The sequence below is a fragment of the Corallococcus interemptor genome (genome assembly GCF_003668875.1).
Classification (GTDB): domain Bacteria; phylum Myxococcota; class Myxococcia; order Myxococcales; family Myxococcaceae; genus Corallococcus; species Corallococcus interemptor.
The window spans coordinates 56505-171847 of record NZ_RAWM01000001.1; the positions used below are offsets into that span (position 1 = coordinate 56505).

Annotated in this window: 94 protein-coding genes and 2 tRNA genes (2 of these 96 cut by a window edge); 51 read left to right on the forward strand and 45 right to left on the reverse strand. The window is 68.4% G+C overall.

All coding sequences use genetic code 11. From position 1 onward, the window contains the following. Both D7X96_RS00240 and D7X96_RS00245 read right to left on the reverse strand, forming a co-directional pair. A protein-coding gene (locus D7X96_RS00240; RefSeq protein WP_244219396.1) for a 50S ribosomal protein L11 methyltransferase crosses the window boundary here: on the reverse strand, window positions 1-473 show its 5' portion. 658 nt of this gene lie to the left of the window's left edge; only the first 473 of its 1131 coding nucleotides appear in the window; the start codon lies at window positions 471-473; the stop codon falls past the left edge of the window. A 163-nt stretch (window positions 474-636) separates the two neighbouring features. Beyond that, window positions 637-4929 carry an nSTAND1 domain-containing NTPase gene (locus D7X96_RS00245; RefSeq protein WP_121768700.1) on the reverse strand — a complete coding sequence of 1431 codons (4293 nt, stop codon included), beginning with the start codon at window positions 4927-4929 and terminating at the stop codon, window positions 637-639. Window positions 4930-4943: 14 nt separating this feature from the next. Here D7X96_RS00245 and D7X96_RS00250 point away from each other — a divergent pair, with 14 nt between their 5' ends. From D7X96_RS00250 to D7X96_RS00260, 3 genes are all read left to right on the forward strand, one after another. Next, window positions 4944-6968 carry a toll/interleukin-1 receptor domain-containing protein gene (locus tag D7X96_RS00250; RefSeq protein WP_208647246.1) on the forward strand — a complete coding sequence of 675 codons (2025 nt, stop codon included), beginning with the start codon at window positions 4944-4946 and terminating at the stop codon, window positions 6966-6968. Window positions 6969-7013: 45 nt separating this feature from the next. Then, entirely contained in the window at window positions 7014-9626 is a 2613-nt protein-coding gene (locus tag D7X96_RS00255; RefSeq protein WP_121768701.1) for a tetratricopeptide repeat protein, read from the forward strand. 149 nt (window positions 9627-9775) lie between these two features. Then, window positions 9776-10435: a hypothetical protein gene (locus tag D7X96_RS00260; RefSeq protein WP_147468192.1), complete on the forward strand. Its 660-nt coding sequence runs from the start codon at window positions 9776-9778 to the stop codon at window positions 10433-10435. Window positions 10436-10865: 430 nt separating this feature from the next. Here the strand turns inward: D7X96_RS00260 and D7X96_RS00270 are convergent, their stop codons facing one another. Beyond that, the gene (locus tag D7X96_RS00270) at window positions 10866-11675 is read right to left on the reverse strand and encodes a bile acid:sodium symporter family protein (RefSeq protein WP_199747011.1); all 810 of its coding nucleotides are present in this window, start codon (window positions 11673-11675) and stop codon (window positions 10866-10868) included. A 336-nt stretch (window positions 11676-12011) separates the two neighbouring features. Here D7X96_RS00270 and D7X96_RS00275 point away from each other — a divergent pair, with 336 nt between their 5' ends. From D7X96_RS00275 to D7X96_RS00295, 5 genes are all read left to right on the forward strand, one after another. After that, window positions 12012-14291, forward strand: coding sequence for an arylsulfatase (locus D7X96_RS00275; RefSeq protein WP_244219397.1), 2280 nt, complete (start codon window positions 12012-12014; stop codon window positions 14289-14291). A 36-nt stretch (window positions 14292-14327) separates the two neighbouring features. Then, on the forward strand, window positions 14328-14720 hold the full coding sequence (locus tag D7X96_RS00280) for an MgtC/SapB family protein (RefSeq protein ID WP_120547187.1): 393 nt from the start codon (window positions 14328-14330) through the stop codon (window positions 14718-14720). A 211-nt stretch (window positions 14721-14931) separates the two neighbouring features. Next, window positions 14932-16614 carry a hypothetical protein gene (locus D7X96_RS00285; RefSeq protein WP_167510779.1) on the forward strand — a complete coding sequence of 561 codons (1683 nt, stop codon included), beginning with the start codon at window positions 14932-14934 and terminating at the stop codon, window positions 16612-16614. Beyond that, window positions 16614-17660 (forward strand): hypothetical protein, encoded by a 1047-nt coding sequence (locus D7X96_RS00290; RefSeq protein ID WP_120547169.1) that lies wholly within the window; start codon window positions 16614-16616, stop codon window positions 17658-17660. The genes D7X96_RS00285 and D7X96_RS00290 overlap by 1 nt, the downstream gene beginning before the upstream one ends. Before the next feature lie 11 nt (window positions 17661-17671). After that, window positions 17672-19252 (forward strand): DUF1501 domain-containing protein, encoded by a 1581-nt coding sequence (locus tag D7X96_RS00295; RefSeq protein WP_199747010.1) that lies wholly within the window; start codon window positions 17672-17674, stop codon window positions 19250-19252. A gap of 1260 nt (window positions 19253-20512) precedes the next feature. Here D7X96_RS00295 and D7X96_RS00310 read toward each other — a convergent pair. From D7X96_RS00310 to D7X96_RS00320, 4 genes are all read right to left on the reverse strand, one after another. After that, window positions 20513-21754, reverse strand: coding sequence for a hypothetical protein (locus tag D7X96_RS00310; protein WP_121723837.1), 1242 nt, complete (start codon window positions 21752-21754; stop codon window positions 20513-20515). Continuing rightward, a complete protein-coding gene (locus D7X96_RS00315) occupies window positions 21751-23952 on the reverse strand; it encodes an AAA family ATPase (RefSeq protein ID WP_121723836.1) in 2202 nt (733 codons plus the stop codon). Before D7X96_RS00315 ends, D7X96_RS00310 begins: the two co-directional genes overlap by 4 nt. 780 nt (window positions 23953-24732) lie before the next feature. Further along, window positions 24733-24936 carry a hypothetical protein gene (locus D7X96_RS39445; RefSeq protein WP_147468193.1) on the reverse strand — a complete coding sequence of 68 codons (204 nt, stop codon included), beginning with the start codon at window positions 24934-24936 and terminating at the stop codon, window positions 24733-24735. A gap of 89 nt (window positions 24937-25025) precedes the next feature. After that, a complete protein-coding gene (locus D7X96_RS00320) occupies window positions 25026-26453 on the reverse strand; it encodes a Kelch repeat-containing protein (protein ID WP_121768703.1) in 1428 nt (475 codons plus the stop codon). Between the two features lie 134 nt (window positions 26454-26587). Between D7X96_RS00320 and D7X96_RS00325 the strand changes: the two genes are divergently transcribed. The 4 genes from D7X96_RS00325 to D7X96_RS00335 all read left to right on the forward strand — a co-directional run bounded on the left by D7X96_RS00325 (window position 26588) and on the right by D7X96_RS00335 (window position 30963). Next, the gene (locus tag D7X96_RS00325; protein WP_244219398.1) at window positions 26588-28036 is read left to right on the forward strand and encodes an FAD-dependent oxidoreductase; all 1449 of its coding nucleotides are present in this window, start codon (window positions 26588-26590) and stop codon (window positions 28034-28036) included. 328 nt (window positions 28037-28364) lie between these two features. Then, the gene (locus D7X96_RS00330) at window positions 28365-29168 is read left to right on the forward strand and encodes an alpha/beta hydrolase (protein WP_147468194.1); all 804 of its coding nucleotides are present in this window, start codon (window positions 28365-28367) and stop codon (window positions 29166-29168) included. 249 nt (window positions 29169-29417) lie between these two features. Then, complete coding sequence (locus D7X96_RS39820; protein WP_158626359.1) at window positions 29418-29597, forward strand: hypothetical protein; 180 nt, start codon at window positions 29418-29420, stop codon at window positions 29595-29597. A 106-nt stretch (window positions 29598-29703) separates the two neighbouring features. Further along, entirely contained in the window at window positions 29704-30963 is a 1260-nt protein-coding gene (locus tag D7X96_RS00335) for a lanthionine synthetase C family protein (protein ID WP_158626528.1), read from the forward strand. 301 nt (window positions 30964-31264) lie between these two features. Here the strand turns inward: D7X96_RS00335 and D7X96_RS00345 are convergent, their stop codons facing one another. The 7 genes from D7X96_RS00345 to D7X96_RS00375 all read right to left on the reverse strand — a co-directional run bounded on the left by D7X96_RS00345 (window position 31265) and on the right by D7X96_RS00375 (window position 39925). Beyond that, window positions 31265-32023: a DUF5953 family protein gene (locus D7X96_RS00345; RefSeq protein WP_121768708.1), complete on the reverse strand. Its 759-nt coding sequence runs from the start codon at window positions 32021-32023 to the stop codon at window positions 31265-31267. Beyond that, on the reverse strand, window positions 32023-32610 hold the full coding sequence (locus D7X96_RS41645; RefSeq protein ID WP_306449461.1) for a DUF6310 domain-containing protein: 588 nt from the start codon (window positions 32608-32610) through the stop codon (window positions 32023-32025). Before D7X96_RS41645 ends, D7X96_RS00345 begins: the two co-directional genes overlap by 1 nt. Window positions 32611-33054: 444 nt before the next feature. Next, complete coding sequence (locus D7X96_RS00355) at window positions 33055-36273, reverse strand: type I restriction endonuclease subunit R (RefSeq protein ID WP_121768710.1); 3219 nt, start codon at window positions 36271-36273, stop codon at window positions 33055-33057. Between the two features lie 2 nt (window positions 36274-36275). Then, window positions 36276-37340: a restriction endonuclease subunit S domain-containing protein gene (locus D7X96_RS00360; RefSeq protein ID WP_208647247.1), complete on the reverse strand. Its 1065-nt coding sequence runs from the start codon at window positions 37338-37340 to the stop codon at window positions 36276-36278. Window positions 37341-37590: 250 nt separating this feature from the next. Next, window positions 37591-39495: an N-6 DNA methylase gene (locus tag D7X96_RS00365; protein ID WP_121768711.1), complete on the reverse strand. Its 1905-nt coding sequence runs from the start codon at window positions 39493-39495 to the stop codon at window positions 37591-37593. Window positions 39496-39767: 272 nt separating this feature from the next. Then, window positions 39768-39840: transfer RNA gene (locus D7X96_RS00370), tRNA-Glu, on the reverse strand. Between the two features lie 12 nt (window positions 39841-39852). Next, window positions 39853-39925 (reverse strand) — tRNA-Lys (locus D7X96_RS00375). Between the two features lie 188 nt (window positions 39926-40113). Between D7X96_RS00375 and greB the strand changes: the two genes are divergently transcribed. From greB to D7X96_RS00400, 5 genes are all read left to right on the forward strand, one after another. Further along, on the forward strand, window positions 40114-40650 hold the full coding sequence (gene greB / locus D7X96_RS00380; RefSeq protein ID WP_120551495.1) for a transcription elongation factor GreB: 537 nt from the start codon (window positions 40114-40116) through the stop codon (window positions 40648-40650). A gap of 16 nt (window positions 40651-40666) precedes the next feature. Then, entirely contained in the window at window positions 40667-41662 is a 996-nt protein-coding gene (locus D7X96_RS00385) for a deacetylase (protein WP_120551494.1), read from the forward strand. Between the two features lie 188 nt (window positions 41663-41850). After that, window positions 41851-43170, forward strand: coding sequence for a PhoH family protein (locus D7X96_RS00390; protein ID WP_121723128.1), 1320 nt, complete (start codon window positions 41851-41853; stop codon window positions 43168-43170). Between the two features lie 34 nt (window positions 43171-43204). Further along, window positions 43205-43522, forward strand: coding sequence for an HP0495 family protein (locus D7X96_RS00395; RefSeq protein WP_120551492.1), 318 nt, complete (start codon window positions 43205-43207; stop codon window positions 43520-43522). An 87-nt stretch (window positions 43523-43609) separates the two neighbouring features. Continuing rightward, entirely contained in the window at window positions 43610-44371 is a 762-nt protein-coding gene (locus D7X96_RS00400) for an SAM-dependent methyltransferase (RefSeq protein WP_120551491.1), read from the forward strand. A gap of 69 nt (window positions 44372-44440) precedes the next feature. Here the strand turns inward: D7X96_RS00400 and D7X96_RS00405 are convergent, their stop codons facing one another. Continuing rightward, complete coding sequence (locus D7X96_RS00405) at window positions 44441-45529, reverse strand: diacylglycerol/lipid kinase family protein (protein WP_121768712.1); 1089 nt, start codon at window positions 45527-45529, stop codon at window positions 44441-44443. Between the two features lie 427 nt (window positions 45530-45956). On the opposite strand from D7X96_RS00405, the gene dnaK reads away from it, so the two are divergent. The 6 genes from dnaK (at window position 45957) to D7X96_RS00435 (ending at window position 54844) form a co-directional block, all read left to right on the forward strand. Next, a complete protein-coding gene (gene dnaK / locus D7X96_RS00410; RefSeq protein ID WP_120551499.1) occupies window positions 45957-47870 on the forward strand; it encodes a molecular chaperone DnaK in 1914 nt (637 codons plus the stop codon). Between the two features lie 222 nt (window positions 47871-48092). Further along, window positions 48093-48956 carry a hypothetical protein gene (locus D7X96_RS00415; RefSeq protein WP_121723130.1) on the forward strand — a complete coding sequence of 288 codons (864 nt, stop codon included), beginning with the start codon at window positions 48093-48095 and terminating at the stop codon, window positions 48954-48956. Between the two features lie 28 nt (window positions 48957-48984). Next, complete coding sequence (locus D7X96_RS00420) at window positions 48985-49392, forward strand: thiol-disulfide oxidoreductase DCC family protein (RefSeq protein WP_120551488.1); 408 nt, start codon at window positions 48985-48987, stop codon at window positions 49390-49392. 30 nt (window positions 49393-49422) lie between these two features. Continuing rightward, on the forward strand, window positions 49423-51954 hold the full coding sequence (locus D7X96_RS00425) for an AAA family ATPase (protein ID WP_121768713.1): 2532 nt from the start codon (window positions 49423-49425) through the stop codon (window positions 51952-51954). Between the two features lie 20 nt (window positions 51955-51974). Further along, entirely contained in the window at window positions 51975-54257 is a 2283-nt protein-coding gene (locus D7X96_RS00430; protein WP_121768714.1) for a vWA domain-containing protein, read from the forward strand. A gap of 17 nt (window positions 54258-54274) precedes the next feature. Continuing rightward, window positions 54275-54844 carry a PspA/IM30 family protein gene (locus D7X96_RS00435; protein WP_120551485.1) on the forward strand — a complete coding sequence of 190 codons (570 nt, stop codon included), beginning with the start codon at window positions 54275-54277 and terminating at the stop codon, window positions 54842-54844. Between the two features lie 14 nt (window positions 54845-54858). On the opposite strand, the gene D7X96_RS00440 is transcribed toward D7X96_RS00435, so the two are convergent. Continuing rightward, window positions 54859-55740, reverse strand: a complete 882-nt coding sequence (locus D7X96_RS00440; RefSeq protein WP_120551484.1) for a DNA integrity scanning protein DisA nucleotide-binding domain protein — start codon at window positions 55738-55740, stop codon at window positions 54859-54861. Window positions 55741-55863: 123 nt separating this feature from the next. Between D7X96_RS00440 and D7X96_RS00445 the strand changes: the two genes are divergently transcribed. Continuing rightward, a complete protein-coding gene (locus tag D7X96_RS00445; protein WP_014395767.1) occupies window positions 55864-56226 on the forward strand; it encodes a TraR/DksA family transcriptional regulator in 363 nt (120 codons plus the stop codon). 50 nt (window positions 56227-56276) lie between these two features. On the opposite strand, the gene D7X96_RS00450 is transcribed toward D7X96_RS00445, so the two are convergent. Continuing rightward, window positions 56277-57044 carry a double zinc ribbon and FHA domain-containing protein gene (locus D7X96_RS00450; RefSeq protein ID WP_120551483.1) on the reverse strand — a complete coding sequence of 256 codons (768 nt, stop codon included), beginning with the start codon at window positions 57042-57044 and terminating at the stop codon, window positions 56277-56279. A 112-nt stretch (window positions 57045-57156) separates the two neighbouring features. Here D7X96_RS00450 and D7X96_RS00455 point away from each other — a divergent pair, with 112 nt between their 5' ends. Beyond that, a complete protein-coding gene (locus D7X96_RS00455) occupies window positions 57157-58839 on the forward strand; it encodes a serine/threonine-protein kinase (protein ID WP_120551498.1) in 1683 nt (560 codons plus the stop codon). Window positions 58840-58957: 118 nt separating this feature from the next. Here the strand turns inward: D7X96_RS00455 and D7X96_RS00460 are convergent, their stop codons facing one another. After that, on the reverse strand, window positions 58958-60157 hold the full coding sequence (locus D7X96_RS00460; protein ID WP_121768715.1) for an FHA domain-containing protein: 1200 nt from the start codon (window positions 60155-60157) through the stop codon (window positions 58958-58960). Between the two features lie 159 nt (window positions 60158-60316). Here D7X96_RS00460 and D7X96_RS00465 point away from each other — a divergent pair, with 159 nt between their 5' ends. Both D7X96_RS00465 and D7X96_RS00470 read left to right on the forward strand, forming a co-directional pair. Next, window positions 60317-62536, forward strand: a complete 2220-nt coding sequence (locus D7X96_RS00465) for a RelA/SpoT family protein (protein ID WP_120548198.1) — start codon at window positions 60317-60319, stop codon at window positions 62534-62536. A gap of 80 nt (window positions 62537-62616) precedes the next feature. Then, window positions 62617-63003, forward strand: coding sequence for a RidA family protein (locus D7X96_RS00470; RefSeq protein ID WP_120548199.1), 387 nt, complete (start codon window positions 62617-62619; stop codon window positions 63001-63003). A 90-nt stretch (window positions 63004-63093) separates the two neighbouring features. Here D7X96_RS00470 and D7X96_RS00475 read toward each other — a convergent pair whose 3' ends face one another. After that, window positions 63094-65049 (reverse strand): DsbA family protein, encoded by a 1956-nt coding sequence (locus D7X96_RS00475; protein WP_121768741.1) that lies wholly within the window; start codon window positions 65047-65049, stop codon window positions 63094-63096. A gap of 245 nt (window positions 65050-65294) precedes the next feature. Between D7X96_RS00475 and D7X96_RS00480 the strand changes: the two genes are divergently transcribed. Beyond that, the gene (locus D7X96_RS00480) at window positions 65295-65525 is read left to right on the forward strand and encodes a sulfurtransferase TusA family protein (RefSeq protein WP_120548201.1); all 231 of its coding nucleotides are present in this window, start codon (window positions 65295-65297) and stop codon (window positions 65523-65525) included. Window positions 65526-65544: 19 nt separating this feature from the next. Here the strand turns inward: D7X96_RS00480 and D7X96_RS00485 are convergent, their stop codons facing one another. Both D7X96_RS00485 and D7X96_RS00490 read right to left on the reverse strand, forming a co-directional pair. Then, window positions 65545-66456, reverse strand: a complete 912-nt coding sequence (locus D7X96_RS00485; RefSeq protein ID WP_121768716.1) for an ABC transporter ATP-binding protein — start codon at window positions 66454-66456, stop codon at window positions 65545-65547. After that, window positions 66453-67316, reverse strand: coding sequence for an ABC transporter permease (locus D7X96_RS00490; protein WP_370450039.1), 864 nt, complete (start codon window positions 67314-67316; stop codon window positions 66453-66455). The genes D7X96_RS00485 and D7X96_RS00490 overlap by 4 nt, the downstream gene beginning before the upstream one ends. Window positions 67317-67489: 173 nt before the next feature. Here D7X96_RS00490 and D7X96_RS00495 point away from each other — a divergent pair, with 173 nt between their 5' ends. Further along, a complete protein-coding gene (locus D7X96_RS00495) occupies window positions 67490-68971 on the forward strand; it encodes a penicillin-binding transpeptidase domain-containing protein (RefSeq protein ID WP_121723935.1) in 1482 nt (493 codons plus the stop codon). 12 nt (window positions 68972-68983) lie between these two features. On the opposite strand, the gene D7X96_RS00500 is transcribed toward D7X96_RS00495, so the two are convergent. After that, complete coding sequence (locus tag D7X96_RS00500) at window positions 68984-70177, reverse strand: DUF4388 domain-containing protein (RefSeq protein ID WP_120548205.1); 1194 nt, start codon at window positions 70175-70177, stop codon at window positions 68984-68986. Between the two features lie 21 nt (window positions 70178-70198). Between D7X96_RS00500 and D7X96_RS00505 the strand changes: the two genes are divergently transcribed. The 4 genes from D7X96_RS00505 (at window position 70199) to D7X96_RS00520 (ending at window position 74177) form a co-directional block, all read left to right on the forward strand. Next, window positions 70199-70477 carry a glutaredoxin family protein gene (locus tag D7X96_RS00505; protein ID WP_121723934.1) on the forward strand — a complete coding sequence of 93 codons (279 nt, stop codon included), beginning with the start codon at window positions 70199-70201 and terminating at the stop codon, window positions 70475-70477. 120 nt (window positions 70478-70597) lie between these two features. Then, the gene (locus D7X96_RS00510; RefSeq protein WP_199747022.1) at window positions 70598-71551 is read left to right on the forward strand and encodes a GGDEF domain-containing response regulator; all 954 of its coding nucleotides are present in this window, start codon (window positions 70598-70600) and stop codon (window positions 71549-71551) included. A 46-nt stretch (window positions 71552-71597) separates the two neighbouring features. After that, on the forward strand, window positions 71598-73259 hold the full coding sequence (locus tag D7X96_RS00515; protein WP_121723933.1) for a sigma-54-dependent transcriptional regulator: 1662 nt from the start codon (window positions 71598-71600) through the stop codon (window positions 73257-73259). A 114-nt stretch (window positions 73260-73373) separates the two neighbouring features. Then, on the forward strand, window positions 73374-74177 hold the full coding sequence (locus tag D7X96_RS00520) for an NAD-dependent epimerase/dehydratase family protein (RefSeq protein WP_120548209.1): 804 nt from the start codon (window positions 73374-73376) through the stop codon (window positions 74175-74177). 6 nt (window positions 74178-74183) lie between these two features. Here the strand turns inward: D7X96_RS00520 and D7X96_RS00525 are convergent, their stop codons facing one another. Beyond that, window positions 74184-75791 (reverse strand): Na+/H+ antiporter, encoded by a 1608-nt coding sequence (locus tag D7X96_RS00525; RefSeq protein ID WP_121768718.1) that lies wholly within the window; start codon window positions 75789-75791, stop codon window positions 74184-74186. Window positions 75792-76046: 255 nt separating this feature from the next. On the opposite strand from D7X96_RS00525, the gene D7X96_RS00530 reads away from it, so the two are divergent. Together D7X96_RS00530 and D7X96_RS00535 are read left to right on the forward strand one after the other, a co-directional pair. Further along, entirely contained in the window at window positions 76047-76613 is a 567-nt protein-coding gene (locus D7X96_RS00530) for a tetratricopeptide repeat protein (protein WP_120548250.1), read from the forward strand. Window positions 76614-76707: 94 nt separating this feature from the next. After that, window positions 76708-77847 carry a 3-deoxy-7-phosphoheptulonate synthase gene (locus D7X96_RS00535; RefSeq protein ID WP_120548211.1) on the forward strand — a complete coding sequence of 380 codons (1140 nt, stop codon included), beginning with the start codon at window positions 76708-76710 and terminating at the stop codon, window positions 77845-77847. On the opposite strand, the gene D7X96_RS00540 is transcribed toward D7X96_RS00535, so the two are convergent. From D7X96_RS00540 to D7X96_RS00575, 8 genes are all read right to left on the reverse strand, one after another. Further along, window positions 77837-78670: a prephenate dehydratase gene (locus D7X96_RS00540; RefSeq protein WP_121768719.1), complete on the reverse strand. Its 834-nt coding sequence runs from the start codon at window positions 78668-78670 to the stop codon at window positions 77837-77839. The genes D7X96_RS00535 and D7X96_RS00540 overlap by 11 nt on opposite strands. After that, complete coding sequence (gene pheA, locus D7X96_RS00545; protein WP_120548213.1) at window positions 78663-79805, reverse strand: prephenate dehydratase; 1143 nt, start codon at window positions 79803-79805, stop codon at window positions 78663-78665. The genes D7X96_RS00540 and pheA overlap by 8 nt, the downstream gene beginning before the upstream one ends. 36 nt (window positions 79806-79841) lie before the next feature. After that, window positions 79842-80432, reverse strand: coding sequence for a DUF4291 domain-containing protein (locus D7X96_RS00550; protein ID WP_120548214.1), 591 nt, complete (start codon window positions 80430-80432; stop codon window positions 79842-79844). Continuing rightward, on the reverse strand, window positions 80429-80905 hold the full coding sequence (locus D7X96_RS00555; protein ID WP_120548215.1) for an EVE domain-containing protein: 477 nt from the start codon (window positions 80903-80905) through the stop codon (window positions 80429-80431). Before D7X96_RS00555 ends, D7X96_RS00550 begins: the two co-directional genes overlap by 4 nt. A 16-nt stretch (window positions 80906-80921) precedes the next feature. Continuing rightward, window positions 80922-81869 carry a hypothetical protein gene (locus D7X96_RS00560; protein WP_121768720.1) on the reverse strand — a complete coding sequence of 316 codons (948 nt, stop codon included), beginning with the start codon at window positions 81867-81869 and terminating at the stop codon, window positions 80922-80924. Between the two features lie 381 nt (window positions 81870-82250). After that, window positions 82251-82883, reverse strand: a complete 633-nt coding sequence (locus D7X96_RS00565) for a hypothetical protein (RefSeq protein ID WP_121768721.1) — start codon at window positions 82881-82883, stop codon at window positions 82251-82253. Between the two features lie 62 nt (window positions 82884-82945). Then, window positions 82946-83644, reverse strand: coding sequence for a hypothetical protein (locus tag D7X96_RS00570; protein ID WP_121768722.1), 699 nt, complete (start codon window positions 83642-83644; stop codon window positions 82946-82948). 67 nt (window positions 83645-83711) lie between these two features. Beyond that, a complete protein-coding gene (locus D7X96_RS00575; protein WP_147468195.1) occupies window positions 83712-84716 on the reverse strand; it encodes a WD40 repeat domain-containing protein in 1005 nt (334 codons plus the stop codon). A gap of 48 nt (window positions 84717-84764) precedes the next feature. Here D7X96_RS00575 and D7X96_RS00580 point away from each other — a divergent pair, with 48 nt between their 5' ends. Then, window positions 84765-85565: a tetratricopeptide repeat protein gene (locus D7X96_RS00580; protein ID WP_121768724.1), complete on the forward strand. Its 801-nt coding sequence runs from the start codon at window positions 84765-84767 to the stop codon at window positions 85563-85565. A 233-nt stretch (window positions 85566-85798) separates the two neighbouring features. Here D7X96_RS00580 and D7X96_RS00585 read toward each other — a convergent pair whose 3' ends face one another. Continuing rightward, the gene (locus D7X96_RS00585; protein ID WP_121768725.1) at window positions 85799-87832 is read right to left on the reverse strand and encodes an amylo-alpha-1,6-glucosidase; all 2034 of its coding nucleotides are present in this window, start codon (window positions 87830-87832) and stop codon (window positions 85799-85801) included. A 275-nt stretch (window positions 87833-88107) separates the two neighbouring features. On the opposite strand from D7X96_RS00585, the gene D7X96_RS00590 reads away from it, so the two are divergent. After that, window positions 88108-89664 carry a phospholipase D-like domain-containing protein gene (locus D7X96_RS00590; RefSeq protein ID WP_121768726.1) on the forward strand — a complete coding sequence of 519 codons (1557 nt, stop codon included), beginning with the start codon at window positions 88108-88110 and terminating at the stop codon, window positions 89662-89664. A 117-nt stretch (window positions 89665-89781) separates the two neighbouring features. On the opposite strand, the gene D7X96_RS00595 is transcribed toward D7X96_RS00590, so the two are convergent. Then, entirely contained in the window at window positions 89782-89937 is a 156-nt protein-coding gene (locus D7X96_RS00595) for a hypothetical protein (protein WP_244219399.1), read from the reverse strand. A 442-nt stretch (window positions 89938-90379) separates the two neighbouring features. Between D7X96_RS00595 and D7X96_RS00600 the strand changes: the two genes are divergently transcribed. The 10 genes from D7X96_RS00600 to D7X96_RS00645 all read left to right on the forward strand — a co-directional run bounded on the left by D7X96_RS00600 (window position 90380) and on the right by D7X96_RS00645 (window position 101660). Beyond that, the gene (locus D7X96_RS00600; protein WP_120548225.1) at window positions 90380-90949 is read left to right on the forward strand and encodes a polysaccharide biosynthesis/export family protein; all 570 of its coding nucleotides are present in this window, start codon (window positions 90380-90382) and stop codon (window positions 90947-90949) included. 80 nt (window positions 90950-91029) lie between these two features. Then, window positions 91030-92178: a hypothetical protein gene (locus tag D7X96_RS00605; RefSeq protein WP_233609796.1), complete on the forward strand. Its 1149-nt coding sequence runs from the start codon at window positions 91030-91032 to the stop codon at window positions 92176-92178. A 35-nt stretch (window positions 92179-92213) separates the two neighbouring features. After that, window positions 92214-93623, forward strand: coding sequence for a GumC family protein (locus D7X96_RS00610; RefSeq protein WP_120548252.1), 1410 nt, complete (start codon window positions 92214-92216; stop codon window positions 93621-93623). 36 nt (window positions 93624-93659) lie between these two features. Next, entirely contained in the window at window positions 93660-94397 is a 738-nt protein-coding gene (locus tag D7X96_RS00615; protein WP_120548227.1) for a CpsD/CapB family tyrosine-protein kinase, read from the forward strand. 108 nt (window positions 94398-94505) lie between these two features. After that, window positions 94506-95873 (forward strand): polyisoprenyl-phosphate hexose-1-phosphate transferase ExoE, encoded by a 1368-nt coding sequence (exoE, locus tag D7X96_RS00620; RefSeq protein ID WP_120548228.1) that lies wholly within the window; start codon window positions 94506-94508, stop codon window positions 95871-95873. 107 nt (window positions 95874-95980) lie between these two features. Next, the gene (locus D7X96_RS00625; RefSeq protein WP_120548229.1) at window positions 95981-97063 is read left to right on the forward strand and encodes a gluconeogenesis factor YvcK family protein; all 1083 of its coding nucleotides are present in this window, start codon (window positions 95981-95983) and stop codon (window positions 97061-97063) included. 36 nt (window positions 97064-97099) lie between these two features. Beyond that, the gene (locus tag D7X96_RS00630) at window positions 97100-98218 is read left to right on the forward strand and encodes a GNAT family N-acetyltransferase (protein WP_121768727.1); all 1119 of its coding nucleotides are present in this window, start codon (window positions 97100-97102) and stop codon (window positions 98216-98218) included. Further along, a complete protein-coding gene (locus D7X96_RS00635; protein ID WP_208647249.1) occupies window positions 98206-99384 on the forward strand; it encodes a DegT/DnrJ/EryC1/StrS family aminotransferase in 1179 nt (392 codons plus the stop codon). The genes D7X96_RS00630 and D7X96_RS00635 overlap by 13 nt, the downstream gene beginning before the upstream one ends. An 80-nt stretch (window positions 99385-99464) precedes the next feature. Then, complete coding sequence (locus D7X96_RS00640) at window positions 99465-100661, forward strand: GNAT family N-acetyltransferase (protein WP_120548232.1); 1197 nt, start codon at window positions 99465-99467, stop codon at window positions 100659-100661. Window positions 100662-100697: 36 nt separating this feature from the next. After that, window positions 100698-101660 carry a D-2-hydroxyacid dehydrogenase family protein gene (locus D7X96_RS00645; RefSeq protein ID WP_121768728.1) on the forward strand — a complete coding sequence of 321 codons (963 nt, stop codon included), beginning with the start codon at window positions 100698-100700 and terminating at the stop codon, window positions 101658-101660. Between the two features lie 3 nt (window positions 101661-101663). Here the strand turns inward: D7X96_RS00645 and D7X96_RS00650 are convergent, their stop codons facing one another. From D7X96_RS00650 to ccmA, 12 genes are all read right to left on the reverse strand, one after another. Then, window positions 101664-102218: a hypothetical protein gene (locus D7X96_RS00650; protein ID WP_120548234.1), complete on the reverse strand. Its 555-nt coding sequence runs from the start codon at window positions 102216-102218 to the stop codon at window positions 101664-101666. 3 nt (window positions 102219-102221) lie between these two features. Further along, a complete protein-coding gene (locus D7X96_RS39450; RefSeq protein ID WP_147468196.1) occupies window positions 102222-102731 on the reverse strand; it encodes a hypothetical protein in 510 nt (169 codons plus the stop codon). 44 nt (window positions 102732-102775) lie between these two features. Further along, window positions 102776-103735: a tetratricopeptide repeat protein gene (locus D7X96_RS00655; RefSeq protein WP_121723096.1), complete on the reverse strand. Its 960-nt coding sequence runs from the start codon at window positions 103733-103735 to the stop codon at window positions 102776-102778. A gap of 3 nt (window positions 103736-103738) precedes the next feature. Then, window positions 103739-104242 carry a cytochrome c-type biogenesis protein gene (locus tag D7X96_RS00660; protein ID WP_120548236.1) on the reverse strand — a complete coding sequence of 168 codons (504 nt, stop codon included), beginning with the start codon at window positions 104240-104242 and terminating at the stop codon, window positions 103739-103741. A gap of 114 nt (window positions 104243-104356) precedes the next feature. Further along, window positions 104357-105574 (reverse strand): zinc ribbon domain-containing protein, encoded by a 1218-nt coding sequence (locus D7X96_RS00665; protein ID WP_121768729.1) that lies wholly within the window; start codon window positions 105572-105574, stop codon window positions 104357-104359. Between the two features lie 154 nt (window positions 105575-105728). Continuing rightward, complete coding sequence (locus tag D7X96_RS00670) at window positions 105729-106289, reverse strand: TlpA family protein disulfide reductase (protein ID WP_121768730.1); 561 nt, start codon at window positions 106287-106289, stop codon at window positions 105729-105731. Further along, entirely contained in the window at window positions 106286-108310 is a 2025-nt protein-coding gene (locus D7X96_RS00675) for a heme lyase CcmF/NrfE family subunit (protein ID WP_121768731.1), read from the reverse strand. The genes D7X96_RS00670 and D7X96_RS00675 overlap by 4 nt, the downstream gene beginning before the upstream one ends. Next, complete coding sequence (locus D7X96_RS00680; protein ID WP_120548240.1) at window positions 108307-108801, reverse strand: cytochrome c maturation protein CcmE; 495 nt, start codon at window positions 108799-108801, stop codon at window positions 108307-108309. Before D7X96_RS00680 ends, D7X96_RS00675 begins: the two co-directional genes overlap by 4 nt. 4 nt (window positions 108802-108805) lie before the next feature. Further along, on the reverse strand, window positions 108806-108973 hold the full coding sequence (locus D7X96_RS40245) for a hypothetical protein (RefSeq protein WP_167510780.1): 168 nt from the start codon (window positions 108971-108973) through the stop codon (window positions 108806-108808). A gap of 2 nt (window positions 108974-108975) precedes the next feature. Continuing rightward, window positions 108976-109689 carry a cytochrome c biogenesis protein CcsA gene (ccsA, locus tag D7X96_RS00685; RefSeq protein WP_120548241.1) on the reverse strand — a complete coding sequence of 238 codons (714 nt, stop codon included), beginning with the start codon at window positions 109687-109689 and terminating at the stop codon, window positions 108976-108978. A gap of 3 nt (window positions 109690-109692) precedes the next feature. Beyond that, the gene (locus tag D7X96_RS00690) at window positions 109693-110397 is read right to left on the reverse strand and encodes a heme exporter protein CcmB (RefSeq protein ID WP_120548242.1); all 705 of its coding nucleotides are present in this window, start codon (window positions 110395-110397) and stop codon (window positions 109693-109695) included. Then, the gene (gene ccmA / locus D7X96_RS00695) at window positions 110394-111059 is read right to left on the reverse strand and encodes a heme ABC exporter ATP-binding protein CcmA (RefSeq protein ID WP_120548243.1); all 666 of its coding nucleotides are present in this window, start codon (window positions 111057-111059) and stop codon (window positions 110394-110396) included. The genes D7X96_RS00690 and ccmA overlap by 4 nt, the downstream gene beginning before the upstream one ends. 410 nt (window positions 111060-111469) lie before the next feature. Here ccmA and exoL point away from each other — a divergent pair, with 410 nt between their 5' ends. From exoL to D7X96_RS00715, 4 genes are all read left to right on the forward strand, one after another. Continuing rightward, on the forward strand, window positions 111470-112723 hold the full coding sequence (exoL, locus tag D7X96_RS00700; protein WP_244219403.1) for a spore coat polysaccharide deacetylase ExoL: 1254 nt from the start codon (window positions 111470-111472) through the stop codon (window positions 112721-112723). Then, a complete protein-coding gene (locus D7X96_RS00705; protein ID WP_121724226.1) occupies window positions 112720-114231 on the forward strand; it encodes an oligosaccharide flippase family protein in 1512 nt (503 codons plus the stop codon). The genes exoL and D7X96_RS00705 overlap by 4 nt, the downstream gene beginning before the upstream one ends. Window positions 114232-114334: 103 nt before the next feature. After that, the gene (locus D7X96_RS00710; RefSeq protein ID WP_120548246.1) at window positions 114335-114865 is read left to right on the forward strand and encodes a serine O-acetyltransferase; all 531 of its coding nucleotides are present in this window, start codon (window positions 114335-114337) and stop codon (window positions 114863-114865) included. Between the two features lie 34 nt (window positions 114866-114899). Then, window positions 114900-115343 carry the beginning of a glycosyltransferase family 4 protein gene (locus D7X96_RS00715; protein ID WP_120548247.1) on the forward strand. Its footprint extends 618 nt past the window's final position, so only the first 444 of its 1062 coding nucleotides appear in the window; it begins with the start codon at window positions 114900-114902; its stop codon lies off the right edge, out of view.

Here is a 115343-nt window from a genome sequence, read left to right on the forward strand (position 1 = left end):
TTGCGCCGCCACTCCGCGGCCCCGAGCATTCCAAGCAGCTGCTTGAGCGGCACCACGGTGAAGTCCGCCGTCGGCTCGCCCCACACCTGCCGGCACGCCTCCGCGACCTCCGGCGCACGCGCGAGTTCCATGCGGTAGCCGCGGTCCAGCGCCACGACGATGCGAGACAGCGTCGCATGCTCCTCTTGCCGCGCGCGGCGTTCGGCCCGGAAGGCCTCCAGCGGTGAGCGGGCCTGCCAGGGCCGTTCGAGCCGCCGGCCCAGCGCCCCCAGCAACTGCTTCGCGTTGTGGAAGTCACCGGTGTAGCGCAGGAACTCGCCCCGGCGGACGCGCTTGAGCGCGGCGTCCGCACTGAGCGCGTCATCCACGGGCGACAGGCGCGTGGGGGCAGGCTCGTCACTCTCCGAGTGCCAGGTGAACGCGGTGCCGGGCGGAAACTCGAAGGGTGCGGCGGGGCGGCGGGAACGGTCCATGGGGCCAGGGGTAGCACGTCCTTGCTTCCCCGGTCCTGGGTCTCTCGTGGATTCGTTCCTGCTTCGCCGGGAGGCGGGCCGAACTGGTCGGGCTTGGCGCATGCGCCAAGCCCAGTCTCGAGTGCTCCTGCGCCTATGCGGTGCTGGACGTGCCGCCGCTCTACTACTCAGGACATTCGATTTCCTCGTGGAGAAACGTACGGCGCTCGTCGCACTCAAGTTCCCTGCCCGCGTCGAGCCTCGCGAAAGCCTGGGGGGCCCAACGCCAGCTTGGCCACAGCTGCACGATGCCGTTGTTGGAGGCCGTGAGCACGTACGTGCCATCCGGGCTGAAGCGCGCCTGCGAGATGGCATTGGAGTGCCCCTGAAGCCGGGCGAGCGGCACACCGGTAGCGGCATCCCAGATTCTCGCGGTGCCATCTTCAGAGGCAGTCAGCACCCATGCGCCGTCGGGGCTGAACATGACGGAGGTCACGGGCTGAGAATGTCCTTGGAGCAGGGCAATGGCCTCGCCGGTCGCAGCTTCCCAAAGGAGCGCATGACCTTCAAAGAAACCGGTAATGACTTTCGTGTCATCTGGACTGAATGCAGCTCGTTGCGGTCCAAGGAATGCTCCAAGAGGCGTGACCAGTTGTCGCCCGGAGGAGACATCCCAGAGATGCGCGGCGGCTAGATCCGCCGACGAGATTTCGGAGGGCTTCACGCCCTTGGCCAGGTTTTTGGCGAGATTTAGCAGGCCTTCCATCGAGGTGGTGAGAAGGCGCGAGCCATCAGGGCTGAAGGCAGTCATCATCGACGGGGTCAATTGTCCCTCGAGGGTGGCGAGTTGCTTGCCCGAAGTGGTGTTCCAGACGCTTGCGTCTCTCTCCTGAAAAAAGGTGATGACGCGTGACCCGTCAGGACTGAATTCCGCTGTGATGACATCCGCGGGGAGTCCGTCCAGTGTGGTCAGTTGCTTGCCCGTGGTTGTATCCCAGACGGGAATACTCCTGCCTGCGGAGAGCTTGAGCAGGCGCGCACCGTCAGGACTGAACGCCGACAGGGACTTCTCCGGCGCATAGCCCTCCAGGAGAACGGATTCTTGATACGTGAATGTGCTCTCGATGCGTGCGCCGCCATCCTCCGAAATCATGAGCACGCGGGAGCCGTCAGGGCTGAATTTTTCGGGATGCATTCCTGATGGCTGTGCCGGTGGCGTATGGATTGGCTTGCCTGAGGAGGTATCCCAGATTCGTGCGGTGCCGTCCTCGGACACTGTGAGGATTCGCAAGCCATCCGGACTGAAGGTCGCAGGACCCTTCTCCTGATCATGACCGGTGAGCGTGAGAACAGGCTTGCCCGGGGCCGCGTCCCAGACCCGGGCGATGCCATCATAGGATGCAGTGAGAATTCGCGTGCCGTCGGGGCTGAATCTAGCGGTCGTCAGGCGGTGGGTGTGGCCCTGGAGCGTCGCGAGCTGTCTGCCTGAAGACACGTCCCAGATTCGAGCGGTACCATCCGCGGACGCAGTGAGGATCTGGGCGCCATTGGAATTGAACGTCGCTGACCCCACGCCCCCGAAATGGCCCAGGAGCGTCATGAGGTGCTTGCCCGAAGAGGCCTCCCAGATGCGGGCGGTTCCATCAGAGGAAGCCGTGACAATCCGGCTTCCATCAGGGCTGTAGACCGCGGATTCAACGGAGGCGGCGTGGCCCTTGAGGCTGGCGAGTTGCTTGCCCGACCTGGCGTCCCAGATTCGAGTAGAACCGTCTTCAGAGGCCGTGAGGACCCTGGATTCGTCCAGATTGAAGACAGCCAGCTCCAAGGCCATCGAGTGGCCTTTGAACTGAAGCAGTTGCTTGCCCGAGCCCGCATCCCAGAGGCGAGCGGTTCCATCGTCCGAGGCGGTCAGGACTCGCATGCCATCACGGCTGAAGATCGCGGTTTGCACCTCTTTTTCGTGGCCTTTGAGCTCGGTGAGAAGTTGACCGGACGCGGTCGCTGAGATGTGAACGGTGCTGTCGTAGGAAGCCGTGAGGACTTTTGTCCCATCTGGACTGAATTGTACGAACCACACCACGCTGGAGTGACCCTGGAGCGTGAACAGCTGCTTCCCCGAGGCGGTGTCCCAGAGATATGCCTCTCCCCGACGAGTCGCGGTCAGGATGCGAGAGCCATCAGGGCTGAAGCTTCCAACTGTGCCTTTCAGATTGGCAATAGGCTTGCCGGACGAGGCATCCCAAAGCCGCGCGATATTATCGTCCGAGAAGGTAAGGATGCGCGAGGCATCCCGATTGAACCTGGCACTGAAGAGAAAACCTCCCTGCACCCGCAGGACTCTGAGACACGGTTCCTGGCTCCACGCATCCAGGATCTCACCGAGATTGTCGACCGGGGCCAGACGTTGCGCCTCTTGGAGGAGGAGGAGCGCGCGCTGAGGGTCTTCGCTGATGTTCTGGCGCGCGCTCAGGGCCAGCTCGCGTGAAAGGGCGACACGCTTCTCCTGGTAGAGCAGGACAGAGCCTCCCGCGGCCGCGAGGATCGCCACGGAAAGCCCGGCGACGAGGTTGCGAAGCAGTCGCGCGGCTCTGCGCGCCTTCGCTGCTCCTTCGGCTTCGGTCCTCCGGCGGGCTTCGCTCTCCTCAGTGAGACGGCGCGCGGCATCGAGATCTCGCTGCGTCCGTGACTCCGCCTCACGCTGCAGTTCGTCGCGCTGACTCCGGCTTGCTTCGAGGAACTCTCGCTCAAGCTGATTGAGCAGGGCCGGCTTGTGTTTGAAGAGCTCCTCGGCGTCCAGGAGCCGTGCCCCGGCGTAGAGATAGCTGGCGTCGCGCCCCTGTTCCTTCCACTCCCCCGCGACCTCCGCGAGGCGACGCTGGATCCTCAATTCCCGACGGTCCTCGTCCAGCCACCCACGCAGGGTCGGCCAGGTTCGGATGAGGACTTCGTGGGCCAGTTCGACGCTGTGCTGGTCCGCGACGATGAGCCGGGCCCCAGGTCCGGAAAGCACCCCCAGGACGTGGTCGAGCAACGTCCCGGGCACGCCAGGAAAGTCGAGTTCCGTGCGAGCCACGCGGCGCCGGGTGTCCTCGCGGTCTTCCCCCAACGAGGTCAGGCGGACCAGGAGAAGCCGCGCCACTTCACGCTCTTCGGGCTGGAGCCCCTCGTAGCAAGCCTGTGCCCGACGTTGGAGGGCCTGGGCAAGTCCTCCGCTGGCTTCGTATGCCGCGAGGGTCAGCCAGGTTCCCCGCCGTGCCCGCCAGAGTTGGTCCAGGGCATCTTCCAGCAGCGGCAGTGCTCCCGGTTCACGAGAGATGTCCTTGAGAATGGTGGTGAGCAGCCCCTTTTCCAGGAAGGCGCCTACCTTCTGGGCGGGGCGAAGAATGACGTCGCGAAAGGCCTCGTCGCCAAGACCGCCCAGCAGGGCGTCGCGATCCTGCAGCAACTCCCGTAGCGGTCCGAGACTCAAGCACCGGTCGAAGAAGTCGGCTCGCAGCGTGACGATGATGCGCAACGCATTGCTGCCTCTCAGCGCGGCCTCTCGCAGGTTGGCGACGAAAGGGTTGACCTCCCCCGCCTCCTCGTTCTCAGGGGCATGGGTGAAGAGCTCCTCGAGTTGATCCACCACCAGGATGAGGGGGCTGGGGCTTTCCGGAAAGAGGGAGCCAACGACCGTGCGAAGTCCGTCGGGCCGCTCCAGGAAGCGAGCGTGGAGGGCATCCGCCAACTGGAGGCGCTGCTCCGCGTGCACCTCCTGGGATGCGAGCACATCCGCCAGTGCGCGCAGGGGCCTGTCTCCCGGACGAAAGGTCCAGGTCCGTGACGCTGGGGTAGGGCTGCCGTGTCGCTGTTTCAGGCGGGGGAGCACTCCGCCGAGGACCAAGGAGGACTTGCCACAGCCGGACGGGCCCACGACCGCGACAAACCTCTCATCGCGCAGTTTCTCCAGCGTTCGCTCGATGTCGGACTCGCGACCGAAAAAATACTCGCTGTGGGGCTCATCAAACGCGAGCAGACCCCGGTAGGGCGCCGGCTCATCCGGCAGCAGGAGGGTCGTGCTGGACGGAGCCCGGCCCTGGATCCCGGCCACCAGCCGGTTGAAGGCCTCTTCCCCATCGAGCCCATCACGGAAGTCGACCCATGTGCGGAGGCCTAGAAACCCCGAGAGCTGCTCGGGGCTGGCACCGGGAAGCAGAACGGGAATGAGCCGGAAGTCATCTCGATGCCGGACGGCGTGCATGAGGGCCAACTGGAGCTCCTCATGGTGCCAGGGGCCCAGACCCGAAGGGCCGAAGAAGACGGCGGCGGTCTCACTCTCGGCGAGAGCCTGCTCCAGGGCCGGCTGCCACGGTGCACCTGGGACGAGGTGCCACTTGTCCAGGAAAGGGCTGAGGCTGGCCTCGTCCCGCAGCCGTCCTGCGATCTGTTCGACGGCGGGTTTGTCCGCACTGCTGTGCGATAGGAAGACGTGGAACATATGGTCGCGCGAGCATGACGCAGCGGCCGGAGGCGTGGAAGGATGGCCGGCGAGTCAGGGGGCTGAGAGTCATGATGCGGCAAGTCCGCGAAGCGCGTGGCGCACTGGCGGCGTGGTGGAATCGCCTCTGGGGCTATGACCTCTTCATCTCGTACTCGAGGCGGGACGCGTTGAGCTATGCCCAGCAACTGGACCGGATGCTCACTGCGGCGGGCTTTCTCTGCTTCCGGGATGAGGACCGGGTCTGGGCGGGGGACCACCTCCCCTCGAAGCTGCTCACGGCGGCTCGAAGAAGCCGGGTGCTGCTCGTCGTCCTGAGTCCCCAGGCGCTGGACTCGGACTGGGTCAAAGCGGAACTCGCCACGTACCTCGCGGTGGAAGGAGAGCGGCAGGTCATTCCCCTCTTCTTCGACCCGCGGCACCCGGAGGGGTTACCCGATGCCTTCGGTCGTCTCCGAGACTACCTCGGTCTCTACGAGGCCTATGACCGGCTCCATCAGGCCGAGCCCGAATCCAGGCTCCTTGAAGAGATTCGCCGGCGCTTCCAGGGGATCCGGCAACGCACCCTGCGCCGGGGGACGTTGGCGGCGCTGGCGCTTGGGCTGGGGGGGACCGCGATGGTGGGCTGGAGTCAGCTCCAGCAGGCGCGCGCGGAGACAATCCAGCGACAGTGGCGGGAGCGAGCCGTCGGCTTCCTCCAGGCCCATCGCAATGACATGGCGGAGGTTGCGCTCGCGCGGGCTCATGCGGCCGGAGCAGCAACAGGCGAGGAAGACCTCCAGCGGCAATACCGGGATGCGAGAGCCGGGAGGATGCTGGTCCCGATGAGGACGCTTGACGTCTCCCCCTCTGCGCGGCTGCACCATTGGGACGCCTGGAAGGATGAGCCCTACGCCGTCCTCTACGAAAACGCGTCCGGGAAGCTCGAGCTGGACTTCCAGGGCACACGCCGGGCGCTCCCGTCGTGCCCCACGGAGCCACGGGTGACCTCACGGAGTGAATGGCTCGCCTGGGCGTGCGACCGCGTGCTGTACCGCATCCGGCTGGACTCACCGGATGCGGTCGTGCAGAGCGCGCTCGCGCAGGAGCCGGAGGAACTGTCCTTCAGCGCCCGGGAGCTTCGACTGCTGGAGCGGACCGGCACCCAGGTCCACGTCCGGGGGCTGAACGAGGAGACGCTCGCCGAGCAATGGAAGACGTTCTTTCCGCTCGAGTCACCCCAGGCACTCGTCCATCTCTGCCCGGGCGGGGACTTCCTGGCCTACGCCATCACGGCGGATGCGAGAGCCCTGCACCTCCATCGCTGGCAACTGGATGCATCAGTCGCCTCCACGGTGTCGGTTCCATTCCAGGAGGATCTCCAGGCATTGAACGCAGGGGGCGTCGATCTGGGCTCGGTGACGCAGGACGCTCACTGTGGGCGATTCATTCTCAGCTATGCCCCGTGGACATGGTTTGGACGGACGACCCAGGACTTCCGCTGGCTCCTGCTCGCATGGGGGGACGTTCCACCCGTCCGCGCCCTGGAGCCGGGGCTTCGTGAGCCCCGGTTGGTGGAGCGGAGCACGGGTTCGGAGGCGGTGTACCTCAGCGATTCGAGGGATTTGCGACGGCTCCCCGTGGTCCCGCCCATGGTCGTGGCACCAGAGGTGCGCACGCTTGCCTCGGGCGTGCAGTCCTTCGCGGTGTGGAGTCCCCCCGGGGAGGATGCGCCACTCCAGTTGTTGTCCATGAACGCGGACGACCTGGAGGTCCACGACGCGGACGCGCTGCGGGCCCGATATCCAGTCGGTGTCGATGAAGTGCTGCGCATCCGCGTCTCCGCCGATGGCACGTTCATCGCTGTCGAGGGAAGGGAGCGTCTCTTCATCTGGAAGCGCGCGGTCTCCTCGACGCCGGAAGGAATTCCAGCGCTGGACGTGCTGTCGCGGGAGCTCGGAGTGAGGCTCCTGGAGGACGGCTCATTCCGCTACACCGCGATCGAGGAAGCACCTCGCGCAGCCTCGCGGACCGACCCTCCGCCGGAGCACGAGCGATGACGCCACGCACCGCGTTGGCGAACAGGGGATACTGCCGGGGACACCATGCATCAGCGCTCCACTTCATCCGTTCGGAAGTCACCCACTGGCACGTTCCGCTACGACTTCGCAATCTCGATGGCAGGCAGTCAGCGGCCCAAAGCCAGGCGACTCGCGGCTGAGTTGCGCCGCCTGCGACCGGACGTAAAGCTCTTCCTGGATGAGGAGCGTCAGTCAGAGCTCTTCTGGAAGAACGAGCACGACCTTCGTGAAATCTATGCCTCCAGCTCACGCTACGTCGTGTCGTTCATCTCAAAGGACTACGAGACCAGCCGATGGACGCGCATGGAGTTCGAGGCCGCGGAGGAAGCGGAACGGCAGCGAGGCAACCGCGTCCTCCTTGCCATCCAGTGCGATGACACGACGTTCCTGGGCCTGGCACGCAACGTCATCAAGCCCGACACGCGCACAAGCACCCTCCGGAGCATCGCCGAGGCACTGATTGCCCGGCTGGAGGAGGAGCGCCCCGCGCAGCCCGGGCCGCCGGTGCGCGATTTGTCGCGGTTGTTCTCGGCCAGTCATCGCCGCGCTTTGGGGTTGCTCGCCGTTTTTGACGAGGTTCCTCTGGAGTTGCTGCAGCCGTGCTTCCCAGACATCCGCTGGACAAAGATTCTCCAAGACCTGCAGCGCTCCGGGCTCGTGACGTCCGAAGAGGGATTCCTCCGGCTCAAACCCGAGCTGAATCGATCATTTCGGCAGGATTCTGAGGAGGCAAAGAAGCGTCAGGCAGCTTGGAAGGAGGGACTCACGAAGCTCCGGCATCACCCTGACATTGCCCTGATGTACGCGAAGGTCAGCTTCGACTTGGGTGACTTACAGTCCGGATGCGAGGTGGTGATTGCCGCAGGGCATTTCGTGGACGACCCCGGGCTGTTGCGCGTCTACTCTGACGCGCTCATAGGCATTCTTACCCACGAGCGCTTCACGGTGATTGGAGACCACCAGCGCAGGCGTGCCCTCAATGCTTTGGGCATCTGTCTCTGCCGTCAGGGAATGCTGGAGGAGGCGCGAGAGCTCTTCCGGCGGCTCTTGGGATGGAGCAGAGTCACAGGCGATGCCTGGGCTCAGGGACAAGCGCTGATCAACGCGGGAGTCGCGGAGATCCGGCTCGAACACCCGCTGCGCGCCAGGGCGCTCTACGAGATGGCTGCCGAGCACGCGCGGAAGACGTCAGACCGCATCCTGCGGGGCAGGGCTTTGGGAAACCTGGCGATGATGGGGATGGGGCAGCCGGGGCGGGCCGAACGGATGTTAAGGGAGAGCATCGAACTCAAGAAGGAATCCCGCGATGAGGCCGGCCTCTTCGCGGGAGACTTCGCGCAGGGGCTCCTGACGGCGAGGGCCGGCCAATGGCGCGAGGCCCTCGGACACTTCAGGCAGGCCGCCGAGCGTGCCCGGCGCACGGGAAGAGTATCTGAAGAGGCTGCGGTGCTCGTGCAACTGGGCGAGTGTTGCTTCAGGACAGGGCGCGTGTCAGCGGCCCTTTCGACATATCGAAAGGCACGACAGCTCGCGGACAGTCTGCCGGAGCAGCATGCGGAGCGGAACAGTGCGCTCATCGCCGCAATCCAGGGCGAGGCGGTGGTCCTGCGTGAGTCGCGGCAGGGGATGGCGGCGGAACCCCTGTTCCTGGAGCTCATGCGGCTCAAGGAACGGAGCGGCGACCGGCAGGGCGCCCTGGACGTCGCCCATGATCTGGCCCTGCTTCGCGCGGAGCATGGGAAGAAGGCGGAGGCCCTGAAGCTGCTCGAGAAGACGGCGGCCCGAGCGCTCCGATTGAAGCTCTTCGAGCCTGCCTGCCGCTGTCTCCTGGAAGCGGCGAGACTCATCGAAGGAAAACCAGCTCGCGTTCGCGCACTGCTCCGTCGAGCAGGGGCAGTGGTCACAGCCCACGGAACTCCCGAGCAGCGCATCCATGTCGCGCTGCAACAAGCGACTTACGAGAACGCGCAGTGGCGCTTCGACGAGTGCAAGGCACTTCTCCGAAACGTGCAGCCCCTGGCGAGGGAGGCGGGACTGAGGCTGATGCTGCTCCATTCCCGGTTGGAGCTGCTCCTCCAGGCAAAGCGCTGGCACCAGGCGAAGCGGCTGTTCTCGACACTCACACGCCTCGCCGAGAAGAGCGGACAGCACGAGGCATCCATCAATGCCCATCTGCTCATGGGCGAGCGCCTCTGGGCCGCGAACGATGATTTCCGCTTCGAGGCTTGTCAGGCCTATGTCGCGGCGCTGTTTCTTGCGATTTCAGAGAGCGAGCACCTGGAGGATGACGCATTCATCAAGGTGGGCATCCAGATGGCCGCGACGCTCATGCGCCATCCGGACGACGCCGTTCCCTTCGAGGAACTCTCGGCCAGGCTGTCGCGCTGGCTCATCCGGGAATGGAATCTGGCCGAGCACTCCGAGATCCAGAACCTTGGACTCTGGCCGCTGAAGGTTGCCCGCGAGCTTCGGCCGATGCTCCAGCGGCGCAAGCCTTCTCCGCGCGTCATCGAACGGCTGGTTGATCGGGAGTTCAGGAGAGCACTGGACGGTGCCTCGAAAGCCATTGACCGCATGGAGTCACTGTCGGTGAACTCAGAAGAGCCCGATGAGTCGACCGATTCAGGCACCTGTTAGTGCGCAGCGTGCTCACCGCGCGCTCGACAAGTGACGCAACTGTCGCGCCCGAAGGGAACTCAATCTCGAAATCTTGTCTTGTCGCCACTTCTCTCTCAGTGTGGGCGATGCAATCCAGGTGCTTGGACACTCAGAGAGGAAGAACGGCGATGAACGCGTGGAAGTCGATGTGGATTCTGGGCTGTGGAGTGCTGGTTTCGTGCGGTGCACCGATGCCGGACGAAGAGGCGGCGACGCCTGGCACGCAGCAGCAGGGCCTTGCCCAGGTCTTCACCCAGCAGGCGGACTTCACGGCAGCCACCGGCGCCACTCCGCTCGCGTTTCCGGCGGTCGCGTTCGACGCGTATCCGGACCATCCCTCGGGGGCCGCGTCGAGTTGTGTCAGGACGCTGCCAGGCGTGGACCTGCCGTGGGGCTCCAGCACGCCCACCGTCAATGTCCTGGCGCCTCGCGCCAAGGACTGGCTCTGCTTCATGGGACCCGGCTGGGACCACGGCAACACGAACCCACTGCCCGTGAAGCCCACGCTCCTCGCCGTCGGTGAGGACGACTTCGAGATTGCCTTCCTGCGTCCCGTCTCCGCCGTGGGCCTGGAGTTGCTCACGAACCGTCTGGCTCAGCACAAGGTGACGCTGACCTTCACGGATGCCTCTCAAGAGGTCCTCGACGACGCGGTGCTTGCGACAGGCGCCAATGCCTTCGCGTTCGTGGGCATCCAATCCACCAAGCGCATCCGGTCCCTCTTCATCGACTCCAGCGGAGGCGGTACGGAGAACGAGGGCATCGCCGCCATCTGGACCGCGCCGTAACAGCGAGCCAGGCCCCGGCTCGGTGCCTGGGTGTGATGGCGCGCGATCCCACCGTGCCTATCTCTGGACCATGGACGTCATCGACCTCATCGACCGGGCCCGCGACAGCATCTCCGCGCGCTCCGTTTTCGGCCAACCCATCCAGCAGGCGGAGGTCACCGTGATTCCCGTCGCGCGCGTGAGGGGGGGGAGGCGGCGGGGGAGGCGAGGGCCCCGTCGGTGAGGGTGACTTGAAGGAAGGCAAGGGACATGGGGAAGGCACCGGCTTTGGACTGAGCGCGCGCCCGGCCGGTGCCTTCGTCATTCGAGGAGACAGGGTGTCGTGGCAGCCCGTCATCGAGCCCACGCGCATCATCCTCGGCTTCCAGGTGCTGGCGGGAGTCGCGCTGCTCGCCTACACGCTATCCGTGTCGCATCGGTGAGCCGTGCCCTACGTTACAGGTGCCCGGCGCAAAACCCTGACGCGGCTGCGTCGCGCGAGGAGCCACGCAATCGGGAAGAGGACCGCGAACCCGACCAGCGAGGAGACGACGACCATCACTTCGGCGTCCTGATTCCCCATCCCCTGGGTGGCCACCACCATCGCCGCGGCGATGTTGCGTTGTCCGGTGCCCAGACCCAACACCACATGTCCTCCGCGGTACTCACGGCCAAGGACCCAGCCGACGCCGAAGGCGCCCGGAATCAGGATCAGCGGAGCGAGGATGGCGCCTGTGCGGATGATGCGCACGACGCCCCCGAAGTTGGCCACGAGGGTCGCGGCGATCAGCACGGCCAACGCCACCAAGGCGAGCTTGCCCAACCCGGGCCGCAGCCGTTGCGCCAGCGTCGGGTGCCGGGCCCGGACGTAGAGCCCCGCGCCCAAAGGGAGAATCATCGTCCACAGCAGTGGCAGCGCGATGGCCGCCGGACGCACGCTCACGTCCGGTACCATCCGTGGAACCATCAGGGGCATGTAGAGGACGGTGGCCAGCATGAGGAGCACCGTCAGTGACGCGCTCAACGGCATGTTGCCGCCCGCGACCGCGGTGAGCCTCACGAGGAAGAGCGCCCCCGCCCCTGTGCCGATGAGCATGACGCCGGTGGCGTAGGACCTGTCCAGGGGAAGCACCTGCACCACGCCATACGCGAGCAGTGGGACGAGGACGAAGTTCGCCAGCAGCGCACGCATGAGCCCACGCGAGTCGCGCAGCGGGCCCAACAGCTCGCGAAGCGTATGGCTCAGTCCGACGGTGAGCATGGTGCAAACGGAGAACACCAGGATCCCGATGCTCGCCAGCGCCTGAAGGAGTCCAACCCCCATGCGTTGAAGGTCACGGTGCCCGTATGAAACCGCAAGGTCTCCGGGACGGCCGCGCGACCAGGCCGCCGGGCAAGGACTCGCCTGCGCGCCCCGCGTGAGCGTCACACAGGCGGATGGCCGGGCCGGACCCGTGGCTTGCAGTCCTGTTCGTCGTCCTCATCTCTCAGGAGGAGGCGCGCGACGATGGCGAGGAAGAAGGGGCGGGCTCCAAGGCGGATTGAACGGGACACATACCCGAGGCCCGAGCACCGCTTCCCGAATGCAAGGATTGGAATGACCTGGAGGGATTCGCAACCCGACTCCCCCGGCTTCCAGAAGGCGCCGCCGGGCGCGCCGAACATCGTGCTCGTGCTGCTGGACGACGTGGGCTACGGGTGGCCGAGCAGCTACGGCGGGCTCGTGCGCATGCCCACCTCGGAGCGGCTGGCGAAGCAGGGCCTCACCTACTGCCAGTTCCACACCACCGCGCTCTGCGCGCCCACCCGGGCGGCGCTGCTCACCGGCCGCAATCACCACTCGGCGTCCTTCGGGGTGGTGGGGGAGATGGCCACCGGCTATCCGGGCTACAGCGGAATCCTCTCGCGAAGCTGCGCGACCATCGCGGAGCTGCTTGCCCCCAACGGCTACGCCACCGGTTGGTGGGGAAAGAACCACACCACTCCGCTGAACCAGGCCTCCGCCGCGGGGCCCTTCACGCACTGGCCCACCCGGCGCGGCTTCGACTACTTCTACGGGTTCCTCGGCGGAGGGACGGATCAGTTCTATCCAGCGCTCTACCGGAACACGACGCCCGTCAATCCCACGGGCACGCCGGAGCAGGGCTACCAGCTCACCCGGGACCTCGCGAACGACTGCATCGCCTGGATGCGAACGCAGAAGGCCATCGCTCCGGAGAGACCGTTCTTCGTGCACTTCGCCCCCGCCGCGGCGCACGGCCCGCACCAGCCGCCTCTCGACTGGCGCGGGCGGAATGCCGGCCGCTTCGACATGGGCTGGGACCGCTACCGCGAAGTCGTCCACCAGCGACAGCTCGAAATGGGCGTCATCGCCCCGGGCACGAGGCTGACCTCAAGGCCGGATGAGATACCGGCCTGGGACAGCTTCGATGCCCAGGCGCAGGCGCTGCTCCGCGTCCAGGCGGAGAACTACGCGGACTACCTGGAGCACTGCGACCACGAAGTGGGCCGGCTGGTCCAAGCGCTCGAGGAGCTGGGCGAGTTCGAGAACACGCTCTTCCTCTACATCCTCGGCGACAACGGCTCGAGCGCGGAGGGGTCGCTGACGGGGACCCCCAACGAGACCGCCAGCATGCAAGGCATTGAACCGCCCATCGAAGCGAGCCTCGCGCGGATGGGGGAGTGGGGGCTGCCGGGAACCACGCCGCATTACGCGGTGGGATGGGCCTGGGCCGGGGACACCCCGTTCCAATGGATGAAACAGGTGGCGTCCCATTTCGGGGGCACCCGCAACGGGATGATCGTGAGCTGGCCCGCGTGGATCGCCGACAAGGGCCAGAAGCGCTTCCAATTCCATCACGTCATCGACGTCGTCCCCACGCTCCTGGAGGCCGTGGGAATCCGCGAGCCGGTCAGCGTGGATGGCGTGCCGCAGAAGCCCATCGAAGGCGTGAGCATGGCGTACACCTTCGACCGGGCCAACGCGGAGGCGAAGAGCCCGCGCACCACGCAGTACTTCGAGATGCTGGGCAACCGCGCGCTCTATCACGACGGTTGGATTGCCTGCTGCCGGCACGGGCGGCTCCCCTGGGTCACCCGGGGCAGTGCCCGCTTCGAGGAGGACACCTGGGAGCTGTACCACCTGGATGAGGACTTCAGTCAGTCCGAGGACCTGGCGGCCCGCCATCCCCAGAAGCTGCGCGAGCTTCAGGACCTGTTCCTGCTGGAGGCGGCGAAGCACGACGTGTTCCCGCTGGATGATCGCTTCGCGGAGCGCGCGGATGTGAGCTTGAGGCCGGGCTTCTTCGCCGGCCGCAGGCGGCTGCTCCTTCCCCCGGGCCTGGTGAGGCTCCCGGAGAGCAGCGGCCCCAAGCTGGCGAACGTCGACCACACCATCACCCTTCACGCGAGGCTTCCCGAGAGTGGCGCCGAGGGCGTACTGGTGTGCCTGGGAGGAGATACCGCGGGGTGGAGCCTGTTCGTGGAGGACGGGCGGATGCGCTACCACTACAACTGGTTCGGGTTCGAGCGCTTCGACGTCCTCTCCGGGGCAGCACTCCCTGGCGGTGATGCCGAGCTCCGGATGGAGTTCACCTGCGAGACGCCGGGGACACCCGGAGGGCCCGCCATGGTGCGGCTCCTCTGCGACGGCACCGTGGTGGGGGAGGGGCGGATCGCCAGACAGGTGCCCGGGTACTTCGGCCTCGGCGAGACGCTCGATATCGGAGAGGACACGCTCTCCCCGGTCTGGCCCGGCTACCGCGACCGGTTGCCCTTCCGCTTCAACGGGGTCATCGACCGGGTGGAGTTCGAGCTCGGAGAGGCCGCGCCACGCAGCATGACGGAGCTGCTCGAGGAACAGCTCCATCAGGACTGAGGTTCCACGGTGGAAGGGCTCGGCCTGGATGTGAGCATGTTGGTTCGCCTGGCGGTGGCCTTCGCGCTGGGCTTGCCCGTGGGTTGGGAACGGGATCACCGGGCGCTCTCGCCCGGACTGCGCACGTTCCCGCTCGTCGCCATGGGAGCGTGTGCATTCCTGCTCATCGGGCAGCAGGCCTTCCCCGACGAGGCGCGCGCTCAGGGCTATGTCTTTCAGGCGGTGTTGAGCGGCATCGGTTTCATCGGCGGCGGTGTCATCGTCAAGGGCAGGGGAGAGATCCAGGGGATCGCGACCGCCGTGAGCATCTGGATCACCGCCGCGGTCGGGGCCGCTGTCGCCTACCGGCTCTATTGGCTCGGGGTGGTCCTATCACTCACGACCGTGGCCACGCTGCAGCTGCTGAGGCCGCTCAAGCACCACCCGTAGCCCGGATCTCGCTTCCGTTTCATGGAGTCATGCGCCCGGTGTATTGTTCGTGCATATGCACTGGCACTTGCACTTGAAGCGCGCGGCCCTGCTGGCTGTGCTCTTCGCGGCGTCCGGGCTCACCGGAGTCGACGCGCACGCACAACAATGTGGCCCCGACGCACCTCCCCCCGCCGTCCCTCTCAATGATCAGATGAGCGGCACGCGGGTCTTGCGCCGCCTCGTCCTCGGTCTCACGGGGACGACGCCCACCGCCGAGCAGTACGAGGCGATGGCGGCCGCGACCACGCCCGAGGCGCGGGACTCCATCCTGCGCTCCACGCTCGAGGCCGCGCTCACCTCGCCGAAGTTCTACGAGCGGATGGTGAACTTCGGCCACGAGTGGCTCGCGGTGGGCGCATACACCACCGGCGCGGCGGGTGACGCCTACCAGGGCGACATGTCCGGCCACCTCTTCAAGTGCGCCGCCAACACCGCGCACCCGGGCGCGTACTACGCCGTGCACGAGTTCGGCGATTCGAAGGACCCGGCCAGGCAGTGCCAGGACCAGGACGCCGACGGCAACCCCGCCGTGCCCGAGGTGCACCAGGTGGAGCCCTGGTGGGCGCCGGGCACGACCGTCACCGTGCTCGGCAAGGCCGGCTCCGACGTCACCCAGGTCACCGACAGCAAGGGCCAGCCGGTCGACTGCGGCCTCGCGAACGGCGGCTACTACGACCCCATGCTGCCCCCCGCGTGCGGCTGCGGCCCGAACCTGGTGTGGTGCAGCCCGCTCTACGGCCTCCAGGGCAACAGCAACCACGACTTCGGCATGCAGCGCCGGCACCCCTACGAGGAGCCCGCGCGCCTCTTCGCGCACCTCGCGTGGCATGACCGGCCGCTCTCGGACCTCATCCTCGGAAACTACTCGGTCGGCACCAACTGGCTGCGCGCGCTGTACGTGCGCTTCGGCCGGCAGATGGGCAACAGCGCGCTGGACAAGAACACCACGTGGTGGCGTCCCGACGCGGACAACGCGCCGCGCGACCCGCTGCACCCCACGCCGAATGATCCGCAGGCGTGGCGCGAGTTCGTGGTCGAGGACCTGGAGCCCTTCCACCTCGCGCTCACCCCGGACCGGGCGCGCTCCGGCAGCATCGATCGCACCTACCGCTTCGACCCACGCACCACGACCGACGCGCCCCAGGGCCTCCCCACCGCGGGCGTGCTCACCATGATCGGCTCGCTGTCGTCCTTCCCGCGCGAGCGCGTCCGGGCCGCGCGCTTCCTTGAGATGTTCGCCTGCCAGAGCTTCTCGCCACCGCCCGCGGACGTGCACTTCCCGCCCCTGGAGGTGGACCCCGGCACCGGCGGCACGTGCCTGCACTGCCACCGGACGCTCGACCCCGCGGCCATCTCCTTCAAGCGCTGGGACTTCAACCCGGCCCAGAGCTTCTACGTCCCGTGGCCCTTCATGCCGGGCGTGGGCCGCTACCGCATCACCAAGGAGTGGCTGTCCGGGCAGTACCCGTACACCGGCACCTCGCCGGGTTACCGCTGGAAGAACGCGTTCGTCCCCAACACCCTCCTCACGCCCGTCACCCCCGAGCAGGTGAAGGCCAACCCCGAGGCGGTGCTGCTCGACACGATGCCGGACACGTACACGCTGCTCGGCGAGCACGGCGACGGCACCATGGGGCCGCTCGGCTTCGGGAAGCTCGTCGTGCGCTCCGGCGAGTTCGACCGCTGCGTCGCGCGCAAGATGTATTCGATGTTCATCGGCCGCGACCTGAACCCGGCCACGGAGAAGGGCTTCATCGACAAGCTCGCGCGGGAGTTCGTCGCGGGCGACCGGAAGCTGAAACCCTTCCTCCGATACCTCTTCGAACAGCCCGAGCTGCGGAGGGGCCTGTGATGAACACGTTGCGTTCGACCCTGAGGGGCGCCGCGCTGGCCGCGGTCGCGCTCCTCGCCGTGAGCTGCGACGGGAAGATCTGGGACGCTCCCGGTGACTCCGCGGAGGACCCGGGCGGCGACAGCTGCGCGGCCGTGAGCAAGAACGACGAGATCCGTCTCGCGCTCGCGCCCGCGTGCCAGGGCTGCCACCTCACCGGCAACAAGCCCTTCTTCGCCTCGCTCACCGCCTTCGAGAACGGGCTCGTCTACAACGAGAAGTACGTGAAGCGCGGCGACCCCGGGAACAGCATGCTCATCCAGCTGCTGAACGGCGTGGCCCCCGGCAGCTATCCCCAGATGCCGCCCGGGCAGCCGTACAACGAGCTCGTCAGCAGCGGCCGCGTCACGCTGACCATCGCGCAGGTGGAGGACTGGATTCGCAACCTGCCGGCCACGCCCGCGCAACTGGAGGCCCCCGTGGCCGGGGAGTTCAGCGTCCGCCGGCTCACCGCCGAGGAGATGATCCTCAGCCTGATGGATCAGCTCGGGCTCACCCTCGAGGACTTCGTCAGCACCACCGACCCCAACTGGCGCAACAAGCCGTACGTGGCGAACGGTGGCAAGTTCTTCATCTGGCCCGGGGACTGGGCCCCCGGCATCTCGGGCGAGTACGTCTCCGACTCGCGCAGCGTCGAGCGCTTCGAGGCGCTCGGCGGCGGCAATTCGCTCCTGTACCGCAAGCGGGACGTGGGCTTCGGTCCGTCCGCCGCGCAGACGCTGGTGCAGATGTCCCAGGCGTGGTGCGCGCGCGCCGTGGACAAGAAGAACAACCCGGCGGTGCTGCGCTACGTGACGCTCGCCGACACCTCCAGGAGCAACCCGGACGCGGTGCGGAAGAACCTGGGCTCGCTCTACCTGCGCATGCTCGGCCAGCCGCCCTCGGACGCGGAGGCCAAGGTGCTGTACGAGCAGGTCTACCTGCCGCTGGAGGCGCAGAACACGCGCCTCGCCTGGATTGGCGTCTGCGCGGCGCTCATCCGTCACCCGATGTGGATCACCTACTGAGCGAGGACACCATGCCGAACACCTCTCGTCGCACCCTGCTCAAGTGGGCCCTCGGCGCGGGACAGCTCGCGCTCCTCGAGCGCGCGGGGCTCCTCGGTTCGAGCACCGCGCACGCCGCGGACGTCGACGTCCCCTCGCGCCTCGTGGTGCTCTACATCCCCGGCGGCTACCGGCCGGCGTACTACTTCACCCCGATGGAGGACGCGGACATCCCGCTCTGCGTCCCCACGCCCTCCAACCACAGCGGCGAGCCCGTCTTCTTCCAGGCGAACCAGCTGGTGAACCTCGCGCCTCCGAACGGCTCCTACAAGCCGCTGCGGACGTGGCAGTCGTGGAACCCCGCCGACCCGGCCGCGCGCGGCAGCTACAGCCCGCTCATGTACGGCTACCAGCACTTCGCGCTGGCGGATCAGCTCAGCGTGCTGCACGGCATCGACCAGGGCACCAACGACCACTCGAGCGCGTTCATCTCCGCGATGTGCGGTGTCGCGGGCGCGGACTACCGGGCGCCCGCCGTGCACTCGGTCATCGCGAACCACCTGTACGAGAAGTACCGCGAGAGCCGGCCGCTGCCCTTCGTCGTCGTCACCGGAGAGCGCGGCATGCCGGTGGGCATGGGGCTGCCCTCCCACGCCTCGCCCCTGCGCGTGCCATCCATCGAGGCGCTCAAGCCGATGCTCTCGGCGAAGCCCTCGGACAACGCGTGGTGGACGGGGCTCGACGCGCGCACCGAGGCGCCCGAGCTGGACGCGCGCGGGAAGCCCACCGGGGGCAACCTGAAGACGACGGCCATCGAGCGCTTCTCGCTGACGCGCGCCCAGCAGCTCCTGGGCCGCTCGACGGCGAAGGTGGACAACTACCTGGAGGGGCTGCACGGCTCGCTGTCGTCGGTGTCGCGCGTGCTTGCGACGGACGTCGTGTCCGTGCTGGAGAAGACCCAGGGCATCGAGATGATGACCTCGAACCGCCCCGCGTACCTGTCGAGCTACCTGTCCAACCAGTCGTTCACGTACTCCTTCGGCCTCGCGAACTTCCACCTCACGGGGCTCGACGCGCGCATGGACATGGCGCTGCGCCTGCTCAAGGCGGACCTCTGCACCTCGGTGCACGTCTCGCTGCAGCAGGACTTCGACACGCACAGCGGCCTGGGCCATGGCTACAGCTGCGCGCACGGCCGCGGGATGATGGACAACGTCGCGCGCTTCCTCGGCGAGCTCAAGGCCGCGCCCGCGCCCGGCAAGCCCGGCAAGACGCTGCTCGACGACACGCTCGTGCTGGTGATGAGCGAGTTCGGCCGGAGCTGGGCCTCGCGGAGCAGCGACGGCAGCTACTACCTGCCGGACGATCACCACCCCTACACGTCCATCTGCTTCGCGGGCGGGAACGTGGCGGGGAACCGGCAGGTGGGCTCGTACACGACGCGAGGGCTCGGAGTCCCGGTGGACATCATCGAGGAGAACGGCCAGGCCTCGAAGCGCGTGCCCCGCTCCGCGGACGCGGTGACGACCGCGCTGCGCATCCTGGGCATGGAGGCGCACGAGTTCTTCATCCCCGGCGGTTATGGCGAAGTCCTGGGGCTCCGGAAGGCGTAGTCCCGACCGGGCGAGTGGATGGCCCAGGGTGCAGGGAGAGCACCCTGGGCGTTCATTCTCCGGTGAATCCTGTTGCCCTGGGAGACCCCTCTCAGCGCCGTTCCCCGGCGTTCAGGAGGAGGACGGCACCCCGCAGCAGGCAGGGCCTGGAGCGGCGATGCCGCTACGGGGCGCGCTGGGGCTGGAGCGGTTGTCACGAGTGCAGGATGGCTGCATCGCCTGGCGGATGAAGCGCCCGCTGCCGGACGGCACCACGCGCCCGCTCTTTGCCGGGCTGGGACTTTTACGGCGTGTGGCGTCGCTGGCGCCTGCGCCTCGGACAAACCTCACGAGGTTCCACGGCGTCTTCGCTCCAGGCGCGCAACTGCGGCCATTTTTGGTCCCCCAAGCAGAAGAGGAGGAGGCCGCGAGTGGACTGGGAGGGGTTGCTCAGGAGGACGTTCGACTTCGACATGTTCGTCTGTGTGAGGTGTGGAGGCAGGCGGCGGGTCTTGGCATACGTGAAGCAAGCCGCAGGGGTGCGAGCGATTTTGGAGTACCTGGGATTGCTGCGGCCGGTGCGAGCCTGGCCCCGGCGTGAGGGCCACCCCAGGCCGCAGTGTGTTGAGGCTTACGCAGCCCCAGCGCCAACAGGCCCAGGCTTCTGCCGCGCACCTCATGGGAGGGCGAGCTGGGCAGGCGTGTCCCTCAAGGGGCTCAAGCGGCTTCTCAACCGACCGGGTGCGCTGCTCGGGCGGCCCCTGTCAGCAGCCCTCCTCGGCCCCGGCGCTCCAGCACGCCACCCCTCAACAGGCATTCCATCCTTCCTATATTCCGAGAGGAGTTGAACACCCGCGTGGAGGATGAAGCGACGCTGCAGGAGATTCTCGAGCGCACGGGCTTCGCGAAGAGCGAGTGCATCGCGAGGGAGGTCGCCTGGCACGTGCTCGGCAATGCCACCCTTCGATTCAAGCAGTTGCCATGCATGGACCTGCTCGCCGAAGTGGAGGGCGTCCCCGAGGCCATCGAGCGAGCCATCCATGCGACGGGGATTTCCCCGCGAGCAGTTCACCGCGGAGCCACTGAAGGAATTCACCCGTCGCTTCGAGGCGCGGACCGGAACGCAAGCCTTGCTGGAGTGGCCTGTGCCCGACGTCAGCGACTTCGCCGTCCCCCGGCGCCCCTCCATCACAGCTCAATGGGATTGAAGTCAGTCAGGTGGGCAATGGGATGTCCTTCGCTCAGCCCCAGAGAGCCGCGCCGTGAGTGGGAGGGGCTTGCTCAAGGGTTCGGATTGGCAAAGCCGTCGATCAGTCCCTCCAGGACGGCCCTCGGGACCCACTGGCTCCAGCCCACCGCGACGACGTCGTCCTCGCGCCGAGGAGCGCCGACGATGGCACCTTCACTCGACACCACGAGGATGGCCTTGGGCCAGCCGGACAGGTCTTTAGCGTACTCCGCGCGGTAGAGCAGCGCCTGCTGATAGCCCTGCTTGAGATAGTCCATCTTGTCCGAGTACTTCACCTCGACAATCACGGCTCGGACGCGCTGGCCAGCGCGCAGCAGCTCCAGCGTGATGTCCGGGCGGAAGCGCCCCTGCTCTCCGAAGTAGTGCTGGATGCCCCGATCCCGGGCCCCCAATTCATTGAAGATCGCGTGGTTGTAGTGGATGCGGAGGCTGTTGCCGTTGGCGGAGAACTCGAAGACGTGACTGCGGTCCTTCTCGATCAACGCGCGACTGACCGTGAGGTTCTCCGGGCCCAGTGCCGCTTCAATCTCACGGCCCAGCCGGATCAGGACCGCGAGCTCGAAGCGAACCGATTCCTCCAGGGGAAGAAGTGCCCCCGCCGCCACTAGGCCGTGGAGATCAACGGACGCGCTCGATTCGATGTCCTTCATGGACTCGTGGAGCCGGAGCGCGAGCTTGTAGGCGGGATGGAGCGCCGTTCGTGCGGCCTGTTCATGCCGGGCTTCGATGGACTGCGGCGAGACCTCCCGTAGCAAGCTCGAATCCAGGGTGTGCCGGATCCGGTCGGAAGACCCCCGAAAGCCTTGGGCCCAGCCCCGTTTCGTGTCCTTAGCGAATGCACCGCTGTCCTCCAGCCGCGCCAGGACCTGCGTCAACCGGCGGGCCACGTCGACGAGCAGGGCGTTCTCGGGCAGGTCGAAGTCACGCGTGCGGATACGGGAGACGATGCGCGGTGGACCTCCCGCTAGGTTCTTCCGGAACGTCCCGGGCACATCCAGGCGCCCCCGGATCTGACCGGCACTATCCACCTGCTCCATCTCCGTGCGCGAAGGGAGGACGCGCGCCACAGCGGGAAGCTCCCTGGAGAACTCGCGCACCTCCTTTGCGACGGGAGCGAGCGCGCTCGCGGCGAGCAGGAGCTTCAGTGTGTCGCTCTTGCCCGTGATCCGGTCGAGGAACCGTGAGGCGGCCTCCCGCGTAAGGGCATGATGTCCCGCCGAGGGAAGCAGGTATCCCGGAAAGTACTTCTTCAGCTCCTCTTCCCAGGTGCTCATGCCGGAGGAAGGGTCGCGGACGGGAACAGGTCCTGGAACCGAGCGCGGAGCTCCGCGAGGGCATCAGGCGGAGCCCAGTCCCGGGTGTTCTCGTGAAGGAGGCGGAAGACCTCGAGGGCCTTGTCGGTGTCGAGGCCTTCCAGCTGCGGCAGCAGGAAGAGGGCAAGGGCCTCCGCGAAGCCAGTCCCCGCTGCGTCACGGTGCCGTTGGTAGCGGACCATGTCGATGGCGACGGCGGGCCCCAGCGCGCGCTGGGTGAGCAACCCCGCGACGCGGAAGAGGCGCTTCATTCGCTCGAGGGCTTCGGCCGGAAGCGGTGGGAGGGCGGTGCCTTCCGATCCGGCATGGTCATCCAGGAGCTGGGCATAGACGCTGTCGGGGGGCGGCCCCATGAACACGACCGCGAAGCGGCGCTGAACGGCATAGGACAGGCGGAACAACGACGTCTTGTCCCAGGTGTTCATGGTCGCGAGGACGCGGAAGGTGGGAGGCATCCTGTGGGAGTCGCCCTCCCCTGGGCCAATGGAGATGGTGAGACCGTTCGGCTGCGTGAAGGGCGTATCCGTCCGCCCACCCGACAGGACGGTCATCAGCTCCCCGAAGGACCGGTCGATGTCCGCGCGGTTGATTTCATCCAGGAGGAGCCACTTCCGCTGATCGAGCGCGCGCAGGAACACACCCGGCCTGAATGCGAATTGGCCGTCCTTGCCCATCGCGTAGCCACCGATGGTGTCGAATGTGCTCCAGTCCGCGGAGGCCGTGGCCACGAAGGCCCCATGGCAATAGCCCGCGTCCCGGGCGCTCTCCACGACCGCCGTCGCGAGCTCCGTCTTGCCGGTGCCGGGAGGCCCCACCAGCAGCAGGTGCTTTCCGGAGCGAAGCGCGGCGCAAAGCTGGGCGACCAGTGACTCCGGAACCCGCAGTTGGTGCTTCTGGATCAACGTCTGGAGGTGCACCAGTTGCAGGTCGAGCCCGGAATCCAACCAGCGCTGCGGATCGGCTGGCAGGGGAGAGACGGGGCCTTCAGGCCCGACGTCCTCTCCCGCCAGTTCCGGCGGTGCTTCGTCCACGACCGTTATGTCGCCAGGCATCCCCAGTGGCACCCAACGAGGGCTCTCAGGGTCGAGGTAGGGCTGGCCTTCAATTACGTCAGGCAGGTTCTTCGCGAGGAACGGCAACTTGAGGAGGGCCAGATGGGCGAGCCGACGGAAGACGACGTCGGGTGAGGGCACGATCTGCCCGCCGGGCAGCTGGATCCTAAATGCATCGAGGCTCGACTCCGAGGCACGAGGCAATCCAGAGTCCCGAAACAGGGCCTTGATGGTGCTGATACGCCACAGCCGGCGCTGCTGCTCCTGGGGATCGTCCGGGATGCGATTGATGAGACTGGCGAGGGCGGAGTATTCGACCTCGGAGCCAACACCTTCCCGCAAGTGGGCGGCCACGTTCACCCATACCAGTTGCTGAGAGGTGCCGGGAATGCTGAACAGGATTGAAACCAGCCCTCCGTATGGCGTTCCCGCAGCCAGTCGAGCCACCACGAAGATTTGAGTGTGACCTGTCGACCAGTCACAGTCGAGGAGAAGAGACTGGGGCCAGGGCCCGTCGCGTTTCTCATCGAGTCCCCAGACGTTGCCGGGCCAGGGGCCGTTGAACATTCGGGTCGGAGTGATCTGGATCTCCACTCCCCCAATGTTCACGTTGAATGGCATCGCGGCGTCAAGAATGGAGCGGGCAGCCGCAAGCGCCAGCGAATTGGCATTGGGAATAAGGTTCAGATGCCGCAGGTGAGCGGGGACGATCTGCATGGCCGCCAGGAGGTCAACGTCCTTGACGGCCCAATGGGTACGGTTCAACTCAAAGGCGTGCCCGATTCCCAGTCCGACCCTGTTTTCCACCAGGTCATCACGACTGAGAGAAGGGGCCTGTGGGTCGATCTGGTATGTGAAAGTAACTCCACCGGGACTGGCGGCGATCCTCGTGATTCGGCCAAGCCTCGCGGGAAGGTCGACCTTCTCCTCGTATGCAAAGAGCGTCGGATACGAACACAGCTTGGCGACTGCCTCGGGATCGAGTTTCTTGAACTGAGCGCTGATGTACTCTTCCGTGTATTCAAGAAAGCGACTTCGTTCGCATGTATAGGTCCTTGAGGGCGAATCCCATTCACCCGCAAGAGCGACCACGAGCAAGTTGTACATTCAGATTCCTGGGAGCTGACGACAGACGCGCCACGAGGAAATGCTCTACTGGCGGGGTGGCGAAATCAAGCGACGGGGCCTCCTGACGACAACGCGTCACGAGGCCCACGTGGGACGATTCAGGCCTCGTTACGGGCAGAACTCGAAGGGACTGAGGTAGGCATCACCACCGCAGCCGCACTCTCTGCCGAAGGGGCAGGGGTTGCCCGGGCACTCCGCGTAGTCCTGACAGGTACTGGGCTGGCATCCCCTCCGCTTAAGCTGTAGGTGGTGACGTCGCGGACCTGGTAGCCTGGGCCACAGGTGGTGCTGCGGATGCAGCTGCTCCAGGCGCCGTACTGGGGTCCGGGGCAGTTGACGGGGGCCCCGCCGCAGCTCTGCGTCTCCGTGTAGCTGGAGGGGCTGCATCCGCTACCCGAACACTCATACCTATACTCAGCGCCTGGAGTTCCTCGGCGGACCAGTCCTGTCCGCCCACGAGCCGCGCGAGAAGGAAGGGCCATGCCCCGAAGCGGTCCTGTCCCAGGTAGTACGCGTGGAAGAGGTCCACCCGGGCTGCCCGTGCCATCAACACCGGGATGGCGGAGTCGGAGGAGACCAACGGGCCCGTCTCCAGGCCCGGCCGCAGCAGGACCAGGGCGAGCCCCAGCGACAGCGCCCAGCCCAGCAGCGCCAGGGTTCCCGCGGAGGAAGGCATTGACGCGCGGGGGAGGGGATGGCGGACTTCAATGCTAGGCGTGGCCGCCCCACGAAGGTCAGCTCACCTTCGCACGCGGTCGATCACAGGGTGCAGATGACGGTGTTGTTGCCGCTCAGGTACGGAAGGGTCTTGCTGCAGTTGTAGGAGCCGTACGTGCTGGTGACCCGGTACGGCGAATGGCAGGTCGTGCCGCACGAGGTGAAGGACGAGCCCGAGGTGAAGCTGCTGCTGTCTGGGATGTCATTGACCATCCGCTTCGGAGCAGTACCGGGGTTGGCGGGCACGGGACATCGCCGTGCCGCCAGTGGCTCCAGGCCCGGGGTGAAGCGGCCCTACGCATCCGTAAGTGGGCCGGACGCGTCGGGCCCCGTGGCTACTGCGCGACGCAGCCGGGCTGCGTGATGACGCAGTTGCTGTTGGCCTCGCTGACACAGATGCTGTCCCAGGCCGAGTTGCAGCAGAACGGATCGATCGTGCACACCTTGTTCGCGCAGGTGCCGCAGCTGTTGCTCAGCGCGGTGCCAGACGTGCACACGTCATGGGCGCAGGAGGAGGGAGCGCCCGTTCCACAGACGTTGTTGGTGCACGTCAGCCCCGAGCCACAGGTGCCGCAGCTCAGCGTGCCGCCACAGCCGTTGGAGAGGGTGCCGCAGTTCTTGCCCTGCGCGGCGCACGTCGTCGGCGTGCACGGCGGAGGGGACAGGTCGAACTTCTCGATGCTGGCCAGCGGCACCATCGAGCCCGTGCTGCTGGTGCCCGTTCCTCCCAGGAACAGGACGCGGCCGTCCGGCAGCGCGACAGTGGGATGGTTCCTGCGCGACTGCGCGAGCGACCCCACCGTGCCCCAGGCGCCGGTGGAGGGCGTGTACAGCTCCACCGTGGTGTTGTTGTAGGAGCCACCTGCCAGGACGATGGTGCCGTTGGGGCGCATGACGGACGGCGCGGAGAAGTGCTGGACCGCCGTGTTCCCGGTGTTCGTCCAGACGTTGGTGGCCGGGTCGTACGCCTCCGTCATCTGCTCGGTGCCGACGGCGAGCGCCTTCCCGTTGGAGAGCAGGTGGAGGGTGTGGTCACCGCGGGCTTGGTTCATCGACGCCACGACCGTCCAGGTGCCCGTGGAGGGCGTCCAGAGCTGGGCGAGGCTGGTGGTGGAGCCGCCGCCCGAAAGGAGCACGCGCCCATCCGCGAGCCGCACCGCGGAGTGGAAGCCCATCGCGGAGGGGAGCGAGCCCGTGGCGGTCCAGGTGTTCGCGACCGGATCGTAGAGGTGCGCCGACGTGCCGCCCGACGCACCGCCCACGCCGCCCACCACCAGCACCCGCCCGTCCGAGAGCAGCGTGGCGCTGTGTCCGTAGCTGAGGCGGGGCAGGGGGGCCACGGTGGACCAGGTGTTCGTGGAGGGCTGATAGCGCTCGACCGAGGACAGGATGCCGCTCGGCCCGATGCCGGCCACGATGAGCACGCTGCCGTCCTGCAACAGCGTGGCGGTATGCGAGCGGCGCGCGAAGCTCAGCGAGGGACCGGCGCTCGACGTGGCGGTGGCCGGGTCATACAGCTCCGTGGTCGCGGTCTCCGTGGGAGTCCCGCCGCCCACCACCAGCACCTTGCCATTGGAGAGCAGCGTGGCGGTGTGTTGATAACGCGCCGTCAGCAGGGAGCCAGCGGGATACACGGTGAGCGCGGAGGACTGGGACGCCTCGACGGCGGGTGCCTCCGTCTCCACGGGCTCGACTTCGGGGCTGCACGCGAAACAGAGAAACAGGGGAACAACAACCAATGCCTTCCAAGACGACAGGGACATGCGGTGCTCCTGCGGGGGGAGCTCGCGAGCATCGCAGGGGTGTCTGACGCCAATCGAAATCAAACCTTCTCCGGCATGTCAGACCGGTGATGTGCAATCTCCCTGACGGTCATGAAACCTTGGAGGCTTGGGACTTGGAAACCCCTGGACGCAGATTCGGAAGCGCCGTGGTCATCGGCGGCAGCATGGCGGGGCTCCTGAGCGCGCGGGTGCTCGCGGACCACTTCGACAAGGTGACGCTGGTGGAGCGGGATGTCCGGGGGGAGGGGCCCGCCGCGCGCAAAGGTGTTCCGCAAGGGCCGCACATCCACGTGCTGTTGGACACGGGCCGGCGCATCCTCGACACGTACTTCCCGGACCTGTTCGAGCAACTCCAGGTCCAGGGCGCCGAGTTCATCGACTCGAGTGGAGACCTCGCCTGGCACCACTTCGGGGTGTGGAAGCTGCGCCACACCAGCGGCATCCCCGGGCTGCTGTGCACCCGGCCCCTGCTCGAGTGGAACGTCCTGCGCCGGGTGAAGGCGCGGCCCAACGTCGCGGTGCGCGAGGGCTGCTCCATCGAAGGGCTCATCCGCGACGAGAAGGGCACGGGGCGCATCACGGGCGTCCGGGTCAAGACACCCCAGGGCGAGGAGTCGTGGGAGACGGACCTCGTCGTGGATGCCAGTGGCCGGGGCTCGCGGATGCCTCAGTGGTTGGAAGCCATTGGCTACGCGCGCCCGGAGGAGGAGCAGGTCATCGTGGACCTTTCCTACACGACGTGCCTGCACGAGCCGCCGCCGCACTTCCAGAAGGAATGGAAGGCGCTCTTCCTCTATCCCAGTCCTCCCAGGGCCTGGCGCGCGGGTTTCATCTCACACGTCGAGGGAGGCCGGTGGCTCGTCACCCTCAATGGCTATTTCGGGGAGCACGCGCCCACCGAGTACGCGGGGTTCCGCGAGTACGCGCGCTCACTGACGCGTCCGGACCTGTACAACTATTTGAAAGAGGCCACGCCGATAGGGCCCATCTCCCAGCACAAGGTGAAGGACTGCCGGTGGCGGCACTACGAGAAGCTGCCCCGCTTTCCCGAGGGACTGGTCATCCTGGGAGACGCCGCGTGTGCCTTCAACCCCCTCTACGGGCAAGGCATGTCGGTGGCGGGGCTTGGCGCCGAGCTGCTGGACACCTGCCTTCGCGAGCAGGCCGAACGAGGCGAGCTCTCGGGCCTGGCGCAGCGCTTCCGCGAGCGGCTGCCTGAAGTCATCCGGCTCCCGTGGCTGTTGGGCACGGGCATGGACCTGCTGTATCCGCAGGCCGTCGGGAAGCGGCCCTTCGGGCTGGGCTTGCTGCACTGGTACATCCTGCGGCTGATGGAGCGCACGTCGACCGACGCACACGTCCATCGCCAGTTCTACCGGATCCTGCACCTGCACGCGGGGCTGGAGGCGGTTCTCCAGCCCTCCGTGGCCTTGCCCGTGTTGGGCCATGGCGTCATGTCGCTCCTCCGTCCTCTCGAGCGGCTGGCGAATACCGGGACACGGCCTCCCCCTCTCACGCCCCCGCGTCCAAGCCCTGCCCCGGTCCAGAAGTCCACGGGGTAGCCGCCGCGGCTTGACATCCCGCCGGGAGATCAAGTTCCCTTCACTGCACGAGGCCTGCTCGCGCGCAGTCCCATCACCAGCCCATGCCTGGTGAAGGTCTGGGACGAAGGGGATTCGATTCCTCGGGCTTTGTGCAGCAGGTCGCATCGCTTCCTCTGCGGAACGCGAGCGCATGGGGCTTCGCACCGCGTCGAGGCAGGCGATGACCGTCCGTCGGAATGAAAAGAAGAGGGCTCGTGCGCTCCAGAAGCAGAGCGGCGAGCCGTATACGGCCGTTCTCGAACGCCTCCGGCGCTCTCACGCGATTGTTTCGCGAGTGAGGACCCAAATGGCTGAGATCGACTTGAGCAAGCCCATCGTCTACCGCGTCGAAGGGATGAACCACACGGCAACGCGGCGCAACGAAGTCTACCGCGTGGACGGAGACGAGAAGCTGCTGATGGACCTGCAGCTGCCGCCCGACCTCCCATCCGGAGCCCGGGTGCCGGCCATCTTCTTCGTCCACGGCGGCCCCCTCCCGCGAGAGGGCGTGCCACCCAAGCAGTGGGGCATCTTCCAGTCCTACTCGGCGCTCGCGGCAGCGTCCGGGTTCGTGGGGGTGGCCTTCAATCATCGCCTGCACGCGCCGGAGGACTACCCTCGCTCCCAGAGCGACATCGCCGCGGCGGTGGAGTACGTCCGGAGCCACGCGGACAGGCTGAACGTGGACCCGTCCCGGATCGCGCTCTGGTATTTCTCAGGCGCAGGACCGCAGCTCTCGTGGGTCCTCCGCGAACGCCCGACCTTCGTGCGCTGCGTGCTTGCGTTCTATGCGCTCCTCGACGTCCGGGCCCTCGTGCCTCCGGGGGCGCCGCCCGTCCTCCTGGAGCAGGCTGCCGCCTACTCGCCCGCCGCGCTCGTGGGGACACGGGCCAAGGGGCTGCCCCTCTTCGTCGCCCGGGCCGGCCAGGATTCGCCGATGGTGAACCAGTCGATTGACGCCTTCATGCGCGAAGCGGCCGCTGCCGACGTTCAGATTGACTTCGCCGACCACCCGGAAGGCCGTCACACCTTCGACGTCCTGGACGACGTCGAGCGCTCCCGCGAAATCATCGCTCGGGCGATGGCCTTCGTAACGGCGCATCTCCCATAGCGACAGCAGGGTCTTTCTTCCTATCCGCCTGAAAACACCGAGGCCGGAAACCGCTGGGTCTCAGCGGCTTCCGGCCTCGGTCCTTCCACGACGACAGGGCCTTGCGATGCTGGCTCCCTGCGTCAGGGGACAGAGTGTCTGGAATGGAGTGGTCCCTTTTGTATAGGGTCTCTGCCCTGCGTCTTGGGACGCAGTGGGACCCAGCCGGGCGTGGCAATCCCACGCATCGAATGAACCAGGAGGAAGCGTATGAGTGAACCCAAGAAGGTTGCACCGAAGCGCAAGCTCACCCTCAACCGCGAGACGTTGCGCAACATCGAAGGCGATGCCCTTCCATTGCTCGATGGCGTGGTGGGAGGCATGGTCGCGATTCTCACGGAAGGACGGGAGTGCCCTACGGCCAGGTGCCAGACGTCAACCTGCGTCTGAGTCGCCAGAAGTTCCGAGACAAACTCCGGTCGCATGCACGGCTACAGGGGGCATGCGACCGGCAAGGAGCCCTGCCGAGCTGGGGCTGACCGCATACGATAGGCGGATGACCGGCACGGCGGGATGGCGTCCCCTGGTGGAAGGTGAGTCGCGCGAGCACGCGCTGCGGGTGGCGCGCGAGCTGGCGGAGTCCCTGGAAGAACATGCGCGGCGAGTCCCTCTCTCCGCCTCGTTGTCGGGCGGGGCCGCGGGCCTGGCCCTGCTCTTCACGTGGCTGGACCGCGTGCACGCCTCCGCGCACGACGCTGTCATGGCCGAGCGACTCCTGGGCGAAGCGATGGACGCGGTGGCCTCGCGTCCCATGGGCGCGACGCTGTACTCCGGCATGACGGGCGTGGCCTGGGCCGTCGAGCACCTGACGGGGGGCGGTGAGGAGGAGGAAGGCAACGGACTGGAGGACGTGGACGCGGTGCTCGCCCGGCGTCTCGGCGTGTCGCCATGGACGGCGGGCTTCGACCTCATCAGCGGACTGGCGGGGCTGGGCGTGTACGCGCTGGAGCGGTTGCCACGCGCGGACGCCCGGCGCTGCCTGGAAGGTGTGGTGTCCCGGCTCGCGGAACTGGCCGAGGAACGCCCGGAGGGGCTCACCTGGAAGACTCAGCCCCAGTGGCTCCCCGAGGAGAAGCAGCGGGAGCAGCCCCACGGGAGGTACGACCTGGGCGTGGCGCACGGCGTGCCGGGCCTCATCCCCGTGCTGGCTGGAGCCGTGCGGGCGGGGGTGGCGGTGGAGCACGCGTGGCGGTTGCTGCGCGGCGCATGGAACTGGGTGATGGCGCAGCGTCTGCCCCAGGCTGGCATGCGGCTTCCGCACGCCATTCTTCCGGACCGGGCGCCGTCACCGTCTCGTCCCGCCTGGTGCTACGGAGACGTCGGCGCCTCGCTTGCGATGCACACCGCGGCCCGCGCCGTCGGGGAAGCCACTTGGAAGGCCGATGCGCTGGCGATGGCGCAAGCCGCCGCCTCGAGTCCGGTGGAGGACTCGGGTGTAACGGACGTGCCGCTGTGTCACGGGGCGGCCGGGCTGCTCCACGTCTACAACCGGCTCTATCAAGCCACCGGAGAAGAGGTCTTCGCCACCGCCGCCCGCCGGTGGTTGGAGATCACGCTCCGGCAGCGACAGCCGGGCCAAGGCATTGGTGGCTATGCCTACCTGACCTGGGATGACAGGGGCACTCAGGTGTGGGCGGAGCGCCCCGGCCTGCTGGAGGGCACCGCGGGCATCGCGCTCGCGCTGCTGGCGGCGGCCTCGTCCGTGGAGCCTACGTGGGACCGGGTGCTGCTGATGTCCCTGCGTGGAGTGCAATAGCCGCGAGGACATCATTTCGAGTCGGGACTCCAGCCGCGGAAGATTTCCCCGCAATGCGGACGATGGGCAACGGTTCGGCGGACGTGCTGGCAACTGCGACGGAACGTTCCCGCCTGCCCCGTACACCCGGTGGCGGCTCAGACCTCGCAGCAGGGCCCCACACGAGCGCGAGCGCGAGGACCCATCTGAACGGTTGGAGCATTGGTGCATGACCTCCCGGCTGGGAAGGCCGCCATCGCCGATGCACGCGCAGTGGGGCTCCTTCCTAAGGCCGGAGTGCGCACCGGGCTCCTGAATCGGGTCAAGGCGCTGCACGTCCGCCGATCTCGGGGAACCGCTCGTAGGTCCGCTTGAGCGTGTCCAGATGGGCGGGGTTGTCCAGGTCGAGCGGCGCGTCGGTGAGCTGCACGACCCAGCCGCCTGATGCCGTGCGCCGCGCCCGTGAAAGCAGGTCCGTGTCCCTCGCCAAGTCAGGGAACCCGATTGCGAGTGCGGCAGCGGCCGACCAGTAGTTCAGCCACCCCAGACGATGCGGAATCTCAGGCGAGCGAATGTCCCTCGAAAGCTTGAGTGCTGGCAGGCCTCGGGAGGGGGAAGGTGGCCCGGCCAATGTTGGCGCCGTCTGTTCGGCGATCTCCACCGCCGCATTGAACGGCGTTGCCTGACCCCAGAATCCGCGAGCGCCTTCGCCAATGGCAGCCAAAACACCCGCTGCTGCTGAAATGGTGGTGGCGTCCAGGTGCAGTGAGCCATGAACTTCCAAATGCGGCGATCCCCCTGCCGCGAGCCCGTTCGGGTTCTCCCAGCCAGTAATCGTCACTGGGCGGTCTCTGTCCTCGTTGCAAATGAACGGGAACCCGTTGTCAGTCCTGTCTGCTAAAATCCACTCATCGCGATGATGCAACGCAATAAGCTCTTCCTTTTCGGAATACGTCCAGTCCAGCCGCAGACCGCGAAGCGCGTTTTCCATGCCATGAACAATAGCGAGGGGGCGCTTGTCATCGCCTTCAAGCGTAGGCGCATAAACAGTGATGCCGAGTTCATTGGGGAAAATCGCCATTATTGGCACCAGTCCATCACGACGACGTCAAGGTTGGGATCCAGCCGTTTAAGGGCAGCCTTATGGGCGGCACTTCGGACGCCAACGAAAAATCTGTATCCACAAGCCTCTGCAAGCCTTTTCTCCCGTTGCAGCTCCGGCAACTTCACTCGGGCAAAAAACTGCTGGGAGTGCAGGTTGTGCTTGTCGAATTCATCGGTCTTGACGTCCCATAGCGTCCGCGTAACGAGCACCAGCGCGTCAAACTGCTTGCCATTAACAAGCACGTCCCAGCCGGGGAAGCTGTTCTGTGGAAGGAGGTCGGCGCAGTCGTTGTGCGGGTCATTGCCACCACGATGCGGCACGGGGACGGGCCTGCACTCATGGCTGCGCTCGCGCTCCGGCGATTCGGGCGGCACCGGGGGAAACCAGTCCTGCCCCGTTGGCTCGGGCTTCAACCTGGGCTTGCGTTGCACTTCAACTTCCCTGGAGGCCACCTCTGTTCCTCGTGAGCCCGCAGCTTCCTCGGGGTAGGCGTGCCGCAGTTCATACGCGTCCAGCGCCTCCTTGATGGCGACGCCGAGCACCACCACGCCAAGCACGATCACGGCCCCGACTGCAATCTCAGGAGCCGCCAGTACGCAGAACCCAAGCCCCACGGACGCGGCGTCAGCGGAGGCGACCGTGCATCTTCCCGTGGTGTCGTGGAACTCGAGCCGGTCATGGTCGAGGGTCCGATAGCACCTCTCCACCAGCGCGGGCCAAGGCTGCGACGCCTCACGGACGACGCACCGTCCCCCGTCCGTCCACGGCAGCGTCGCCGCGCGCTGGAGATTGGCAAGTCGCTGGCTCCGCGTTCCCCGCTCGTTGGGAGAGGGCGTCGACGAAGCACACGCAGAAAGAAAGAGCACAAGCGCGATGCAAGCTCTGGAACGCATGACCACAGCCTTTCCACCAAGGCAGGGAGATACAGGTCAGGAATGGCACATCCTGATCACGCGACGCACCACAGCTCCGCGTGCTGTGCGTTGCTGCTGGATGGGGCCCACCAGCTAATGACGGCGGCGGGGCTTCGGTGGGACATCCAGTTTCGGGTCAGGCTCAGCGGCCATCAGTGGCTTCGCTGGCTCGTGTTGATACACCTGCGACGGTAGGTGAATCACACTGGCAGAGGCGCCCGGGGGCGGAGTTGCCGACGCCTCCAGTAGCCCATCCTCGGCCCAGGTTTCGCAGAGCCGCTCGGCCTGTTCCATCACCGTCTGCGTTGCTGCATCCTGCCGGTCCGGCGGGTACTTGTACTTGCGGAGCAACCGCTTCACGAGGGTTCTGAGCTTCGCCCGAGCCGCCTCCCGCTGCGTCCAGTCGATGGTCACGTTTCTGCGGATGATTTCCGTCAACTCCCGGGCCATGGCCTTCAACACCGGCTCGCCCATGAATTGGAGCGCGGCATTGTTCAGGCCAAGCGCCTCGTAGAAGGCCAGTTCATCATCCGAGAGTCCGAGCTTCTCTCCCCGGGCCTGCGCCTCGCGCATCTCCTCGGCGAGCTTGATCAACTCCTCGATGACCTGCGCGGTCTCGATGGCCCGATTCCGGTACGACCGGACGGCGCGCTCCAGCATCTCCGAGAAGGTTCGCGACTGGACCAGGTTCGTCCTCGACCGGCGCTTCAGCTCATCGTTGAGGAGTTTGCGAAGCAGCTCCAGTGCGACGTTCCGCTGCGGCAGCCCCCGGACCTCAGCAAGGAACTCGTCTGAGAGGATGCTGATATCCGGCTTCTTCAGGCCGGCAGCAGCGAAGATGTCGATGACCTCCTCGCTGGCAGCAACCGCCCGGCTGACGATCTGCCGGATGGCTTGATCGAGGTCCTCTTCGGGGCGTGAATCTACGGCCGTCCGTTTGACGAGCGCCGCCTTCACAGCCTGGAAGAAGGCCACTTCGTCCCGGACCTTCAGCGCATCCTCATGCGGCACCGCGAGTGCGAAGGCCCGGCTCAGCTCCGTGACTGTCTGGACGAAGCGGTCCTTGCCCTCCTCCTGCGTCAGGATGTGCTCTTGCGCCGTTGGCAGGAAGTTCAGAAGCCGCTTCGGGTCGCCGACCGCCTGTCGGTAGTCGAGCCCGTGGAACATGGCCTGGCAGACCTCAAAGCGCGCCAGCATCGCCGCCACGGCCTCGTTCTGGTCGATGGCTGTGCCGCCCTTACCACCAGCTTCCGTGTACGTGGCCAGCGCGGACTTGAGCTGATCGGCAAGCCCCAGGTAGTCCACCACCAGGCCGCCGGGCTTGTTCTTGAAGACGCGGTTCACCCGGGCAATGGCCTGCATGAGGCCGTGGCCGCGCATCGGCTTGTCCACATACATGGTGTGGACGCAGGGCGCGTCGAAGCCGGTCAGCCACATGTCCCTGACCAGGACCAGCTTCAGCTCGTCCTTCGGGGTCTTGAATCGCTTGGCCAGGGCCTCGCGGCGGCTCTTGCCGCGGATGTGTGGCTGCCACTCCAGGGGGTCGGAGGCGGAGCCGGTCATGACGACCTTGATGGCGCCTTTTTCGTCGTCGTCGCTGTGCCACTCGGGCCGTAGCCGGACCAGCTCGCGGTACAGCTCCACACAGATCCGTCGGCTCATGCAGACCACCATGGCCTTGCCGTCCATGGCCTCCATGCGCCGCTCCAGGTGCTGCACCAGATCCCTGGCGATGACCCCGAGCCGCTTCTCCGTCCCAACGATGGCTTCAAGTTGGGCCCATTTGCTCTTGAGCCGTTCCCGGCGGACTTCTTCCTCGCCCTCCGTGACCTCCTCGAACTCGGAGTCGATGTGCGGTCGTTCCGAATCCAGCAGCTCCAGCCTGGCGAGCCGGCCCTCGTAGTAGATGGGCACCGTGGCGCCGTCCTCGACGGCCCGCTGGATGTCGTAGACGCTGACGTATTCACCGAAGACTGCACGGGTGTTCTTGTCCGTGGTCTCGATGGGAGTCCCAGTAAAGCCGATGAAGCTTGCGTGCGGTAGCGCGTCCCGCAGGTGCCGGGCGAAGCCGTCGATGAAGTCGTACTGGCTGCGGTGCGCCTCATCCGCGACAACGATGATGTTCCGGCGGTCCGAGAGCAGCGGGAAGCGGTCACCCTTCTCCTCGGGGGCGAACTTCTGCACCGTCGTGAAGACCACGCCGCCGCTGGCGACTTTCAGTTTCTCTCGGAGGTCGGCTCGGCCCTGCGCCTGGACGGGCTTCTGTCGGAGCAGCTCGTGGCAGCGGCTGAAGGTCGCGAAGAGCTGGTCGTCGAGATCGTTCCGGTCCGTCAGTACGACAAGGGTTGGGTTCTCCATGGCCGGATGCAGGACCACCTTCCCGGCGTAGAAGGCCATCGTCAGGCTCTTTCCGGAGCCCTGCGTGTGCCAGATGACGCCAACGCGGCGATCTCCATCGGGGCGGATTGCCTGCACGGTCGCTTCGACAGCCCGCTGGACGGCATGGAACTGGTGGTAGCCAGCGAGCTTCTTGATGATTTCGGCGCCGTCCTCCTCGAATGCGACGAAGTGCCGGATGAAGTCTAGGAGCCGCCGCTGCTCGAAGACGCCTCGGATGAGGACCTCCAAACCGAGCATCGTCGTCGGGGCGAGGTCTTCGCCTTCGAGCGTCCGCCACGGTGAGAACCGCTCCCGGTTCGCCGTCAGAGAGCCGAGTCGAGCTTCGAGACCGTCGCTGACGACCAGGAACTCGTTGAAGCGGAACAGCGACGGGATGTCCTTCTTGTATGTCTGCAGCTGGTGGAAGGCCGTCCAGATGGTGGCGTCCTCGTCGGCAGCGTTCTTCAGCTCGATGACCGCGACGGGAAGTCCGTTGAGGAATACCGTTAGATCAGGGCGGCGGTTGTGGCCGGCCTCGATCACCGTGAACTGGCTGACCACCAGCCAGTCATTGTTCTCTGGGATGTCAAAGTCGATCAGCCGAACCCGGTCGCCGGTGATGCGTTCATCCTGGAGGTATTCGACGTCGACACCGTCGACGAGGAGCCGATGGGTGCGGCGGTTCTCCTGAACTAAAGCCAAGTGCTCCTGTACCCGCACTTGCCGGAGGGCCTCATCACGTGCTGTCGCGGGCAGGCTGTGGTTCAACCTGGCAATAGCATCTCGGAGCCGGGCCTCCAGAAGAGATTCGCCGAGGCTCGCACGATCTGGACCAGGGTCGTTCTTCTGGGCGACCAGCACCGTGTAGCCCAGTTCCTTGAAGTAGCGGAGCGCCTCCTCTTCAGCGATGGACTCGGTGAGGCTTGGGCTCATGGTTAGGCCTGGGCTGCAAGTTTCGCTTCCGCGTCGCGGACCTGAATTTCCCCGGAGAGAATCTTGGGAAGGAGCGAGTCCCGGAGCTGCGCGAGGGTGCGTGCCTCTAGTGCATTCGACAGCCAGCGCCCTAGAAGGGGCTCAAACAGCTGATTGGCCGCCTTCAGTAGTTGTGCGGTCGGAACAGCAACCAGCGCATCCGTTAGATGGTGTCGCTGGATGTGGCCCATCGTCGTCGCTTTCGCTTGGGCTATTCGTTGGAACTCAGGAAGATGATTCCTGCACGAGAGAAAGTAGAACCATTTCGGGTAACTTGCGGAGGTCACCTTGAATAGGTGCTGGTTCAGTGCACCGGCGCCCCCTGCCCACATCGATACCAACAGGCTCCCGGACCAAGAAAAGAGGATGTCGCCGTCACGGACTACGTACTCCGCTGGAACATCCGCGCTCGCTAAGTCGGCGTCGTCCGCAGAACCGCGCCGAAGCTGAGCGATCTTGATGACAGGCAGGTTGCGGTCATCAACTGGCGGATACTTCTGCAGTGCGAGCCCATTACGAAACGTCGCAATCTGATCGAGGGGCAGCGCCTTCCAGCCTTCAGGGATCTCACCCATCTCTGATTTTACAAGCCTGCTTGGGAACAATGCAGACGTCTCCGATTCCATTCCTTTAGGATGGCGGCCTTCTGCCTTGGCCTGGACTGGCTCGAAGTCTACGAACCAGGACCGGAAGAGCGCCTGGGCCATATCCTCCAAAGCTTGGTTCATACGATGGAGGACCACGATCTGCTGCTCTAAGGGGCGAAGGGTATCAGCGACTAGGACTTGATGACTTCGTGGCGGTAGAGGAACCCACATTCTCTCGGCAAAGCGGGTGTATTGAAACCGAGCTATCCCAGTGTGCTGCACTTGGTGTTGCTCCATGTGGCCGGTCAGGTACATCTCCTGGAGCCACCAGAAGAGGTATTCTGGAACGACCTTGACCGGGTCAGGTCGAAGGAATCTGGCGAAGCTCGCGCACACGGCCGGGAGGCCAATGCATTTCAACAGGTCGTCGGTCACAAGCATTGTCCGCCCTGTAGGTCGCCCCTTGGACCCACCAGCGGTTTCAATCAAAATGTCCCCGGCTTGAAGGCGCTTTCGCTCAAGCAGCTGGACGTCGATGAATCGACTCGGAATCGCTGAGTAGTCTCCATCGCGGACTGCTGGGAAATCCGTACCACGGATCACTCGTGCTTCAGCAAGCCCAGGACCCGGGACGTCTGAGCCCCATTCTCCATCCTTCGTTACTTCGAGAAGGTCGCATAGAAGGGCCCTGTCAGACCACATACCCGATACTCCTCAGGCGCTCCCGGATTTCGCCCTCCAGGCGTGCCGCCATAGTCATCTGCTCTCGGAGTTGCATTGTCAGTCGACCCATCCGCTGCTCAAAGGACTCATCTTCAGTCTGTACGTCAATCGCTCCAACATATCGACCAGGCGTAAGCACGAAACCGTGCGCCGCGATTTCGTCGTGCCTCGCTGCCTTGCAGAAGCCAGCCACATCCTCATACTTCCTGGATCCTTGGTCGCCTCTCCATGCATGGTAGGTGTCAGCTACCAGAGCGATGTCTTCACCGGTCAACTCGCGATGCGTGCGATCAATCATCCGCCCGAGTTTCCGGGCATCAATGAAGAGGGTCTCGCCGCGCCGCTCTCGGAACCGTCCATTCCTCTTGTCACGGGCTAGGAACCACAGGCAGACTGGGATCTGCGTCGAGTAAAAAAGTTGTCCTGGCAAGGCCACCATGCAGTCCACGAGATCGGCCTCAATGAGGGTCCGGCGAATGTCGCCCTCTCCGCTCTGATTCGAGGACATGCTGCCGTTGGCTAAGACGAAGCCCGCTATCCCTGTTGGCGACAGGTGGTGGATGAAGTGTTGGACCCACGCGAAGTTCGCGCTGCCGACTGGGGGAACCCCGAACTTCCAGCGGACATCTTCGCGGAGCCGGTCGCCGCCCCAGTCGCTGTCGTTGAACGGCGGGTTGGCCAGCACATAGTCAGCCTTCAAGTCCTTGTGCTGGTCTCGATGGAAGCTGTTGGCGTTCTCCGCGCCCAGATTTGCATCGATGCCTCGGATCGCCAAGTTCATCTTGGCTAAGCGCCACGTCGTGGGGTTCGACTCCTGGCCAAAGATGCTGATGTCTCCGAGCTTGCCACCGTGGGCCTCCACAAACTTCTCACTCTGGATGAACATGCCGCCGCTACCGCAGCAAGGGTCAAACACCCGGCCACGGTACGGCGCCAACATCTCGACGAGCAGCTTCACCACGGACCGGGGCGTGTAGAACTGGCCACCCTTCTTGCCCTCGGCGCTGGCGAACTCCGAAAGGAAGTACTCGTAGACCCGGCCGAGGATGTCCTTACTGCGGTTCTCCCGATTGCCAAGGCCGATGCTGCCGATGAGGTCGAGCAGTTCGCCAAGGCGCTGCTTGTCGAGCCCCGGGCGCGCATACTCCTTCGGAAGGACGCCTTTGAGGCTAGGGTTGTCCCTCTCAATGGCGACCATGGCGTCGTCCACGAGCTTTCCGATGGTCGGTTGCTTCGCCTGCGCCTGGAGCTGAGACCAGCGTGCCTCTCTAGGGACCCAGAAAATGTTCTCAGCCCGGTACTCGTCTGGGTCCTCGGCATCCGCACCCTGGTCTGCTTCGGCCAGGAGTTGGGCTCGGCGCTCCTCGAATGCGTCGCTGACGTACTTGAGGAAGATCAGGCCGAGGACCACATGCTTGTACTCGGCGGCATCGAGATTGTTTCGGAGCTTGTCGGCCGCCTGCCAGAGGGTGGCCTCGAAGCCGAGATCTCCGCCGTTCTTCTCTGTGCGAGCCCGTTTACTCGTACCGGCCTGAGGCTGAGTAGCAACGGACGCATTGGCTGCGGTCTCAACTTCGTCTGTGGTTTCGCCGAGGCTCAGGATTCGCTGAACGAGGACATCTTTTTCACGACCACCCCGGTCCAATCCTAGACTATCGCAAATGGCCTGAAGCTCTTCGCGCTTGAGCAGGCCGAGCAATTCTCCGAAGTCCACGGACTTGGATTCAATGATTGCGCTGATGTGGTTTTCAGCAACTCGACGGTCGCCAACATCCAACTTGAAGTGATCGGAGATGCGGATGAGCCGGTCACGGGAGAGCTGTTCAAGCGCGGATCGCCGCTGCTGAGGAGTCAGGGGAGAGGGGAGAGCCATCGGCGGTGGAGCATACCGCAACCTCCAAGGTGCTCCCCCAGTTCACGGGGCTTCCACTTTTACTCAGCGCTGCTGGACTCCGACCATGCGGCACTGCGTGAAGCTCTCAAGGCCCCTTCGCATTGGAGGGCTCGTCGATGGGCGGGAGAGGCGAGTCGCAAGGGGATTCCCATACGCAATCCGTACGTCATCGACCGGACTCCAGCGATCCCCAGAAAAGGCTCAGCCCCGTAGGTACCCGTTGCTTCCGGGTACCTACGGGGCTGTTCCAGTGTCCCCGACGGGATTCGAACCCGTGTTACCGGCTTGAAAGGCCAGCGTCCTGGGCCTCTAGACGACGGGGACGTCGTCACTGCTTGAGTCGCGGGGGGCTCGAACCCCCGACCCTCGGCTTAAAAGGCCGGTGCTCTACCAGCTGAGCTAGCGACTCGCTATTCTTTTTTTAGCACCGACTGCGGATCCGCCAGCGGCTCCGCGAGGCGCTTCCTACCAGCAGCGCCCGGGGAGTTCCACTGGCGATCGCAGGCGCCCCTTCCTGACACGCTCCGTCCTGGCCCCGGTGAACATCCAGCCGCCGGGCCCCCTCCATCCGTCAGCACCGGGCGCTATACACAGGGCATGTCCCAGGAAGTTCCTGAACCGCCCGACACCCCCGAGGACGAAGAGGCAGGGGAGCAGGCCCCGTTCCGCCGCTACCTCACCCGCGTGGGCGCCGAGCGCATGCACCGCGAGCTGCTCCAGCTGCTCAACGAGGCCCGCCCCAAGGTCACCGCCGAGGTCTCCGCCGCCGCCGCCCAGGGCGACCGTTCAGAAAACGCTGAATACATCTACGGCAAGAAGCGCCTGAGGGAGATCGACCGGCGCATCCGCTTCCTCCAGAAGCGCCTGGACACCGCCACCATCGTCACCCCCTCGGAACAGGGGGACCGCTCGAAAGTCTACTTCGGCGCCACCGTCACCCTGGAGGACGAGGACGGAACGCGCAGCACGTACCAGATTGTCGGCTCGGACGAGATCGACGCATCCGGAGGCCGCATCAGCGTCGAGTCACCCATGGGCCGCGCGCTGCTGCGCAAGTCCCAGGGCGACACCGTGGAGGTGCGGCGCCCACGGGGTGAGATTGAGCTCACCCTGGTGGACATCCGCTACGACTAGGACGCAGGACGCCCCCATGCCCCGGACGCCAGAGCTCAGCTCCCATGCTCGCCGCACCTATTCGCGCCTGAGCAGCGTGGACCTGGCCGCGTCCGCGGAGGCACCCCTGTCCCTGGACGACCTGGGCCTGGAGCCCGGCGCCGACCGCGTGGGCCTGGCGTTCGGCACCTACAGCCGCGAGGGCCTGGAGCGCGCCCTCCAGGCCTACGGCTTCGCCCAGCGCCTGGAAGATCGGGTGGGCCCCGTCGAGCTGCGCCTGTCCTGCCAGGACCCGTTCCAGCCGCGCATCACCCTCCTGAGCCGCCGTTACCACTCGCCCGTCGTGGACCTGTCCCTGCGCCAGGCCCCGGGCGCGGAGGTGGGCTTCACCCGCTCCACCGCGGAAGCCCCGCTGCTCTACGTGGACAGCCTCCTGTTGCAGCACCCGGGGCGCCCCTTCGACTGGAACCGCCCGCCGCTGCCGGGACAGCTCCACCCCGGCCTCTCCCTGTCTCGTGACCTGATGGAGCTGTTGCACCTCATGGCCCGCCGCATCGGCGCGGAAGGCGTGGCGCTGATGCCCGCGACGTTCTCCGCGGCGTGCGTCTACGAGCCGCGCTTCACCTTCGTGGATGGCGCGAAGCAAGGGCACTTCAGCGCCCTTCGCCGCGCGGGGCGCGGCTGGCCCCGCTGGGTGCTGGCATGGGCGGTGGAGCTGGGCTGCATGCGGGACGCGGAGGGGCAGCCGGCCCTCTTCACGCCCACGCCGATGATCAGCCCCCTGTCGCGCCGGGTGGCCCGGCGGCTGGAGACGCGCGGCTGGCAGCGGGCGTGGCGCTTCCATTCGAAGCAGACGCTGTCGCTGGACGAAGAGGCGCTGCAGGCGCGCTTCCCCTGGGCCCGCATGCCTCCCGGCCCCCCGCCCGAGAGGGTGGTGGAGATGCTCGGGTATGATCCGCTGGCGCCCGCGTCGCTGTACCAGGACGCCGGGGAGCCCGCGCCCGCTGCGCCGCGCACGGCCGCGACGCCCTGAGGGGGCGTTGTAGCGCCCTGTTTCGAGCCTGGAGCGGCGTGCTGTTTCGGACGGACCGCCGTGCTTTCAGACGGGAATGCGGCTGGTGGCCCCTCGTTCGGTGCCTATATTGAGCGTCGTCGGTCACCCAAGGTCGTCGCTCGCCGTCAGCAATCGCACCCGAACCAGGTCAGGTCGCGAAGCCCTCGATGCGAAAGAACTTCATCCTCGACACGAACGTCCTCCTCCATGACCCCCGCAGCATCTACGGGTTCAAGGACAACAACGTCATCATCCCCATCTACGTCATCGAGGAGATCGATCAGTTCAAGCGCGATCTCTCCGAGCTGGGGCGCAACGCGCGACTGGTGGCGCGCTACCTGGACTCCTTCCGCGCGGAAGGCTCCATGAAGGAGGGCGTCCCGCTGCCGCACGGCGGGATGCTCCGCGTGGCCTTCACCGACCGTTCGCTGCCGTCCTCCATGGCGGACAGCAACCTGGTGGACAACCGCATCCTCGCGGTGGCCCTGGACCTGATGGAGACCGAGCCGGAAACCCAGGCCGTCTTCATCACCAAGGACACCAACCTGCGCATCCGCGCCGACGCCCTGGGCCTGTCCGCCCAGGACTTCGACACCGAGCGCGTCGAAATCACCGACCTCTACACCGGCTTCACGGAGCTGCTCGTCCCCACGGAGATGGTGGATGCGCTCTACAAGCCCGGCGGCGAGGTGGAGGTGCCGGCCCAGGACCGGCTCTTCCCCAACCAGCTGGTGCTGCTCAAGGATGAGCTCAACCCGTCCCACACCGCCATGGCCCGCTTCAACGGCGCCAAGGCGCGGCTGGTGCCGCTCGCGCGCAGCAGCAAGGAAGGCACCTGGGGCATCCGGCCGCGCAACATGGAACAGGCCTTCTGCCTGGACCTGCTGCTCAACGACGACATCAAGCTCGTCACCATCGTTGGCAAGGCGGGCACGGGCAAGACGCTGCTCGCCATCGCCGCGGGCCTGCAGAAGGTGACGGAGGAGGGGCTGTACCACAAGCTGCTGGTCAGCCGTCCCATCTTCCCCCTGGGCCGGGACATCGGCTACCTGCCGGGCAGCGTCGAGGAGAAGTTGAACCCCTGGATGCAGCCCATCTTCGACAACGTCGAGTTCCTCATGAACCTCAGCCGCGCGGACAAGAAGGCCGGGCGCGGCCACCATGAGCTCATCGACCTGGGGCTGATGGAGATTGAGCCGCTCACGTACATCCGCGGGCGCAGCATCCCCAACCAGTTCATCATCGTGGACGAGGCGCAGAACCTCACCCCGCACGAGGTGAAAACGATCCTCACCCGCGTGGGCGACAACACGAAGATCATCCTCACCGGCGACCCGTTCCAGATCGACAACCCGTACGTGGACTCCACGAACAACGGGCTCGTCCACGTGGTCAACCGCTTCAAGAACGAGAAGATCGCCGGCCACATCACCATGGCCAAGGGCGAGCGCAGCATGCTGGCCGAGTTGGCGGCCAACCTGCTGTAGAGCGCCGAAGGCCCGTGCCTGATAGAGACGAGTCATGACCCAGGACGGCACCGACAAGCCCGGCACCCCCGGCGAGGAGAAGAAGCCCCTCGTCGAGTACCCCTCCGTCTACGAGTACAAGGTGATGGGCAAGGCGACGGTCGAGGAGACGCCCGGCTTCGAGGAGCACGTGCGCTCGCTCTTCCGCCGGAAGCTGGGCTCGGAGGTCTCCCCGGACTCCATCCACGTGCAGCACAGCCGCAAGGGGAAGTTCGTGTCCCTGAGCGTGTCCGTGCTGCTGTTGTCCGAGGAGCAGCGCCGGGCCATCTACGCCGAGCTGCACCAGGATCCGCGCATCGTCTACTACCTGTGAGGCAGGCGGTGCGCGGGCGGATGCCCCAGGGCGCCCGGAGGCGGCCGGCGGCTGGAAGTCCGGCCAGGGTGCGTATATGAGGGTGGCATGAGTCCCGCCGAGCACTTCCCGCTGTACCACCCGCCGGGGGCGCAGCGCGCGTTCGGATCCGACGACGCCACGCGCCGCTTCGCCAAGGTGGCCCAGCTCGAACAGGGCTCCCGCGTGCTGGTGCTCGGCTGTGGTCCGGAGGGCGGCGCCGCCGTGCTGCTGGCCCAGGAGCTCAAGTGCTCCGTCGTGGCCGTGGACACGGACGAAGCGCTGGTGTCCCCCGTCCGCGAGCGCGTGCGCAGCCAGGGCCTGTCGGACCGCATTGAGGTGCGCCGCGTGGCGCCGGACGCGCTGGGCATGCTGGATGGGCCCTTCCACGGCATCCTCGTGCCGGGGCGCGTGCACTACCCGCTGGACGTGTGCTTGCGCGTGTTCCGCCCGCTGTTGGGCAAGCGCGGCCGCGTGGGCTTCACCTTCCCGGCGCGCGTGGGCCGCTTCACGCCCAAGCCCGTGCTGGACTTCTGGGAGAAGCGCCTGGGCGCGCCGCTGCTGCTCCCGCGCGAGCTGTTGCAGGCGCTGGAGAACGCCGGCTTCGAGCCGGAGTCCGTGGAGTCGCTGCACGACACGGAGCTGGACGCGCTCTACAAGGACATGGAAGCGCACCTGCCGGAAGCCGCCGCGCCGGAGAGCGCCACCTTCCGCGAGGAGCTGGCCCTGCACCGCGAGCACAACCTGAAGCCGGGCGTCAGCTACGCGTTCGCCGTGGGCCGGCGCAAGGAGCCGGGTGAGAAGCCCCCGGCATCGCGCGACCGCGGCTGAGTCTGTTGGAGTCTTGATGCGTGGGGGAGGGCCCGAGGACTCCGGGCCCTTCAACCGCCGGGACTGCCGTTACTGCACGCCGTTGAAGTCGAGCAGCTCGATGGACTCGGGCGCCACGGACAGCGTGACCTGCTCGCGGTAGCCGGCCGCGTCGCCGCCGACCTGGAAGGGCATGGGGCGCGCGAAGCGGATGGTGACCTCGCGGGCGTGGAAGTCGTGGAGGCCTTCCGGAGCCCAGCGGCCGTTCCACAGGCGGGGCAGGTTGGCCAGCACCTGCGTGGGCGACACCTGGCCCAGGCGCAGCTGCAGGAAGCCCCGGCGGTCATTCGCGTGGGGGAACATGCGGAAGCCGTAGCCGTAGAAGGGCATGGTGCCCGCGGCGGCCATCATCAGCTTGCCCCGGAAGAGCACCGAGCCCGGCGCCAGCGGCCCGCCCACGGCCTGGCCTTCCGCGCCCAGGCGGTAGGCCTCCGACGGGCCGTTGACCACCTCGCACTCCACCAGCACGGAGCTGGTGAGGTAGTGCGGCACCGTCTTGAAGGCCACCGCGGAGAAGTAGCCGCCACCGCCGGACATGACCCGCTTGAACATGCCCTTGCCCAGCGACTCCTTCACGGAGATGTAGTCGTTGAGCACCTTGCCATCCACGCCCAGGCCCGCGAACGGGGCACGCTGGCCGTCCACCTGCACCAGGTCCATGGTGCGCACGCCGGGGACCTCCGCCGCGCGGGCGCGCACCACGTCGTTGAGGATGCCGTCGCCCCGGGTGCTGGACGCGTTGACGAACGCCGCGATGCCGTTGCCCGTGCCCAGCTTGAGGATGCCGAAGCGCGGCGCGGCCTGCCCGGCGAACTTCCCGCGCAGGCCCACCTGCTGCAGCACCTCATTGACGAAGCCCATGAAGGTGCCGTCGCCGCCGCCGGTGAACACCGTGGGGTAGCCCCGCTCCAGCACCGTCTGCGCGATGCGGCGCGCGTCCAGCGGCGAGCGCGACAGGAAGAGGTCCTCCTCCGGCACCACGTGCGACAGCAGCTTGACCACCCGGGCGTCCACCTTGCGGGCGTTGGCGTTCAGCAGGACCGCGACCTTCGGCTCGGCGGACGGCAGCGCCGCGGGCGAGCGGCGGTAGTCCGTGGAACGCAGGGGCTGAACCAGCATGGACGACTCCAGGGGGGCGGGGAGCGGTATGACAGCGGTGACGCGGTTCGGACTGTGCACTTTTCTCGCCAACCCCTGACGCGCGGCGTTAGCCAGGCACCCTGATGTGATTTCGAGGGGTTGAACGGTCCGCTGGTGTCCAAAATGCCCGCCCGGTTGCTACCGCGGGGTGACGGCGGTGTAGAGCGCGTTACGCACCCGTGGCGCGCGGATGGCGTTCAGGTGACGCGGCGCCTCAAAAGAGCCTGGGGGGAGCCAGGGGGGACTGCGCACTGCGCTACGCAGCGGCCGTCATCACCTTTGCGCTGGGTGCCCGGGCCTACGGGGAAACCCGTCCTCGCGTTTGACACGCCGGGGGGGGTGGTTACGTTGGGCATACATCGGGATTTCGCAGGAAAAACGCAGTCATTTCCAGAGGATGGGAACCGTGGGCAAGATTATCGGAATCGACCTGGGCACCACGAACAGCGTGGTGGCGATCATGGAGGGTCGCGAGCCCAAGGTCATCGTCAACGAAGAGGGAGCTCCCACCACGCCTTCGGTGGTCGCGTTCACGAAGGACGGGGAGCGCCTGGTCGGTCAGGTGGCGAAGCGCCAGGCCATCACCAACCCGGAGCAGACCGTCTACTCGGTGAAGCGCTTCATGGGCCGCCGTTTCGAGGAGACGACCGAGGAAGCGAAGCTCGTCCCCTACAAGGTGGGCCGTGGCCCCAACGGCGACGCGCGCGTGGACATCGCGGGCAAGCAGTACAGCGCCCCGGAGATCAGCGCGCAGGTGCTGCTGAAGCTCAAGCGCGCCGCGGAGAACTACCTGGGTGAGAAGGTGACGGAGGCGGTGATCACCGTCCCGGCGTACTTCAACGACGCCCAGCGCCAGGCCACCAAGGACGCGGGCGAGATCGCCGGCCTCACCGTGCGCCGCATCGTGAACGAGCCCACCGCGGCCGCGCTCGCGTACGGCATGGACAAGAAGAAGGATGAGAAGATCGCCGTCTACGACTTCGGCGGCGGCACCTTCGACGTGTCCATCCTGGAGGTGGGCGAGAGCGTCGTGGACGTGCTCGCGACCAACGGCGACACGCACCTGGGCGGCGACAACATCGACCTGGAGATCATGAACTGGCTGATCAGCGAGTTCAAGAAGGACACCGGGCTCGACGTCAGCAAGGACAAGATGGTCATCCAGCGCCTGAAGGAGGCGGCGGAGAAGGCCAAGATCGAGCTGTCCAGCGCGACGCAGACGGAGATCAACCTGCCGTTCCTCACGGCGGATGCCTCTGGCCCGAAGCACCTGAACGTGAAGCTCACGCGCGCCAAGTTCGAGCAGATGATTGGCCCGCTGGTGGAGCGTTCGCTGGAGCCGTGCCGCAAGTGCCTGAAGGACGCGGGCCTGGACCCCAAGGACCTCAACGAGGTCGTGCTGGTGGGCGGCACCACGCGCATCCCCCTGGTGCAGGAGGCGGTGAAGAAGCTGTTCGGCAAGGAGCCCAACCGCTCCGTGAACCCGGACGAGGTCGTGGCGGTGGGCGCCGCGGTGCAGGCAGGCGTGCTCTCCGGCGAGGTGAAGGACATCCTCCTGCTGGACGTGACGCCGCTGTCGCTGGGCGTGGAGACGCTGGGCGGCGTGATGACGAAGCTCATCGAGCGCAACACCACCATCCCCACGCGCAAGTCGGAGACCTTCTCCACGGCGGCGGATGGCCAGACGCAGGTGGAGATCCACGTGCTGCAGGGTGAGCGCGAGATGGCGGGCGACAACCGCAGCCTCGGCCGCTTCCACCTGACGGGCATGCCCCCGGCGCCGCGCGGCGTGCCGCAGATTGAGGTGACGTTCGACATCGACGCGAACGGCATCCTCAACGTCAGCGCGAAGGACAAGGCGACCGGCAAGGAGCAGAAGGTCACCATCAGCCACTCGTCCGGTCTGTCGAAGGACGAAGTGTCGAAGATGGTGGACGACGCGCGCAGCAACGAGTCCGCGGACAAGGCTCGCCGCGAGCTGGTCGAGGTGAAGAACCAGGCGGAGAGCGCGGCGTACGCCTCGGAGAAGATGCTCAAGGAGAACAAGGACAAGCTCACCCCCGACGTGGCGAAGTCCATCGAAGAGGGTGTCGCGGAGCTGAACCGGGTCCGCGAGGGGCAGGACAAGGACGCCATCAAGGCGGCCCTCGAGAAGCTCCAGCAGGCCAGCTACAAGGCGGCCGAGGAGATGTACCGGGCCACCGGCGGCGCGCCGGGCGCCACGCCTCCTCCGGGCGCCGAGCCCTCCGCGGCTCCGGGCTCCAGCGCCCAGCCGTCCGCGAAGGACGACGTGGTGGACGCCGAGTTCCGCCAGTCGTAAGGCCGTGAGCCTCCCGCCACGAAGCGGGGGCTGAAGACCCGAGGCCGGTGCTCCGTCGAGGGGCGCCGGCCTTCTTCATTTTCTTCCGCGGCGCTGGACGGGTGTGCCGGGCGCGGGATGAGGGCCGGGAGCAACCCCGCGAATTCACGCGGACAGGAAGTGGCGGAGGCGCTGCAAGGGGAGGGCGGGTTCCTCGCGGTCCTTCCACGAAGGTGTCCCGTCATGTCCCGCATCGACTCGCTGTTGTCCGGCCTCCTCCCAGACCTCGCCGCCCCCGAGGGCGCATCCCTTCCTTTGGCCCCGCGCGCACAGGAGCCTTCACGGACGTCGGCCGCTCCGGCCAACTTCGTGGAGGTGTTTCGGGGGAGTGGCGCGCCGGCTCCGAACCCGGCTCCGGCGAGGGCGCCGCAGGTGGCGCCCCGGGCGCGGGAGGGCAATGGCTTCGACTTCGGCGTGGGGGGCGCGTTCCCGCCGAGGCCCACGGGGTCCGTGATGGAGCAGATGAAGCAGGGGGCGCGGCTCTTGGAGCAGACCCAGGCCGCCGCCTTCAGCGTGACGCTGGACAGGGGCCCTTCCATGGACGCCTACGCGCGCACGCAGCTGGCGCAGCTGGACCCGAGCCCGCCCATCGCGGGGGCTCCCACGGCGCTCACGGACTACACCAGCACCCTTCCCGGCGTGTCCGCGAAGGACGCCTTCGAGGCCTTCCTCCGCAACCCGGAGCTGCTCTTCGGCGCGGCGGGCATCTCCCTGCGGCCGGCGGCGAGCGTGCTGACGGATGGCGCCCGGCTGTTCCTGGAGGAGCAGGGGCCGCCGCCGGTGTGGGCGCCCATCACCGTGAAGCTCAACGAGACGGAGCGCGTCGTCCACATCACCACCCTGGACGGACACCCGCTGCGCGGCACCAACCAGTTCGTCTTCGACGACGACGGCAACGGAGGCACGCGCATCCGACAGTACTCGGCCTTCCAGGGCAGCTCTCCGGCGACGTCGGTGGGGCTCGCGCTGATGGATCCTATTGAACGGCAGCATGACATCTGGCGCAGCGTGCACGGACAACTGCATGAGATGCTCAAGCCGCGTTGACATACTGGGCGCAAGCGGGAGGTGACCCATGACGACGCTCCAGACGACGCCGCCGGGACATGACGTGGTCCTCTACGACAGCCACTGCCGCGTGTGCAGCGGCGCCGCGCGGGAGATGCGCAAGCTGGTGGGCGGGACGGGCACACAGCTGCTGTCGTTCCGCGACGAGGGCGTCCTGGACGCCTTCCCCGGCGTGAGCTTCGAGCGCTGCGAGAAGGCCATGCAGCTCATCCAGGCGGACGGCCGGGTCCTGGAGGGAGCGGAGGCCATCGTCCGCGCGCTGGGCCGGCGGCCGTTGGGGCGGCTGCTCTACGTGTACTACGTGCCCGGACTGCGGCAGCTGGCGGACGCGGTGTACGGGGTCGTGGCCCGCTACCGCTTCCGCATCGCGGGTCGCGACTGCCCCGACGGGGCCTGCGCGGTGCACTTCAAATAGGGGGAGGGGCGCGGGTAGCATGCGGCCTTCGTGACTTCGCCCCCTCCCAACCTGCAGGCCGCCCAGTCCTTTCGCCGCTTCTTCGGGGAGCTGCGGGAGACGTACCTGGAGCGGGAAACGCTGTTCACGCAGATTGAACTGGCGCTGCTCTGCCGCGAGCACGTGCTGGTGGTGGGGCCGCCCGGGACCGCGAAGAGCGCGGTCGCCAGCGCCGTCCTGGGGCGCATCACCGACGAGGTGTCCGGGCTGCCGTCGCTGTTCTCCAAGCAGATCGCGGAGACGACGCTGCAGACGGACCTCATCGGGCCGGTGGACTTCAAGGTCCTCACGGAGACGGGGCGCACGGAGTACCTCACCGACGAGGGCATGCTGGGGGCGGTGCACGCGTTCCTGGACGAGGTCTTCGACGGCCGGGACATGCTGCTGCGCTCCATCCTCAACGTGATGTACGAGCGGGAGCTGAAGCACGGCCGCAAGGTGACGGCCGGCCGCACCGAGTGCGTGGTGATGACGAGCAACCGGTACCTCACGGAGGTGCTCGCGCGCTCGCCGGAGCTGCTCCTGGCGTTCGCGGACCGGTTGAGCTTCATCAGCTTCGTTCCCAAGGCCTTCGCCCGGCGGGAGAGCCGGGCCGCCATGCTGCACCGCTTCGTGCACGGGACGCGGCCGGACCTGCGCGCCACGCTGACGCTCCAGCAGCTGGACCTCCTCCAGGACGCGGTGGCGCAGGTGAAGGTGCCCGGCCACGTGCTGGAGGGCGTGGAGATGCTCACGGACGCGCTGGAGCGCGCGCTCGTGGCGCAGGTGTCGAAGCTGCCGGACTACGTGCCCACGAAGTACTTCTCCCAGCGCTCGGTGGTGAAGGCGCTCTGGACGCTGAAGGCGGCGGTGGTGCGCGATCAGATCTACCGCCGTCCGGACCGGCTGCTCGAGGCCACGGTGGAGGACCTGGACGCGCTGCGCTGGTTCTTCCTGCTGGGCGGCCCGGCCGCGGCGGAGGTGGACGCGCTGCTCAAGACGGCGGTGGACCCTCGCGAGCGGGCGCAGCTGGAGATCGTCCGGCTGGAGCAGCGCACCTTCGACGAGGTGCTGGGCAAGGTGCGCCAGGAGCTGGGCGGCGGCGTGGAGCGCGAGGCGACGACGCTCGCGGCCGCGGATGACGTGAACGCGGCGGAGGGCTTGAGCCGCAACTGGCAGGCGGGCGTGGTGTCCACCACCGCGCGCGCCGTGCTGGGCAAGCTGGTGCCGGGCCCCCGCCATGGCCAGAACCGGGCGCCGCTCTTGGTGGCGGCGCGCGCGCTGGTGGCCGCCCTGGAGCAGCGGCTGTCGCGCGGCATGGCGACGGGGCAGGGCGAGGGGCGCGGCGGCGTGGCGTTGCTCATCGCCATCCGCGACGTGCTGGAGCTGAGCCGGGCGGTGCCGGAGCTCAAGCCGGGCTACCCCGCGCTGTGTGAAGCGGCCGCGCGGTTCCTGGAGCAGGCGCTGGAGATGAGCGCGTCCGCGGCGGAGGGGCTCGCGTTCGAGGACAGCGTCAAGATGGAGTGGCTGGTCGGGCTCGCGGAGAACCTGGAGGAGGAGCTGGGCGTGATGGGCTTGCTGGTGGCGCTGATCAGCGAGGAGGTGCCGTCACTCCACGCGCGGCTGCGCGACGCGGAGCGGAACACGCGCCGCCGGGTTGTGGCCGCGCTTCGGCGCCGGGTGTCGGCGGCGTTCCCCGCGCAGGCGCCCCGGGGCCGCAAGGATCCGCTGGATGCGCTGTCCGCGGACTCGCGCCGCCTCACCCAGCTGGAGACCGCCCTGACGGCGTTGGACCCCTCGCAGGCCGGGTTGAAGCAGGAGATGCTCCGGCCGCTGAGCGTGGCGTACGCGCGCGAGGTGCTGGGGGCAACTCCCTTCGAGCGCATCGAACAGTACGGCCGCGCGGTGCAGGCGGTGGCGGAGAACCTGCGGCGCGAGGGCGTGAAGGCGGAGCCGGTGCTCGCCGAGTGCCGCGACCTGATGGAGAACCGTCTCCGGGAGCACGCCCGCGTGCTGTCGCGCGAGGTGGCCACCCCCCCACCAGCCCCCAACGCAGTGCTCAGCGGCGACGCGTACACCTACTACCGGGGCGAGCTGTCCGCGCAGGCGCCCGACGGCGAACTCTACGCGCTGGTGGCCCTGGACGGGCAGCTGATGGCGGCGCGTCCCCCGTCCGCGTCGGCGTTCCTCTCCGACACGGTGCACGCGGCGGTGGGCGAGGCGGAGCTGTCCTTCCTCCAGTCGCGCATCAAGTACCTGCGCAGCTGGCTGACGCAGCTGCTGTCCGCGCTGCCCGCGCCGGACGCGCTCAACGGCCGCGCCGACGCGGAGCGCACCTTCGAACGGCTGGTGCGCAGCCGCTTCCCCCAGCTCGCGCTCAAGGAGGGCGAGTTGGTGCGGCTCGGTGCCGCCCTGGGCCTGCTGGAGACGCTCCCGGGCGAATTGGGCGAGCGCGCGCGCAAGCTGTCCACCCAGCTTCGCGGCATCGACGAGGACTTCGGACGCTTCAGCCGGCAGGTGCTGGAGCGGCGGACCGCGCAGTGAACGGAAGGCGGCGCTGAGACGTGCTCGCGCGTCGGCTCACTCCCCTGCGGCAGCGCCTGGATGCGCTCCGCCAGCCCGTGACGGCCCGGGGTGGCGCGTGGTCCTGGCCCTTCGGCCGCAAGCTGAAGGGGCCGGAGGACCTGGGCCTGCCGGTACTCGTGGCGCTCGACCGCGAGCTGGACCGCGTGGGCGTCCATACCGCCGCCGATGCCCGGCTGCTGCTCGCGCTGGGCACCCAGCGGGGCAGGGCGGGGGCGCTCGCGCAGGGGCTCGCCGCGCGCGCGAACCAGGCCCTGGAGGAGTTCGAGGAGTGCATGCGCCTGGTGGAGAGGGCGCACCGCTCCGGGGAGATGCCGTCGGGCGCGCTCACCGCGCTGGACCGTGGCTTCGTGCGGCTGGCCCGCGCGGTGAAGGTGGCGGACCTCTTCAGCCGCCCGCTGGAAGCAGCCGGCGGTGACGACGCGCCGTTTGAAATCTTCGAACGCCCGGCCGGGACGACCCGCGAGCGGCCGCCGGCCAATGCCCGCCTGGCCGTCGCGGAGCTGCTGGCCGCCCGTGCCCGGGACAACGTCATCGACCTGGTGCAGAAGCGGCGTGACCTGGACCTGGCCCACGAGATGCTTCTGCGCCTGGGCACGACGGACGCGGACCGCGCGCGGAGCATGGCGCTGCGCAACGACGTGGCGGAGGCACGCGAGCGGGTGCGCGAGGTGCCTCCCACGCGCTCGCTGGAGGCGCTGGTGCGCAACGTGCGGGAGAGCGCCCAGAAGGATCCCCGGGGCGCCTACCGTTCGTTGCAGGGCCTCTACGAGCGCGCCATCGAAGCGGGAGACTCGGAGCTGGCCTCCGCGGCTCGGCGCGCGCTGACGCCGCTGCTTCCCCCGGAGCCCCGGCTGACGCGGATGGTGGAGGACGCGGAGGCGGGCGCACGGCTCCAGTGGCTGGGGGAGTCGGACGCCGAGGTGGACTCCGGGCGCGAGAAGGAGGACGCGCCGGACGAGCAGCTGGCGGACCTGGCGTTCTCCCTGAAGCCGGAGCAGCTGGCCACGTTCGACCTGGCGGCGGGGTGTGCCCGCTACTTCGACGTGGAGGACTCGCTGTCGGAGGAGATCGTCGAGAAGGACGCCGCCGCCGCGCGCGCCGTTCCGCGCCAGGTGCCCTATCCGACGCAGACGATGTCCTTCACCACCACGGGCAGCCTGGACGAGATCCACCACTTCGTCATCACGGATCCGCGGCGCCTGCTCCAGGACCTCGCGGGGCACCGGCAGCTCGTGCGCACGTACCTGGACGACGCTCCGCCCCCCAAGCCGCGCAAGGTGAAGCGCACCGCCGTGCGCGTCTATGTCTGCGACGCCTCCGGCTCCATGCACGGCGCTCGGGCGCGCTTCCGTGACGCCCTCATCATCGCGGAGCTGAACAACCTGCGCGTGAAGGCGCGGCGCGGAGAGAACTTCGACCCGCTCTACTTCAGCTTCTTCAACGACGTGCCCACGGAGCTGGCCCGCGTGGACACCGCCGCGGAGGCGACCCGGCAGATTGAGAAGCTCTTCCGGGACTCACCCGCGGAGGGGCAGACGGACATCTCGCTGGCCCTGCTGTCCGCGTTCGACTCCATCCGCGCCGCGCAGGGGCGCGACCCGTATCTCGCTCGCGCCACGGTGGTGCTGATCACCGACGGCGAGGACCGCGTGGACCTGGACCTCATCCGCCGCACCCGCGCGCCCATGGGCGCCCTGGACATCGCGCTGAGCTTCATCTCGCTGGGCGAGGAGAACCCGGACCTCAAGTCCCTGGTGCTGGAGCAGCGCGCCGCGGGAGGCCGCGCCTTCTACCACCCGCTCTCCGACGAGGAGATCCGCTGGGCGCGCACGGAGTTCGACACGCCCTGGCGCACGCTCTTGCCTCGCGACGTGCCGGCCTCGCTGGAGGCCCTGGAGGCGCTGGCCCCGCACCTGGACGCGCTGGAGGCGGTGGCGGCCGGCCGCGCGCCCGGAGCGGGCGTGGCCGTGGAGGCCTCCTTCGACGCGCTCTTCCCGCCCACGCCCGCAACGCCCGCCGTGCCGGAGACGCCCGGCGCGGAGCTGGTGGCGCGGGTGACGGACATCCTGGAAGCGGTGGGCGAGGCCGCGTCGCTCGCCCCCACGGACCGCCGCGCGACGGAGAGCGTGGTGCTCCTGCAGCACCTGCTGTCCGTCTACGGACTCACGCCCGCGCGCTACCTGGCCGTGCTGTCCGGCGGCGGGCGCCCGGTGGGCGAGGCGTTGGAACGGGTGCGGCTGCTCTGCCGCCCGTTCGGGTAGGCTTCAGGGCACGCGCCATGTTCGGCTTCCTCAAACGCAAGAAGACACCCCCGGCGCCCGTGGACCCCCTGGCCACGTTCGATCGGCTCATCGAGGACCTGGAGCGCCAGGCGGCCGAGGTGCGCAAGTCCGCCGCCACGCTGCTGGCCTTGAAGGGCGAGCTGTCCCGCTCGGTGACGCGCTACACGGCCCGCCTGGGCGACATCGCCGGACGGCGCCAGACGGCGCAGGACCGAGGAGACGCGAAGGGCGTGGGCGTGCTGGAGCGCGACCGCGTGCAGACCGAGCGCCTGCTGGAGTCCACGCGCGAGTCGCTGCGGCGCGCGGAGCGGGACTCGGAGCTGCTGCTGGGCGCGGCCGGTGAGCTGGGCGAGCGCGTGGCGGACCTGCGCATCGAGCGTGAGAGCGCGTCCGCGCGGATGGCCGCCGGCGGCGTCGTCACGGAGGCCCTGCGCGAACAGGTGGAGCGCTTCGACCGGGTGATGGCGCTGGAGGCCGCGCGCGACGAGGTGGAGAAGGCGCACGCCCTGGCGGACATCTACCGCGAGGAGCACCAGCCCTCCGCTTCGCCCCGGCGCGTGAAGTAGGGGAGGGGGCTGCTTCAGGTCCGCCGCGCGGTCTGGTGCAGCTCCAGCACGATGTTGCCGCCCTTGAAGAGCCGCACCGCGCCGGACGTCTGGCTCACCGTGAGCGCGATGCAGTGCGTGGAGGAAGTAATCCCCGCGGAGGCCGCGTGGCGCGCGCCCAGGCCCAGGGGAATCTTCACCGTGTCGTCGTTGGCGGACAGGTAGCGGCCCGCGGACAGCACCACGCCATCCTCGCGGATGACGAACGCGCCGTCCAGCACGGAGAAGTTCTTGATGGCGTCGCGAATCTTCGGGTCGAGCACGTTGCGCTCGGACTCCGACAGGCCCTGGAACGGGTTGATGGTGAGCTGCCGGCTCTTCTCCAGCACGCTCGTGTGGTCACCAATCGTGATGATGGTCCCGATGGGATGGCCCTCGAAGCCCTCCTGGCCAATCTGCAGCGCCAGCTGGATCAGCGCGTCCACCACCTGCGAGTTGAACTCCTCGCCCAGCTTCACGCCCTCGATGGCCAGCCGGTCGTCCAGCGACCCGCCGATGCGCATCTGCATCAGCGTGTCCGGCGCGCGGCCCACCTTGCCCGTCATGCAGAGCACGAGGTCGCCCTCCTTGAACGCCCCCTGAGACAGCGCGGACACGAGCGCCACCTTCACCCGCTCCGTGCGCGAGTAGTCGTACGCGGGGATGACCAGCGCGCGGAACTTCCTGCGCTGGAGTTCCTGTGCCAGCGGTTCCAACGTCACCGCGTACACCAGCTTCTTGCGCGCGGGCTTACCCCGGAGGTCATCCGGAGGAATGGGCACGTCGCTGATGTAGAGGAAGTGGTCGACCTCGCTCTTGGCGGCCAGGGTGAGCGCCGAGCGCAAGAATTCCCGATCGAACTTCGTGTTGTCGCTCAAGGGGCTCCTCGTGAACCCACGATTTGAAGCCGGTCAGCTTGACACTGGCAGCTGCATGAATAAAGCTTTCGGGCCCTTTTTTTGGGGCAGGCCCCCTCTACCCGTCCAACGGAGCCGCAGGCTGTGAACCAGAAAGATCTCAAGCGTTACAAGAAGATGCTCGAGGACAGCAAAGCGAGCCTGCTCGAAAGCGCGAAGAAGACCCTGGTGGAGGAGTCTTCGTTCGACACGGACGACCTGCCTGACGAAATCGACCAGGCCGCCTCCGAGTACACCCAGTCCATGGTCTTCCGCCTGCGGGACCGCGAGAAGTTCCTCCTGCAGAAGATCGACGGCGCCCTCAAGCGCGTGGAGGACGGCACCTTCGGCATCTGCGAGCGCTGCGAGGAGGACATCTCCCCCAAGCGCCTGGATGCGCGTCCGGTGACGACGCTCTGCATCCGCTGCAAGGAAGAGCAGGAGAAGAAGGAAAAGTCCTACGGCTGAGGCCGTAGTGCTTCACCGGACCGCACGGTGTCCCCGTGCGGTCCGTTGCTTCAGACCGCCGCGGGCTGGATCTCCACCCGCAGCAGCTGCCGGCCGATGAGGAAGTGATCGCCGTTGTCGACGAAGGTCGGCCCCGCCAGGCGGATGAAGGTGCCGTTGGACGAGCCCACGTCGCGCACCATCAGCCGGTCTCCCCGCACCTGCAGGAGCGCATGCCGCCCGGACACGAAGCCGTCCGTGGGGAAGGCGATGTCGCCCTGCTCGCGACCCAGCAGGTTGTCCCCGTCCTTGAGCGGGAAGGCCGCGCCGCGCAGGCCGCCCTCCAGCAGCTGGATGAGCCGCAGCCGGTAGCCGGGATCCGGCGAGCCCCACACCTGCGTGCCGCCAGGCCCCAGCGCCGCCGCCGGGATGGGCTCCAGCACCATGCGCTGGCGTCCCAGGCGCAGCTCTCCACCGGCGGGCAATTCACGCTCGTTGCGCAGGCGCACGAAGACGCCGTTGGCGCCGCCCACGTCCTCGATGGCGAGCCTTGCGCCGGAGAAGAAGAAGCGCGCCTGCACGGGCATGATGAACGGGTCGTCGGTGAGCGCGATGTCCGCCTGCTGTCCGCAGGTGAGGGTGTCGCGCTGCATGCGCACGAGCGACTCCGGGCCTCCGTCCGCGCGCACCACGCGGATGGACACCTGCGGGCGCGACGAGATGTGCGCCACGGCCATCACCATGGTCCCGGAGCGCAGCGCCGAGCCGCAAGCTCGGCAGACAGTGGCATCCCGGGAATTCTCGGTGTCACAGCGGGGGCAATAGTCCACGGCGTCCATGCGAGCGTCCCTTCTAGCAGGCCCGCGCCGCGTTGGGGGGCCCGACAGCGCACGGCTTGCTCCCCACCCGAGCGGCATGGTGAAGTCCCGGCCCCACCGACTGGACGCTGACGTGTACTGCCCTTCCTGCGGCGCCGACGCCGAAGACTCCTCCCGCTACTGCCCCGCCTGCGGCGCGACGCTCCTGCGCTCGGCGGACGGCGGCGACGAATACGTGGGCAAGACGATTGCCTCCAAGTACCGGGTGGAGGCCCTCATCGGCGAGGGCGGCATGGGCAAGGTGTACCGCGCCCGTCAGCTCGCGCTGGACAAGATGGTGGTGCTGAAGGTGCTGCGCCACACGCTCTTGTCGGACGAGCGCACCGTCGCGCGCTTCCAGCGCGAGGCCAAGGCCGCAAGCCGCCTCAACCACCCCAACTCCATCAGCGTGCTGGACTTCGGCCAGGCCGACGACGGCGCGCTCTTCATCGCGATGGAGTACGTGGCCGGGCAGGACCTGCATCAGCTCCTCAGCCGCGAGTGGCCGCTGGGCGAGGCGCGCGTGGTGCGCATCGTCCTTCAAATCCTGAGCGCGCTGTCGGACGCGCACGGCGCGGGCGTCATCCACCGGGACCTGAAGCCCGAAAACATCATGGTGGAGCAGCGCCGCAACGAGCCGGACTTCGTGAAGGTGCTGGACTTCGGCATCGCGAAGATCACCGACTCGCAGGACGAGGGCCCGGCCCTCACGCGCGCGGGCTTCGTGTGCGGCACCCCCGAGTACATGTCGCCGGAGCAGGCGCGGGGCGCGGTGCTGGACCACCGCTCGGACCTGTACGCGGTGGGCGTCATCCTCTACCAGCTGATGACAGGCCTGTTGCCCTTCGAGTCCGACTCCGCGGTGGGCTTCGCCACCAAGCACCTCACCGAGGAGCCGCCCCCGCCCACGCGCCGCCGCCCGGACGCGCGCATCTCCCCGGGCATGGAGCGGCTGATCCTCCGCGTCCTGTCCAAGGACCCGGATGACCGGCCGGCCAACGCCGCGGCCTTCAAGACGGAGCTGCTCGCGGTGGACAAGGAGCGCCGCCGCGGGGGCGCCAGCGCCAGCGCCGGTGACTCGGGCGGGCGCCGTCCGCAGCCCTCGGGCGTGCTGGCCCCCATCCCGCGCAAGTCGCAGGCCGCGCACAACTCTCCGCGCAACGACACGGGCTGGAACGACGTGACGGTGGAGGCCACCGTCCAGGGCCTGCCCCACTCGCGCACCCCGGTCTCCGCGGAGGCCACGCTCGCGCAGGAGGGCACCCGGACCGCCGTGGTCGCGCCCGCCTCCAGTGGCGGCGAGGGCATCATCCTCTTCTTCAAGGCGCTCACCACGGTGCTGGTGCTGGGGGCGGTGGGCTTCTTCGTCTACTACTTCGGCATTGGCGCGGGCAGCGGCGCGGACAACGGCGCGTACCAGCCGCCGCAGAACGCGCCCCGTCCCATCAACGCGGGCGCGGACGTGCCGGACTACCAGCGGCAGATCCCCAGCGCCTCGCGCAACGTGGACAAGGCACGCAAGCTGACGCGCGACGGTGACCGCGACGTGCTCAACGGCGAGCTGGGCCGCGCCACGTCCCTCTACCGCGAAGCCTTCCAGTACAACCCGGAGGCGGAGCTGGCCCTCAAGCTGGGCGAGCTGTACTGGCAGCGCGACAACACCGACGAGGCCCGCGGCTGGTGGGTGCGCCACCTGACCGACATGCCGGACTCGCGTGCGCGCGCGTACATCGAGGTCCGGCTGGGCAGCCCGGTGGCGCGTCCCTCGGCGCCCTGAGCGCCGGCGTAGGACCGGCCCGCGGATCCGCGCTGCGGTAGCGCGTCCGTCAGCGCCCGGAGTGCTCGCGTAGGACCGGCCTGGTGATGCCCGGCCCGGTCGGGCGCGAGCCGCCCCGTCAGCCCAGCGTCTCCACCTGCATGACGTGCTGGCCCAGGCGGACGCGGTCGCCCGGACGCAGGGGACGCTCCGTCGCGGGCGGGATGCGCACGAAGGTGCCCAGGCCGCCGGACAGGTCCCTCAGCATGGCGCCCGTCGCCGTGGGGCTGAGCTCGCAGTGCCGGCCGGCGAGCCCCTCGTCGTTGGGGTACGCGAGGTCGCAGTGCGCCTGGCCGATGGTGAGCAGCGCCGCGGCCGTCACCACCGCGCGGCCCGCCCTGCCACCCATGTGCACCTCCTCCACGCCGTACAGCGCCTGGCCCAGCGGCACGGGCGAGCCGTACGCGGTGGGCCGGCCCGCCACGGGCGCGGGGGACTCCACGCGGCCGGTGAAGCGGAACAGCCGCTGACCGGCGCTGAAGAGGGCGCGCGGCGCCAGGGGCTCCGTGCCGGAGAAGGTGACGTAGACGCCGGACGCGCTCGACTCGTCGCGCACGAAGAGGGCGCCGTCCTTCACCAGGAAGGTGGCGTGCAGCGGCGACACGAAGACGTCATCCGGGAAGAGGATGGCCCCGCGCTGGCGGCCCACCACACAGCCCGTCACCGGCAGCTTGTAGCGCTGGCCGCGCGTCGTCCCGGCGATCACCGCCAGCCCGAAGCGCGACGCCACCGGGGCCGGACGCGCCGTGGCGCCCGTGGGCGTGGGCCCCGCGGGAGGGGGCGCGCCCGCCGGAACCGGGGCCGTGGACCCCGTGCCGCCCCGGGGCGGGAGCGCGTTGTCCGGCACGGGCGGAGGGGGGCGGGTGTTCGCGGGCGGAATGGCCGGCCCGTAGCCCGCGCGCGGCGGAGACTGGGGCGTCCCGGCGGCGGGCGGCGCGGCCCGGCGGGCCTCCACCATCAGGCCCTGGGCGGCGGTGGGCGGCGGGGTGCGCGCGGAGGGCTTGAGCCCGGGCGGCACCGCGCTGGGCGGCGGAGGCGGCGTGGACGGCGCGACCGGCTCTCCGGGGCGCGTGAAGCTCGCGACGGCGGCGGGACGGCCAGGGCCCGTGCCAGCGGGCGTCATCGCCGGCCGGGCAGGGGGCGCGGCCGCCGGACGGGGGGCGGGCGCCGCCTCTTCCAGCGCCTGGCCGCACAGCACGCAGGTGGCCGAGCGTGGCGGGTTGTAGCCGTCACATTTCGGGCAGACCACCGGGAGCGTGGACAGCAGAAGCTGAGACATGGGCAGAGGGCCAATCTAGGGGGGCGTGAAACGCCCGGTCAACGAAAGCCTCGGACGAAACTCCAATAGCGCCCGGGCTCCGGGACCCGGTGGGGCACGCGATGTTCCAGGGTAACGTTGCCCCTGCTGTTTGAGGCAGTTACGATTGTCACCGCCTCGATGATTCGCCTGAACGACATCCTGCAGCGGGTTGCGTCGTACCACCCGGACCCCGACCTGGACATCATCAAGAAGGCGTACGTCTACTCGGCCAAGGTCCATCAGGGGCAGCTCCGCAAGTCGGGAGAGCCCTACCTCATCCACCCGCTGGAGGTGGCGGGCATCCTGGCGGAGCTGAAGCTGGACGAGGCGTCCATCGTCACCGGACTCCTCCACGACACCATCGAGGACACGCTCGCCACCGCGGAGGAGCTCACGGAGCTCTTCGGCCCGGAGGTCGCCCAGCTGGTGGACGGCGTGACGAAGCTGTCCAAGTTCTCCGCGTCCGCGACGCTCTCCCAGGAGGAGAAGCAGGCGGAGAACTTCCGCAAGATGATCATCGCGATGGCGCAGGACATCCGCGTCATCCTCGTGAAGCTGGCGGACCGCACGCACAACATGCGGACGCTGGATCACATGTCCGAGGAGAAGCAGGCCCGCATCGGACAGGAGACGCTGGACATCTACGCGCCCCTGGCCAACCGCCTGGGCATCTCCTGGATCAAGACGGAGCTGGAGGACCTGTCCTTCCGCTACGTGAAGCCCCAGGAGTTCTTCGCGCTGGAGGAGCAGCTCAACAAGCGCAAGAAGGAGCGCGAGGCGTACATCGAGGACACCTGCGACCTGATGCGCGCCAAGCTCCAGGAGCGCGGCCTCAAGGGCGACGTCAGCGGGCGCTTCAAGCACGTCTACAGCATCTGGAAGAAGATCAAGTCGCAGGGCATCGACTTCGATCAGATCCACGACATCATCGCGTTCCGCATCATCGCGCCGTCCGTCCCCGCCTGCTACGAGGCGCTGGGCATGGTGCACCAGATGTGGAAGCCGGTGCCGGGGCGCTTCAAGGACTTCATCGCCATCCCGAAGCCCAACATGTACCAGTCCCTGCACACCACGGTGATTGGTCCGTTGAGCGAGCGCGTGGAGGTGCAGATCCGCACCGCGGAGATGCACAAGATCGCCGAAGAGGGCATCGCCGCGCACTGGGCCTACAAGGAAGGCCGCGCGCCCATCTCCAAGGACGACGAGAAGTTCGCCTGGCTGCGCCAGCTGATGGAGTGGCAGCAGGACCTCAAGGACCCCAAGGAGTTCCTGGAGACGGTGAAGGTGGACCTCTTCACCGACGAAGTTTTTGTCTTCACGCCCAAGGGCGACGTGCGCAGCCTGCCGCGCGGCGCGACGCCGGTGGACTTCGCGTACGCCATCCATAGCGACGTGGGCGGCCGGTGCGTGGGCGCGAAGGTGAACGGGAAGATTGTTCCCCTGCGCTACAAGCTGAAGAACGGCGACACGGTGGAGGTGCTCACCAGCCCGCAGGCGCACCCGTCCAAGGACTGGCTCACCTTCGTCAAGACGAGCCGCGCGCAGCAGCGCATCCGCGGCTTCATCAAGCAGCAGCAGCGCGACAAGAGCCTGCAGCTGGGCCGCGAGCTGGTGGAGCGCGAGTTCAAGCGCTTCCAGCTCAACTTCAACAAGCAGATGAAGTCCGGCGAGCTCAAGAAGGTCGCCGAGGAGCTGGGCTTCCGCGTCGAGGACGATCTGCTGGTGGCGATTGGCTACGGCAAGGTGACGCCGCAGCAGCTGGTGCAGCGCATCGTGCCGCAGGAGAAGCTGGCGCAGGCGGAGCCGCCCCCGCGTCCCTCGGACAGCGGCGGGACGGGCAGCGGCGCGGGGAACAACGCCTCCATGCTGCCGGGCCTGTCGCGCATGACGGACCTGGCCAAGCGGCTCGTCGGGCGCAACAGCCGCAGCGGCGTCCAGATTGGCGGCGTGGACGACGTGCTGGTGCGCTTCGGGCGCTGTTGCAACCCCGTTCCCGGGGACCCCATCGCGGGGTTCATCACCCGGGGGCGGGGCGTGACGGTGCACACGGTGGGGTGTGAGAAGGCCCTGGCCACGGACCCCGAGCGGCGCGTGGACGTGTCCTGGGACGTGAAGGGCGACTTCAAGCGGCCCGTCACGCTGCGCGTGCTGACGGCGGACCGGCCGGGCCTGTTGGCGGACATCACCAACACGTTCTCCAAGAAGAGCGTCAACATCTCCCAGGCGAACTGCCGGGCCACCGGCGACGACCGGGCCGTCAACACCTTCGAGGTCACCATCTCCGACCTCAAGCAGCTGACGGACCTGATGCGCTCCATCGAGCGGTTGACGGGCGTCTACTCGGTCGAGCGAATCTAGCCCCGGCCTGTGCTACAGCGCGCGGCGGACCCGCGGCCCCGTTTCGCTTCAGGGGGCCGCCTCAACGCGAGGTGTGCTGCATGGCGCGCAAGGCAATCCACTCCGACGACGCCCCCAAGGCGATTGGCCCCTACTCCCAGGCCGTGCAGGTGGACGCCGGGAAGATGACGTTCCTGTCCGGCCAGATTCCCCTGGACCCCAAGACGATGGAGATGGTCACCGGCGACGTCGTCGCGCAGGCCGAGCAGGTGATGAAGAACCTGAAGGCCGTGCTCGCCGCCAGCGGCCTGGACTTCAGCCACGTCGTGCGCTGCACCATCTTCCTCACCGACCTGGGTGACTTCGCCAAGGTGAACGAGGTCTACGGCCGCTCCTTCACGGGCGCCCCGCCGGCCCGCGCCACCGTGCAGGTGTCCGCGCTGCCGCGCGGCTCCAAGGTGGAGATCGACGCCATCGCCGTGTCCTGACGGAAGCCTGTCAGACGCGTAGAAACACGAAGGCCGCCGGTTCCCGCTGTGGGAGCCGACGGCCTTGTGCATTTCAGCAGCGCGGGAGGACTACTTCGCTTCCGCCGCCATCACGACGCCGGCCTTCTTCAGCTCCTCGTCGATGACCTTCTTGAAGGCATCGAAGGGCTGCGCACCCACCAGCGTGCGGCCGTTGATGAAGAACGTCGGGGTGCCGTTGGCGCCCTTGGAGGCGCCGTCCGCCATGTCCGACTCGATCTGCTTGTCGAACTTGCCGGAGTCCAGGTCCGCCTTGAACTTGTTCATGTCCAGCTTCAGCTCCTGGGCGTACTTCTCCAGGCTCTCGCGGTCCAGCGAGCGCTGGTTGGCGAAGAGCTTGTCGTGCATCTCCCAGAACTTGCCCTGCTCGTTCGCGGCCATGGAGGCCACGGCGGCGAGCTTCGCGTGCTGGTGGAAGGACAGGGGCTGGTGCTTGAAGGCGATCTTGACCTTGCCCTTGTAGACCTTCTCCACCTGCTCCAGGGTCGGCACGGCGCGGCTGCAGAAGGGGCACTCGAAGTCGGACCAGGCGACGATGGTGACGGGCGCGTTCTTCGGGCCGCGCACCGGGGCGTTGCCCACTTCCACCTTCTGCACGGCCGGCTCGGCGGGCGCCGCGGGGGCGGCCGGAGCGGCGTTCACGTTGTCCTGGTTCAGCCTGGCGTAGAGCTCCTCCGCCTTGGTGCCGGCGGCGAGCGCCTTGTCGGCCTTGGCGATCTCCTGGTCGATGAGGGGCTTGAAGGCCTCGAAGGGCTGCGCGCCGGAGAGGAAGCGGCCGTTGATGAAGAAGGCCGGGGTGCCGTTGGCGCCCACCGACATGCCCGCGGAGGCGTCCGCGTCCACCTTCGCGGAGATCTTGGCGGACTCCAGGTCGGCCTTGAACTTGTTCATGTTCAGGCCCAGCTCCTGGGCGTACTTCTCCAGGTCACCGCGCTCCAGGGCGCGCTGGTTGGCGAAGAGCTTGTCGTGCATCTCCCAGAACTTGCCCTGCTCGTGGGCGGCCATGGAGGCCTGCGCCGCGAGCTTCGCGTGCGAGTGCATGGGCAGCGGCTGGTGGCGGAACACCACGCGCACGTCCTTGCCGTAGGTCTCCTTGATCTTGTTGAGCGTCGGCACCGCGCGGCTGCAGAAGGGGCACTCGAAGTCGGACCACTCGACGATGGTCACCTTCGCGGTGGCCGGGCCGAAGGAGGGCGAGTCCGAGGGGATCTCCACCTTCTTCGCGGCGGCGGCGGGCTCCGCCTGGGGCTGGGAGGGGCGCGAGGGGGCGCGGTCGACGCCCTTCTCGATGGTGCGCGCGTACACCTGCGACGGCGCGACGCCGCTCTTCACCAGGCCCTCGGCCTTGGCGAGCTCCTCGTCGATGAGGGCCTTGAAGTTGTCGATGGGCTGCGCGCCGGAGAGGAAGCGGCCGTTGATGAAGAAGGCCGGCGTGCCGCTGGCGCCCATCTGCTGGGCCAGGGCCTGATCCTTGTCGATGGTGGCGCCCAGGCGCTCATCCGCCATGTCCGCCTTCCACTTCGCCACGTCCAGGCCGAGCTGCTTGGCGTAGCCCTCCAGGCTCTCCGCATCCAGCTTCTTGTTGTTGGCGAAGAGCAGGTTGTGCATGTCCCAGTACTTGCCCTGCTCACCGGCCGCGAGCGCCGCGAGGGCGGCGGGGCGGGCGTGCGGGTGGAAGGACAGCGGGTTCTGGCGCATCACCACGCGCAGCTTGCTGCCGTAGTCCTTCTGGAGCTGCTCGACGGTGTTGTGCGCGCGGCTGCAGAACGGGCACTCGTAGTCGGAGAACTCCACGATGGTGACGAGCGCGTTGGCGCTGCCCTTCGTCGGGGCGCCGTCCACGGGCACCTTGAAGACGGTGGGGTCCACGGCGCGCGCGGGCTTGTTGGCCGCCTGCGCGACGGTGGGCGTGTTACCGGTGGTGGATTTCGAGCCGGTGGCGGCACGGCCGCCAACGAACCCGAGCACCAGGCCGACCAGCAGGGCCACGATGACATTGGGCTTCATGGGTTGGGAATGCTCCTGCGCCATAGGTCCGACTCCGGGCCCCAAGCGGGTGTCTGGGTAGGGAAAGGGGCGGGGTACTTAACAGAGGGAATTCCAGACACGCAAGCCGCGATGACCGCCTGCGTCCGCCCGATATCCAGAGGCCTCGAAGGGGCGGACAACGGCGCGTGGGGCAGCAAAATTCCCTCTGGGCGCGCGTGCCGTAGCGCTTGGGCCGTCACGGTTCCGTGAGAGGATGCGGGGCCATGGAAGCCGGTGTGCGCGTGGATACGTCCGGGGCCCTCTGCCCGGTGCCCATCCTGGAGATCGCCAAGGCCATGCGCCGCCTTGAGCCCGGGACGCTGGTGGAGCTGGTCTCCACCGACCGAGGGCTGGAGGCGGACCTGCCCGCGTGGTGCGACGCGACGGGCAACGAGCTTGTCCGCATGGAGCGCCGCGGCGCCCACTATGTGGGCTGGGTGCGCAAGGCGGGGTGAGCGTCCGTGGGGCGCGGGCCTACAGCAGCTGAAGGACGCGGTCCTCCAGGCGGCGGCCCCGGCTGACGCCGAGGATGAGCACCTGGTGCTGGAGGAGGTGAGCGACGGTGCGGCTGATGACCTCCTCCGCCTTGTGGGCCTGGCCGTCGAAGCGCACGCGCAGCACGTCCGTGCCCTCCATGCGCGCGTCGGTGACGCCGGGCAGCGAGGTGATTTCGGGGATGATGACGTCGCCCCGGGCGAGCTGGACGCGGAACTCGGCGCCCTGGCCGGTGAGCTCGGACATGGTGCCCGCCTGCGCGAGCGAGCCCTTGTCGAGGATGGCGGCGGCGTCGCACAGCTCCTCCAGCTCCTGGAGGTTGTGGCTGGAGACGACGACCGTCTGCGTGCCCCGCATGTCCTTGATGACCTGGCGCACCTGCGCGGCGATGCGCGGATCCAGGCCGGCGGTGGGCTCGTCCAGGAGGACGAGCGGCGGGCGGCCCATCAGGGCCTGGGCCATGGCGGCGCGCTTGGCCATGCCGTGGCTGAGCGCCTGCGTCTGGACCTTCCAGGCCTCCATGAGGCCCACCTTCTCCAGGGCGCCACGGGCCTCGTGCTCCGGCTGGGGCAGGTCCGACAGGCGGGCCCAGTACATGAGCAGCGCGCCCACCTCCCAGCCGGGGGGCAGCACCGCGTCCTGGGGCAGCGCGCCCACGCGGCCCTTGAGGGCGCCGGGCGCGGTGGGCGACACGCCCATCACCTGGAGCGAGCCCTCGGACGGGTAGAGGTAGCCGCACATCATGGAGAAGGTCGTCGTCTTGCCGGCGCCGTTGGGGCCGATGAGGCCGAAGACGTCGCCCTGGCGCACCTGGAGGCTCACCGCGTTGACGGCGACCTTCGGGCCGAAGCGCTTGGAGACGTTGTTCAGCTGGATGGCCAGGTCGCTCACAGGTCCCTCGCGCGCAGGACGCCGTAGGCGCCGAAGAGGAAGACGGCCGCGAAGGCCGCGTAGGCCGCGCCGCTGGTGGCGAACTCGGCGAGCTTCGGGTGCAGCAGGTTGCCGGAGTAGTGCGACGGGGACAGGTAGCGCAGGTAGCGCAGCACGTTCTGCTCGCTCACGGCCTGGCCCACGGAGTCCATCAGCCAGAAGACGAAGAGCAGGATGAAGTTGAAGACGAGGCTCACCGCGGGGTTGCGGAAGAGGCTGGAGCAGAAGGACGTGAGGGCCACGTACGCCAGCGAGAAGACGATGGTGGCGCTCCAGAACTTCAGCAGGTTGAGCACCAGCACCCCGAAGGCGAAGTCCGCGTTGAGGATGCGCGCGTAGATGAAGATGGCCAGGTCGATGATCAGCACCAGCCCCACCAGCAGTGTGGCCTGGGAGAGGAACTTGCCCAGCAGCACGGAGGAGCGGCGCGCGCGCACCGTGAGGTAGCGCATGGAGCGCGGCCCCACCTCGCCGCTCACCTGATCAAAGCCCATCAGCGCGATGTAGGCGGGCAGGAAGAAGAGGGTGATCTTGTAGACGATGAGCACCACGATGGGCACGTGGGCCAGGGCCTCCATCATCGCGGAGTCATTGCTGGTGAGAAAGCCCAGCACCCCGCGGTGCATCTGGTCGGCGGCCTGCGCGGCCATGTCCGGATCCATGGTGGAGCCGGGGAGCCCCGCGTTCAGCTGGCTTTGCAGCTCGCGGGTGACGAAGCCCACCACGAGCAGCACCAGCGCGGAGAACATGCTGTAGAGCCCGAGCAGCACGATGGCCCGGCCGCTTCGCACGGCCCGGCGCAGCTCGGCTGCCCAGATCACCAAAATCTCTTTGAGTCCGTCCAAGGTGCACAGGACCCTACTGGACCTCCGGGTGCCTTCCCAGGTTTCTGGCGGACGAAGGAGGCAGTCGAGGAGGCAAGCCGTGGACAGCGCGCCCTCAGCGCGTAGGATCCCGGCCGTCTGCTCCCTGCCCCCAAGGAGAGCCCCGAAGAATGACGATGCGCCGCTTCCTCGCCGCCCTGCCGCTGTTCCCCCTCACGCTGCTCCTGGGCGCCTCCGCGCCCGGGCCGGACGCGAACACCCCGCCGTCACCGGCCGCCCCGTCGGATGCGCGGGCACTGGCGCAGTCGGTGACCGCGCTGGGAACGGACGCGGGGCCCGTGGGCGCCCGCGCGCTGGTGGAGAAGGTGGAGGCCGAGCAGATGGCCCCGGACTCCGGAGCCGCCGGTGAGGCCGTGGCGGCCACGCCGCCCGAGGACACGCGCCCGGTGGATGCCCGCGCGCTGGCGGAGGCGCTGGCCGCGAAGGACGCCGCCGCGCTGGAGCCGGGCATGGTGCCTCCCATGCCGGTGCCCTCGCGTGAGAAGTCACCGCCGTTCGCGAAGCTCCAGGGGCTGCCGCGCGCGCAGGACCTGGTGGCCCGCGCGAAGCTGGAGGGCAACAAGCTGGTGGTGAAGGGCGGCAAGAGCGCGCCGGATCAGGTGCTCACCATCGACCCGGGCCTCCAGGCCTCGCTCACGAAGATCATGCAGAACTACCAGGTGCCCTATGGCGCCGCGGTGGTGCTGGAGCCGTCCACCGGCCGCGTGCTCGCGATGGCGGAGCACTCGGAGGCGAAGCCGGAGCTGCGCGGGCTGCCCATCCGCGCGGTGTACCCGGCCGCGAGCATCTTCAAGATCGTCACCGGCAGCGCGCTCATGGAAGCCGGCGTGTCCCCCGAGACCGAGGCGTGCTTCCACGGCGGCAAGCGCCGCCTCAACGAGCGGCAGCTGGAGGACACCGAGCGCGACGGCGCCTGCTATTCGCTGGCGCTGGCCATGGGCAAGAGCGCCAACGTCATCTTCGCCAAGATGACCAGCAAGCACCTGTCCGCGGACGCCCTCAAGCGCATGGCGGCGCGGCTGCGCTTCAACCGCGAGATCCCCTTCGCCCAGCCGCTGGACGTGTCGCTCGCGTACATCCCCGAGGACGGCTTCGCGCTGGCCAACACCGGCGCGGGCTTCGGTGACGTGTACCTGTCCCCGCTGCACGGCGCGCTGCTGGCCGCCGTCGCCGCCAACGAGGGCCGCTGGGTGGACCCCGTGCTGGTGGAGCCGGAGCCCTTCATGCCCCTGCCGGAGCCCGAGCCCGTGCTCACGCCCACCGCCGCGCACGCGCTCACCCGGATGCTGGAGGAGACCGTCACCCACGGCACCGCGCGCGGCGTCTTCCGCGAGCGCGGCTTCCAGGTGAAGGACGCCGTGGGCAAGACGGGCACGCTCGCGGACCGTGAGCCCTTCCGCGACTACTCGTGGTTCGTGGGCTTCGCGCCCAAGGACAACCCGCGCGTGGCCGTGGCGGCGCTCATCGTGAACGACCCCAAGTGGCGCATCCGCGGCTCCTACCTGGGCCGCGAGGCCCTGCGCCTGGCGCTGGAGCGCATCCCCGCGCCAGTGGAAGTGACGGCCCCCGCGGGCGCCGCCGGCAAGCACTGAAAGGCGCGGCGGTCAGGACAGTGGACGCGGGGTGAGCTTCACCAGCCCCGTGTCCACGAAGCCCTGGAAGAACTTCAGCGCCTCCAGCTCCTGCAGCGGCGACACGTGCACGATGGCCGCCACGTCCCGCCGCCCGTCGATGCGCGACAGCAGGTAGCGCTCCGGTGACGTGAGCGGCAGCGTCTTCAGGTGCGCGGGCGTCACCATCAGCGCCGGCACTCGCGACGGCTCCATCAGCGCCTTGCGCAGCTCCGTGAGCAGGCGGCTCTCCGCGTCGCGCAGGAGCTTCAGCGTGTGCTCCGTCGGAGCGATTTCGTGCGCCCTCCGGACCAGCGCCTCGCCGTCGCGCAGGTTGCCCGCGTCCAGGAAGAGCTGGGCGGCCTGGAGCACCTCGTCGGAGGAGGACTCGGAGCCGATGACGCCGCCCGCGTTCAGGTCGTCGTCATCATCCTCCACCACGACGACGGTGTGCGCGCCGGGCTCCGGGGCGGGGAGGGGCGCCTCGTCGGAGACGCGCAGCGCGTCCTGGCGGTAGAGCGCGTACAGCCGCTGGTAGAGGAAGAAGTCCGTGGCGTGCAGCGCCAGCGCCATGCCGTCGATGCTGAGGCCCTCCTTCGCCAGCTGCACGATGCGCTCGTCCATGCTGCCGGCCTTGCGGTCCGTCAGCTTGCGCTCGTCCACCTCCACGCGCACGCGGCCGGAGGGGAAGACGGCGCGGATGGCCTGCCACGCCGTCTCGCGGAACTCGCCCTCGCGGCTGACGTCCACCAGGTCCACGCTGACGTCCAGGCCCTCGAACTCCGGCGCGACGTCCGTGGCGCGGAAGTCGAAGCCGCCTTCCTCCCAGGTGAAGGCGTCCAGCAGCATCTCCCGGAACTTGTGGGAGAGCACCGTGCGCACGGTGGCTTCGGACACCGTGCCCGTCATGATGAGGATCTTCCCCAGCAGGATGTGCGTCTCCGCCTGCGTGGCGAACGCGCGCTCCAGCTGGTCCTCCGTCAGGTGGCCCTGGTTGATCAGGAACTGACCGAAGTACTCGCGCGGCTGGTTGGAGCTGGCGGTGATGACGTGGCCGTCGCGCAAGAGCAACTGCTTGCGCACGTCTCCCCGTTCCACGTTCAGGGTGCCGGTGGCCCGGCGATTCCCGAGGTGGACGACCAGGTCCTTGAGGGGCATCGTCGAAAAATCACCACACACGCCGCGCATCGAGCGCCCATCCTGCAACGCATGCGAGTCGATATCTACTCGAAACCCCGGTGTTCCCTCTGCGTGAAGGCCCTCGCCGTGGTCGAGGAGGTGAAGGCCCGGCTGCCGTTCGAGCTCTACGTCACCGACATCCTCCAGAGCCCGGACCTCTTCGAGGCCTGGCGTTACGACATCCCCGTGGTCCTCATCGACGGGGTGCCCGCCTTCAAGCACCGGGTGGATGCCGAGGCCCTGGAAGCCCGGATCCGTGAGGTGATGAATGGCATACCCATTGCTAAAACCGTGGGCCAGGATGGGTAACGAAGTGCCCTTCCCCAAGAAATCCAAGGGGATACGTAGGGCGCAAAAGTGACGGGGCTGTAAATCTGGGCAGGCGGGCAGGGTGGCGGGGCAGAAAATGCTGGAAGGGAGGGCAAGGCGGTGGGTGTGAAGCGCAAGCGAGCGGGAAAGTCGGGCCAGCCGCCCACGGTGCTGCTGGTGGAGCCGCGCGCGGACGATCTGGAGCGCACCCGGGCGCTCCTGGGGGAGGCGGGCTTCCGCGTGGTCCCCCTGACGCGCTTCGACGCGGCGGTGCCCCTCTTCGAGGTGATCCGTCCGGACGCCGTGCTGCTGGCCGCGCAGCCGCCGGACTACGCGGCCATCCAGACGGCTCGGCGCCTGCGCCAGGTGGGCAAGGGCACGGTGCCGATGATGTACCTGGTGGATTCGCACGACCGGGACGCGTGGAAGTTCTGCGTGGAGAAGGGACAGTGCGTGGACGTGGTGCCGCGCGCGGTGGATGGCGCGGAGCTGTCCATGAAGCTTCACGCGCAGATGCGGCTGAAGCAGTCGGTGGAGCGCGCGGCGGCGGGCGAGGAGGCCGGCACGGCGCTGGCGCTGCATGACCCCGTGACGGGGCTCTACAACCGGCCCTTCCTGCTGGCGCTCATCGGGTTGGAGGCGCGCCGGACGGAGCGCTACGGCGGGACGTTCTCGGTGGTGGCGGCGGAGGTGACGGGGTGGAGCGCGCTTCGCAAGGAGCACGGCAAGGGCATGGCGGAGCGGCTGCTCGTCTACAGCGCGGTGGTGCTGGGACAGACGGTGCGCGAGGCGGACGCGGTGGCGCGGGTGGGCGACAGTCAGTTCGCCATGCTGCTGCCGGGCACGCCCGCGGAGGCGGTGCCGGAGGTGCTGGCGCGGGTGGAGGCCCGGTTCGAGGCCGCCCGGTTCCAGATGGAGGGTCGCGTGGTGCGCACGGCGCTGGAGCTGGGAGCGGTGAGCTTCCCGGACACGGTGGGGGCTCCCACCCAGCTGCTGGGCGCGGCACTGCAGACCTTGAGACGTTCACGCGAACTTCGGCGGGCAGCCGGTCCAGCCCGTCTGATGTCGGTTTGATTCAGTTCACGAGGGTTTGATGCACAGGGCGAGCGGAGGCGTGGGGATGGATCGGATCGCGGTGCTGGTGGTGGATGACGAGGAGTCGGTGCGCACGTTCCTGTCCGAGCTCTTGGGCAGCTCGGGCTACCAGGTGCGCTGTGCATCGAGCGGTTCGCAGGCGCTGGAGATGCTCTCCGGCGGCTCGTTCGACGCGGTGTTGCTGGACGTCGTCATGCCGGAGATGAGTGGCCTGGAGGTGCTGCGCCGCTACCGGAGCAGCGGCGGCACGGCGCCGGTCATCGTGTTGAGCGCGCTGTCGGGCGCGGACGACGCGGTGCGCGCGCTGAAGATGGGCGCGTCCGACTATCTGGCGAAGCCCTTTGGCAACGACGAGCTGCAGGACGTGCTCGCGCGCGCCCTGGGCACCCGCGTGCCGGAGCGTCAGGCGACCGCGCCGGCGCCCCGCGTGGTGCTGACGTCCGCGGAGGCCGCGGCCGAGGCCCGCGTGCTCATCTCCACGTCGCCGGCCATGCGCCGCGCGCGTGCGCTGGTGGAGCGCATCGCGGACACGGACGTGCCGGTGCTGCTGCTGGGTGAGTCCGGCACGGGCAAGGAAGTGATTGCCCGTGAAATCCACGCGCGCAGCCAGCGTCACGGCCGTCCGTTCATCAAGGTGAACTGCGCGGCGCTGCCGGGTGAGCTGCTGGAGAGCGAGCTGTTCGGCCACGAGCGCGGCGCCTTCACGGGCGCCACGGCGGAGAAGCCGGGCAAGTTCGAGCTGGCGGACCAGGGCACCATCTTCCTGGATGAGATTGGCGAGATGGCCATCCGCCTCCAGGCGAAGCTGCTCCAGGTGCTGCAGGACGAGGAGTTCTTCCGCGTCGGCGGCAAGAAGAGCGTCCGCGTGGACAGCCGCGTGGTGGTGGCGACGAACCGCGACCTGGAGAAGGAGATCGCGCTCGGCAACTTCCGCGAGGACCTGTACTACCGCCTCAACGTGGTGGCCATCCGCCTGCCGCCCCTTCGCGAGCGCCGCGAGGACGTGGTGCCGCTGACCGACCACTTCCTGAAGAAGTACGGCAAGGGCTTCATGACGAACGTGTCCGAGCTGCCCTCCGAGGTGCTCCACGCGTTCAGCGACTACGAGTGGCCGGGCAACGTGCGCGAGCTGGAGAACATGGTTCGCCGGCTGTGCGTGCTGAAAGATCCGACGCTGGTGCTGGATGAAATCCACGCCGGTGGCCGTGCTCCGGCGAGCGCCCCGTCGCTGCCCACGTCGTACGGCGGTGGGGACGACTTCATCCCGCCCCCGTCGCGCCACGTGGAGGAGTCCGCCCGCGTCTTCGCGGCTCCGCCGGCCGTGTCTTCCGCGGTGTCGGGTTCGGGCGTGCAGGTGCTGGAGATGCCCGCGCGTGGGGCGTCGCTGACGCCGGTCCCGGTGGCGGAGGCCTCGCCGTTCAACGCCGTGGCGCCGCAGCGCTACGCGAACCCGTTCGACGCGCCTCAGCCTCCGCCCCCGCCGCCTCCGGCCGGGGAGCTGTCGCTCAAGGACATCGGCAAGCGCGCGGCGATGCTCGCGGAGCGCGAGGCCATCCTCGCGATGCTCCAGCGCACCGCGTGGAACAAGCGCCGCGCGGCGGGCAAGCTGCGCATCAGCTACAAGGCGCTGCTCTACAAGATCAAGGAGTGCGGCATCATCGACCCTCGCGCGAGCGCGGAGTTCTAGAGCCGCGGTTGACGCTGTGAGACGACGGCCCTTCTTCCGGATGACGGGAGGAGGGCCGTTCACTTTGGGGACGGGCCTTGCGCGGAGCGGGCGTTGCCCGGTATCGCGGAGGGCATGACCGCTCCGCTGCTCCTGCTTGGCTGTGGCTACACGCTCACGCGGTTCGCGGTGGCGGAGGCCCGCGCGGGACGGGAGGTCCTGGCCACGACCCGGGATGCGGCACGCCGCGCGGTGCTGGAGGGCGCGGGTGTGCACGTCGTATCTGTGGACGCCGCGCTGTCACGGGCCGCCGGCGCGCATGTCGTGGACTCCGTTCCCCCGGACGCCGGGCTGGATGCCCGCTTCGCGGAGGTGCTGTCCCGCGCGCGTCCCTCGCGGCTGGTCTACCTGTCGTCCACGGGCGTCTATGGATCCGCTCGCGGACACGTGGACGAAGCCACGCCGGTCGACAGGACCTCCGAGGTCTCCCGTGCTCGCCTGGACGCGGAGGCGCTCTTCCTGCCGCTGGGCGCGAGCGTCATGCGCATCGCGGGCATCTACGGCCCGGGGCGCGGCACGTCTGGACGCCTGAAGGCCGGCACGCTGCGCATCCCGGACTCGGGCGGGGGACGGCTGTCGCGCATCCACGTGGACGACCTGGTGGACGCGGTGCGCGTGGTGCTCGAACGCGGGGCGCCGGGAGAGGTGTACTGCGTGGCCGACCGCCGGCCCGCGACGCAGGAGGAGACGGCGTCCTGGCTCTGTCAGCAGCTGGGGCTGCCCATGCCGCCGCGCGTGCCCCTCGCGTCCCTCCATGAGTCGCTGCGCGGCGACCGCGCCATCAGCGCCGCGAAGCTGGAGGCCCTGGGCTGGACGCCTCGCTACCCGGACTTCACCACCGGGTTTCTCGCCTCCATGGAGGAGGAGGCTCGCGGCTGAAATGCCCTACTCAGGGGACTCCGCGCGCAGGAGCTGCTGCAGGTCGAGCTCCGACCAGTCCAGCTCCTGCTCCACCTGCTGGAACGCCGCGTCCCCGATGGTGCCGTTCGCGCGGAGCTCCGCCAGCTTCCTGCGTCCCGCGGCCATCGCGGAGCGCACCGTCTCCGCGTCCGCGGTGGGCGGCCCCCACGGTGAGCTGGGGCTCCCGGAGCTCGTGAGGGCGTGCTCGGCCAACAGCTGCTTCGCGCGCCGCAGCTGCAACTCGTAGCGGCGGCGGACCAGGGCCGCCATCTCCGTGCCCGGGGACTCCTGCGTGGCCTCCAGCCCCGCGCGCAGCGTCTCCACCCGCGCGAGCCGCACCTCGTGGTCCACCTCGTTGTCGTCGTCCAGCGTCAGCCGCGACATCAGCGGCCTCAGCGTCATCCCCTGCACCACGAGCGTCCCCAGCACCACGGAGAAGGACGTGAAGAGGATGAGGTCCCGGTAGGGGAAGGCCGGCACCCCGTCGTGCCCCGTGGGCAGCGCCAGCGCCGCCGCGAGCGTCACGATGCCCCGCATGCCGCACCAGCCCACCAGCACGGACGCGCTCGGCGAGAGGGTGACGATGCTGGACTTCGTCCTGCGCTGCCACCAGCGGTTGAACGCCCCCGCCCCCATCACCCAGGCGAAGCGCGCGAGGATGGCCGCGCCCGTCACCACCCCCGCGATGGCCGTGTACTCCAGCCACGTCGCCCGGTCGAAGCGCGCGACGATGGTCTTCAGCTGGAAGCCCACCAGCACGAAGGCCAGCACGTTCAACACGAACGTCGCCACCTCCCATACGGCATAGGACGGGATGCGGATCCGCGCGGGCGTCATCGTGGAGGCCGTGCGCGAGATGGTCATCGCGTAGATGACCGTCGTCAGGATGCCGGACAGGTGCAGCCGCTCCGCGAGGATCCACACCGCGAAGGTGCTGCCGAACTGGGTGATGACGGCCGTGGACACGTCCTCCACCAGGAAGTTGATGCGCAGGCTCACCCACGACAGCACCACCCCCAACAGCGCGCTGCCCACCGTGACGACGAGCAGCGTGGGCACCGCGCTCCAGCCCAGCACGCCGCCCGCGGCCACGGCCCCCAGCGCGAGCCGGTAGATGAGCAGGGCGCTGGCGTCGTTGAAGAGGCTCTCGCCTTCAAGGATGACCAGCAGCCGGTGCGGGGGCTTCAGCTGCTTGAGCACCGCCGTGGCCGCCGCCGCGTCCGGAGGCGCGACGATGGCGCCCAGCGCGATGGCCGCGGCCCAGGACATCCCCGGCACCATCCACCTCACCGCCAACGCGACGGCGAGGACCGTGAGCACCACCGCCCCCAGCGCCAGGCCCGCCACCGGCCGCCAGTTCGCGCGCAGGTCGCGAGGAGACGCGTCGAACGCCGCGTCCAGCAGCACCGGCGCGACGAACAGGGTGAGCGCCAGCTCCGGATCCAACACCAGCTCCGGGCTGCCCGGGACGAGCGCCAGCACCGCGCCGGCCAGCGCCACCAGCGCGGGGTAGGGCGTGCCCATCCTCCGGGACAGCGCGGCCAGCCCGGCGCCTCCCAGGAGCAGCGCGATGACGATCTCGAACACCAGCATGAAGGCCTCGGGGTGCGGACTTCCGGCGACGCGGCCTAGCGCAGGAGGGGTGGCCCGGGACAGTGGCGAATTCCGGACGGCGGAAACCTGCGTCACGTGGGATGCGCCCCGCGTCATCAGCGGAACGCGATGGGTGCCATCAGCCGGAAAAGGGGCCCACCTTTGCGACGCGTGGGCCCCCGGTGACAGGCTTGCGCTTTCGGGCCGCGTGGATCCGCGCGGCTTCATGCACCCTGTCCGATGGGGGAACCGAAGATGTCCAGGTCGTTGCTGTTGGCGTCGTTCAACGAGGGCGTCCACCGTTCCATGGCCGGCAACCACGAGGCCGCGGTCCAGTCGTTCGATCAGGTCCTCGCCGCGGATCCACGCCACTTCCCGGCGCTCACCGCGAAGGCCTTCGCCCTCAAGCAGCTGGGGCGCACCGAGGAGGCCTTGAAGGGCTTCCAGCGCGCCATCGAGCTGGATCCCGACGCGGCGGACCCCCACCGCGAGGCCGCGCTCTGCCAGCTGGAGCTGGGCGAGCCGGAGGCCGCCTCTCTCCTGATGAACCGGGCGGTTCATCTCAACCCCACCCCCGGCTACCGCGAGGCCGCCGCCATCGAGGTCTACTCGCTGGGTAACGCGCTGCTGACCCAGGGCCGGCGGCCGGACAAGGCCCGCTACCGGCTGGCCCGTCAGGTCTTCGAGCTGGCCCTGGAGCTGTCGCCTGCCTACGTGGAGGCGGCCAAGGCCCTGGCGGACGTCTGGGAGCACCTGGGCGACCCTACCCAGCGGGAGCACTACACCCAGCTGGCGACCCGGCTGCGCCCCGCCTCCTCCTGAGGCCGCTCTTATCAAAATTTTACAAAAGCGGAGGGAAAGGGCGGGGCGCCGGTGTTGAATGCCGAAGCGGCCCCCCACCAGGAGAACCCTTCGAATGATCGTGATGCTCGAGCCGGATTCCCCCGAATCCGTCGTGAACGCCGTCCTCCAACTCGCTTCGCAGTACGAGGGCGTCACCCCGCGTGCCCACGTCGTCCAGGGCGCCGAGTCCACCATCACGGAGCTCTACCTGCTGGGCTCCACCGCGCAGGTGCCGCTGGAGCCGTTCCAGCAGCTGCCCGGCGTGCGCCAGGTGGTCCGCGTCTCGCAGAAGTACCGCATCATCGGCCGGCACGGCGGCCAGCGCACCACGGCGGGCTTCGAGTACAACGGCGTCACCTTCGACGACAACTCGGTGAACCTGTTCGCGGGCCTGTGCGCGGTGGACTCGCCGGAGAGCGTGGACGCGATGATGGCGGCGCTCGCGCGCTGCGGCATCACCACCACGCGCATGGGCGCGTACAAGCCGCGCACCAACCCGTATGAGTTCCAGGGCCTGGGCGCGAAGTGCCTGCCCTACGTCTTCGAGTCCGCGGGCAAGCACGGCATCAAGGTCATCGCGATGGAGGTGACGCACCCGCGCCACATCGACGAGATCAACGACGCGCTGAAGAAGGCCGGCACGCCCACGGGCGTGATGCTCCAGGTGGGTACGCGCAACGCGCAGAACTTCGAATTGCTCAAGGTGATTGGCCAGCAGCGCACCTTCCCGGTGCTCTTCAAGCGCGGCATGGGCATCACGCTGGAGGAGTCCCTCAACGCGTGCGAGTACGTGGCGAGCGAGGGCAATCCCAAGATTGTGTTCTGCCTGCGCGGCGTGAAGACGCACCTGGGCGACCCGCACCGCAACATGGTGGACTTCGCGCACGTGCCGGTGGTGCGCCGCCTCACGCGCATGCCGGTGTGCGTGGACCCCTCGCACGCCATTGGCCGCGCGGAGGCCCCGCCGGACGGGCTGCCGGACATCTTCCACGCGATTGGCCAGGGCATCATCGCGGGCGCGTCCATGGTGCTGGTGGACTTCCACCCGACGCCGGAGAAGGCCCTGTGCGACGGGCCGCAGGCGCTGCGCATGGAGCAGCTGGGCGCGCTCCAGCGCTACACGAACATCGTGCGCGCCGCGTACTCGGAGGCCGTGCGCAACGGCGATGGGACGACGCAGGCCGCGGCTCCGGCCAAGGCCGTCAGTCGCTGAGCGCGTAGCTGCCCAGCACCCGGAGCGACGTGCAGGCGCTCCGGGCTTCGGCCAGGGCCGCCTTCACCGGCGCGGAGCTGTCCGCGCCGTCCACGTCCAGGCACCAGCGGTAGTCCCACGCGCGGACGCCGCCGGGCCGCGACTCCAGCCGAGCGACGTTCACCCCGTGCGCCGCGAAGGCCGTGAGCACGCCCGCGAGCGCGCCGGGGCCGTTGTCGAGCGTGAGGACGAGGGACGTCTTCCACCGCGAGCCCAGATTTGGCGGCACGGCCGGGCCCACCGCGAGAAAGCGCGTGGCGTTGTCCGGCGAGTCCGCGATGCCCTCCGCGAGCACGCTGAGTCCGTAGAGCTCCGCCGCGGTCCGGCTGGCGATGGCCGCCGTTCCCTCCAGCGATTCCTGCGCCACGCGGCGCGCCGCCACGGCGGTGTTCGCCTCGGGCACGGGATGCAGGTGGTGCTTGCGCAGCCAGCTTCCGCACTGGGCCAGCGCTTGCGGATGCGACAGCGCGCGCGTGAGCCCCTCCAGCGTGCGGCCCGGCGGCGCGAGCAGGCAGTGATTCACGCGCAGGCGCAGCTCGCCGGAGAGGGGCGGGGTGAACTCCAGCAGCAGGTCCACCACCTCCGCCACGGGCCCCGCGAGCGCGCTCTCCATGGGCACCACGCCGCCGTCCACCGTGCCCTGGGCCACGGCCTCGAAGACGGCGCGGAAGGTGGGGCAGGGGATGCGCGTCACGGAGGCGCCGAAGAGGACGCCCGTGGCCTCGTCGCCGTACGCGCCGCGCTCGCCCTGGAAGGCGATGCGGCGGGGGGCGGCGTCACCCATCGACGGGCTCCGCTCGCGGGTACGTGCCCAGCACGCGCAGCGAGGACGTGAGCGGGCGCAGGTCCTCCAGCGCCGCCGTCACCGCCGCGGACGCAGAGTGGCCCTCCACGTCCAGGTAGAAGCGGTACTTCCACGGCGCGCCCGGGATGGGGCGGGACTCCAGCTTGGAGAGGTTCACCCCGCGCTGTGTGAGCCGCTGAAGCACCTGGCCCAGCGCGCCCGGGCGGTGCTCCAGCACGACGAGCAGCGACGTCTTGCACGGTACTTCCGGCGCCAGTGGCGTGGGCTGGCGCGCCACCTCCACGAAGCGCGTGAAGTCCGCGCCGGCCGGCTGCAGGTTGCTGGCGAGCACCACGAGCCCGAAGCGGCCGGCGGCGGACTCGCTGGCGATGGCGGCCACGGCCGGGTCGTTGCGGTCGGCGACCATCTGCGCGGCGATGGCGGTGTCCGGCCCCGGCACGGCGCGGGCCCAGGGCACGTGCGTGTGCAGGAAGTCCTCGCACTGCGCCAGCGCCTGCGGATGGGAGAGCACCTCGCGCAGGTCCTCCACCTTCGCGCCCTTCACGCCCAGGAGCCGGTGGTCCACCTGGCTCACCACTTCGCCGGTGATGACGCCGTCGCCCGCGGCGAGCACGTCGTAGGTCTCGTTCATGCTGCCGGCGGTGGTGTTCTCGATGGGCAGGAGCAGCACGTCCTGCTCGCCCTGCTTGAGGGCACCCACGGCCTGGCGGGCGGTGTCGAAGCCGGTGAGGAGCACTCCGCCGGGACGGTGTCCGTAGCGCTGACGGGCGGCCAGGTGGCTGTAGGAGCCCTCGACGCCCAGATAGCCCACGCGCAGGGGCGTGGTGTCCAGGCGCGTGACGAGGGCCTGCTGACGGGCCACGGACATGTCGAGGATGACGCGGTAGAGGCGCTCGACTTCATGCGGATCCAGGCCGCGCTCCGCCGCCCGGCCGCGCAGCTTGCGCAGGAGCAGGTCCTCGCGTTGCGGGTCCCGGAAGGGCCAGGCCGTCACCAGCTTGGCGCGCGCCACGTCATCGGCCAGGGCCATGCGCCGCTGGAGCGCATCGAGGATGTCCTCGTCGATGCGTTCGATTTGCGTCCGCAGGGTCTCCAGGGAGGGGATGTCCGCCATGGCCGGAACATAACAACTCGCGTCGAAGACGCGCCCTCACATTCCCAGGCGCCGGACGAGCTCCGGGGGGACCGGGTAGACGGACTCCTTGGGCAGGTGGCGCGTGGCCTGGTCCGCGCGGCCATCGTCCAGGTGCTTGCGCAGCTTCTGGACCAGGGGCGTGAGGTCGGTGATGGACACGGTCCAGTCGTCCACGAAGCGCTGGATGACGGCGCGGCTCAGGCCCACCTGGATGCTGTCGTGGGGCAGGCCCGCGCCGCGCAACGTGCGCTCCGGATCCCACTGGATGTGGACGGGCGCGGAGTCGAAGGCCTTGCGCCACGCGTCCGGCGAGCCGTGGGCCTTCGGCTCGAAGCCGGTGAGGACGCCGGAGGACAGCGCCTCCTCCCAGCCGGAGCGCTTGATGCGAACGGCGAGCGTGCGCTCCTGGCCGCTCTTCCGGCCCCAGTTGGAGCGGTGCATGAGCCACAGGAAGCTGGGTTTGATCCACGTCATCCGGCCCACGGAGAACGGCGGGCCGAACTTCTGCTGCTTCACGGCCACGTCGGCGATGGCGTCCGAGTAGGCCTGGTAGATGACGATGGTGGCTCGGTCGAAGTCGGCGCGGACTTCGCGGGCTGCGCTCATGGGCGGGCTCTGGGGCTGGCTTTCGGCTTGGGTTTGGCGGCTGCCGTTTTGGGAAGCTTCGTCTTGCCCATCTTGAGGACGAGCTCGAAGTGTTCGGCGGGGGTGGGCGTGACGCTGAGGCGGCTGCGGGTGAGCAGCGGGAAGTCCTTGAGCGCGGGCGTGGCCTTGATGGTGGCCAGCGTCACCGGCGTGGTGAAGGCGACGACGGGGCCCACGTCCACGGAGGCCCAGTCCTCGCCGGGAGCGGTGGGGTCGGGGCCGGGATGGGAGAGGACCTGCGCCACGCCGACGACGGCCTTGTCTTCATTGGAGTGGTAGTAGAGGCACAGGTCCCCGGGCGTCATGGCCCGCAGGTTGTTGCGTGCCTCGAAGTTGCGCACGCCCGTCCACTCCGTCCTGCCGTCCTCCTCCAGCTTCGCGTACGCGTAGACGGAGGGTTCGCTCTTGATCAACCAGTACCGCGGAGTCGCCATGGCGGCGCACCCTAGCTCAGGGAGGCGTCTCCCGCGCCAGCGCAGCGCCCTGGCGCTGGTGGAGATCCAGGAGGTGTGAGTCGTCCATGGCGGAGACTTCACCCCGGGTGGGATCCTCTTCCGTGTAGCCCACGCGCTGAGCGGCGTCTTTGAGTCCGACGTGGAGTTCCCGGACGGCGGTCCAGGTGCTCCGGTCGTCTTGAGCCTGGGCGCAGGGAAGGGGCGTCAGGATGCTGGCGGTCCCCTGAGGAGGCAGTTGCTCTGGCAGCTCGTTGAAGGAGAGGAAGGCATCCGCCGGGATGCGCAGTGGTGACGCCGTGTTCGTGAAGCGGGTCACGACGGGGAGCGTGCGGACGTGGACACCGTCCATCCGCGTCGGCGAGGAGCTTGGGGGCCGGCCGTAGGTGAGGGTCGACATGTCGATCTGCACGGCGCACATGTCTGGATGAACGGACAGCATGAGGGCGTCGCCACGCTGGATGTCGGCCCGGAAGTTGCGCGAGACGCCGACGGAGGAAACCCGCAGGTAGATCTCATGGGGGCCGGTGGGAATCGGATAGACGAGGTGCTGGCCGTCATGGAGCACCGGCGCCACGGGCTCGTTGTCCACACGCAGGTTGATGTCGCGGTCGGGGTCCTCCGTGTGGGTCACGATGTGGAGGGAACCGCTGCCGCCCTGGCCGATGAGCAGGATGCCTCCCATCACCAGCACGGCCAGGAGGAGCCCCAGGCCAAGCAACATGGGCACCGGTGAGGAGGGTGCCTCCGCGACCTCCGGTGGGGCGAGCGTAGGTGCTTCCGGCGCGTGCGCGCCCAGCAGGGTGTCGCTCGTCGCGTGGGGAAGGTGGCTGCTATTGGATTCGGTGAGGAGGGAGAACACCCACCGCACCAGGAGGACCAGGAGGAGGATTCCCAGCGCCTCCAGTGCGTTGCCTTCGAGGATGTACCGGATGAGCTTGAGCATGCTTCCCCCCTGAGGCGGCCTTCCGCCACCTCAGGGTGTTTCATGGCACGCTGTGCTTTCAAGCGTCAAGAACCGGGCTCGAGCCCCACGGAAGGTGGGGATGTCTCTTCCAGACAGGATGGTTTTCAAGAGCCCGATTCCACCGGCCCCTGGCAGCCTCTCCGGATTCCGGGCGGGTGGATGGTTGAGCAGAATGAACTCAGTCAGCTGGAGCCCGATGGGGCTGTTGACGACCGCCAGTTCTGGCTTTGCTTTACCGAGGACCTCTCCGACTCAACCCGTACCGCGGAGTCGCAATGGCAGCGCACCCTGGCTCAGGGCTGGGTATCGTGCGTCGTCCATCGCATGGGCTTCACGCCGGGCGGGAAATCTCTCCGGTCGCTACTGCAATTCGAACGTGGAGAGGAGTTGCTGGTAGGGATCAGTCTTCTCGCCGTGGCGCATGTAGATGAGTTCGTACAACCGGTCGTGCACGAGGATGAAGCGTATCGAAAAGCGCAGGCCGCTGGAGGCCTGGACGGCCTCGATGTCCCGGCCAGGGAAGGAATCTTCGCTGTCCCGAGCGCCATTCACGGTGACCGGCTCCGCGTGCAATAGCGTGAGATTGTAATTGCGAAGCACCAGGTTGACTGCGCTCCTCAGTGCCACGTCGGGGCTCAACCCGTCTGTCAGATCGTCCGCCTGTGACACGCCGATTGACACGAAGCCCTCCTTGTTCTTGGTTGGGGCGATATAGGAGAGCACGTCTACATCGCCGGTGTCTGTCTTCAGTGTCTGTTCTTTTACCTCCAGGGGAGCAGGGAAGGAGGCGCTGAACCTACCTTTGGCAGAGGTCATCCGCGACCAGCCCTGTAAGACCTCCCGGTCCGAGGTCTCATGGGCCGCGGCCTTCGCAGGGGTGGGCTTGACGGTGGCCGCCCGGGGCGCATCCGCTTGGGTGATGACGGGATAGGTGACGCAGGAAACGGTGAATGACAGCACGGCGGACACAGTCAGGGCTTGAAGTGAGCGCATGTGCTGCGAATCCTAACACGCAATGCTTGCCCCTCCGTGCCGATGGCCCTCCTGTGCCGGATTCAAGGCATTTCGCTCGCCTGGGCTTCCCCCTGGGGGGAGCTGTCCTCCGTGTAGCCGGCACGTCGCGCCCATTCCCTGACGACGGGGCTGTTCGTGCGCACGGCGTCCCAGGCGCCCTGGTCATCCCGGGCTTGGGCGCAGGAGCCCCCCATGTCGACCTGCACGATGCACAGGTCCGGGTTGACGGAGAGCATGAAGGCTTCATCGTCGCGGACGTCGACCTGCAAATAGCGACTGTTGCCGCCAATCTCCGCGTCCCAGAGCCCGACGCGGTGGGAGCCGCTGGGAATCGAATAGGTGAAGTGACGTCCGACCTGATGGATCGGCTCCAAATCCTTGAAATCCACACTCAGGCGCACCCTGCCGCCCATGACATGGATGAAGCCTCCCTTGTCACGGTTCAGGAAGAGGATGCCGCCCACCACCGCCACCGCCGCGAGGATTCCCAGCTCGCGCTTCGTGATCCACTCCGTTTTCAGGACCTCTTCCGCGGGTGGTGGAGGCGGGGCTTCGTACGCACCGAGCAGGGTGTCACTCGTCGGAGGAGGCTCGGTGCGGGTGAGCCGGGAGTACGCCCACTTTCCGGCGAGCGCCACTACCAGGAAGACCCCGGCCGCCTCCACGTAGACGCCCTCGCGGACCATCAAGATGGCAGTGGTGACGACGAACCCGTTGTAACCGATACGGGTGATGCCCATGGCTTTCCCCCTGAAACGGCCTTCCCACCTCTTCAGGGGAGTTCATGGCACGTCTGCTTTTGGAGCGTCAAGGCACGGCGCTCACGCCCCACAGACCCACGGTTCCATCTCCCTGCGCCCAGGCGATGAAGCGTCCGTCGGGTGAGAAGACGGCGTCACTCGTCTGGCAGTCTTCATTGTCCGAGTGACTGAACAACACCTTGCCGGTCTCGAAGTCATGAACCGCGAAGCCACGTCCGTCGATCGATTCGACAAGCAATTCCCCGCCCGGATTGAAGTCGAGGTTGCTCGCGTATCGGAACTCGGTGAACTGTTTCAGAACGCGCCGTTCATTCACATCCACCACGATGGCGTCTTCAGCGCTGCCTCCGACGACGAGCAGTGGACGTCGGGGATGAAATGCAACGCTCCATACGAACGGCAGCTCAATGGGCACGTGCCACGGCGGAGCGTTCGTCGTCAGGTCCCAGAGGTAGAGACACTGATGATCCAGGGCATCATGTGAAACCACCGCCGCCGCGAACCGCGAATCCCGGGAGAAGGCAACCTCCCTCACCGTGAGGTCGCCCTCAAGCCAGGGCAGGTCGCGAACCCGCCTCCAGGCCTCCACGTCCCAGAGGAAGGCTCCGTCTCGTTCCGTGGTGACCAGCAACAAGCCGTTCCTGGACGCACCCAATCCGGTGACCGGAGAGGGAAGGGGCTCCTCACGACAGATCGCGCCGTCGGTCGTGGACAGGGCCAGGAGCCTCGGCCGCCAGGGGGGCGCGGCCTCGCCGACTGGCGGCCCCGGGGCCACGAGCAGGTCCGCACTGGCGAGGAACGCCCCTGCCGGTCTCAACGCCAGTTCGACCGCGCAAGCGGGGACGTCCGATGCCGCCTCAAGCTTCCACCACCGCAAGCGGTAGGGGGTGTGCAGCTTGTCAATCGACACCAGTCGGGTGCCCAGTGGATCGAAACCGAGCGTTTGACCCCAGCCCAGGGGGCGTTGTGAAGGGCCCAACTGCCGCACGCATTTCAGTCCGGACGCATTCGCCGGGGTGATGACTGCCTGGGTCAGGTCTGTCGAGCTCACGTCGTGTAGGCCGGAATGGAAAGAGTCACTTCACTGGCGGATGCCGCCATGGGCAGGGCGTGGACGCTCGAGGAGGCTCGGCCTGACGACCGCGAGGCCCTCTTCGAGGCGTACCTCGCTGCGGCGCGGCTCGGGAAGAGGGCGGCCATGATGAACGTGGGGCTCCATTTCCTCTGCGGAGATGGCGTCCGGCGTGACCCGAAGCGCTCCCGGATGTGGCTGGAGAAGGCAGCCGCGCTGGGGGATGACCTCGCGGCGCTCAACCTGGGCCTTGCCTATGACCAGGGAAATGGAGTCCGGAAGAACAAAGGCCTCGCGGAAGCCTGGTATCGCCGGGCTGTCGCCATGGGATGCGCCATCGCCGAGGGAAGCCTGGCACATCTGCTGTTGGGAGAGCCCGAGGCCCATCGGCAGAAGGAGGCAGTCCGGATCTACCGGAAGCTCGCACGGCAGGGACATCCGATTCCGGCATACAACGTCGGTCTGGCGTATGAGATGGGAATGGGCGTCCGCAAGAACCTGAAGCGAGCCACCACGTATTACGAAATGGCCGCGAAGGGAGGCCACGTGGAGGCCCAGTTGGCCCTGGGCTACAACCATCTCAATGGCATTGGCGTTCCTTCAGACTCCATGCGTGCCTTTGGCTGGTATCGACTGGCGGCGGAGCAGGGGAATGCCAAGGCCTCCTTCCGCCTGGGGCAGATGTTCGCGCAAGGCCTGGGCATACCCAGGTCCAAGGCGCGAGCCCTGCGTCACTTTCGCGACGCCGCGAGCTTGGGACATGCGAGAGCCGCCAGGTGGCTGAAAAAGCTGGAGGCGGGTTCTGGGCCGTGCAGGTACTCTGGCTGAGCCGGTTCGCCCAGTTACACATGTCGTTCGAGAGGCCTCCCAATGCCAGGCTCACGAGGGCGAGGTGGAGCGCGGCGAAGGCCCTTCCCACTCGCGTGAAGGAGGGCAGAAGGTCAGCGTCCTTGGATGCGATACCCATTGTTCGTACGTCTCCCGTTGCTCGGCAGGCCACGAGCTGGCCTGTCGAGCACCACCTTCCGATGGGAGGCGTGACGGCGGCGTGACGGGCTCGTTCAGCCGAGGTTCGTCTTGCTGAACACCCGCAGCGCCTCGGCCACGCTCCACGCCTGGGCGAAACAGCCTCGCGGGCGGTAGGGCTCCGTCGCGTCGAAGATCTCCGAGATTTGCCCAATCCCAGCGTGTGACAGGTGGTCTTCCATTCCAGACAGCAGGGCCCTCGCGGCCTTGATGTCCGGGGACACCTTCAGCGTCGCGTCCACGTAGTGGCCGATGAGCCAGCCCCACACCGTGCCCTGGTGATAGGCCGCGTCGCGGGCCCGCAGGTCCCCGTCGTACTTCGGTTTGTAGTCCCTGCTCCCCGGCGCCAGGCTGCGCAGGCCCACCGGTGTCACCAGCTCGCGCTTCACCACCTCCAGCACCTTCGCCCACTTGTCCCGCTTGAGCACCGGGTGCTTCAGCGAGATGGCGAAGACCTGGTTCGGCCGCACGCTCGCGTCCTCGCGGCCGTCCTCACCGTCCACGAGGTCGTAGAGGCAGCCGCCCGCTTCGTTCCAGAAGCGCTGGTTGAAGCTGCCCTGCGCCTTCTCCGCCGCGCCCCGGTACGGCCCGGACTCCTCTCCCAGCCGCTCCGCCCAGCCCGCCATCAGCCTGAGCGCATTGAACCAGAGCGCGTTGAGCTCCACCGCCTTGCCCCGGCGCGGCGTCACCACCCAGCCGTCCACCTTCGCGTCCATCCAGGTGAGCTGGTAGCCCTCCTGTCCCTGCCTCAAGAGCCCGTCCGCCGGATCCACGCCGATGTTGAAGCGCGTGCCCTTCTGGTGGTGCGCCACGATGTCTCTCAACGTCGGGAACAGGTCGCGCAGGAGCACTTCGTCTCCCGTCTCCTCCAGGTAGCGGTCCACCGCGTGGAAGAACCAGAGCGTCGCGTCCGCCGTGTGGTAGACGCCCTCGTTCTCTCCGTCCGGGAAGTAGTTGGGAATCAGCCCGTCCCGCACGTAGTGCTGGAACGTGCGCAGGATGGCCGCCGCCTCGCGGTAGCGCCCCGTGGCCAGCGTCAGCCCGTCCAGGCTGATCATCGTGTCCCGGCCCCAGTCCGTGAACCACGGGTAGCCCGCGATGACGCTCCTCGCGTCCAATCCCATGGACCGCGCCCACGCGGCGTCCGCGGGCCTGGGCGGATCGATGATGAACTGGTCCGCCGCCAACACCAGACGCGCCGGCACTCCCGTGCGTGCATGCTCCGGCGCGCGCTCCAGCAGGCGCTCCTGCCGTCCCAATTCGCGCTCGAACACCTCCTTGGGATTGCGCTCCAAGAGGTGCCCGGGCTTCTCCACCGTGAGCCCGAAATACAAAGTGCCCCCGGGCTTCAGCGTCGCCGTGAAGTAGCCCGGCGAGTGCTGCACTTCCGTGAAGTCGTAGCCGCGCGCCTTCTCCGTCCGCAGATGCTGCGGCGCGGACGTCTCCGCCAGGCTCACGTACGGCGCGGGCGCGTCCGAATACAGCCGCATCCGTTGAAGAGGGCCGTCCTCGCCGTTGCGCAGCTCCACCAGCGGGCCTCGCAGCGTGACGATGGGCTCCGCCACGTCCTTCAACAGCGGCCCGTCATGCGGACGCAGCGTCGGGAACGGCCGCAGGTGCAGCGTCACCTCCGGGCCGGACAGGTGCTCCCAGGCGAGGAACACCGTGTCCTCGCCGTGCACCATCACGCAGCGCCGCCTCAGCCGCGCGCGCCCCACCGCGTACTCCCAGACGGGAATCAGCCCCTCCAGGTGGAAGTGGCGCAGGTGCCTCGCGCCGTCGTCCAGTGCGCCGCCCTCCGCGTGCTCCTCGGAGGTGAGCCGGTAGCGCTCTCCGTCCACCAGCGCCGTCTCCTCCAGCCTCGCCATCAGCACCGTGCGGCCCAGCTTCTCCAATGTGGGGATGAACAGGCCGTGGTAGCGGCGCGTGTTGCAGCCCACCACCGTGCCGGAGGCGTAGCCTCCCCGGCCGTTGGTCAAGAGCCACTCGTGGTTCACGCCGCTGCTGAAGTCGGCGCCCTCCGGGAAGTCGAAGGACAGGCGGGGCAGGGCAGGGGTTGTCTCGTTCACGCCTTCGTCTCCTCCGCGAGTGCCGCCCGTCCCGCAGGCAACCCCTGGGCGGAGACGCGCGGGAAGGGTAGGAAGACGTTGCTCATGCAAGCCCGCGCCACACAGCGCATCTCCCGGCCCCCGGACTCGAGGGGGGGACAGCCGGGCAACCAGGCCCTCGTTTTCAAGACGAGCGCATGGGAATCCCCGCGCCCGGAGCCCTTGCGACCCGCTCCAGTGGACCGCACCTCACCTGGAGCCTTCAGGCCCACCCCGATTTCCCGAGGAGGCATGGCGTGGCCATCGTGAAGTCGTCGGGCATCAGCGGCCGGCAGCACAACATCGCCGAACAGGTCTTCTCCCGCGCCGCGGGCGCGCCGCTCGTGGCCGGCAACGACGTGCAGCTCCTGCGCGACGCGCGCGAGAACTACCCGGCCTGGCTGCGCGCCATCCAGCAGGCCCAGCAGTCCATCCTCTTCGAGAACTACATCATTGAAGACGACGAGGTCGGCCGGGGCTTCGCGGAGGCGCTGGCCGCCCGGGCTCGCGACGGCGTGCAGGTCCGCGTCCTCTATGACTGGCTGGGCTGCCTGGGCCCCGCGTCCCGGGACTACTGGCGCTTCCTGCGCGACGCGGGCGTGGAGGTGCGCTGCTTCAACCCCTTCCAGTTCGACCGGCCCCTGGCCTGGATGGGCCGCAACCACCGCAAGACGCTCACCGTGGACGGCGAGGTGGGCTTCGTCTCCGGCCTGTGCGTGAGCCACAAGTGGGTGGGGGATGCGGAGAAGGGCGTGGCCCCGTGGCGCGACACCGGCCTGGAGATCCGCGGCCCCGCCGTGGCGGACCTCGTGCGCGCCTTCGCCCAGGGGTGGAGCACCGTGGGCCCGCCTCTGGATGAAGAGGGCTGCCTCTCCGCTCGCGCCTCGCTGCCCCGGGGCGACGTGCCCCTGCGCGTGGTGGCCGGCGTGCCCTGGAGCGCGGGATTGTTCCGCGTGGACCAGCTCATCGCTTCGCTCGCGCGCAAGCGGCTGTGGCTCACGGACGCGTACTTCGTGGGCACCGCCACCTATGTGCAGGCGCTCCGGGCCGCATCGCGCGATGGTGTCGACGTGCGGCTGCTCGTGCCCGGCAGCAGCGACATCCCCGCGCTGCGCCCGCTCACCCAGGCCGGCTACCGCCCCCTCCTGGAGGCCGGCATCCGCGTCTATGAATGGAATGGCACCATGCTCCACGCCAAGACGGCGGTGGCGGATGGCACCTGGGCGCGCGTCGGCTCCTCCAACCTCAACCCCGCCAGCTGGCTGGGAAACTCCGAAATCGACGTCGCCGTGGAGGACGCGGGCTTCGCCCGGTGCATGGAGGACATGTACCTCCAGGACCTGGAGCACGCGACGGAGGTGGTGCTCGGTGGAAGGGCGCGGCGCATGAGAGCCGCGCCGGCGCTGCCTCGCTCGCAGCGGCGGGCTGCCGGCCGGCGGGGCAGCATGAGCCGCGCGGCCGCGGGCGCGGTGCGGCTGGGAAACACCGTGGGCGCCGCCGTCACCAACCACCGTGAGCTGGGCCGCACCGAATCCAAGGTCGTCTTCGGCGCGGGCGTCGTGCCGCTGGCCCTGGCGGGCGTGGCGCTCTACTGGCCCCACGTCGTCGCCGTGCCTGCCGCGGTCCTGGGCGCGTGGGCGGGCATCGCCCTCTGGAGCCGGGCCCTGCGCCTGCGCCGCCAGGAGGCCCAGGGGACGCAAGCGCAGCCCCTGCCGGAGCACGAGGTGCCGCCCGGGCCCGTCGTCACGCCAGCCCCGGCGCTGCCGGAGGCGAAGGACTCCCAGGCTCCGGAAGCCGGGCCCCACCCGCACTGAAGCGAAGCTCCAGACACGACAAGGGCCCACGGGCCGGCAGCGGTTGGAAGCCTGGCTTCCCACTTCGCTGATCCGGCCCGGAGGCCCCTGTGCTTCCTACAGCGTTTCAGACGGCCTCTAGGCCTGCTTCGCGACGCCAGCGGGCTCCGCCGCCTTGCCGCTCAAGAGCGCGCTGCCGCCGTACAGGGCCAGGCCCACCATCCCCAGCACGCCCGCTTCGACGCCGTTGCCCATCGAGGCCCCCATCAGCCCCACGATGCTGGTTCCGAGCATGAAGACCACCCCCACCGCCCCTGCCACCTTGCCCATCCGCTGTCCCCCTCTGGACTGAATTGGACCCCAGAAACCGTTTCGCTGTCCGACGCCCAAGCCCTCTTCAAGAGCCGTGCCGGAGCTGTGGCATGGCGGGCTGAGAGGGAGCCCGAAAGGGCGTGGAAGGTGCGTGGCTTTCGTTGGGCAATCCTCTTCCACCCCGTGGAAGCGATCGGCAGAAAGCACAGGGGAGAACACCGGTGGCAGACCGGAATTTTTCCCGGATGCGCCGATGTGCGCCTTGTGTGGCACGCCGTAACCCATCGCATTCCAAGGGTTTTCCCACCTCCCTGCCGTTGGCACACGCGCTGCTAAGAGCCACCGCCAGAAGCGCGCTGCCCGGCCCTTCAGGGCGTGTGAGGGTGGCTCGCGCGGAACATCAGTGAACGAAGGAGAGCGGAAGATGGGAATGCGGCGCACGGGGTTCTGGACGGTGATGGGGATGCTCCTCCTGTCGGGTTGTGCTCACCAGCAGACGCTGAAGGTCGACAACGCGGAGCAGCCCTACCGCATCGGCCGCGAGGACGTGCTCGACGTGAGCGTGTGGCGCGACCAGGAGCTGTCGCGCACGGTGCCGGTGCGCCCCGACGGCTACATCTCCATTCCGATGGTGGGTGAGATCGAGGCCGCGGGCAAGACGCCCACGGAGCTGGCGGAGATGCTCAAGACGGGCCTGCAGCCGTACGTGCAGGAGCCGCGCGTGACGGTCATCGTCCGCGAGGTCAACAGCAGCCGCGTGTTCGTGACGGGGGAAGTGGCCCACCCGGGCGCCTACCCGCTGCGCGGCCGCGTGTCCCTGCTGCAGGCCATCGCGCTGGCCGGCGGCTTCACGGACTTCGCCAACTCCGACGGCATCGTCGTCATCCGCACGGACGGCAAGGGCGGGCAGATCCCGGTGCGCTACAGCGACCTGGTCTCCCCCGAGGGTGAGAGCGTCATCCTGCGGCCGGGTGACACCGTCGTCGTCCCGTGAGGCGGGACGGGCGGAACCTCTTCAAAGACAGACATCGGGAAGCTGCGAACGTGGGCGTGGGCAAGGACGGGAGGGCGGCGGTGAGGGGCAACTGGAAGCGGGCAGTGATTGCAGGCTGTCTCATCGCCGCACCGGCCGCGCAGGCGGCCACCCTGCTGGAGCCGCGGCTCCGCCTGACGGCGGAGGAGCGCTTCGACAATGACATCCGTCTGGGCGGAGCGGGCACCAACGGGCAGTTCATGACGAAGCTGTCGCCGCGGCTGGGTCTGGACGTGAAGAACGAGCAGCTGACGCTCGAGTCCTTCTACGCCACGGACCTCCTGGCCCGGCACGGCTCCGGCAAGACGACGGTGGACCACCGCGCGGGCGTGGGCTTCCGGGACGTGCTGTCCCGGCGGCTGCGGCTGGATGCCAGCGCGAGGGTGTTCCGTGTCACCGACCCCACGTCGCTGCCGCGCGACGGCCTGGCGCGCTCCACGGCGCCCACCTTCTATGCGCAGACGAAGGTGGGGCTCACGGCGCGCGCCACGGAGCGCCTGGACGTTCGCGGCAACTACATGTTCGAGGCAACGCGCATCATCGAGGCGGGCCGCGTGGCCGGCTATGCGCACACGCCGTCCGTGGAGCTGTGGTACCGCACCACGCGCCGGCTGTCCCTGGGCGCCGAGTACCGCTACCAGGGCTTCCTCTATGACAGGGATTACAGCCAGGCGCATGGCGCTTCCGCGGCCCTGCGCTACCGGCTGACGCGACCCACCACGCTCACCCTCCGGGGCGGGCCGGTGCGCTACCTGCCTTCGGACGCGACGCGTGGCGGGTGGCTGCCCCGCGTGGCGCTGGAGTTGGTGCGCGAGGGCGAGCGGAGCGACTTCGGCTTCGCCGTGGGCCACGACCTGGTGGGTGCGAGCGGTTTCTCCGGCGCGGTGTGGGCGGATTACGCGTCGGTGATGGGGGCTCACCGTTTCACGCAGAAGCTGTCGGCCTTCGGGGCGGCCAGCTTCTTCCGCAACGGGACGGCTCCCAATCTGAATTACACGGAGTGGCGGAACACCACGAACGTGTCGCAGGGCTATGCGGTGGGTGGAGGCGTCGAGTACCGGCTGAGCCGGAAGCTGGCGCTGCAGGGGGCGTTCGACCGCATCGCGCAGGTGGGTGCGGCGGATGTCGCTGGGGCGGGGGACCTGACACGCAACGTGTTCGCCCTCCGTCTGGTCATGACAGCTTGGTAGGCAACTTTCGAGGATTCAAGGTGGAGGAGCGGATCATGGAGCGTGGGATGACGGCGGACCAGTTGCTTTCGGCGCTGTGGCGCCGCAAGGCCCTGGTGGGGGCGATCGCTGCAGCAATCTTCGTGTTGGGCGCGGCCATCGTGATGACCCGGCCGAGCATTTATGAAGCGTCCGTGGTGGTGCGCGTGGAGCCGCAGCGCCCCGGCGAGGAGATGGTCCAGCGCACGGTGAGCGAACTCATCGAGCAGCGGCTCGTGACGGTCCGCCAGGAGCTCTTGGCGCGGCCGGTGCTGCAGAAGGCCATCGAGGAGATGAACCTCTATCCGGAGCTGGTGTCCGATAAGGGCATCGAGGCGGCGGTGGAGCAGATGCGCAAGGACCTCACCGTGCGCGTCGAGGGCGAGACGGCCTTCGAGCTCACCTACGCGGGCCGCGACCCGCAGGTGGTGGCGCAGGTGGCCAACCGGCTGCCGGCCATCTTCTCCGAGGAGACCCTGAAGATCCGCCAGACGCAGGCGGCCCGCGCCACCGACCTCTTCACCGAGGAGATGGTCGCCATGGGCAAGGCCGTGTCCTCCTGGGAGACGAAGATCTCCAAGTTCAAGGTGGACCACCTGGGCGAGCTGCCCGAGCAGATGGAGATGAACATGCGCGGCCTGGAGCGCATCAGCGCCCAGCTGCAGACGAAGTCCGAGGAGCTGCGCAGCGCCGAGGCGCGCCGCTCCGACCTGGCCCGCGCCCGCAACGCCGCGGACAGCGAGGCCGGCCGGCTGGAGGCGGCGGAGAGCGGCCTGTCCCGCACCCTCACCCAGGCCAAGACGCAGTGGACGCCGGACCACCCGGAAGTGAAGCGGATGGAGCGTGAGCTGGGTGACATCAGCAGCCAGCGCAAGGACGCGGAAGGCCGCATGTTCGCCGAGCGCAACGAGCGCACCCGCGTGGCCACGCTCATCACCAACATCCAGAAGGACATCGTGGACCTCCAGAAGCAGGCCGAGGCGTACCAGGCGCGGCTGAACAACACCCCGCGCTGGGCCCAGGAGCTGGCGGTCATGAACCGGGACTACGAAATCGCCCGCACGAAGTACCAGAGCGTCGTCAGCCGCAAGGTGGAGGCGGAGATCGCCCAGGAGCTGGAGGCCAAGAGCGCCAAGAGCCTGTTCAACGTCATCTCGCCCGCCGGTGTGCCCAGCGCGCCTGCCCGCCCGGACCGCATGAGCGGCCTGCTCATCGCCGCCCTGGTGGCCCTGGCCCTGGGTGTCCTCACCGGCACCGTCCTGGAGATGCGTGACGACAGCCTGCGCGATGGTACCGAGGTCCGTGAGCGCTTGACGCTGCCTGTCCTGGCGGTGGTCCCGAACATGCAAGGCAAGACGGAGAAGCGGATTCTGATGCCGATGGCTGGGAGCAAGAACAGCGTCTCCTCGCCGACTTCCCTGAACTAATTGCCGACCCCCTACGGAAAGGATTGGAGAACTCAGATGGATTCGACGATGGAGCGGGCCGGTAACTTCCTCCCCCGCGTGGACGACAGCGCGGCCTCTAGCAACGCGGTGGACCGCCGGGTGGTGACGCTCACGGCCCCTGCTTCCGCGGCCGCCGAGCAGTACCGCACCCTGTACTACCGCCTGGAGCGCATGCGCGAGCAGCGCCCGATGAAGGTGGTGGCGCTCACCTCCGCGATGCCCGGCGAGGGCAAGACGGTGACGAGCGTGAACCTGGCCCTGGCCGCGGCCCGGGCGAACCCGGAGCGCCGCATCCTGCTGGTGGACGCGGACCTGCGCCGGGGGCAGGTGGCCCCGACGCTGGGCATGCGCAACAAGCAGGGCCTGGCGGAGCTCTTGGCCGGTGAGTGCGACGTGCGCGACGTGGTGCGCCGCTTCAACTCCACGCGCCTGGCGGTCATCCCCGCCGGCACCACGCCGGAGGAGAGCACCCAGGTGCTGGCGTCCGCCCGCATGAAGCAGTTCCTCAAGGCGGTGCGCGAGGGCTTCGACGAGGTGTACGTGGACCTGCCGCCGACGCTGCCGTTCGCGGACGCGGCCATCCTGGGCCACCAGATGGACGGCGTGCTGATGGTCATCCGCGCCAACGTCACCCCCTCCAAGGTGGTGAACCAGGCGGTGGAGCAGCTGGCGGGCGCGGCGCTGGTGGGCTGCGTGCTCAACGGGGCGGAAGTGAACGCGACCCCGTACCTGAAGAACTACGTGAAGAAGTAGCAGTCGGTTGTCGAGTGAAGTGATTGCGGCCCGACCCGCTCCTCGCACCGATGAGGTGCGATGGGCGGGGGGCCTGGAGCGGCGGCGGGTTGGGGTTGGAGGAGTCACGTGCTTCGCGTTTTCCACCACTATTTTTCAGCCAAGAAACTGACGTTCTTCCTTGCCGAGTCCTCGGCGATCGCGCTGGCCTGTGTCGCGGGTGCCGCGGCCTGCGCGGCCCTCTTCGCGCCCCTGGGCACCCAGCCCCCGTTCGCCACGATGTGGCCGACGCTGGTGGGACTGGGCCTGGCCTTCGTCGTCACCTTCCAGTTCACGCTGTACCTGTTGGACCTGTACGACCTGCGCATCGCGGCCGAGGACCGGACGCGCGGCTACCGCTTCCTCAAGGCCGCGGGCGTCACCGCGATGGTGGCGGGCGGCGTGATGCTCATCCTCCCGCTGGTGCTTCCGGTGGTGCTGCCTCCCGGGACGCTCCTGGGCGGCGCGATGGGCGCCCTGGCCGGCACCCTGGTGGTGCGCGTCTCCATCCGGGCGCTGGTCGGTGAACCCGACGCGGTGCTCGTCGTCGGTGACGGCCTCAAGGCCCGCGCGGTCGCGAGCGCCATCGAAGACGGCGGCGAGGGCTCCTTCCGCGTGGTGGCCCTGGTGGACCCGCGCAAGGTGGAGGAGCCGCTGGACGCGATGGCCACCCGCCTCAACGCCTCCTACGTGGTGCAGGCCGCGGATGACATGCGCGGCGCCAACTGGGTGGAGTCCCTGCTGCGCTGCCGGCTGGACGGGCGGCGGGTGTACGACGCGGCCGGCTTCTGCGAGCGCGTGCTGCGCCGCATCCCGGTGCAGTTCCTGCGCGCCAGCGACTTCGCCTTCGCGGATGAGATGACGGTGTCTCCGCTGCGCCGGGCCTTCAAGCGCGTGTTCGACGTGGCCGTGGCGTCGCTCCTCTTGCTCCTGGCGTCGCCCTTCCTGGTGATTGTGGCGCTGGCCATCAAGCTGGACTCCAAGGGCCCCGTCTTCTACCGGCAGGACCGCGTGGGCCTGGGCGGCCGGGCGTACCCGCTCTGGAAGTTCCGCAGCATGCGCACCGACGCGGAGAAGAACGGCGCGGTGTGGGCGCGCTCCAACGACGACCGCGTCACGCGGGTGGGCAGGTTCATCCGCAAGACGCGCATCGACGAGATTCCGCAGGTGTTCAACGTGCTGCTGGGCCACATGAGCTTCGTGGGCCCGCGTCCGGAGCGTCCGGTGTTCACCGAGCAGCTCAAGCAGCAGATTCCGTTCTACGGCCTGCGCGAGGCGGTGAAGCCGGGCATCACGGGCTGGGCGCAGATCCGCTACCCGTACGGGGCCTCGGTGGAGGATGCGCGCAACAAGCTGGAGTTCGACCTGTACTACGTGAAGAACGGGTCGCTGTTCCTGGATGTCGGCATCATCTTCCATACGGTACGGCACGTGCTTCTGGGCCGGGGAGCCCGGTAGACGGTTCAGCAGTGGATGTTGGGGACGGTCCGCGGCCTCCGGTTGTCGGGGGAGGCCGGGATGCGAAGGGTGGAGCCATGGATTGGGATGGGCGAGGGGGTCGGAACATGGTGGGCATGGACGTGGACGCACCGTTCTCAGAGCAGTGGAGCCAGGACGACGCGCGCAACAAGCAGCAGGCCGTGGAGCGCAACGAGCTGCTGCAGGCGCCGAAGAACCGTCCCACGCGCATCGTCGCGATGGGTGGCGGGACGGGCCTGCCCATGGTGCTCAAGGGGCTGGCCCGCCGCGCGGCCCCCAAGGCGGGGCAGCCCGGCGTGGACATCACCGCGGTCGTGGCGATGAGCGACGACGGCGGCAGCTCCGGCCGCCTGCGCCGCAACCACGGCATGCTGCCCCCGGGCGACATCCGCAACTGCCTGGTGGCGCTCGCGGGTGGCAAGAGCGCGCTGAAGGATGTCTTCCAGTACCGCTTCGGCGGCGCGAAGGGCCTGGCGGGCCACGCGGTGGGCAACCTGCTCATCGCGGCGCTCGCGGAGCTCAAGGGCGACTTCCTGGAGGCGGTGCGGCTGTCCGGGGAGCTGCTGGGCGCGAAGGGCCAGGTGCTGCCCAGCACGCTCGCGTCGGTGCAGTTGGTGGCCCAGATGCATGACGACACGGAGGTCGTGGGCGAGCGCAACATCTGCCGTGCCCAGGGCCGCGTGCGCCGCGTGTCGCTCAGCCCCCGCTCGCCGCCGCCGGTGGACGGCCTCTTGGAGGCCATCTACTCGGCGGACCTCATCGCCATCGGGCCGGGCTCGCTGTACTCGAGCGTGCTGCCCAACCTGCTGGTGGACGGCGTGGCCCAGGCGCTGAAGGAGACGCGCGCGCTGAAGGTCATGGTGGCCAACCTGATGACCCAGCCGGGTGAGACGGACGGCATGAACTGCCTGGACCACGTGCAGGCCGTCATCGACCACGTGGGGCCGGTGCTGGACGCGGTGCTCGTCAACGGCCGGATGCCTTCGGAGGAGTCCATCCAGCGCTATGCGCGCAAGGGCTCCTTCATGGTCACGGCGGAGACGCGGGAGCTGCTGTCCTCCGGCGTGATTCCGGTGCAGGCGGACCTTCTGAAGGAAGGTTCCAAGATCCGACACGACAGCCGCAAGGTCGCCGCCTGCCTGCTGAAGATGGCGCGCAGCGGGTTGTAGGCCGCGCCGTCCATCACCACCTTGGGGCCCGCTCACATGGAAGCCATTCAACTTTCGGCCGCCAGCCAGGTCGTGGAAGTCAACGACCGGGCGGCCTTCATGTCCCTGGAAGCCGAGTGGAACCAGCTCGTGGAGACCACCTCCAACGAGCTGTTCTACCGGCATGAGTTCCTGCGGCTGTGGCTGGACAACTTCGCCGCCGGCTCGCGCATGCGCGTGCTGCTCCTGCGCGGCGAGGATGGAACGCTCAGCGCCGCGCTGCCGCTGGTGGAGGAGCGCACGTCCATGTATGGCGTGCCCGTCCGCCAGCTCACCTCCGCGGCCAACGCGCACTCCTGCCGCTTCGACATGCTGGCGCGGGAGCCGGACGCCGCGGCCCGGGCCTTCCTTAAGCACCTGCGCGAGACGGGCGGCTGGGACGTGCTGCGGCTGACGGACGTGCTGGACGGCGGCGTGGGCTTCCGCCTGCTGGAGGCCGCGAAAGAGGGCGGCCTTCCGGTGGGTGAGTGGGAGTCCCTGCAGTCGCCCTACGTGCCGCTGCCCGCGAAGAAGGACGCGTACTTCGCGAAGCTGCCGTCCAAGTTCAAGGCCAACTGCCGCCGCCGGCGCCGCAAGCTGGAGGAGAAGGGGAAGGTCACCTTCGAGCGCGTCTCCGGTGGGCTGGACCTGGAGGGCACCCTGGAGGAGGGGCTGCTGCTGGAGCAGAGCGGCTGGAAGGGCGCCAACGGCACGGCCATGGCGCAGGACGCGAAGACGCGCGGCTTCTACACGGAGCTGGCGCGCGACGCGGCCTACCGCGACCGGCTGGCGCTGTACTTCCTGCGCGTGGATGGACGCGCGGTGGCGTTCCAGTACGGCCTGGAGTTTGGCGGGCGCTACTTCCTGCTCAAGCCCGGCTACGACGAGTCCCTGAAGGAATGCAGCCCGGGGCAGCTCCTGATGGAGGAGGTGCTGGGGGACTGCCTGGAGCGGGGGCTCACCGAGTTCGATTTCCTGGGGCCAGACATGGTGTGGAAGCGCGACTGGACGGATCAGGTCCGGCGGCACACCTGGCTCTATGTGTTCAATGACACCGCCTTCGGCCGGGCCCTGTGCTCGGCGAAGTTCCGGTGGGTACCGGCGGCGAAAGAGGTGGTGGCGCGATGGAAGAAGTGAAGACGACTGACAAGCTGTTCGTGCCGTCCCTGCCCACGCTGTGGCCGCACATGCTGATGGCGCCGCCGCGTCCGGGCGCGCTGCCGCCGTTCTCGTCTCCCAACGCGCGCTACTTCTACTTCGCGCGCAACGCCGTCTGGCTGACCATCAAGATGCTGCGCCTGGATGGCGGCGAGGTGCTGATGCCCGCCTACCACCACGGCGTGGAGGTGGAGGCGGTGGTGGACGCCGGCGCCATCCCGCGCTTCTACCGCGTGGGCAGCCGCTGGGACGTGGACGTGGCGGACGTGGCGAAGCGGATTACGCCGAAGACGCGCGCGCTCTACCTCATCCACTACGCGGGCTTCCCGGGGCCGGTGGACGCCATGCGCAAGCTGGCGGACGAGCACGGCATCCCGCTGATTGAGGACTGCGCGCTGTCGCTCCTGTCGTCCGACGGCGCGACGCCGCTGGGCACCACGGGCGACGTGGGCATCTTCTGCCTCTACAAGACCCTTCCGGTACCCAATGGGGGTGCGCTGGTCGTCAATGGCAAGCGTTCCTACAGCCTGCCGGAGCCGCCGGCGCCGCCGCTGGCTTCCACCTTCAGCCACACCGTGTCCGCGCTCTTGCAGAACCTGGAGCTGCGCGGTGGGGCGGTGGGCCGGGGCCTGCGCGGCCTGGTGCGCTCGGTGGGGCACGGGGCGGTGAAGGCCGCGAGCGTCGAGCGCGTGGCCACGGGCACGCAGCACTTCGACCGGCGCCACGTGGACCTGGGCATGAGCCCGCTGACGAAGCGGATTGCCCTGGCGCAGGACCTGGAGGGCATCGTCGAGGCGCGCCGCCGCAACTACTTCCTCCTGCTGGGCCGGCTGCGCGACGTGTCGCCGCCGCTCTTCAACCAGCTGCCCGCGGGGGTGAGCCCGCTGTTCTACCCGATGGTGGTTCAGGACAAGGAGCTCTTGCTGGCGAAGCTGCGGGAGAAGGGCATCGACGCCATCGACTTCTGGAAGCGCTTCCATCCGGCGTGCGACCCGTCGGAGTTCCCGGAGGTCGCGCAGCTGCGGCGCACCATCCTGGAGATTCCGTGCCACCAGGACCTGTCTCCGGAAGTGATGGGGCAGGTGGCGGACGTGGTCCGGGAGGCGCTCAAGTCCGAGCGCCGGCCGAGCAAGCGCGCGTCGTGAGGGAACAGGAGTTGGCTCCCGGGTTGCAATGGCCCCCGGGGGCCGGGGCAGTGCTTCGGGAAAGGCATCGGGGTGACGCGGTGATCCGCGAAGACGAGTTGACGTCGGGGCCGAGGTTGTCGCCGCGGCTGGACGTGGCGGCGGTGGGCAGTGCCTCGCAGCTGGCGGGGATGCGGGCGGAGTGGAACTCGCTGATGGACGCGAGCACCGCCGGTCCGTTCAACGCCTGGGAATGGCTGTATCCGTGGTGCCGGCGCATCTCGCCCGACGTGCGGCCGCTGGTGCTGACGGCGCGTGACAGGCTGGGCACGCTCGTGGGCCTGTTGCCGCTGGGCCTGGAGCACCGCTGGGCGAACGGAGTTCCCGTGCGGCGCCTGGGCTTCCTGGGCGAGACGCACGTGGGCAGCGACTACCTGGACGTGGTGGCGCGCAAGGGCCGCGAGGCGGAGGTGGCCCGGGCGTTCTTCAACGTGCTCCAGGGGCTGCGCGACGAGTGGGACGTGCTGGATTTGACGGACCTGCGCGAGGGTTCCACGACGCTGGGCGTGGCGCGCGAGGTGTTTGGCGACGTGCGCGTGACGGAGCGCTACGTGTGCCCGTACGAGACGCTGGTGCCCGGCGAGCCGTTCGACGCGTTCCTCAAGCGCACGGGCCGGCGGGACAACTACCTGCGCCGGCGCAAGTGGCTGGAGAAGCAGGACGGCTACCGCATCGAGCGCACGGAGGCGCCGGGGCAGCTGGCCGGGCCGATGACGGACTTCTTCCGGCTGCACGCGCTGCGCTGGTCGTCGGATGGCGGTTCGCAGGGCATCAAGGGCGCCGGAGTGGAGGCTTTCCACCGGGACGCGACGCAGTGGCTGGCGGAGCGGGGCCGGCTGCGGATGTACACGATGAAGGTGGGCGGCCAGGCGGTGGCGTCCGTGTACGGCATCCTGCATGGCCAGACGTTCGTGTACTTCCAGTCCGGCTATGACCCGGCGTGGCGCAACCGCAGCGTGGGCCTGGTGCTGGTGGGCGAGACGTTCAAGGACGCCATCGACATGGGCCTGACGGAGTACGACTTCCTGCGAGGCACGGAGACGTACAAGGCCGACTGGGTGACGAAGCAGCGTCAGACGGTGTCGCTGCGCGCGCACGGCGCCAGCTTCGCGGGCACGTGGTTCACGCGCTCCGAGGAGTGGGCCCGCCAGACTCGCAACGCGGTGAAGAGCGTGCTGTCGGACGAGCTGGTGGAGAAGGTGCGCAGGTTCCGCAGGCGGAAGGCCGCGGTGAATTGACGTCCGGGGGCGCACTGGTGGATCCTGGCGGGTGCCATGGAGAAGCTGCGCTGCGCCGTCCTGGATGACTATCAAGGTGTTTCGACGAGGCTCGCGGATTGGTCCTCCGTGAGCGCACAGGTCGAGGTGACGGTGTTCCGCGAGCACTTCTCCGGTGAGGAGGAGCTGGTCGCGGCGCTGTCGCCGTTCGACCTGCTCGTCGTGATGCGGGAGCGGACTCCGTTTCCCGCGGCGCTCCTTGGAAGGCTGCCTCGGCTGCGATTGCTGGTGACGACGGGGATGCGGAACGCGTCCATCGACGTGGCCGCGGCCACCGCGCGCGGTGTGACGGTGTGCGGGACGGCGAGCGCGACCGAGCCTCCGGTGGAGCTGACGTGGGCGCTGATATTGGCGCTCGCGCGGAACGTGGTGGGGGAGAGCACGGCGTTCCGGCAGGGGGGCCCGTGGCAGCACTCAGTGGGCGTGGACCTGCACGGGAAGCGGCTGGGGCTTCTGGGATTGGGAAAGATTGGGAGCCGGGTGGCCCGCGTCGGTCTGGCGTTTGGAATGGACGTCGTCGCGTGGAGCCCGAACCTCACGGAGGCGAAGGCCGCGGAGGTGGGCGTGACGCGGGCCGTGTCGAAGGAGGCGCTCCTGGAGACGAGCGACTTCGTGTCCATCCATCTGGTGTTGGGCGAGCGCTCGCGGGGGTTGGTGGGACGCGCGGAGCTGGCGAGGATGCGGCGCTCGGCGTACCTCATCAACACGTCACGCGCGGCCATCGTGGATCAGGCGGCGCTGGTTGAGGCGTTGCAGCAGGGTGTCATCGCGGGCGCGGCGGTGGATGTCTTTGAGACGGAGCCGGTGCCCGTGGACGACGTGCTGCGGAAACTGCCGAACCTGCTGGCCACTCCGCACCTGGGCTACGTGTCCCAGGGGAACTACACGACGTACTTCCGTGAGGCCGTGGAGGACATCCGCGCGTTCCTGGATGGCGCGCCCATCCGCAAGTTGGGGTGAGGCTCAGGGGAGGTTGTCTGCATAGCTGGTGAAGAGCGCATCGAAGAGCGTTGTCTTCGGAGGGGACTTCCGGCCCACGAAGACGGGCGCTGGATGATTGGCGATGTCAGGGGGCAGCAGGCTCAAATCCATCGTGGACTCCATGAGTCTCGCCATCGTGACCGCTGGCTCTACCGCGGGAGGCTCCAGGTCGAGCTGCCGGAAGATCCGGCGCTCGCCGTACTCAAACTGGACCCGGTACACGGTGTAGACGGGCGCGATGATGCTGGCGCAGCCGACGTAGACCCAGTGCACGCCAGAGCGCTCGGGAGTACGCCTGGGATAGATGGCGCACCAAAAGGATGCGTCCCGGGAAGTGGTGATGTTCCCGACGCTTTTCTCTGGAAACGTTGTTCTGAGTTGCTCGATCAGGACGTCCCAAGAGCCAGGCGTTTCCAACTTCGTCTGCCAGAGCTCATGGAGCCGATGTTCCTCGGGCGAGAGCTCCTGATTGGGGTCTTCTTGCGAGGGCCAATAGGTCCGCGCAATCTCCAGCAGCTTCTCAATGGATGGAACCATGGGCTACATCCCTCCACGGGTGGATGGTCCTGTAGGTGTCACCACCACGGGCTTGATGCCCGATGTGCAGGCCTTTGGGACCCGTGCCCCCTTGATGGCGGCATTGAGCGTGAGTTCGTAGAAGGACCTGAACTCTTCGCAGGCAATGCTGATGGGAGTGGCTGGCGTCGCCGCGGAAAGGGTTGCCCTCGCGGCTTGATTGGCACAGCTCGCGGAAAGGCTTTGCGCCCGTTCGGTGGAGATGAGTCCCTGCGCGTCATTGGCGATGGGCATCTCCACGCCGAACCTGCAAAGGAACATCTCCCCTGTGTCTCGGGCGATGCCGACGTGCAGACACGCTGCCCGCCATCCGCCTGATTCTCCGCCCTCCCACTTCACCACGTCATGAAAGACGAAGTGACGGGGGCGCAGGGCGCCCTCCACATACGTCGCGGAACCGCCTGTCGCGCAGGCGGATGACAACGCAACGATGCACAGCGCGACAGCGGCCTTCCTGACGCCGGATGCACCCATGGCCCACCTCCAGGGGTGACACACTCACGGCGCTCAGCGTACGCCTATTGCTGCGCGACCTCCGCGCGCAGCTGGGCGATGGCGGGGGCCAGCTGCGGGGGCTGCATGTTCTTGGGCACTTCCACCGTGAATCGTTCGAAATGCGCCAGCGCTCCTGCCTTGTCGCCCCGGCGCAGCGACAGGCTGCCCAGGAAGATGAGCGCCTCCTGCGCGTCCGGCCACGTGTCCACCAGCTCCGTCAGCTCCGCCTCCGCGCCCTGCAGGTCGCCCTGCGACGCCGCGCGCAGCACGCCCCGGTGCACCCGCAGCTCCACGTTGAACGGATCCACCGCCAGGCCCTTCAGCGTCACCTTCAGCGCCTCGTCGAACTGCTGCTGACGGATGAGCTCGTGGCTCAGCATCGACGCGGCCTCCACGTCGCCCGGGTTCGACGCCAGCCGCTGACGCGCCTGATCCAGCTCGTCGTTCATCTCGGGCATCTGCGCCTGCTGCTGCGCCTGGGACATGCCCGGCGGCGTCGCGCCCGTGCCCATCTGGCCCTCTTCGCGCGGCTTCTGCTCGGAGACGAGCAGGTAGCCCAGCCCTCCGAAGAAGACCACCACGCCCGCGCCCCACATCGCGCCCACCATCTGCGGGTTGCGCGACGCCCAGCCCGTGGGCGCCGGCACGTTGCGCGCGGGCGCCTTCTCTCCCGCGGCCTGCCGCTTCAGGTGCTCGTCCTTCGCGCGCAGCGCGGCCGCCGCTTCCTTCTCCAGCCGCGCCTTCTCCGCCGTGTAGTGCTCCGCGCTGAAGTGGTGCTTCTCCGCCTCCAGCGTGCGCAGCTGCTCGATGAGCGACTGCGCCCGCTGCGCCAGGTCATCCACCGTGCCGTCCGTCTTCGGCGTGGCGTCCGGCAGCGCGCTCCCCGTCTTCATCTTCATGTAGAGGAGCCACGCGGCCGCCAGCACGAAGGCGACCGAGAGGACGATGATTCCGGGCAACCAGTTGGTGGGCTCGGGCTGCATGGCTTAGCGCTCCAGCTCCCGGCGCACGGCCTGGAGGTAGGGGTCCGCATCGTCGGTGGACGGCGCGGGAGTGGAAGGGGAGGAAGCCTGGGTGGCTTGCGCGCCGGCGGCGCCCTCGGGCAGGGGCTGACGCTGCTTCAGGATGACGAAGAGGCCGCCCAGCACCAGCGCGACGGGCCCCAGCCACACGAACCAGTTGAAGCCCTCCGCGCGCGGCTCCAGCAGCACCCACTCGCCGTAGCGCGCGACGAAGTAGTCGACGATTTCGGTGTCCGTCTTTCCGTCGGAGACCAGCTCGCGCACCTTGTCCAGCTGGGCGCGCGCCATGGAGGACGGGCTGTCCGCCACCGACAGGCCCTGGCACACCGCGCAGCGCAGCTTCTTCGCCAGCTGCTGCACCCGCGCCTCCTGGGCCGGCGCGAGCGGTTCACTGGCGGCCTGCTGCGGCGCGAACTGCCCCGTGGCAAGGCTCAAGGCGAGGGTCAACGAGACGAGGACGGCATTCATCGGGGGCTCCAGCGGGGGCCGTCCCTAACTACCGCCCCCTGACGGGTATTGCACAGGGAATCCTGGGCCGCACGCCCGCCGCCCGGGCAGCCCCCTGTGGCACTTTCGAAGGCCTCAGCCCCGGTACGCCGGGTCCTGCTCGGTCTCCAGGTCCTGGTCCGGGTCGTACGGGTCGTCCTCGGGAGGCAGCAAGCCCTCCGGCTCGTCACGGCCCAGCGCGTGGCGCACGGCGAAGAAGCCCACCGCCCCCAGGCCCAGGAGGAACGCGAAGGGCCCCACCGCCAGCTTCACCCCCGCGAGCGCCCAGAGCAGGCTCACGCTCACCGCGCCCACCGGCACCCAGCGCAGCAAAGCCGGGCGCTCCACGTCCGGCCGCAGCGCCGCCAGCACGAGCACCGACAGGAGCACCAGCAGCGGCAGGTCCGACAAGGGCAGGTCCCACCCCGAGCGCGACGCGACACCGCCCCCCAGGCTGTAGAGCGAGTCATCCGAGGGGCGCGTCGTGGGCAGCACCCGCAGCTCCGGCGGGGCGCCGCGCACGCCGCCCGGCACCGGCGCGTTGTCCGGCAGGGGCGAGCCGTCCGCCGTCACCTTGCCCCAGGGCAGGAAGAGCGCCACCACGCACACCCCCACGCCCGCCAGCGCCAGCACCCGGGGAAAGCGCAAGAGCGAGCGCAGGTCGAAGTCGCGGGCCACGCCGTCCGGCTCCGCGATGACCAGCCGGTACTGCTCCACGGCGATGAGCACCGTCCCCGCGGCCCAGAGGGGAATGAGCAGGTTGAACCCGGACAGGAGCCGCACGGACAGCGCCACCAGCAGCAGCGTGAACGCGGCGGGCACCTCCGGCCGCATCAGCACCAGCGGCACGGAGTCCACCCAGCCCGGCGCGTTGCCATCGCGGCGCAGCTCGCGCGCGACGAGCGCCACGCTGCCCACCAGCGTCAGCAGCGTCCCCAGCACGCCCACGCTGGGGAAGAACGGCAGGATGGACAGCACCAGTGAGAACACGATGAGCCCCACGCCCACGACGCTCTGGGAGTGGCCCGGTACGTCCTTCAGCCAGCGGGGGCCGTCATACGGCACCTCGTCCTCGTAGGCGTCTGGAGGCGGCTGCCGGGCCCCGGAAGCGCGAGCGGGCCGGGCGTCCTCCTCCTCGTCCAGAATCTCCGACGCATAGGCCGGCTCGGACGCGGGGCGGCTGGGGCGCTGCTGGCCCCGGACGCTGCTGGCGCGCGGGGGCGGGACCTGGCGGGCCGGCATCTTCGCGCCGCAGTTCTCGCAGTACATCAGGCGGACGTCCGCCGCGCTCTCACCGCACTCGGGGCACTGCATGGGAAGTCCACCTCGCTGGAGCGGGGCCGGGGGAAGCCCTCGCGCACGACGCCGACAGCAGGGACTTACTACGGATGCCACACCTCCCGCGAGGCGGGCCCGGGATCCTCTCGAGGGCTCCCGGGCGCCTGCCTTCCGAGCGGGCGGTGTTGACTCAGTCCGGCCGCGCCGCTTCCGCGGTGGCTCCGGCCACGGGCTGGGACAGCTCCTTCACCCGGGTGGCCAGCGTCTGCGGATCAATGGGCCCCACGTGCTTGCCGCGGATGACGCCCTGCGCGTCGATGAAGTACGTCTCCGGCACACCCGCGACGCCGTAGTCCACGGCCATGCGCGAGCGCTCGTCCATCAGCTGCGGGAAGCTGGCCCCCATGCGGCGCAGGAAGTCGAGCGCGTTGGGCTCGGTGTCCTCGAAGACGACGCCCATGAAGACGGCCTGGGCGCCCAGCTCGCGCGCGCCCCACTCGAGCACCGGGTGCTCGTACTTGCAGGGCCCGCACCACGACGCCCAGAAGTTGATGACCACCGGGCGGCCCTTCAGGTCCGCCAGCTTCACAGGGTCGCCGCCGGTCAGCGGCTTGAGCGTGAAGTCCGGCGCGGGCGCGCCCTTGAGCATGAAGGGCACCTCGTGCGGATCCCTTCCGAAGCCCTGGAAGAGCACGAAGAGCAGCGCCGCGCCCACCGCGGAGAACAGCAGCGGAAGCCGCCAGCGCTTCATGCCGCACCCCGCTCGGCGTCCGTGCCCGGAAGGGGAGGCGCCGCGCCCACCGGCGCCGCGTCCGTGCGCAGCACCGCCGCCTTGCGAGAGGGCCACACGGCAATGAGCGTGCCCAACAGCAGCAGCGGCAGGCTGTACCAGATCCATCCCACCAGCGGGAACACCCAGACGTTGAAGCTCGCCGTGCCCGTCGTCTCGCTGAAGGCCATCAGCGAGATGTACAGGTCCTCCTTCGGCGACTCACGCACCGCGGGCGTGCCCACGGGGTCCGTGCTGCGCTCGTAGTAGTTCATGCGCGGGCGCAGCTCCGACACCGAGCCGTTGGGCGCCGTCACCTCCAGGCGCGCGGCGACGTAGGTGCGGTGCGGCTCCTCGCCGCTGGACAGGCCCAGGTACTTCAGCTGGTAGCCGTCCAGCATCATGGTGCCGTCCTTCTTCAGCGTGCCGGACGTGTGCTTCACGTACGCGCTGGAGGCCGCCACGGCGACGATGATGATGACGATGCCCAGGTGCACCACGTAGCCGCCGAAGCGCCGGCGCGCCTTGCTCGTGGCCGTGGCCACCGCCGTGACGAAGCCTTCCTTGCGCTCCGTCATGCGCACGCGCACCGGCACCACCAGCTCGCGCAGCGTGATGACGGTGACGAAGCCGCCCAGGCCGAACGTGAGCAGCGGATACACGCCGCGAAGCCCCGCCGCGTAGCAGGCGATGGTGATGACCACGCCCACCGCCGCGGGGATGATGAACTGGCGGCGCAGCGTGGCCTTGTCCGGCGTGCCCCACGGCAGCACCGGGCCCACGCCCATGAGGAAGAGCACCGCGATGCCGCCCGGCACCGCCATCTTGTTGAAGTACGGCTCGCCCACGCTCACGCGGATGCCGCGCACGGCCTCCGACACCAGCGGGTAGAGCGTGCCCAGGAGCACCGTGAAGGTGATGGCCACGAACACCAGGTTGTTCACCAGGATGCTCGCCTCGCGCGACATCATCGAAGAGAGCCGGCCCTCCGGCGCCAGCAGGTGGCCGCGCGTGGCCAAAAGGCCAATGCACACCACCAGCAGGATGGCGATGAACACCAGGAACGTGGGCCCGATGTCCGACTGGGTGAACGAGTGCACCGAGTTGAAGATGCCGGAGCGGGTCATGAACGTGCCCAGGATGGTGAGCACGAACGACGCGAGCGCGAGGCTCAGCGTCCACAGCTTCAGCATCCGCTTACGCTCCTGCACCATGGTGGAGTGCATGAACGCCGTCGCGGTCAGCCACGGCAGGAAGGACGCGTTCTCCACCGGGTCCCACGCCCAGTAACCGCCCCAGCCCAGCACGGCGTACGCCCACCACGAGCCCAGCACGATGCCCAGCGTGAGGAACATCCACGCGATGAGCGTCCAGCGCCGCAGGGGCGCCATCCACGCTTCACCAATCTCCCCGCGCAGCAGGCCCGCCACGGCGACGCCGAACGGCACCGTCATGCCCACGTAGCCCGCGTAGAGCATGGGCGGGTGGATGATCATCAGGAAGTGGTTCTGCAAAAGCGGGTTGGGGCCCGGACCGTCCGCCGGCACCGGCGACACGGCGCCCCAGGGGTTGGCGGGGCCCGCGATGAGGAACGCGAAGAAGACGCCCACGGCCAGCATGGTGCCCAGCGCCAGCTGCATGTAGCGCGCGTGCTCCTTGCGGTGCACGAAGGCGAACGCCGCCAGGTACACGCCCATGATGAGGCCCCAGAAGAGGATGGACCCCTCCAGCGCGCTCCACAGCGACACGATGGTGTAGATGAGCGGCGTGGCGCGGCTGCCCACCTGGGCCACGTACTTCACGCTGAAGTCGTGGTTGATGAGCGCTTCCACCATCACCAGGTTGCTGCCGACCATGCACGCGGCGAAGCCCCACACCGCGCGCAGCACCCAGGGGTAGCTGGCGTCGTTGCGGCGCATGCCGCCCACCAGGCCCAGGATGGCGCCGAACGCAGCGAAGGCCAGGCCCGCGAGGACCAGCCCATAGCCCAGCATTCCGTTCACGGCGCCCCCGGCGGCGTCGCGGTCGCGGTGGTCGCGCCTTCAGCCAGCGTGTCCTGCCACTTGCGCGGCTCCTCGCCTTCCTTGGGCGCGCGGTACTCGTTGGAGTGGTTCACCATCAGCCGGTTCGACGTGAAGACGCCGGACTTGTCGTAGGTGCCCTCCACCACGACGCCGATCTTCTCGCGGAACATCTGCGGGGGCGTCTCCAGCGAGCGCACGTGCACGCTCTTGGCGTCCGCGTCCGGGCCGTCCGCCACGCGGAAGTCCAGCGTGGTGTGGCCCTCGTTCCACTGGATGCTGCCCGGCTGCACCACGCCGCCCAGGCGGATGGTGGCCGTGTAGGCCTTGTCCCCGTTGGAGAGCAGCTCCGACGGGCTCCAGTAATAGACGAGGTTGTCCCCGATGTTGCCAAAGGCGATGAAGCCCAGGCCAGCGCCGGCGAAGAGCAGGGCTCCCAGCGCGATGAGACGGTTGCGGTTGACGGGCGTCATGGGCTCACTCCTTCGAGTCGGTGGCGCGGGGACGGCGCGCCCAGAGGGACGCAGAGTAGAGCACGAAGGCGGCCACGGAGATGCCGTAGCAGGCCCACACATAGCCCCAGCCGCCCTGGAGCCGGCCGCTGCCCACCTGGGCCAGCAGCATCAAAGACGTCAGCGAGGTCATGTTCAGGCCACCTTCGAGGAATGGGATGCGCGCAGCGCGGGGTCATCCGTGGGCAGCGCCTCCGGCAGCGCCACCTCCGCCTTCCGCTCCGCGAGCGCGATGCGGTAGCGGTGCACCATGAAGAGGATGAGCAGCGCCAGCATGCCGAACGCGGACACGCGCAAGGGCAGCACCATCTGCGGATCCACCGTCTTGGGGCTGGACTGCACCTGGTGGAGGCTGCGCCACCAGCGGACGGAGAACCACACGATGGGCAGGTTGATGGCTCCGATGATGGCCACCACCGCGCTCCACACCGCGCGCTTCTCCGGGTCTTCCACGAAGCGACGCAGCACCAGGTAGCCCGTGTAGGACACCAGCAGGATGGCCTCCGACGTCAGGCGCGGATCCCACGACCAGTAAACGCCCCAGGTCGGGCGGCCCCAGATGGAGCCGGTGATCATGCCCAGCGTGCCGAAGAGCAGGCCGACCTCCGCGGAGGCCTCCGCCATCGCGTCCGTCTTCCACGACTGACGCATGAGGTACGTCACCGCGGCCACGAAGTTGATGAACATGGCCATCATGGCCATCCACTGGAGCGGCACGTGGACGTACATGATGCGCTGCACTTCGCCCATCTCGCGGTCCGGCGGCGCCCACGCGAGGCCCAGCCACCAGCCCGCGCCCAGCAGTGCCAGCGTCAGCGCCGGCAAGCCAAACTTGACGAACTTGTTCATCCTTCAGTCCTCGATGACGCGGGGGAACAGCACGAAGCCTACGCCCCAGTAAATCAGATTGAACCCCAGCAGCAGCCCCTGCCATGAGCCCAGCTGCTGCATCGGGTCACCCTGGAGTACGAGCGTGGTCCCCTTGGCAGCGGACAGGAGGGCCGGGATGACGAGCGGGAACAATAGCAGAGGCAGCAGCACATCCCGGGCCCGCGCATTGCTGGAGATGGCCGCGTAGACGGTCCCCGGGGCGCTGAGCGCCAGGCTGCCAAGGACCAGGATGCCCGCCAGGTCACCGACCCCGGTGACGATGCGCACCCCGTACAGGGCCACCATCACGGGGACCAGCACCACGGCCAGGGCCAGGAGCAGCAGGGCGTTGCCCAGTGCCTTGGACAGGAAGATGGCGCGCGCGTCCGCCGGGGCCAGCCGCACGCCGTCCAGGCAGGCGTTCTCCGTCTCGACACGGAAGGACTCGCCCAGGGACAGCACGCTGGCGAAGAGGATGGCCAGCCACAGGTAGCCGCCCGCGTTGCGCTCCAAGAGCTTCGTGTCCGGGCCCAGCGCGAAGGAGAAGAGCAGCAGCGTGGCCATGGCGAAGAACACCAGCGCGTTGAGCCGCGCGCGGGTGCGCCATTCAATGAGCAGGTCCTTGCGCAGCAGGACGAGCGTCGTCGCCAGCAGGCCCGGGGAACGCCTCGGCTTCGGCGCGCTCATGCCACCACCGCCCGGCCGTCCTGCAGGTGCAGCCGCTCCTCGCACAGGCTCAGGCCCTGTTCGATGAGGTGCGTGGCCAGGACCACCGTCGTTCCACCGGCCTTCAGCTCCGCGATGACGCCCTCCATGTCCTGGATGCCCTGTGGGTCCAATTCGCCAAAGGGTTCGTCCAGGAGCGCCAGGGCCGGGGCCTTCATCAGGAGCCGCGCGATGGCCAGGCGCTTGCGCATGCCCGCGCTGAAGCCTCGCACCGGGCTGTCCGTGCGGCGGTTGAGGCCCACCCGGTTGAGCAGCGCGTCCGCGACGTCCTGGGGCGCGTCCACGCCCAACAGGCGCCCCAGCACCATCAGGTTCTGCTGCGCGGTGAGATCCTCATAGAGGAAGCTGGCGTGGGACAGGAGCGCCACGTCTCGGCGCACCGAGTCACGGTCCTTCACGGCGTCCCGGCCCAGCACCTCCACGCGGCCCGCGGTGGGCCCGAGCGCGGTGGCGATGAGGCGCAGGAGCGTCGTCTTCCCGGAGCCGTTGTGGCCGGTGAGCAGCAGGGAACGGCCGGCGGGCAGGGCGTAGGTGAGCCGCGCCAGCGCCCACCGACGCCCATAGCGCTTGCTCACGTCGTGGAGGGCGATCGCGGGCGCTGATCCAGAGGGGAGAGGGGGCATCGGCGGGCCGTTTCGTAGCCTTAAAAGCGCCTGTTCACCAGTGAAACCCCCGGGGTCGCTCGCACGAGGACAAGAAGTTTTTACGCCTGCTTCTTCCGTCGCTTCCGGCGGGGGACTGAAAGGTTTTCGCCATGGGTGGGCGCCCGACTGCCCTGGTACACCCAGGTACGACCCCTACAGAGGCCTTCCTGCCCTCCGGGGCACGGGGTTTCCCAGGGTTACGAGGGGTTTCGAGCACCTGGCTGCCCTGGCATCCAGCATGCAGTCACGCGGGCCGGGGCTCGTTCCAATGGGGGGAGCGGGCAGACGGCGAAAGCCGCGAGGGAGGCGTGATGGCTGGGAAGGTGTTGCGGCGGGCGGCGAAGGCGGCGGCGGCGGGATTCCTCCACTACAGCGGGGTGCGCAAGGCGATGGCGGCGTACCGCCGTTCGCAGTCGGGGGGCCGGCGCATCCTCATCGTGAGCTACCACCGCGTGGTGAGCGACTTCACCGGGGAGCTGCAGCGCTCCATCCCGGGGCTGCTCATCTCCCAGGAGACGTTCCGTCGCCACCTGGAGCAGGCGCACGCCGCGGGCTTCGAACTGGCGAGCCTGGGCGACGCGGTGGACGTGATGGCGGGCCGGCGCACGGCGAAGAAGGACCTGTTCGTGGTGACGTTCGATGACGGCTACCGCGACGTGTACCGGTACGCGTACCCGGTGCTGAAGCAGATGGGCGTGCCGGCCATCACCTATCTGCCCACCGCCTTCATCAACACGGACAAGCGCTTCAACCACGACCGGCTGTTCCACCTGCTGCGCTGCGTGCAGGAGCGCCGCTTCCGTCCGGACTACAGCACCATGCCCGGCCCGTCCGTGCAGCTCTTGGGGCCCATCCTCTCCGGGCAGAAGACGACGTCCGCGGCGCTGGACGACTTCATTGGCGAGCACCCCACGCGCGTGCTCACCGGCATCATCGACGCGCTGGAGCAGCAGCTGGGCGGCGGCTCGGACCTGATGCCCGAGCAGGGCGACGTGATGAACTGGGACGAGGTGCGCCAGATGGCGCGCGACGGCTTCGAGTTCGGCGCGCACACGCTGGGCCACACGGTGCTGACGCTGGAGCCCACGTCCGTCGTGGAGAAGGAGATCGTCGAGTCCAAGCAGACCATCGAGCGCGAGGTCGGCGTCCAGGTGAAGGACTTCGCGTACTGCAACGGCTGGTACTCGGATGAGATGATCCGCGTGCTCCAGGCGAACGGCTTCCGCTCGGGCGTCACCACGGAGGATTTGCCCAACCGCGTGGGCGGCGACCCGTTCGCCCTCAAGCGCAAGGTGATGTGGGAGAACTTCAGCCTGGGGATGATGGGGGACTACTCGTCGTCGCTCACGGTGTGCCAGTTCGATGACTGCTTCGGCGTGCTGGGCATGAGCCACCCGGTGCTGGGCCACCGCCCGCACATCCTGTCCCAGGCCGTCGCTGGCGCCCCCAACATCCTGGTCCAGGAGGCGGCCGCCGCAGAGGCAGCGCTCGCCAAGGCGACGCCGGTGGAAGTCGTGGACGTGACAGCTCCGGTGCTCGTGACGGACCCCCGGGTTGCGGCCGCGGTGACGGGTGCGCAGGTCGTGGTGGCGCCGAACGTGGCCCTTGCCCCGGAGGCGGCGAAGCCGGAGGAGCTCCAGTGAGTGCGTCACCCAAGCCGGCCGCGTCCTTCCTGGGACGGGCCGGCCCGTTGGTGTTGGCCCGGTTGTTCACCGCCGGGCTGACGCTGTCCATTCCGCTCGTGCTCGCCCGGGTGCTGCACCTGGACGAGTACGGCACCTACTACCAGCTGTTCCTCATCGCCACGACGCTGTCGTACGTGCTGCCGTTCGGCGTGGCGCAGAGCCTCTACTACTTCCTGCCCCGCGCGGAGGCGAAGCGGCCCTACCTGGGCCATGCGCTGCTCTTCGTCACGGGCGCGGGCGTGGTGGCCGCGGGGCTGGTGTGGTTCTTCCTGGGCCATGTCGCGGCCTACTTCAACAACCCGGCGCTGATGGATCACCGCGCGGCGCTGGCGGCCTACACCGCGTTCTTCCTGGGCAGCTACCCGCTGGAGATTTCGCTCACCAGCCAGGGCAAGACGAAGGCGTCCGCGGTGGTGTACCTGGCGTCGGACGCGGTGCGCTCCGGCGTGATGGTGCTGCCGCCGCTCTTGGGCTTCTCCCTGCACGGGATGATGATCGCCGTGGCCTGCTTCGCGGGCCTGCGCTACGTGGCCACCTGGGTGGTGTCGCTGCGCGGCTCCACCGGTCCGCTGGTGGACTGGAAGCTGTTCAAGGAGCAGCTGGTGTACGCGGCGCCGTTCGGTGCCGCGATGTGCCTGGCCATCCCCCAGCAGAACGCGCACATGTACGCAGTGGCGGGCGTGGTGGCCCCCGCGGTGTACGCGCTCTACCGGGTGGGCTGCTTCCAGCTGCCGGTGGTGGACCTGCTCTACACGCCCACCAGCGAGGTGCTGATGGTGCGCCTGGGCGAACTGGAGCGCGAGGGCCGGCTGGAGGAGGGCGTGGAGGCCTTCCGGGAGGCGGCCGGCAAGCTGGCGTACGTGTTCCTGCCCTTCGCGGCGTTCCTCTTCGCGGCGGCGCCGGAGTTCGTGGGGGCCATGTTCGGCCAGAAGTTCCTGCCCGCGGTCCCCATCTTCCGGGTGAGCGTGCTGGGCGTGGTGCTGTCCATCCTCCCCATGGACGGGACGCTGCGGGCCCGGGGGCAGACGCGGGCCATCTTCGCCTCGTACCTGGTGAAGGCGGTGGTGACGGTGCCGCTCCTGTGGTTCGGCGTGAAGCACTTCGGGATGATGGGCGGCATCGCGTCCTGGGCGCTGGCGGAGATGGTGGGCAAGGGGATGCTGCTCATCCGCGTGCCCAGGGCGCTGTCCACGCCCGAGCGCAAGCTGGGGCTCAAGGACGTCATCCCGTGGCGGGAGCTGGGCCAGGCGTCGCTGGCGGCGGTCGCGGCGGGCGGGAGCATCTTCCTGCTTCGCTCCGGCGTGCACGACACGTGGGTGAACCTGCCGGCGGGCTTCCTGTGGCGGGTGCTGCCGCTGGCGGTGGCGGGGCTGCTCTTCGTCATTGGGTACGTGGTGGGCCTGTATGCGCAAGGCGTTCGCCCGTGGAGCGCGCTGCAGTCCCTGCGTCCCCGGCGGGCGGGCTGATCCACCGTCGGGTACCGCACGCGTGGGGGGCACTTCCCTCCCCACGCGTGGGTACCTACCTTCCGGGCGCAACGGAGTTCGGGTGAGGGCGAGGAGAGGCGTGATGGGATTCGACGCGATGACGTTGTACCGGGTGGCTCACGGGCTGAAGAAGCGCGGGGTTCCGCTGCTGCCGGCCGTGCTGCGCAAGGCCATCTACTACCTGCACAGCTCCTACATCCCCGAGGACGCGGAGCTGGGCGAAGGCACCCAGCTGGGCTACGGCGGCATCGGCGTGGTCATCCACAAGGCGGCGAAGGTGGGCCGTCACGTCCTCATCTCGCAGCAGGTCACCATTGGCGGGCGCTCCGGCCTGGAGGGCGCGCCGGTGATTGGCGACTACGTGCGCATCGGCGCGGGCGCCAAGGTGCTGGGCAACATCCACGTGGGCGACTTCGCGGTGATTGGCGCGAACGCCGTCGTGGTGAAGGACGTGCCCTCGGGCGCGGTGGTCGCGGGCGTTCCCGCGAAGGTCATCCGTCAGGACGCGGATCCGCTCACCACGTACCAGCGTGAGATGGGACTCCTGCCCGCGCGCACGCCGCCGAAGCTGACCCAGGTTCCCCGTCCCTCGGCGCAGGCGTCCGCGCGCTAGGCACTTCGCTTCGTTCACGAAGAGGGCTTCCTTCATGCGCGTGCTGCTCGTCGGGGACTACCCGCCGCCGTACGGGGGCGTGGCCATCCACGTCCGTCAACTCCATCAATTTCTGCGCGACCGCGGGGTCGAAGCGAAGGTGCTCGATATCGGGAAGGGTGGCCGGCCGGCTCCGGACGTCCTTCCTGTCAACGGCGCCGCCGCCTTCGGCCTGCGGCTCGCGGGATTCACCTCCGCGGGCTGGACGGTCCACCTGCACACCAGCGGCAACAACCCGAAGGCGTGGGTGCTGGCGGCGCTGGTGGGCACCATGCCCGGACCGCGCTCGCCGCGCGTCATCACGCTGCACTCCGGGTTGATTCCGGACTACCTGGCGGAGTCGCAGTCCCGGCGCGTGTTCGCGCGCACGGCGCTGGCAGGCTACGCGCGGGTGATTGCCGTCTCCCCGGCGGTGCGCGACGCGGTGGTCGCGTGCGGC

Bases quoted from the DNA above. Each gene is read 5' to 3' on its own strand.
- D7X96_RS00540 (WP_121768719.1), bottom strand. From the start codon at position 78,670: ATGGGTGACGCCGCCCCCCGCCGCATCGCCTTCCAGGGCGAGCGCGGC.
- D7X96_RS00525 (WP_121768718.1), bottom strand. From the start codon at position 75,791: ATGCTGGTGTTCGAGATCGTCATCGCGCTGCTCCTGGGAGGCGCCGGG.
- D7X96_RS00680 (WP_120548240.1), bottom strand. From the start codon at position 108,801: ATGACGCCCGTCAACCGCAACCGTCTCATCGCGCTGGGAGCCCTGCTC.
- D7X96_RS00330 (WP_147468194.1), top strand. From the start codon at position 28,365: ATGGCTGAGATCGACTTGAGCAAGCCCATCGTCTACCGCGTCGAAGGG.
- D7X96_RS00470 (WP_120548199.1), top strand. From the start codon at position 62,617: ATGGCGCGCAAGGCAATCCACTCCGACGACGCCCCCAAGGCGATTGGC.
- D7X96_RS00580 (WP_121768724.1), top strand. From the start codon at position 84,765: ATGGGCAGGGCGTGGACGCTCGAGGAGGCTCGGCCTGACGACCGCGAG.
- ccsA (WP_120548241.1), bottom strand. From the start codon at position 109,689: ATGAACAAGTTCGTCAAGTTTGGCTTGCCGGCGCTGACGCTGGCACTG.
- D7X96_RS00310 (WP_121723837.1), bottom strand. From the start codon at position 21,754: ATGAGCACCTGGGAAGAGGAGCTGAAGAAGTACTTTCCGGGATACCTG.
- D7X96_RS00480 (WP_120548201.1), top strand. From the start codon at position 65,295: ATGGAAGCCGGTGTGCGCGTGGATACGTCCGGGGCCCTCTGCCCGGTG.
- D7X96_RS00635 (WP_208647249.1), top strand. From the start codon at position 98,206: ATGGAAGAAGTGAAGACGACTGACAAGCTGTTCGTGCCGTCCCTGCCC.
- D7X96_RS00260 (WP_147468192.1), top strand. From the start codon at position 9,776: ATGAACGCGTGGAAGTCGATGTGGATTCTGGGCTGTGGAGTGCTGGTT.
- D7X96_RS00255 (WP_121768701.1), top strand. From the start codon at position 7,014: ATGCATCAGCGCTCCACTTCATCCGTTCGGAAGTCACCCACTGGCACG.
- D7X96_RS00560 (WP_121768720.1), bottom strand. From the start codon at position 81,869: ATGCTCAAGCTCATCCGGTACATCCTCGAAGGCAACGCACTGGAGGCG.
- D7X96_RS00670 (WP_121768730.1), bottom strand. From the start codon at position 106,289: ATGAAGCGCTGGCGGCTTCCGCTGCTGTTCTCCGCGGTGGGCGCGGCG.
- D7X96_RS00520 (WP_120548209.1), top strand. From the start codon at position 73,374: ATGACCGCTCCGCTGCTCCTGCTTGGCTGTGGCTACACGCTCACGCGG.
- D7X96_RS00435 (WP_120551485.1), top strand. From the start codon at position 54,275: ATGTTCGGCTTCCTCAAACGCAAGAAGACACCCCCGGCGCCCGTGGAC.
- greB (WP_120551495.1), top strand. From the start codon at position 40,114: ATGTCCCAGGAAGTTCCTGAACCGCCCGACACCCCCGAGGACGAAGAG.
- D7X96_RS00420 (WP_120551488.1), top strand. From the start codon at position 48,985: ATGACGACGCTCCAGACGACGCCGCCGGGACATGACGTGGTCCTCTAC.
- D7X96_RS00245 (WP_121768700.1), bottom strand. From the start codon at position 4,929: ATGTTCCACGTCTTCCTATCGCACAGCAGTGCGGACAAACCCGCCGTC.
- D7X96_RS39450 (WP_147468196.1), bottom strand. From the start codon at position 102,731: ATGGGTGCATCCGGCGTCAGGAAGGCCGCTGTCGCGCTGTGCATCGTT.
- D7X96_RS00270 (WP_199747011.1), bottom strand. From the start codon at position 11,675: ATGCTCACCGTCGGACTGAGCCATACGCTTCGCGAGCTGTTGGGCCCG.
- D7X96_RS00460 (WP_121768715.1), bottom strand. From the start codon at position 60,157: ATGTCTCAGCTTCTGCTGTCCACGCTCCCGGTGGTCTGCCCGAAATGT.
- D7X96_RS00565 (WP_121768721.1), bottom strand. From the start codon at position 82,883: ATGCGCTCACTTCAAGCCCTGACTGTGTCCGCCGTGCTGTCATTCACC.
- ccmA (WP_120548243.1), bottom strand. From the start codon at position 111,059: ATGCCCCCTCTCCCCTCTGGATCAGCGCCCGCGATCGCCCTCCACGAC.
- D7X96_RS00355 (WP_121768710.1), bottom strand. From the start codon at position 36,273: ATGAGCCCAAGCCTCACCGAGTCCATCGCTGAAGAGGAGGCGCTCCGC.
- D7X96_RS00495 (WP_121723935.1), top strand. From the start codon at position 67,490: ATGACGATGCGCCGCTTCCTCGCCGCCCTGCCGCTGTTCCCCCTCACG.
- D7X96_RS40245 (WP_167510780.1), bottom strand. From the start codon at position 108,973: ATGACCTCGCTGACGTCTTTGATGCTGCTGGCCCAGGTGGGCAGCGGC.
- D7X96_RS00250 (WP_208647246.1), top strand. From the start codon at position 4,944: ATGACGCAGCGGCCGGAGGCGTGGAAGGATGGCCGGCGAGTCAGGGGG.
- D7X96_RS00335 (WP_158626528.1), top strand. From the start codon at position 29,704: ATGACCGGCACGGCGGGATGGCGTCCCCTGGTGGAAGGTGAGTCGCGC.
- D7X96_RS00415 (WP_121723130.1), top strand. From the start codon at position 48,093: ATGTCCCGCATCGACTCGCTGTTGTCCGGCCTCCTCCCAGACCTCGCC.
- D7X96_RS00385 (WP_120551494.1), top strand. From the start codon at position 40,667: ATGCCCCGGACGCCAGAGCTCAGCTCCCATGCTCGCCGCACCTATTCG.
- D7X96_RS00550 (WP_120548214.1), bottom strand. From the start codon at position 80,432: ATGAGCGCAGCCCGCGAAGTCCGCGCCGACTTCGACCGAGCCACCATC.
- D7X96_RS00315 (WP_121723836.1), bottom strand. From the start codon at position 23,952: ATGTACAACTTGCTCGTGGTCGCTCTTGCGGGTGAATGGGATTCGCCC.
- D7X96_RS00365 (WP_121768711.1), bottom strand. From the start codon at position 39,495: ATGGCTCTCCCCTCTCCCCTGACTCCTCAGCAGCGGCGATCCGCGCTT.
- D7X96_RS00665 (WP_121768729.1), bottom strand. From the start codon at position 105,574: ATGCAGTGCCCCGAGTGCGGTGAGAGCGCGGCGGACGTCCGCCTGATG.
- D7X96_RS00465 (WP_120548198.1), top strand. From the start codon at position 60,317: ATGATTCGCCTGAACGACATCCTGCAGCGGGTTGCGTCGTACCACCCG.
- D7X96_RS00710 (WP_120548246.1), top strand. From the start codon at position 114,335: ATGGGATTCGACGCGATGACGTTGTACCGGGTGGCTCACGGGCTGAAG.
- D7X96_RS00360 (WP_208647247.1), bottom strand. From the start codon at position 37,340: ATGCTTGTGACCGACGACCTGTTGAAATGCATTGGCCTCCCGGCCGTG.
- D7X96_RS00345 (WP_121768708.1), bottom strand. From the start codon at position 32,023: ATGGCGATTTTCCCCAATGAACTCGGCATCACTGTTTATGCGCCTACG.
- D7X96_RS00515 (WP_121723933.1), top strand. From the start codon at position 71,598: ATGGATCGGATCGCGGTGCTGGTGGTGGATGACGAGGAGTCGGTGCGC.
- D7X96_RS00320 (WP_121768703.1), bottom strand. From the start codon at position 26,453: ATGTCCCTGTCGTCTTGGAAGGCATTGGTTGTTGTTCCCCTGTTTCTC.
- D7X96_RS00625 (WP_120548229.1), top strand. From the start codon at position 95,981: ATGGTGGGCATGGACGTGGACGCACCGTTCTCAGAGCAGTGGAGCCAG.
- D7X96_RS00500 (WP_120548205.1), bottom strand. From the start codon at position 70,177: ATGCGCGGCGTGTGTGGTGATTTTTCGACGATGCCCCTCAAGGACCTG.
- D7X96_RS00650 (WP_120548234.1), bottom strand. From the start codon at position 102,218: ATGGTTCCATCCATTGAGAAGCTGCTGGAGATTGCGCGGACCTATTGG.
- D7X96_RS00595 (WP_244219399.1), bottom strand. From the start codon at position 89,937: ATGCTCGGAACCAGCATCGTGGGGCTGATGGGGGCCTCGATGGGCAAC.
- D7X96_RS00655 (WP_121723096.1), bottom strand. From the start codon at position 103,735: ATGCAGCCCGAGCCCACCAACTGGTTGCCCGGAATCATCGTCCTCTCG.
- D7X96_RS00645 (WP_121768728.1), top strand. From the start codon at position 100,698: ATGGAGAAGCTGCGCTGCGCCGTCCTGGATGACTATCAAGGTGTTTCG.
- D7X96_RS00295 (WP_199747010.1), top strand. From the start codon at position 17,672: ATGCCGAACACCTCTCGTCGCACCCTGCTCAAGTGGGCCCTCGGCGCG.
- D7X96_RS00390 (WP_121723128.1), top strand. From the start codon at position 41,851: ATGCGAAAGAACTTCATCCTCGACACGAACGTCCTCCTCCATGACCCC.
- D7X96_RS00555 (WP_120548215.1), bottom strand. From the start codon at position 80,905: ATGGCGACTCCGCGGTACTGGTTGATCAAGAGCGAACCCTCCGTCTAC.
- D7X96_RS00450 (WP_120551483.1), bottom strand. From the start codon at position 57,044: ATGGACGCCGTGGACTATTGCCCCCGCTGTGACACCGAGAATTCCCGG.
- D7X96_RS00395 (WP_120551492.1), top strand. From the start codon at position 43,205: ATGACCCAGGACGGCACCGACAAGCCCGGCACCCCCGGCGAGGAGAAG.
- D7X96_RS00530 (WP_120548250.1), top strand. From the start codon at position 76,047: ATGTCCAGGTCGTTGCTGTTGGCGTCGTTCAACGAGGGCGTCCACCGT.
- D7X96_RS00600 (WP_120548225.1), top strand. From the start codon at position 90,380: ATGGGAATGCGGCGCACGGGGTTCTGGACGGTGATGGGGATGCTCCTC.
- D7X96_RS00280 (WP_120547187.1), top strand. From the start codon at position 14,328: ATGTTGGTTCGCCTGGCGGTGGCCTTCGCGCTGGGCTTGCCCGTGGGT.
- pheA (WP_120548213.1), bottom strand. From the start codon at position 79,805: ATGGCGGACATCCCCTCCCTGGAGACCCTGCGGACGCAAATCGAACGC.
- D7X96_RS00400 (WP_120551491.1), top strand. From the start codon at position 43,610: ATGAGTCCCGCCGAGCACTTCCCGCTGTACCACCCGCCGGGGGCGCAG.
- D7X96_RS00610 (WP_120548252.1), top strand. From the start codon at position 92,214: ATGGAGCGTGGGATGACGGCGGACCAGTTGCTTTCGGCGCTGTGGCGC.
- D7X96_RS00505 (WP_121723934.1), top strand. From the start codon at position 70,199: ATGCGAGTCGATATCTACTCGAAACCCCGGTGTTCCCTCTGCGTGAAG.
- D7X96_RS00630 (WP_121768727.1), top strand. From the start codon at position 97,100: ATGGAAGCCATTCAACTTTCGGCCGCCAGCCAGGTCGTGGAAGTCAAC.
- exoL (WP_244219403.1), top strand. From the start codon at position 111,470: ATGGCGGCGTACCGCCGTTCGCAGTCGGGGGGCCGGCGCATCCTCATC.
- D7X96_RS00615 (WP_120548227.1), top strand. From the start codon at position 93,660: ATGGATTCGACGATGGAGCGGGCCGGTAACTTCCTCCCCCGCGTGGAC.
- D7X96_RS00570 (WP_121768722.1), bottom strand. From the start codon at position 83,644: ATGGGCATCACCCGTATCGGTTACAACGGGTTCGTCGTCACCACTGCC.
- D7X96_RS00475 (WP_121768741.1), bottom strand. From the start codon at position 65,049: ATGAAGCCCAATGTCATCGTGGCCCTGCTGGTCGGCCTGGTGCTCGGG.
- D7X96_RS00535 (WP_120548211.1), top strand. From the start codon at position 76,708: ATGATCGTGATGCTCGAGCCGGATTCCCCCGAATCCGTCGTGAACGCC.
- D7X96_RS00660 (WP_120548236.1), bottom strand. From the start codon at position 104,242: ATGAATGCCGTCCTCGTCTCGTTGACCCTCGCCTTGAGCCTTGCCACG.
- D7X96_RS00690 (WP_120548242.1), bottom strand. From the start codon at position 110,397: ATGAGCGCGCCGAAGCCGAGGCGTTCCCCGGGCCTGCTGGCGACGACG.
- D7X96_RS00290 (WP_120547169.1), top strand. From the start codon at position 16,614: ATGAACACGTTGCGTTCGACCCTGAGGGGCGCCGCGCTGGCCGCGGTC.
- D7X96_RS00405 (WP_121768712.1), bottom strand. From the start codon at position 45,529: ATGCTGGTTCAGCCCCTGCGTTCCACGGACTACCGCCGCTCGCCCGCG.
- D7X96_RS00275 (WP_244219397.1), top strand. From the start codon at position 12,012: ATGACCTGGAGGGATTCGCAACCCGACTCCCCCGGCTTCCAGAAGGCG.
- D7X96_RS39820 (WP_158626359.1), top strand. From the start codon at position 29,418: ATGAGTGAACCCAAGAAGGTTGCACCGAAGCGCAAGCTCACCCTCAAC.